Origin of the sequence: Nocardioides psychrotolerans (assembly GCF_900113685.1) — a bacterium.
Lineage (GTDB): Bacteria > Actinomycetota > Actinomycetes > Propionibacteriales > Nocardioidaceae > Nocardioides > Nocardioides psychrotolerans.
On sequence record NZ_FOQG01000010.1, the window covers coordinates 1 to 113,169 of the forward strand.

At 70.6% G+C, this 113,169-nt stretch carries 111 protein-coding genes (1 of these 111 only partly in view); 60 read left to right on the forward strand and 51 right to left on the reverse strand.

Translation table 11 applies throughout. From position 1 onward, the window contains the following. Positions 1-152: 152 nt before the first annotated feature. Positions 153-1,382: a CehA/McbA family metallohydrolase domain-containing protein gene (locus tag BM204_RS12880; RefSeq protein WP_246166232.1), complete on the reverse strand. Its 1,230-nt coding sequence runs from the start codon at positions 1,380-1,382 to the stop codon at positions 153-155. Between the two features lie 198 nt (positions 1,383-1,580). Further along, positions 1,581-1,931 carry a hypothetical protein gene (locus BM204_RS12885; protein ID WP_091113982.1) on the reverse strand — a complete coding sequence of 117 codons (351 nt, stop codon included), beginning with the start codon at positions 1,929-1,931 and terminating at the stop codon, positions 1,581-1,583. A 65-nt stretch (positions 1,932-1,996) separates the two neighbouring features. On the opposite strand from BM204_RS12885, the gene BM204_RS12890 reads away from it, so the two are divergent. Beyond that, positions 1,997-2,653 carry a sulfotransferase family protein gene (locus tag BM204_RS12890; protein ID WP_091113985.1) on the forward strand — a complete coding sequence of 219 codons (657 nt, stop codon included), beginning with the start codon at positions 1,997-1,999 and terminating at the stop codon, positions 2,651-2,653. 24 nt (positions 2,654-2,677) lie between these two features. Here the strand turns inward: BM204_RS12890 and BM204_RS12895 are convergent, their stop codons facing one another. From BM204_RS12895 to BM204_RS12910, 4 genes are read right to left on the reverse strand one after another with little or no spacing between them, the layout of a single operon-like run. Next, a complete protein-coding gene (locus BM204_RS12895; RefSeq protein WP_174813010.1) occupies positions 2,678-3,760 on the reverse strand; it encodes an NAD(P)H-dependent flavin oxidoreductase in 1,083 nt (360 codons plus the stop codon). Further along, positions 3,757-4,545: a CoA-transferase subunit beta gene (locus BM204_RS12900; protein ID WP_091113988.1), complete on the reverse strand. Its 789-nt coding sequence runs from the start codon at positions 4,543-4,545 to the stop codon at positions 3,757-3,759. Before BM204_RS12900 ends, BM204_RS12895 begins: the two co-directional genes overlap by 4 nt. Beyond that, positions 4,542-5,432: a CoA transferase subunit A gene (locus tag BM204_RS12905; protein WP_218031210.1), complete on the reverse strand. Its 891-nt coding sequence runs from the start codon at positions 5,430-5,432 to the stop codon at positions 4,542-4,544. Before BM204_RS12905 ends, BM204_RS12900 begins: the two co-directional genes overlap by 4 nt. Next, on the reverse strand, positions 5,429-6,262 hold the full coding sequence (locus BM204_RS12910; protein WP_091113990.1) for an enoyl-CoA hydratase family protein: 834 nt from the start codon (positions 6,260-6,262) through the stop codon (positions 5,429-5,431). The genes BM204_RS12905 and BM204_RS12910 overlap by 4 nt, the downstream gene beginning before the upstream one ends. Before the next feature lie 59 nt (positions 6,263-6,321). Here BM204_RS12910 and BM204_RS12915 point away from each other — a divergent pair, with 59 nt between their 5' ends. The 3 genes from BM204_RS12915 (at position 6,322) to BM204_RS12930 (ending at position 9,739) form a co-directional block, all read left to right on the forward strand. After that, complete coding sequence (locus tag BM204_RS12915; protein ID WP_091113992.1) at positions 6,322-7,107, forward strand: SDR family oxidoreductase; 786 nt, start codon at positions 6,322-6,324, stop codon at positions 7,105-7,107. Further along, positions 7,108-7,989, forward strand: coding sequence for an SDR family oxidoreductase (locus BM204_RS12920; RefSeq protein WP_091113995.1), 882 nt, complete (start codon positions 7,108-7,110; stop codon positions 7,987-7,989). A 529-nt stretch (positions 7,990-8,518) separates the two neighbouring features. Beyond that, entirely contained in the window at positions 8,519-9,739 is a 1,221-nt protein-coding gene (locus BM204_RS12930) for a phospholipase D-like domain-containing protein (protein WP_143099765.1), read from the forward strand. Here the strand turns inward: BM204_RS12930 and BM204_RS12935 are convergent. Beyond that, positions 9,723-10,886 (reverse strand): steroid 3-ketoacyl-CoA thiolase, encoded by a 1,164-nt coding sequence (locus BM204_RS12935; protein ID WP_091114002.1) that lies wholly within the window; start codon positions 10,884-10,886, stop codon positions 9,723-9,725. The two genes, BM204_RS12930 and BM204_RS12935, sit on opposite strands and share 17 nt — an antisense overlap. A 159-nt stretch (positions 10,887-11,045) precedes the next feature. Between BM204_RS12935 and BM204_RS12940 the strand changes: the two genes are divergently transcribed. Further along, positions 11,046-12,281: a cytochrome P450 gene (locus BM204_RS12940; protein ID WP_091114004.1), complete on the forward strand. Its 1,236-nt coding sequence runs from the start codon at positions 11,046-11,048 to the stop codon at positions 12,279-12,281. A gap of 45 nt (positions 12,282-12,326) precedes the next feature. Here the strand turns inward: BM204_RS12940 and map are convergent, their stop codons facing one another. Next, complete coding sequence (gene map, locus BM204_RS12945) at positions 12,327-13,094, reverse strand: type I methionyl aminopeptidase (RefSeq protein WP_091114006.1); 768 nt, start codon at positions 13,092-13,094, stop codon at positions 12,327-12,329. Positions 13,095-13,129: 35 nt separating this feature from the next. Between map and BM204_RS12950 the strand changes: the two genes are divergently transcribed. Continuing rightward, entirely contained in the window at positions 13,130-14,047 is a 918-nt protein-coding gene (locus BM204_RS12950) for an aldo/keto reductase (protein ID WP_218031209.1), read from the forward strand. Between the two features lie 66 nt (positions 14,048-14,113). Here the strand turns inward: BM204_RS12950 and BM204_RS12955 are convergent, their stop codons facing one another. From BM204_RS12955 to BM204_RS12965, 3 genes are read right to left on the reverse strand one after another with little or no spacing between them, the layout of a single operon-like run. Further along, the gene (locus tag BM204_RS12955) at positions 14,114-15,277 is read right to left on the reverse strand and encodes a thiolase family protein (RefSeq protein WP_091114011.1); all 1,164 of its coding nucleotides are present in this window, start codon (positions 15,275-15,277) and stop codon (positions 14,114-14,116) included. After that, on the reverse strand, positions 15,277-16,344 hold the full coding sequence (locus BM204_RS12960; RefSeq protein ID WP_091114014.1) for a thiolase family protein: 1,068 nt from the start codon (positions 16,342-16,344) through the stop codon (positions 15,277-15,279). Before BM204_RS12960 ends, BM204_RS12955 begins: the two co-directional genes overlap by 1 nt. A gap of 10 nt (positions 16,345-16,354) precedes the next feature. After that, the gene (locus tag BM204_RS12965) at positions 16,355-17,317 is read right to left on the reverse strand and encodes a Zn-ribbon domain-containing OB-fold protein (RefSeq protein WP_091114016.1); all 963 of its coding nucleotides are present in this window, start codon (positions 17,315-17,317) and stop codon (positions 16,355-16,357) included. 57 nt (positions 17,318-17,374) lie between these two features. Between BM204_RS12965 and BM204_RS12970 the strand changes: the two genes are divergently transcribed. The 3 genes from BM204_RS12970 to BM204_RS12980 are packed head-to-tail and all read left to right on the forward strand — an operon-like array spanning position 17,375 to position 19,056. Then, a complete protein-coding gene (locus tag BM204_RS12970; protein WP_091114018.1) occupies positions 17,375-18,418 on the forward strand; it encodes an LLM class F420-dependent oxidoreductase in 1,044 nt (347 codons plus the stop codon). Positions 18,419-18,427: 9 nt separating this feature from the next. Continuing rightward, a complete protein-coding gene (locus BM204_RS12975; RefSeq protein ID WP_091114307.1) occupies positions 18,428-18,820 on the forward strand; it encodes a DUF2237 family protein in 393 nt (130 codons plus the stop codon). A 47-nt stretch (positions 18,821-18,867) separates the two neighbouring features. Beyond that, entirely contained in the window at positions 18,868-19,056 is a 189-nt protein-coding gene (locus tag BM204_RS12980; protein WP_091114021.1) for a hypothetical protein, read from the forward strand. An 18-nt stretch (positions 19,057-19,074) separates the two neighbouring features. Here the strand turns inward: BM204_RS12980 and BM204_RS12985 are convergent, their stop codons facing one another. Further along, entirely contained in the window at positions 19,075-19,461 is a 387-nt protein-coding gene (locus BM204_RS12985; RefSeq protein ID WP_091114309.1) for a hypothetical protein, read from the reverse strand. Between the two features lie 283 nt (positions 19,462-19,744). Here BM204_RS12985 and BM204_RS12990 point away from each other — a divergent pair, with 283 nt between their 5' ends. The 3 genes from BM204_RS12990 to fadD8 all read left to right on the forward strand — a co-directional run bounded on the left by BM204_RS12990 (position 19,745) and on the right by fadD8 (position 23,191). Then, positions 19,745-21,133, forward strand: a complete 1,389-nt coding sequence (locus BM204_RS12990) for an NAD(P)-binding protein (RefSeq protein ID WP_091114024.1) — start codon at positions 19,745-19,747, stop codon at positions 21,131-21,133. Positions 21,134-21,172: 39 nt separating this feature from the next. Then, positions 21,173-21,484 (forward strand): hypothetical protein, encoded by a 312-nt coding sequence (locus tag BM204_RS12995; RefSeq protein ID WP_091114027.1) that lies wholly within the window; start codon positions 21,173-21,175, stop codon positions 21,482-21,484. A 108-nt stretch (positions 21,485-21,592) separates the two neighbouring features. Continuing rightward, positions 21,593-23,191, forward strand: coding sequence for a fatty-acid--CoA ligase FadD8 (gene fadD8, locus BM204_RS13000; protein ID WP_371863253.1), 1,599 nt, complete (start codon positions 21,593-21,595; stop codon positions 23,189-23,191). A gap of 65 nt (positions 23,192-23,256) precedes the next feature. Here fadD8 and BM204_RS13005 read toward each other — a convergent pair whose 3' ends face one another. Further along, positions 23,257-24,102 (reverse strand): crotonase/enoyl-CoA hydratase family protein, encoded by an 846-nt coding sequence (locus tag BM204_RS13005; RefSeq protein WP_091114029.1) that lies wholly within the window; start codon positions 24,100-24,102, stop codon positions 23,257-23,259. A gap of 45 nt (positions 24,103-24,147) precedes the next feature. On the opposite strand from BM204_RS13005, the gene BM204_RS13010 reads away from it, so the two are divergent. The 3 genes from BM204_RS13010 to BM204_RS13020 are packed head-to-tail and all read left to right on the forward strand — an operon-like array spanning position 24,148 to position 28,435. Continuing rightward, a complete protein-coding gene (locus BM204_RS13010) occupies positions 24,148-25,809 on the forward strand; it encodes an acyl-CoA synthetase (protein ID WP_091114032.1) in 1,662 nt (553 codons plus the stop codon). After that, on the forward strand, positions 25,809-26,915 hold the full coding sequence (locus BM204_RS13015) for an NAD(P)H-dependent flavin oxidoreductase (protein WP_091114035.1): 1,107 nt from the start codon (positions 25,809-25,811) through the stop codon (positions 26,913-26,915). Before BM204_RS13010 ends, BM204_RS13015 begins: the two co-directional genes overlap by 1 nt. A gap of 38 nt (positions 26,916-26,953) precedes the next feature. Then, positions 26,954-28,435 (forward strand): LVIVD repeat-containing protein, encoded by a 1,482-nt coding sequence (locus tag BM204_RS13020; RefSeq protein WP_170259149.1) that lies wholly within the window; start codon positions 26,954-26,956, stop codon positions 28,433-28,435. Between the two features lies 1 nt (position 28,436). Here BM204_RS13020 and BM204_RS13025 read toward each other — a convergent pair whose 3' ends face one another. From BM204_RS13025 to BM204_RS13055, 7 genes are all read right to left on the reverse strand, one after another. Continuing rightward, the gene (locus tag BM204_RS13025) at positions 28,437-29,531 is read right to left on the reverse strand and encodes a glycoside hydrolase family 6 protein (protein WP_143099766.1); all 1,095 of its coding nucleotides are present in this window, start codon (positions 29,529-29,531) and stop codon (positions 28,437-28,439) included. A 193-nt stretch (positions 29,532-29,724) separates the two neighbouring features. Further along, the gene (locus BM204_RS13030; protein ID WP_091114043.1) at positions 29,725-31,296 is read right to left on the reverse strand and encodes a long-chain-fatty-acid--CoA ligase; all 1,572 of its coding nucleotides are present in this window, start codon (positions 31,294-31,296) and stop codon (positions 29,725-29,727) included. Beyond that, the gene (locus BM204_RS13035) at positions 31,296-32,423 is read right to left on the reverse strand and encodes an acyl-CoA dehydrogenase family protein (RefSeq protein WP_091114045.1); all 1,128 of its coding nucleotides are present in this window, start codon (positions 32,421-32,423) and stop codon (positions 31,296-31,298) included. The genes BM204_RS13030 and BM204_RS13035 overlap by 1 nt, the downstream gene beginning before the upstream one ends. 19 nt (positions 32,424-32,442) lie before the next feature. Further along, the gene (locus BM204_RS13040) at positions 32,443-33,630 is read right to left on the reverse strand and encodes an acyl-CoA dehydrogenase family protein (protein ID WP_091114047.1); all 1,188 of its coding nucleotides are present in this window, start codon (positions 33,628-33,630) and stop codon (positions 32,443-32,445) included. 75 nt (positions 33,631-33,705) lie between these two features. Next, entirely contained in the window at positions 33,706-34,629 is a 924-nt protein-coding gene (locus tag BM204_RS13045) for an alpha/beta hydrolase (RefSeq protein WP_091114049.1), read from the reverse strand. Next, entirely contained in the window at positions 34,626-35,234 is a 609-nt protein-coding gene (locus BM204_RS13050; RefSeq protein WP_091114051.1) for a TetR/AcrR family transcriptional regulator, read from the reverse strand. The genes BM204_RS13045 and BM204_RS13050 overlap by 4 nt, the downstream gene beginning before the upstream one ends. Next, entirely contained in the window at positions 35,231-36,553 is a 1,323-nt protein-coding gene (locus tag BM204_RS13055) for a flavin-containing monooxygenase (protein WP_091114053.1), read from the reverse strand. Before BM204_RS13055 ends, BM204_RS13050 begins: the two co-directional genes overlap by 4 nt. 116 nt (positions 36,554-36,669) lie before the next feature. Between BM204_RS13055 and BM204_RS13060 the strand changes: the two genes are divergently transcribed. From BM204_RS13060 to BM204_RS13080, 5 genes are read left to right on the forward strand one after another with little or no spacing between them, the layout of a single operon-like run. Next, complete coding sequence (locus tag BM204_RS13060) at positions 36,670-37,407, forward strand: SDR family NAD(P)-dependent oxidoreductase (protein WP_091114055.1); 738 nt, start codon at positions 36,670-36,672, stop codon at positions 37,405-37,407. Further along, complete coding sequence (locus BM204_RS13065; protein ID WP_091114056.1) at positions 37,404-38,291, forward strand: SDR family NAD(P)-dependent oxidoreductase; 888 nt, start codon at positions 37,404-37,406, stop codon at positions 38,289-38,291. Before BM204_RS13060 ends, BM204_RS13065 begins: the two co-directional genes overlap by 4 nt. A 52-nt stretch (positions 38,292-38,343) precedes the next feature. Next, entirely contained in the window at positions 38,344-39,492 is a 1,149-nt protein-coding gene (locus BM204_RS13070) for a 3-ketosteroid-9-alpha-monooxygenase, oxygenase component (RefSeq protein WP_091114059.1), read from the forward strand. Further along, on the forward strand, positions 39,492-39,794 hold the full coding sequence (locus BM204_RS13075; protein ID WP_091114061.1) for a hypothetical protein: 303 nt from the start codon (positions 39,492-39,494) through the stop codon (positions 39,792-39,794). The genes BM204_RS13070 and BM204_RS13075 overlap by 1 nt, the downstream gene beginning before the upstream one ends. Before the next feature lie 7 nt (positions 39,795-39,801). Then, positions 39,802-40,899, forward strand: a complete 1,098-nt coding sequence (locus BM204_RS13080) for a 2Fe-2S iron-sulfur cluster-binding protein (protein ID WP_091114063.1) — start codon at positions 39,802-39,804, stop codon at positions 40,897-40,899. 41 nt (positions 40,900-40,940) lie between these two features. Here the strand turns inward: BM204_RS13080 and sigK are convergent, their stop codons facing one another. Further along, positions 40,941-41,522, reverse strand: coding sequence for an ECF RNA polymerase sigma factor SigK (gene sigK / locus BM204_RS13085; protein WP_091114065.1), 582 nt, complete (start codon positions 41,520-41,522; stop codon positions 40,941-40,943). A gap of 102 nt (positions 41,523-41,624) precedes the next feature. On the opposite strand from sigK, the gene BM204_RS23450 reads away from it, so the two are divergent. Beyond that, positions 41,625-42,065, forward strand: coding sequence for a MarR family winged helix-turn-helix transcriptional regulator (locus tag BM204_RS23450; RefSeq protein ID WP_281290193.1), 441 nt, complete (start codon positions 41,625-41,627; stop codon positions 42,063-42,065). 754 nt (positions 42,066-42,819) lie between these two features. Here the strand turns inward: BM204_RS23450 and BM204_RS13095 are convergent. Next, entirely contained in the window at positions 42,820-43,893 is a 1,074-nt protein-coding gene (locus BM204_RS13095) for an IS110 family RNA-guided transposase (protein WP_091114314.1), read from the reverse strand. Positions 43,894-44,250: 357 nt separating this feature from the next. Between BM204_RS13095 and BM204_RS13100 the strand changes: the two genes are divergently transcribed. Together BM204_RS13100 and BM204_RS13105 are read left to right on the forward strand one after the other, a co-directional pair. Then, positions 44,251-45,528: a phospholipase D-like domain-containing protein gene (locus tag BM204_RS13100; protein ID WP_091114070.1), complete on the forward strand. Its 1,278-nt coding sequence runs from the start codon at positions 44,251-44,253 to the stop codon at positions 45,526-45,528. Positions 45,529-45,750: 222 nt separating this feature from the next. Further along, entirely contained in the window at positions 45,751-46,431 is a 681-nt protein-coding gene (locus BM204_RS13105) for a hypothetical protein (protein ID WP_091114072.1), read from the forward strand. A 1-nt stretch (position 46,432) separates the two neighbouring features. On the opposite strand, the gene BM204_RS13110 is transcribed toward BM204_RS13105, so the two are convergent. Both BM204_RS13110 and BM204_RS13115 read right to left on the reverse strand, forming a co-directional pair. After that, positions 46,433-47,113, reverse strand: a complete 681-nt coding sequence (locus BM204_RS13110; protein WP_246166231.1) for an MBL fold metallo-hydrolase — start codon at positions 47,111-47,113, stop codon at positions 46,433-46,435. Continuing rightward, positions 47,110-47,823: a maleylpyruvate isomerase family mycothiol-dependent enzyme gene (locus BM204_RS13115; RefSeq protein ID WP_091114075.1), complete on the reverse strand. Its 714-nt coding sequence runs from the start codon at positions 47,821-47,823 to the stop codon at positions 47,110-47,112. Before BM204_RS13115 ends, BM204_RS13110 begins: the two co-directional genes overlap by 4 nt. A gap of 184 nt (positions 47,824-48,007) precedes the next feature. Here BM204_RS13115 and uvrA point away from each other — a divergent pair, with 184 nt between their 5' ends. The 12 genes from uvrA (at position 48,008) to BM204_RS13175 (ending at position 60,832) form a co-directional block, all read left to right on the forward strand. Continuing rightward, on the forward strand, positions 48,008-51,040 hold the full coding sequence (gene uvrA / locus BM204_RS13120) for an excinuclease ABC subunit UvrA (RefSeq protein WP_091114078.1): 3,033 nt from the start codon (positions 48,008-48,010) through the stop codon (positions 51,038-51,040). Between the two features lie 100 nt (positions 51,041-51,140). Then, positions 51,141-51,620 carry a Rieske (2Fe-2S) protein gene (locus tag BM204_RS13125; RefSeq protein WP_091114080.1) on the forward strand — a complete coding sequence of 160 codons (480 nt, stop codon included), beginning with the start codon at positions 51,141-51,143 and terminating at the stop codon, positions 51,618-51,620. A gap of 32 nt (positions 51,621-51,652) precedes the next feature. Further along, the gene (locus BM204_RS13130) at positions 51,653-52,072 is read left to right on the forward strand and encodes a Rieske (2Fe-2S) protein (RefSeq protein ID WP_091114085.1); all 420 of its coding nucleotides are present in this window, start codon (positions 51,653-51,655) and stop codon (positions 52,070-52,072) included. A 71-nt stretch (positions 52,073-52,143) separates the two neighbouring features. Further along, complete coding sequence (uvrC, locus tag BM204_RS13135) at positions 52,144-54,138, forward strand: excinuclease ABC subunit UvrC (RefSeq protein WP_091114087.1); 1,995 nt, start codon at positions 52,144-52,146, stop codon at positions 54,136-54,138. Further along, positions 54,135-55,016, forward strand: coding sequence for an RNase adapter RapZ (rapZ, locus tag BM204_RS13140; protein ID WP_174813009.1), 882 nt, complete (start codon positions 54,135-54,137; stop codon positions 55,014-55,016). The genes uvrC and rapZ overlap by 4 nt, the downstream gene beginning before the upstream one ends. A 5-nt stretch (positions 55,017-55,021) precedes the next feature. Continuing rightward, a complete protein-coding gene (locus tag BM204_RS13145) occupies positions 55,022-55,990 on the forward strand; it encodes a gluconeogenesis factor YvcK family protein (RefSeq protein WP_091114318.1) in 969 nt (322 codons plus the stop codon). A 48-nt stretch (positions 55,991-56,038) separates the two neighbouring features. Continuing rightward, complete coding sequence (gene whiA / locus BM204_RS13150) at positions 56,039-57,025, forward strand: DNA-binding protein WhiA (RefSeq protein WP_091114089.1); 987 nt, start codon at positions 56,039-56,041, stop codon at positions 57,023-57,025. A gap of 150 nt (positions 57,026-57,175) precedes the next feature. Then, positions 57,176-58,171: a type I glyceraldehyde-3-phosphate dehydrogenase gene (gap, locus tag BM204_RS13155; protein WP_091114092.1), complete on the forward strand. Its 996-nt coding sequence runs from the start codon at positions 57,176-57,178 to the stop codon at positions 58,169-58,171. A 2-nt stretch (positions 58,172-58,173) separates the two neighbouring features. Then, complete coding sequence (locus BM204_RS13160) at positions 58,174-59,385, forward strand: phosphoglycerate kinase (protein ID WP_091114095.1); 1,212 nt, start codon at positions 58,174-58,176, stop codon at positions 59,383-59,385. 5 nt (positions 59,386-59,390) lie between these two features. Next, complete coding sequence (gene tpiA, locus BM204_RS13165) at positions 59,391-60,188, forward strand: triose-phosphate isomerase (protein ID WP_091114096.1); 798 nt, start codon at positions 59,391-59,393, stop codon at positions 60,186-60,188. A gap of 31 nt (positions 60,189-60,219) precedes the next feature. Beyond that, positions 60,220-60,456 (forward strand): preprotein translocase subunit SecG, encoded by a 237-nt coding sequence (gene secG, locus BM204_RS13170; RefSeq protein WP_091114099.1) that lies wholly within the window; start codon positions 60,220-60,222, stop codon positions 60,454-60,456. 16 nt (positions 60,457-60,472) lie between these two features. Next, positions 60,473-60,832 carry an RNA polymerase-binding protein RbpA gene (locus BM204_RS13175; protein WP_091114101.1) on the forward strand — a complete coding sequence of 120 codons (360 nt, stop codon included), beginning with the start codon at positions 60,473-60,475 and terminating at the stop codon, positions 60,830-60,832. Positions 60,833-60,911: 79 nt separating this feature from the next. Here BM204_RS13175 and pgl read toward each other — a convergent pair whose 3' ends face one another. Genes pgl through tkt form a run of 6 tightly spaced genes read right to left on the reverse strand, consistent with a single transcriptional unit; the run spans position 60,912 to position 69,041 of the window. Next, on the reverse strand, positions 60,912-61,634 hold the full coding sequence (pgl, locus tag BM204_RS13180) for a 6-phosphogluconolactonase (RefSeq protein ID WP_091114103.1): 723 nt from the start codon (positions 61,632-61,634) through the stop codon (positions 60,912-60,914). Further along, complete coding sequence (locus BM204_RS13185) at positions 61,631-62,536, reverse strand: glucose-6-phosphate dehydrogenase assembly protein OpcA (RefSeq protein ID WP_091114106.1); 906 nt, start codon at positions 62,534-62,536, stop codon at positions 61,631-61,633. Before BM204_RS13185 ends, pgl begins: the two co-directional genes overlap by 4 nt. Position 62,537: 1 nt before the next feature. Further along, a complete protein-coding gene (zwf, locus tag BM204_RS13190) occupies positions 62,538-64,073 on the reverse strand; it encodes a glucose-6-phosphate dehydrogenase (protein WP_091114108.1) in 1,536 nt (511 codons plus the stop codon). Continuing rightward, positions 64,070-65,737 (reverse strand): phosphoglucose isomerase-related protein, encoded by a 1,668-nt coding sequence (locus BM204_RS13195; protein WP_091114111.1) that lies wholly within the window; start codon positions 65,735-65,737, stop codon positions 64,070-64,072. Before BM204_RS13195 ends, zwf begins: the two co-directional genes overlap by 4 nt. Continuing rightward, entirely contained in the window at positions 65,734-66,840 is a 1,107-nt protein-coding gene (tal, locus tag BM204_RS13200; RefSeq protein WP_091114112.1) for a transaldolase, read from the reverse strand. Before tal ends, BM204_RS13195 begins: the two co-directional genes overlap by 4 nt. A 35-nt stretch (positions 66,841-66,875) precedes the next feature. Further along, positions 66,876-69,041: a transketolase gene (gene tkt, locus BM204_RS13205; RefSeq protein ID WP_091114115.1), complete on the reverse strand. Its 2,166-nt coding sequence runs from the start codon at positions 69,039-69,041 to the stop codon at positions 66,876-66,878. Between the two features lie 13 nt (positions 69,042-69,054). On the opposite strand from tkt, the gene BM204_RS13210 reads away from it, so the two are divergent. Continuing rightward, complete coding sequence (locus tag BM204_RS13210; protein ID WP_371863254.1) at positions 69,055-70,092, forward strand: heme o synthase; 1,038 nt, start codon at positions 69,055-69,057, stop codon at positions 70,090-70,092. A 3-nt stretch (positions 70,093-70,095) separates the two neighbouring features. Here the strand turns inward: BM204_RS13210 and BM204_RS13215 are convergent, their stop codons facing one another. The 3 genes from BM204_RS13215 to BM204_RS13225 are packed head-to-tail and all read right to left on the reverse strand — an operon-like array spanning position 70,096 to position 72,718. After that, entirely contained in the window at positions 70,096-71,013 is a 918-nt protein-coding gene (locus BM204_RS13215) for a COX15/CtaA family protein (RefSeq protein WP_091114119.1), read from the reverse strand. After that, on the reverse strand, positions 71,004-71,786 hold the full coding sequence (locus BM204_RS13220) for an ABC transporter permease (RefSeq protein ID WP_091114122.1): 783 nt from the start codon (positions 71,784-71,786) through the stop codon (positions 71,004-71,006). The genes BM204_RS13215 and BM204_RS13220 overlap by 10 nt, the downstream gene beginning before the upstream one ends. Next, the gene (locus BM204_RS13225) at positions 71,783-72,718 is read right to left on the reverse strand and encodes an ABC transporter ATP-binding protein (RefSeq protein ID WP_091114124.1); all 936 of its coding nucleotides are present in this window, start codon (positions 72,716-72,718) and stop codon (positions 71,783-71,785) included. Before BM204_RS13225 ends, BM204_RS13220 begins: the two co-directional genes overlap by 4 nt. A 23-nt stretch (positions 72,719-72,741) precedes the next feature. Between BM204_RS13225 and BM204_RS13230 the strand changes: the two genes are divergently transcribed. After that, a complete protein-coding gene (locus tag BM204_RS13230; RefSeq protein ID WP_091114127.1) occupies positions 72,742-73,107 on the forward strand; it encodes a hypothetical protein in 366 nt (121 codons plus the stop codon). Further along, entirely contained in the window at positions 73,100-73,534 is a 435-nt protein-coding gene (locus BM204_RS13235; protein WP_091114129.1) for a hypothetical protein, read from the forward strand. Before BM204_RS13230 ends, BM204_RS13235 begins: the two co-directional genes overlap by 8 nt. Here BM204_RS13235 and BM204_RS13240 read toward each other — a convergent pair. Next, complete coding sequence (locus BM204_RS13240; protein WP_091114133.1) at positions 73,519-74,811, reverse strand: cytochrome P450; 1,293 nt, start codon at positions 74,809-74,811, stop codon at positions 73,519-73,521. The genes BM204_RS13235 and BM204_RS13240 overlap by 16 nt on opposite strands. A gap of 79 nt (positions 74,812-74,890) precedes the next feature. Between BM204_RS13240 and BM204_RS13245 the strand changes: the two genes are divergently transcribed. The 8 genes from BM204_RS13245 to BM204_RS13280 are packed head-to-tail and all read left to right on the forward strand — an operon-like array spanning position 74,891 to position 81,491. After that, positions 74,891-75,595 carry a helix-turn-helix transcriptional regulator gene (locus BM204_RS13245; RefSeq protein WP_091114136.1) on the forward strand — a complete coding sequence of 235 codons (705 nt, stop codon included), beginning with the start codon at positions 74,891-74,893 and terminating at the stop codon, positions 75,593-75,595. After that, positions 75,592-77,010 (forward strand): Fe-S cluster assembly protein SufB, encoded by a 1,419-nt coding sequence (gene sufB / locus BM204_RS13250; protein WP_091114138.1) that lies wholly within the window; start codon positions 75,592-75,594, stop codon positions 77,008-77,010. Before BM204_RS13245 ends, sufB begins: the two co-directional genes overlap by 4 nt. Positions 77,011-77,057: 47 nt before the next feature. Beyond that, positions 77,058-78,248, forward strand: a complete 1,191-nt coding sequence (gene sufD / locus BM204_RS13255; RefSeq protein WP_091114141.1) for a Fe-S cluster assembly protein SufD — start codon at positions 77,058-77,060, stop codon at positions 78,246-78,248. Further along, positions 78,248-78,583, forward strand: coding sequence for a non-heme iron oxygenase ferredoxin subunit (locus tag BM204_RS13260; protein WP_091114142.1), 336 nt, complete (start codon positions 78,248-78,250; stop codon positions 78,581-78,583). Before sufD ends, BM204_RS13260 begins: the two co-directional genes overlap by 1 nt. 45 nt (positions 78,584-78,628) lie before the next feature. Continuing rightward, positions 78,629-79,390: a Fe-S cluster assembly ATPase SufC gene (gene sufC, locus BM204_RS13265; RefSeq protein WP_091114145.1), complete on the forward strand. Its 762-nt coding sequence runs from the start codon at positions 78,629-78,631 to the stop codon at positions 79,388-79,390. 5 nt (positions 79,391-79,395) lie between these two features. Then, on the forward strand, positions 79,396-80,652 hold the full coding sequence (locus BM204_RS13270) for a cysteine desulfurase (RefSeq protein WP_091114147.1): 1,257 nt from the start codon (positions 79,396-79,398) through the stop codon (positions 80,650-80,652). Between the two features lie 3 nt (positions 80,653-80,655). After that, positions 80,656-81,120 (forward strand): Fe-S cluster assembly sulfur transfer protein SufU, encoded by a 465-nt coding sequence (sufU, locus tag BM204_RS13275; protein ID WP_091114149.1) that lies wholly within the window; start codon positions 80,656-80,658, stop codon positions 81,118-81,120. Further along, positions 81,120-81,491: a metal-sulfur cluster assembly factor gene (locus BM204_RS13280; protein ID WP_091114151.1), complete on the forward strand. Its 372-nt coding sequence runs from the start codon at positions 81,120-81,122 to the stop codon at positions 81,489-81,491. Before sufU ends, BM204_RS13280 begins: the two co-directional genes overlap by 1 nt. A gap of 32 nt (positions 81,492-81,523) precedes the next feature. Here BM204_RS13280 and BM204_RS13285 read toward each other — a convergent pair whose 3' ends face one another. Both BM204_RS13285 and BM204_RS13290 read right to left on the reverse strand, forming a co-directional pair. Next, a complete protein-coding gene (locus tag BM204_RS13285) occupies positions 81,524-82,612 on the reverse strand; it encodes a hypothetical protein (protein WP_091114153.1) in 1,089 nt (362 codons plus the stop codon). After that, positions 82,605-83,192 (reverse strand): RNA polymerase sigma factor, encoded by a 588-nt coding sequence (locus BM204_RS13290; RefSeq protein WP_143099767.1) that lies wholly within the window; start codon positions 83,190-83,192, stop codon positions 82,605-82,607. Before BM204_RS13290 ends, BM204_RS13285 begins: the two co-directional genes overlap by 8 nt. On the opposite strand from BM204_RS13290, the gene BM204_RS13295 reads away from it, so the two are divergent. From BM204_RS13295 to BM204_RS13310, 4 genes are read left to right on the forward strand one after another with little or no spacing between them, the layout of a single operon-like run. After that, entirely contained in the window at positions 83,193-83,801 is a 609-nt protein-coding gene (locus BM204_RS13295; protein WP_091114157.1) for an acVLRF1 family peptidyl-tRNA hydrolase, read from the forward strand. A gap of 47 nt (positions 83,802-83,848) precedes the next feature. After that, a complete protein-coding gene (locus tag BM204_RS13300) occupies positions 83,849-84,751 on the forward strand; it encodes an ABC transporter ATP-binding protein (protein WP_091114159.1) in 903 nt (300 codons plus the stop codon). Further along, a complete protein-coding gene (locus tag BM204_RS13305; protein ID WP_091114162.1) occupies positions 84,748-86,340 on the forward strand; it encodes an ABC transporter permease in 1,593 nt (530 codons plus the stop codon). Before BM204_RS13300 ends, BM204_RS13305 begins: the two co-directional genes overlap by 4 nt. Before the next feature lie 10 nt (positions 86,341-86,350). Further along, positions 86,351-87,256: a phosphotransferase gene (locus tag BM204_RS13310; protein ID WP_091114165.1), complete on the forward strand. Its 906-nt coding sequence runs from the start codon at positions 86,351-86,353 to the stop codon at positions 87,254-87,256. Between the two features lie 159 nt (positions 87,257-87,415). Here the strand turns inward: BM204_RS13310 and BM204_RS13315 are convergent, their stop codons facing one another. Continuing rightward, a complete protein-coding gene (locus tag BM204_RS13315; RefSeq protein ID WP_091114168.1) occupies positions 87,416-88,138 on the reverse strand; it encodes a class I SAM-dependent DNA methyltransferase in 723 nt (240 codons plus the stop codon). A gap of 31 nt (positions 88,139-88,169) precedes the next feature. Here BM204_RS13315 and BM204_RS13320 point away from each other — a divergent pair, with 31 nt between their 5' ends. Beyond that, complete coding sequence (locus tag BM204_RS13320) at positions 88,170-88,640, forward strand: GNAT family N-acetyltransferase (RefSeq protein ID WP_091114171.1); 471 nt, start codon at positions 88,170-88,172, stop codon at positions 88,638-88,640. 316 nt (positions 88,641-88,956) lie between these two features. Here the strand turns inward: BM204_RS13320 and BM204_RS13325 are convergent, their stop codons facing one another. Both BM204_RS13325 and BM204_RS22675 read right to left on the reverse strand, forming a co-directional pair. Then, a complete protein-coding gene (locus tag BM204_RS13325; protein WP_091114173.1) occupies positions 88,957-89,553 on the reverse strand; it encodes a hypothetical protein in 597 nt (198 codons plus the stop codon). Between the two features lie 299 nt (positions 89,554-89,852). Beyond that, positions 89,853-90,254, reverse strand: coding sequence for a DUF6318 family protein (locus BM204_RS22675; RefSeq protein ID WP_177223721.1), 402 nt, complete (start codon positions 90,252-90,254; stop codon positions 89,853-89,855). 111 nt (positions 90,255-90,365) lie between these two features. On the opposite strand from BM204_RS22675, the gene BM204_RS13335 reads away from it, so the two are divergent. Continuing rightward, positions 90,366-91,007, forward strand: coding sequence for a class I SAM-dependent methyltransferase (locus BM204_RS13335; protein WP_170259148.1), 642 nt, complete (start codon positions 90,366-90,368; stop codon positions 91,005-91,007). Positions 91,008-91,110: 103 nt separating this feature from the next. Here the strand turns inward: BM204_RS13335 and BM204_RS13340 are convergent, their stop codons facing one another. The 6 genes from BM204_RS13340 to BM204_RS13365 form a co-directional block, all read right to left on the reverse strand. Next, positions 91,111-91,692: a hypothetical protein gene (locus tag BM204_RS13340; protein ID WP_091114180.1), complete on the reverse strand. Its 582-nt coding sequence runs from the start codon at positions 91,690-91,692 to the stop codon at positions 91,111-91,113. Positions 91,693-91,811: 119 nt separating this feature from the next. Further along, on the reverse strand, positions 91,812-95,186 hold the full coding sequence (gene cydD, locus BM204_RS13345; RefSeq protein WP_091114182.1) for a thiol reductant ABC exporter subunit CydD: 3,375 nt from the start codon (positions 95,184-95,186) through the stop codon (positions 91,812-91,814). After that, positions 95,183-96,208: a cytochrome d ubiquinol oxidase subunit II gene (cydB, locus tag BM204_RS13350; protein WP_091114184.1), complete on the reverse strand. Its 1,026-nt coding sequence runs from the start codon at positions 96,206-96,208 to the stop codon at positions 95,183-95,185. The genes cydD and cydB overlap by 4 nt, the downstream gene beginning before the upstream one ends. A 16-nt stretch (positions 96,209-96,224) precedes the next feature. After that, entirely contained in the window at positions 96,225-97,670 is a 1,446-nt protein-coding gene (locus BM204_RS13355; protein ID WP_218031208.1) for a cytochrome ubiquinol oxidase subunit I, read from the reverse strand. Positions 97,671-97,803: 133 nt separating this feature from the next. Further along, the gene (locus tag BM204_RS13360; protein ID WP_091114187.1) at positions 97,804-98,829 is read right to left on the reverse strand and encodes a nitroreductase/quinone reductase family protein; all 1,026 of its coding nucleotides are present in this window, start codon (positions 98,827-98,829) and stop codon (positions 97,804-97,806) included. Then, positions 98,826-99,668, reverse strand: coding sequence for a nitroreductase family protein (locus tag BM204_RS13365; protein ID WP_143099770.1), 843 nt, complete (start codon positions 99,666-99,668; stop codon positions 98,826-98,828). Before BM204_RS13365 ends, BM204_RS13360 begins: the two co-directional genes overlap by 4 nt. Before the next feature lie 166 nt (positions 99,669-99,834). Between BM204_RS13365 and BM204_RS13370 the strand changes: the two genes are divergently transcribed. Both BM204_RS13370 and BM204_RS13375 read left to right on the forward strand, forming a co-directional pair. Beyond that, positions 99,835-100,506: a response regulator gene (locus BM204_RS13370; RefSeq protein WP_091114191.1), complete on the forward strand. Its 672-nt coding sequence runs from the start codon at positions 99,835-99,837 to the stop codon at positions 100,504-100,506. A gap of 25 nt (positions 100,507-100,531) precedes the next feature. Continuing rightward, on the forward strand, positions 100,532-102,271 hold the full coding sequence (locus tag BM204_RS13375) for a sensor histidine kinase (protein ID WP_091114192.1): 1,740 nt from the start codon (positions 100,532-100,534) through the stop codon (positions 102,269-102,271). Positions 102,272-102,288: 17 nt separating this feature from the next. Here the strand turns inward: BM204_RS13375 and BM204_RS13380 are convergent, their stop codons facing one another. The 3 genes from BM204_RS13380 to BM204_RS13390 form a co-directional block, all read right to left on the reverse strand. Continuing rightward, entirely contained in the window at positions 102,289-103,260 is a 972-nt protein-coding gene (locus tag BM204_RS13380) for an SGNH hydrolase domain-containing protein (protein WP_091114198.1), read from the reverse strand. 30 nt (positions 103,261-103,290) lie between these two features. After that, a complete protein-coding gene (locus BM204_RS13385) occupies positions 103,291-104,145 on the reverse strand; it encodes a ScoMcrA-related endonuclease (RefSeq protein WP_091114200.1) in 855 nt (284 codons plus the stop codon). 93 nt (positions 104,146-104,238) lie between these two features. Next, entirely contained in the window at positions 104,239-105,690 is a 1,452-nt protein-coding gene (locus BM204_RS13390) for an SDR family NAD(P)-dependent oxidoreductase (RefSeq protein ID WP_246166229.1), read from the reverse strand. A 115-nt stretch (positions 105,691-105,805) separates the two neighbouring features. On the opposite strand from BM204_RS13390, the gene BM204_RS13395 reads away from it, so the two are divergent. The 6 genes from BM204_RS13395 to BM204_RS13420 all read left to right on the forward strand — a co-directional run bounded on the left by BM204_RS13395 (position 105,806) and on the right by BM204_RS13420 (position 111,320). Continuing rightward, entirely contained in the window at positions 105,806-106,270 is a 465-nt protein-coding gene (locus BM204_RS13395; RefSeq protein ID WP_143099771.1) for a DUF5994 family protein, read from the forward strand. Between the two features lie 142 nt (positions 106,271-106,412). Next, on the forward strand, positions 106,413-107,507 hold the full coding sequence (locus tag BM204_RS13400; RefSeq protein ID WP_091114204.1) for a hypothetical protein: 1,095 nt from the start codon (positions 106,413-106,415) through the stop codon (positions 107,505-107,507). A gap of 183 nt (positions 107,508-107,690) precedes the next feature. Next, a complete protein-coding gene (locus BM204_RS13405; protein ID WP_091114205.1) occupies positions 107,691-108,617 on the forward strand; it encodes an ATP-binding protein in 927 nt (308 codons plus the stop codon). Between the two features lie 9 nt (positions 108,618-108,626). After that, positions 108,627-108,923, forward strand: a complete 297-nt coding sequence (locus BM204_RS13410) for a DUF2218 domain-containing protein (protein WP_218031207.1) — start codon at positions 108,627-108,629, stop codon at positions 108,921-108,923. A 12-nt stretch (positions 108,924-108,935) separates the two neighbouring features. After that, a complete protein-coding gene (locus BM204_RS13415) occupies positions 108,936-110,525 on the forward strand; it encodes a phospholipase D family protein (protein ID WP_091114208.1) in 1,590 nt (529 codons plus the stop codon). Positions 110,526-110,633: 108 nt separating this feature from the next. Beyond that, on the forward strand, positions 110,634-111,320 hold the full coding sequence (locus BM204_RS13420) for a VC0807 family protein (RefSeq protein WP_091114209.1): 687 nt from the start codon (positions 110,634-110,636) through the stop codon (positions 111,318-111,320). A 63-nt stretch (positions 111,321-111,383) separates the two neighbouring features. Here the strand turns inward: BM204_RS13420 and BM204_RS13425 are convergent, their stop codons facing one another. The 3 genes in view from BM204_RS13425 to BM204_RS13435 are tightly spaced (at most 9 nt apart) and all read right to left on the reverse strand, a layout consistent with a single transcriptional unit that may run on beyond the window. Then, the gene (locus tag BM204_RS13425) at positions 111,384-112,181 is read right to left on the reverse strand and encodes a UbiA family prenyltransferase (protein ID WP_091114211.1); all 798 of its coding nucleotides are present in this window, start codon (positions 112,179-112,181) and stop codon (positions 111,384-111,386) included. 9 nt (positions 112,182-112,190) lie between these two features. Next, a complete protein-coding gene (gene idi / locus BM204_RS13430) occupies positions 112,191-112,769 on the reverse strand; it encodes an isopentenyl-diphosphate Delta-isomerase (RefSeq protein WP_091114213.1) in 579 nt (192 codons plus the stop codon). Then, positions 112,766-113,169, reverse strand: the final stretch of a protein-coding gene (locus tag BM204_RS13435) for an NAD(P)/FAD-dependent oxidoreductase (protein ID WP_091114214.1). The gene runs 619 nt beyond the window's last position; the window shows 404 of its 1,023 coding nt (coding positions 620-1,023); its start codon lies beyond the right edge, outside the window; the stop codon is at positions 112,766-112,768. The genes idi and BM204_RS13435 overlap by 4 nt, the downstream gene beginning before the upstream one ends.

Below are 113,169 nucleotides of genomic sequence, written 5' to 3' on the forward strand. Positions count from 1 at the left end.
CCGACGCACTCATCGCCCTCGCAATGCTCAACCTCGGCGGACACCGCCCCGCACTCCCCGGCCGAGCACCCCCCAGCCCACCATGACCCACGGATAAGTCACAAGAGCCGCAATGTTGCAACACCGCATGCAACATCGCGCCGACTCGGCACTCAGGCGGACGGGTCGAGCCACCACGGGCTGGTGTAGGCGATGCCGAGGTCGTTGCCCGGGTGACCGGCCGGTCCAGGGGTGGCGTTGCGCTGGCTCGGGTCGGCGACGCGCAGGAGGAGCCAGTCGCCGTCGGCCAGGTCCACGGGCACCTTCAGCTCGACCACGGGCCCGACACGGAACGGTACGACGTCCACGACGGTGGGCACGTCGGTCCCCGGTCGCAGCACCTGGACGTCGAGGCGACGACCGACCCAGGACTCGTCGCGCGCCAGGTCGAGCCGCACCTTCACGACGCCGTTGCGCAGCGGCAGCACGCCGCCCATGCGGACCGGGCGACCACCGCGCGGCTGGGCCGTCGCGTCGATCCGCAGGCCCGACGTACGCGTGGCGAAGAAGCGGCGGGCCCGCATCGCGCGCTTCACACCGCGGCGGCTGTGCTCCTGGACCCAGAGACCGGTGCGGCCCTTGCCCTCGGGCTCGCCCCAGTCGGTGCCGTGCTCGTCGGTGACGCCGGCGATGCCCGTGCGCCACCCGGCGTTCAGGCAGGCGACCAGGGGCGAGGACCGATCGTCGGCGAAGCCCTCGAAGAGGTAGTCGTCCTCGCGGTTGAACATCTCGAGTGACACGACCCGGTCGCGCACCCGGCGGTCGAAGGTGAACTCCTGGAAACGGAGCGGCTCGCGGCCCGGGTGGTTGAAGCCGGCCAGGCCGCCGGCGCCACCGTCGAGCACCAGGCCGGGCTCACGCCGCAGCCAGTCGAGCAACGGCTGCATGACGCCCGCCTGGAGGACGTCGACGTAGTGCTCGGTGAACCACACGTTGACGTGCCCGATGAGCGGCTCGGACCACTCGAAGCCGCGGATCGCGGTGAAGCGGCCGTCGTCGTCCGCCCGGTCGGCGAAGCGCTGGGTGTGCGCCCAGTCCTCGGGGGTGATGCCGGCGACCTGCTTGTACTCCGGGGGCAGCAGCCCGCTCAGCACGTCGCCGAGGACGTTGTCGGAGAGCGTGGCATGGTCGGTGAGCGCGGCCACGTCGAGGCCAGCGTTGCGCATCGACGCGAAGGCCAGCGCCGGGTCGCCGTCCCCGTCGGACACCAAGGTGTGGTTGTGCAGGTCGGCGTGCACGAGGCGGGTGCCGGTGGAGATGCGCGAGCGGCGAGCGGCGCCGACGGTCGGGGTGGTGGATGCAGACGCGATCGCGCCGGTGTGGGGGAGCAGGCTCCCGGCCATGAGCAGCCCCGCGCCCGCGGTCAGAGCGCGACGGCCGAGCGCTGTCGGAGGCAGGGCCCCGGGCGTGGGGCGCGGCGTCGCTGGACGGTGGTGGTCAGGAGCCCCGTGGTTCTCGCACATGCCAGGTCCAACGAGGGGTCGACGCCGAGGCTAGGGACGCAGGGATGAACGGTCGGTGACGAGCCGACGCGAGAGCGGTCAGCGCAGGACCAGGTAGGCCGAGATGACCCCGGGGAGCACGCCCAGCAGCAACCACGGCGAGACCAGTGACTTGCGGTGGATGGCCAGACCGGCGGCCACGCCGATCACGCCGAAGGCGCCGGCCAGCACGCTCAGTCCGATGCCTGCGGACCGGGCGTCCTCGTCGACGTACTGAGCGAAGATCGCGAGCCCGGCCGCGAGGTGGCCGATTGTCGTCACGACGAGGACCGACATCACCCACGTCTGCACCCACTGGACCCGGGCGGCCGCCCCCGGGTCAGGGGCCCTGCGTGGAGCGTCGGGGTCCATCAGGTGCTTGGCACGACGGACGGGCTGCTCCTGGGTCATGCTTCGAACGTACGCCCCGGCGGTGCTGCTCGTGGCGGCGGGAGGGCGGCCAGTAGGTTGGAGTCATGATCGCGCTGCCGAGCCACGGGTTCGTGGTGCTGTCGATGCCCAAGTGCGCGTCGACCTCCATCGTCAACGCCCTCAGCGGCAAGGCCGACGTCGTGCTGCGCGGGCACCCCCGGCTCAAGCACATGAACTGTCGCCAGTTCCACACGCGGATGGTGCCGATCCTGCGCAACGCGGGCTACCAGCGCAAGGACTACGAGGTGGTCTCGCTCTTCCGGGAGCCGGTCGAGTGGCTCGAGTCGTGGTGGCGCTACCGCTCGCGTCCCGCTGTGGTGACGGAGAACCCCGACAAGTACACCGGCGAGATGAGCTTCGAGCACTTCGCCGAGCGCTACATCGCCGGCGACCAGACCATCACCGGCAAGGTCGGGCGCCCTGCCCGTTTCGTGGCGCTGAGCAACGACCTCGACCTCGGCGTCGACCGGATCTTCGCGCTCGACCGGCCCGAGGCCTGGCAGACCTGGATCGTGGACAAGATGGACGGCACCGTCAAGATCGGCACCGCCAACGTCTCCACGGAGCGCCGCGAGCCGGACCTCACCGCCGACACCCGCGCGTCGCTCGTCGACTTCTTCGCGCCCGAGTACGACATCTGGGCGCGGTTGCAGGACACCGGTTCGTGGGCGCCGGAGAAGGGTTACGTGCCCGGGTCCTGAGGTCCGGTCACCCTGGCCACGACCTCAGACGAGGTACGACGACCCGCGGCGCAGCTCCTCGACGGCGCGCAGGACGATCCGGTCGATCAGCTCCTCGCACGTGGGGAGGTCGTCGATCACGCCCACGACCTGGCCGGAGGCGAGCACACCCGCCCCGGTGTCCCCGTCGACGAGACCGGCCTTGAGCATCACCGGCGTGTTGGCGGCGAGCGTCATCTGGGCCAGGGTGCGGCCCTGGGTCTTCTTCATCGCCCGGCCGTCCTTGGCCAGCTCGAGCCACGACATCCCGCTGGTCTGCTTGAACTCCAGGGTGCGCTTGAGCGTGGGACCCAGCCGCTTCACTGCGCTGGTCTCCTCGAGCTCGCTGACCAGGTCGGTGCGCAGCATCCGGTGGGGCATGCCGTCGACCTTGGCGGTCACGACGGTGCCGTTGAGGTCGTAGCCCAGGTAGAGCTCCTTGACCGCCTGGGGGACTGCGCTGTCCTGGGTGAGCAGGAAGCGCGTGCCCATGCCGACGCCGGCGGCGCCGTAGGAGAGGGCGGCCGCGAGGCCGCGGCCGTCGAAGAAGCCGCCGGCGGCGACGACAGGGATGTCGCTCCCCGCACTCCTCAGGGCGTCCAGCACCGTCGGGAGCAGCAGGGTGGTCGGGACCGAGCCGGTGTGGCCGCCGCCCTCGCCGCCCTGGATCATCACGGCGTCGGCGCCCCACGCTGCAACCTTCTCGGCGTGGCGCGCAGCCCCGACCGAGGGCATCACGACCAGGCCGTGGTCCTTGAGCTTGGCGATCAGGTCCTGCTTGGGTGCGAGGGCGAAGCTGGCCACGCGCACGCCGTGCTTGATCAGCAGGTCGCACCGCTCGCCTGCGTCTCCCGCGTCGGCGCGCAGGTTGACGCCGAAGGGCTGGTCGGTGCGGGCCTTGACCTCGAGGATCGCCTTCTCGAGCTCCTCGTAGGTCATCGTCGCCGAGGCCAGGATGCCGAGCCCGCCGGCGTTGGCCGTGCCGCTCACGAGTCGGGGGCCGGAGACCCAGCCCATGCCGGTCTGCACGACGGGGTGGCGGACGCCGACCAGCTCGGTCAGTGGCGTCCTGAGCTGCTGCTCGATCACGGGGTCTCCTTCGACGTGGGCTCCGGGACCTCACGGTGGCGCAGCGCCCTGGGGTCGAGCACCTCGCGGATGATGATCAGCTCCTCCGTCGTGGGCAGCCGCGTCTCCGGCACGTCGTCAGGGACGTGGAGGTCGAAGCCGGTCGCCTCGCGCACCTCGTCGACGCTGACGCCCGGGTGCACGCTGAGCAGCCGCACGGTGTCGTCGGTCCCCTTGACGTCGAAGACGCCGAGGTTGCTGACGATGCGGTGGATGTCGTGGTAGCGCGCGGCCGCAGGACCGGCCGCCTTGGCGCGGGCCGGACCCACGCCCGAGACGATGTCGACGCTCTCGACGAAGACCCGGGGGGAGTGCTTGGGCACCCAGTAGGACGTCCGGTTGTTGACGGTGTTGCCAGGCGCCCCGCGGGAGCCGAGCAGCTGCCGGGTGGGTCGGGCGAAGTCCCCGATGGCGGAGATGTTCTGGTTGCCGTGGCGGTCGACCTGGGTCGCGCCCATCATCACGTGGCGCTTGCCGTAGGCCACCACGTCGAAGACCTTGCGGAACGGGATCCAGCCCTCGACCACGTCGCCCTTCGCGAAGAGGGGCGGGACGTCGGCCAGGAAGAGCGACTCGCCGTCGGAGATCACGAGGTCGGGGTTGCTGGTCAGCTTGGCCAGACGCACGCCGAGCATCGGCAGCATGCCCATCGGGCTGGCGAAGATCTCGCCGTCGTCCTTGAACGCGTCGGCGATCGCCGCGGCGCAGACGTCCGCTCGCGTCGCCCCTTCAGCTGCAGAGCTCATGCCTGCTCCTCCTGGAACTGCTGGACGGCTGCCTGGTAGGCCGCTTCGTCGCCGGACAGGAAGCGCTCCTCGAACGCCGCCCACGCCTCGTCGTCCGCAGCCGCGGCGGCATAGGCCTTCTGGAACTTCTCGTCACGTTCGTAGTCGGGTGTGCACGTCGTGAAGTGCGCACCGTGGGGGGTCTCGACCACGCCGGTGACCATCATCCGGCTCAGCAGCAGGCGCTGGACCGGGGTGTCGACGGTCAGGCCCGCGGTGTCCACGACCTGCTCGACGCTGACGAAGGCCCGGTCGGCCGCCATGCAGAAGAGGTCGTCGAAGTAGGGGTCGGGGCCGAGGTACGTCGCATTGCCGTGCTTGTCCGCACGGTTGAGGTGGACCAGGGCGACGTCGAGACGGAGAGCCGGGACGGCGACGAGCTCTTCGCGCTGACCGTCGGGATCGTCGTACGGGCTGGTGACGGTGGTGATCCACGGATTGTTGACGAGCACGTCCGAGCCGAGGCCCGCGCGCATCGGCAGGAAGGGCAGTCGCTGGGCGGCGGCGCGCAGCCCGGTCTGGAACATGCCCTCGTCGAGCTCGACGACCTCGGGGATCGTGCCTGCCTGACGGGCCCTCTGGAAGTGGGGCTCCAGCGGCACCGAGTCGAGGGAGACGAACGCGTAGACCAGCCGGCGGACCTTGCCGGCCCGCAGGAGCAGGCCGACGTCGGCGCCGCCCCAGCTGACGATGGTCAGGTCCGTCAGCTCCGAGCGCAGGATCGCGCGGACCAGCGCCATCGGCTTGCGCCGCGGGCCCCAGCCGCCGATGCCGATGGTCATGCCGTCCCTGAGCTCACCGACGACCTCGTCGATGCTCATCCGCTTGTCGCGGGGTCCCTTGCTCACGCGTCCTCCGTCGATCGGGCCGACTCCGGTGATCGAGCCGACTCCGTTGATCGGGCCGACTCCGTTGATCGGGCCGGTCGAGAGCCCTTGTCCGTGCCTGCGAACTCGTTACGCAGCTCGTCGCTGACGCCCATGAGGTTGAGCTCCATCGTGAAGCCCTGCTCGAAGCGGTAGCTCTTGTTGACGTCGATCGGATCGATCCCGTTGAGGGCCTCCTTGGCCGCGCGGATGACCCGGGTGTCCTTGGCGGTGATCTCGCCCGCGACCTTCAGCGCGGCATCGTCGAGCTGGTCACGGGGGACCACCTCGAGGACCGAGCCGTGCTGGACCAGCTCACGGGCAGTGATCGTGCGTGCCGTGAAGTAGAGGGTGCGCATCAGGTGCTGGGGGACCAGGCGGGCCATGTGGGTGGCCGCGCCCAGCGCGCCCTGGTTGACCTCGGGGACACCGAAGAACGCGTCGTCACTGGCGATCACGCAGTCGGCGTTGCCGACCAGGCCGACACCGCCGCCGAGGCAGAAGCCGTTGACGGCCGCGATGACGGGGACCGAGCACTCATAGACCGCCTTGAACGCGGCGAAGCAGCCCTTGTTGGCGCCGATGAGGGCCTCGAACCCCGTCGTGCTCTGCATCTCCTTGATGTCGACCCCGGCGTTGAAGCCGCGGCCTTCGGCGCGCAGGACCACTACGTGCGTGGCCATGTCCCTGCTCGCCTCGTCCATCGCGGCAGCGACGTCGAACCAGCCCTGCACGGTCAGGGCGTTGACCGGGGGGTGGCTCATCGTGACGACGCGGATCCCGTCGTCTCGGAGCTCGGAGGTGATGGCCATCGTGCCTCTTCCGTGGGTGGTGCCTAACAAACCTAACGCTTGCTTGGTATCCTACCAGCATGGCGCTCTCGATGGACCTCTCCGCACGGGTCGTGCTCGTGACCGGTGGCACGCAGGGGATCGGGCTCGGCATCACCCGCGCGTTCCTCGAGGCGGGGGCGACGGTCGTGACGTGCAGCCGCTCGGCGGTGACTCCCGTGCCGGGGTCCACGCACCGCGTGTGCGACGTCCGGGACCCGGTGGCCGTGGAGGCACTCGTGGCCGGCGTCGTCGCCGACCACGGACGGCTCGACGTGCTGGTCAACAACGCTGGGGGTGCGCCCTATGCGTTGGCGGCCGATGCCTCGTCCCGCTTCCACGACAAGGTCGTGGGCCTCAACCTGCTCGGCCCGCTCGCGTGCGCCCAGGCGGCCAACGCGGTGATGCAGCAGCAGGAGACCGGCGGCTCGATCGTCAACATCTCCTCGATCTCGGCCACGCGTCCCTCGCCGGGCACGGCGGCGTACGGCGCCGCGAAGGCCGGTGTCGACTCCTTGACCACGTCGCTGGCGATCGAGTGGGCACCGCGGGTGCGGATGAACTCCATCGACGTGGGGCTGTGCCGCACGGAGAACACCGACGACCACTACGGCGGGGACGCCGGGGTGGCCGCCATCGAGGCCACCATCCCGCTCGGGCGGATGGCCCGGCCCGAGGAGGTCGGCCACGTGGCGGTCTTCCTGGCCAGTGACCTGGCCTCCTACGTCTCCGGCGCGCGCGTCGCGTGCCACGGCGGGGGCGAGCCCCCGATCTTCCTGTCCGCAGCAACCCCAGCAGCAACCCCAGCAGCAACCAAGGAGTCCTGAGTGAGCACCCTTCTCGAAGGCCGCGTCGCGATCGTCACCGGAGCCGGACGGGGGATCGGCCGCGCCCACGCGCTCGAGCTGGCTCGGCACGGGGCGGTCGTGGTCGTCAACGACTACGGCGTCTCGTTGGCCGGTGAGGGCACCGGTGACTCGCCGGCACATGAGGTGGTCGCCGAGATCGAAGCGATGGGCGGCCGGGCGGTCGCGAACGGCGCCGACGTCGCCGACTTCGAGCAGGCCGCAGCAATGGTGCAGCTGGCGATCTCGAGCTTCGGCGGCCTCGACGTCCTGGTCAACAATGCCGGTTTCGTGCGCGACCGGATGCTCGTCAACACCTCCGAGGAGGAGTGGGATGCAGTGATCCGGGTGCACCTGAAGGGTCACTTCGCGCCGTTGCGCCACGCCGGTGCCTACTGGCGGGCAGAGGCCAAGGAGGGGCGCCAGCGTGCCGCGCGCGTCATCAACACCTCGTCCGGAGCCGGGCTCCAAGGCTCGGTCGGCCAGGCGACGTACTCCGCCGCCAAGGCCGGCATTGCGGGTCTCACGTTGGTCGCGGCGCAGGAGATGGGCCGCTACGGCGTCACCGTCAACGCGATCGCTCCCGTGGCGCGCACCCGGATGACCGAGGGTGCCTTCGACACCTCCGCCATGGCCGTGCCCGAGGACAACTCGCCCATCGTCGCCTGGCTCGCCTCGGTGGAGTCAGCCGACGTCACGGGTCGGATGATCGAGATCGACGGCAGCAAGGTCACCGTCGAGAACGGCTGGGCGCACGGCCCCTCCCGCGACCTCGGCACCCGCTGGGAGGCCGCCGCAGTCGGGCCCGCCCTACGTGACCTGCTTGCTGCTGCTCCGGCGCCGGAGGCCGTCTACGGGGCCTGAGGGGCAGGCGTCCCGGGTGCATGAGTACCCGGATGTCCGGGGACCCTGTCACTTGAGGGGTGTTGCAACACCCCTCAAGTGACAGACTCGCGCGCCCAGTCCCTCCGCGCGCCTGGTGAACGCAGTCTCAGACCGACATCAGTCGTGGCCTAGGACTTAGGAGGGCCCAGGAGCGGTTCCTAGCGTCGAGGCCAAGACCTCGCGGTGGCTCGGCTCAACCTCGTTCGTCCTCGTCTGCCTGCTGGTCTCCGTGATACAGATCCGGGTCTGGACGGGCTCCGAGCACTGGTGGGCCCCTCGTGCGGCCAGGACGAGCTGGTCCTCGGGCTGACGTCGTCGGCGGCCCACCGCGCCGAAGTCGAGTTCCTCGACGACGTCTGGGACGACCGGTGAGGAGCAGGACACCGCAACGTCGTCCTGGCGACGTCGGGGCGTCGGTCGCCGGATGGCTGACGGACAGGTCTGGTCCCTAACGTCGAGGAACGACAGGGCCGCACAGCGGCCGGTGCTTCGTCGTCCCAGGAGATCCATGTCGCCCCGACCCGGTTGGCGCTTCCTCCTCGCGACCGTCTCGTGCGCGGTCGTCCTCATCGGCAACGCCGTCGTTCCTGCGCCGGCAGCTGCCCCCGCAGCCGCGCCCACCAGGTCGGTGGGGACGGTGCACGCCCCGCCGAGCGCCTCGTCGAGCGCCTCGCCGAGCGCCCCGCCGAGCATGCCGGCCTTGCGCACCCGCGCGGTGCTCGACCGCCCGGGGGAGCAGCGGGTCCGCTCGCTGCTGACCTCCCACCTGCGGCAGGCGCCACCGGGTGCAGTGGTGCGGGGGGTGGTGTGGACCTACAGCAGCACGGTCATGACCCAGGCGCTGCTCGATGCCGCCCGGCGAGGCGTCCGGGTGCGGGTCCTCGTCGGCGGCATCTCGTGCGCCGAGCCGACGTTCCGCGCCCTCGCGGCCGGGCTCCCGGCGAAGTCCTGGGCGCGCTGCGTGCGCGGCTCGGCCCGCAGTGGCGACTCGTTCGACGGCCAGGAGTCCAACCTCCACCAGAAGTCGTGGACCTTCTCCGGGGTGGGGGGCGAGCGCTGGGTGAGCGTGGTGACGACGGCCAACGCCACCGACGTCGCCGGGAGCGACCAGTACAACGACGTGCTCCAGCTCGTCGGTCACCGCCGGCTCTACCAGGCCCTGGGGCGGGTCTTCGAGCAGCAGGCACGGGACCGGCCGGTGCTGCGCCCCTACCGTCACGTCGAGCTCGGGGGCGGGGTCGCGGCGACGTTCATGCCCTGGACCTCACCGTCCCAGCACGACCCGGTCGTCGAGAGGATCCGCTCGCTGCCCGGTGCTGGCTCCACGATCCGGGTCGCCCAGTCCAACTGGCAGGACCCGCGCGGGCTCCGTATCGCCCGCGCCCTCGTCGATCGGCGTCGTGCGGGGGCGGACGTCGCCGCCGTGGTCAGCTCCCCCTTCGGCCCGCGGGTGGGCGCCGTGCTGCGGGAGGGCGGCGTACGCGTCGAGAGCGCGTGGTTCGGACCGCACCGCTACAGCCACCTGAAGTTCCTCGCTGTGGCGTACGACGGGGCGCACGGCCGCATGGAGCGGGTCTGGACCGGGTCGGAGAACTGGTGGTCACCCTCCCGGGGGCACGACGAGCTCGTGGTCCGTGTCGACGGCCGGTCGGCCTACGTGACGTATGCCGGGTTCTTCGACCAGCTGTGGCGGGAGGCCAGGGCGGCGCGCCTCAGATCCGCTCGATGACCGTGGCGGTGGCCATGGCGCCGCCGGCACACATGGAGATCAGCGCCGTCGACTGGTCGCGGCGCTCGAGCTCGTGGAGGGCGGTGGTGATCAGCCGGGTGCCCGTGGAGCCGACCGGGTGACCCAGGGCGATGGCGCCGCCGTTGACGTTGACCCTGTCGAGGTCGACGTGGTGCTGGCCGGCCCACGAGAGGACGACGGAGGCGAAGGCCTCGTTGACCTCGAAGAGGTCGAAGTCGGAGATGGCCATGCCGGTGCGATCGAGGATCCGCTGGGTCGCGTCGATGGGGCCGTCGAGGTGGTAGTAGGGATCGGAGCCGACCAAGCAGTGGTTGACGATCCGGGCGCGCGGGGTCAGGCCGAGGGAGCGGGCCTTGTCCTCGTCCATGATCAGGACGGCCGAGGCGCCGTCGGAGATCTGGGAGGACGTTCCGGCCGTGTGGAGCCCGTCGGGCAGGACCGACCGCAGCGCGGCAAGGCCCTCGAGCGTGGTGTCGCGCAGGCCCTGGTCGGTGTCGACGAGGCGGCTCTCGCCGGTCGGGGCGCCCTCGGCGTCGAGCACGGGAGCCTCGATCGCGGCGATCTCCCGCTTGAAGCGGCCCTCGTCGACCGCGATGCGAGCCTTCTGCTGGGAGGCCAGGCCGAAGGCCTCGAGGTCGGCGCGGGTGATGCCGCGGTTGCGGGCGATGCGGTCGGCCGCCTCGAACTGGTTGGGCATGTCGATCGACCAGTCGTCCGGACGCGGGTCGCCCATGCCCGGCGGGACGTTGGCTCCCAGCGGGATGCGTGACATCGACTCGATACCGCAGGCGATGCCGACGTCGATGGTGCCGGCGGAGATCATGTCGTGGACCAGGTGGGCCGACTGCTGACCCGAGCCGCACTGGGCGTCGACCGCTGTCGCCCCTGTGTGCTGCGGCAGCCCGGCGTGCAGCCAGGCCCGCCTGATCATGTCGTTGGACTGCTCGCCGGCCTGGGTGACGCAGCCGCCCACGACCTGCTCGACCAGCATCGGGTCGACCCCGGCCCGCTCGAGGACCTGGCGCTGCGCGAAGCCGAGCAGCGTGGCGGGGTGGATCCCGGCCAGCCAGCCCTTGCGCTTGCCCAGGGGAGTGCGGACGGCGTCGACGATCACAGGGGTACCCATACAAGCAAACTAGAACACGTTCTTGTTCAACGGCAAGGCGGGTGGTGGTCGTCGTCTCAGATCTGGGCACGAATCGTTGACGAAAGCCTTTCCGGATATACCGAGAGTATGTAGTCTCAGTGGGGTAGAACGTGTTCCAGAACCGAGAGGGCAACTGCTGTGACAACGACCGACGTCATCCCCGAGGGCTTCGACTTCACCGACCCGGACGTCAACTGGGCCGCCATCCCGCACGACGAGTTCCTGGCGCTGCGTCAGAAGGCGCCGGTCCACTGGATCGAGCAGCCCGAGACCTCGCGCCACGGCATGGAGGGGGGCACCGGCTACTGGGCCATCTCGAAGCACGCCGACGTGTCCGCGATCTCCAAGGACAGCAAGAACTTCGGCACCGCCGAGAACGGCGCGATCATCCGCTTCCAGGAGGGGATGCTGCGCGAGCAGGTCGAGATCCAGCGCGTCATGCTCATCAACCAGGACCCGCCGGAGCACACCTCCACCCGGCAGATCGTCTCCCGCGGCTTCACCCCGCGCGCCATCAACGCCCTCGAGGAGCTGATGGAGCAGCGCGCCGCCCAGATCGTCCAGGACGCCGTCGCCCGCGGCTCCGGCAACTTCGTCGAGGAGGTCGCCGCCGAGCTGCCCCTGCAGGCGATCGCCGACCTGCTCGGCGTGCCCCAGGAGGACCGCCGCAAGCTGTTCGACTGGTCCAACCAGATGCTCGCCAACGAGGACCCCGACTACGCCGGCGAGCCCGACGTCGCCGCGGCGGAGATCCTCGGCTACGCCATGGCCATGGCCGCGGACCGCAAGGCCAACCCGCGCGACGACATCGTCACCAAGCTCGTGCACGCCGACAAGGAGGGGCGCGGCCTCACCGACGACGAGTTCGGCTTCTTCGTCATCATCCTCACCGTCGCCGGCAACGAGACGACCCGCAACGCCATCACGCACGGCATGAACGCCTTCCTCGACAACCCGGACCAGTGGGAGCTGTGGAAGAAGGAGCGCCCCGAGACGATGATCGACGAGGTCATCCGCTGGGCCACGCCCGTCATCTCCTTCCAGCGCACCGCCCACCACGACGTGCAGGTCGGCGACGTGACCGTCAAGAAGGGCCAGCGGGTGGGGCTCTTCTACGCCAGCGCCAACTTCGACGACGACGTCTTCGAGGACCCGCACCGCTTCGACATCACCCGCGCGGACAACCCCCACGTCGCCTTCGGCGGCCACGGCGCGCACTACTGCATCGGCGCCAACCTGGCCCGCCAGGAAGTCCGGCTGATCTTCAACGCCCTCGCCGACCACGCACCCGACATCACCAAGCTCGAGGAGCCCAAGCGGCTGCGTCACGGGTGGATCAACGGCATCAAGGAGCTGCAGGTCAAGTACGCCTGATCCACTCCGCTCGTACGACGACGCCCCGGCCTGCGCGGTAGGGCGTCAGTCGCGCGCGGTAAGGACGAGCGGCCCGTCCTCGGTGATCGCGACCGTGTGCTCCATGTGGGCGCCGCGGGAGCCGTCGTTGCTCTTGATCGTCCAGCCGTCGGGGTCGATGTGGATCTCGTCGGTGGTGTGGAGGAACCACGGCTCGATCGCGATCACCAGGCCGGGCTTGAGCTTGAGGCCACGCCCCGCGCGGCCGTCGTTCGCGATGTGGGGGTCGCCGTGCATGGTGCGGCCGACCCCGTGGCCGCCGAACTGCAGGTTGACCAGGAGGCCGGCGGCACGGGCCACGTCGCCGATCGCGGCGGAGATGTCACCGAGCCGGTTGCCCGGGGCGGCGGCGGCGATGCCGGCGGCGAGCGCCTGGTCGGTGGTCTCGATCAGGTCGAGGTCCTCCTGGCGCGCCGTGCCGACGACCTTCGAGTAGGCGGAGTCAGCGACCCAGCCGTCGACGCTGCACGCGAAGTCGACCGAGAGCAGGTCGCCGTCGGCCAGGACGTAGTCGTGGGGGAGCCCGTGCAGCACCGCGTCGTTGACCGAGGTGCACAGCACCTTGCCGAAGGGCATGGCGCCGAACGAGGGGTGGTAGTCGATGTAGCAGGACTCGGCGCCCTGCTCGCGGATCATCTGGTGGGCGAGCGCGTCGAGCTTGAGCAGGTTGACACCGACGTCGGCCTTCTCGGCGAGCGCGGTGATGACCGAGGCGACGAAGCGTCCGGCGGGACGCATCTGCTCGATCTGGGTGGGGGTGCGGAACTCGATCACGCACCGAGCCTACGGACCTGCCTAGGATCACCGACATGCACCTGGCTCTCGGCACGATGTATTTCGGCACCCGCACCGACGAGCCCACCTCGTTCGCGCTCCTGGACCGGTTCGTGGCGGCCGGCGGGCGCCTCCTCGACACGGCTGACTGCTACGCCTTCTGGGAGTCCCCGACCGGCCACGGTGGCCAGAGCGAAGCCGTCCTCGGCCGCTGGCTGGCGGCCAACCCCGGGCTCCGCGACGAGCTCGTCATCGCGACCAAGGTCGGGGTCGAGCCCCTTGACGCGGGCGGCAGCGAGGGACTCTCGGCGCCGGTGATCGCCAGGGCGGCCGAGCAGAGCCGGGAGCGGCTGGGGGTCGACGTGATCGACCTCTTGTGGGCGCACGGTGAGGACCGGTCGGTCGACCTCGCCGAGACGGTCGCAGCCTTCGGGGCGCTGGTCGCCGCGGGCGCCGTACGACGCCTGGGGGTGTCCAACCACCCCACCTGGCGGGTGGAGCAGGCCCGACGGCTCGCCGCCGACCAGGGGGTCGAGCCGTTCACGGCGCTCCAGCTGACGACGTCGTACGTCGAGCCCCGGCCCTTCGCGTCCGTCCCCGGCAAGGACCATCGCTTCGGCTTCGTCTCGGAGGAGACGATCGACTACCTGCAGACCCACGCGGAGGTGGACCTGTGGGTCTACAGCCCGCTGGTCCAAGGCTCCTTCGACCGGGCCGACCGCCCGTTCCCGGAGGTGTACGACCACCCCGGCACCACCGTGCGGCTCGCGGCCCTGGGCAGCATCGCCGAGCAGAAGGGCGTCGCCGCCTCGCAGGTCGTGCTCGCGCAGCTGGCGACCTGGAGCGTGCCGATCATCGGCGTGAGCAGCATCGAGCAGCTCGACTCCGCGATGGCCGCCGCGGAGCTGCTGCTGGACGACGACGACCTCGCCGCGCTCGACGTCCGCCGCTGAGCCGAGGCGCCGCACGCTCGACGCATGACGGACCTCGTCGCACGCTCCTGAGCCAGCTGGTGGGCTTCAGCTGGTGGGCTTGTCGGCTCCCACGACCCACATGGCGAAGAACTGAGAGCCGCCGCCGTAGGCGTGGCCCAACGCCTTGCGGGCGCCGTCGATCTGGTGCTCGCCGGCCGCGCCGCGCACCTGGAGGGCCGCCTCGCCGAAGCGGAGCATGCCCGAGGCGCCGATCGGGTTGGACGAGAGAACCCCTCCGGAGCAGTTGACCGGGATCCGGCCGGTCATCGCGGTCTCACCCGACTCGGTCAGCTTCCAGCCACCACCCTCGTCGGCGAAGCCGAGAGACTCCAGCCACATCGGCTCGAACCACGAGAACGGCACATACAGCTCGGCCATGTCGATCTCGTCGATCGGGCTGGTGATGCCGGCCTGCTTCCAGAGGTGGGCCGCGGCATTGCGGGAGGCCTGCGGGTTGACCTGGTCGCGCTCGGCGGCCGAGGTCGACTCCGAGCGCATCGCCGTGGCGTGGATCCAGGCTGGGTTCGGTGAGGCGGCAGCGGTGTCCTCATCCACGATCACCATCGCGCAGGCGCCGTCGGAGGACGGGCACGTCTCGTCGTAGCGGATCGGGTCCCACAGCATCGTCGAGGCGAGCACCGACTCCACGGTCGTGCCCTCGTTGTGCAGGTGCGCGTAGGGATTCTTGAGCGCGTTGTTGCGGTCCTTGGCGGCCACGATCGCGCCGACGTGGGTCGGCGCTCCGGAGCGACGGATGTAGGAGCGCACGTGCGGCGCGAAGTAGCCGCCCGCGCCGGCGTGCACGGGCATGTTGAACGGCAGCGGGATCGAGAGCGCCCACATGGCGTTGGACTCCGACTGCTTCTCGTAGGCCACCGTCAGCACCCGCTTGTGCACGCCCGACTGCACGAGCGACGCGGCGACGATCGCGGTCGAGCCGCCGACCGAGCCGGCCGTGTGGACGCGCAGCAACGGTTTGCCGGCCGCGCCGAGCGACTCGGCGAGGAACAGCTCGGGCATCATCACCCCCTCGAACAGGTCGGGCGCCTTGCCCACGACGATCGCGTCGATGTCGTCGAGGCTCATGTCGGCGTCGACGAGTGCCCGGTCGATCGCCTCGCGACACAGGCCCGCCATCGACAGGTCCTCGCGCTTGGCGCGGTGGTGGGTCTGGCCGATGCCGACCACGGCTGCAGGCTGCTTGCCCATCAGGCTCCGCCCTTTCCGGTGCTTGATTCGAGGACACACAGCAGGTTCTGCTGGAGGGCGGCGCCGGAGGTCGCGTGAGCGACGCCCTTGTCGATCTCGCCGGACCAGATCCGGCGAGCCGTCTCGCCGATGCGGATGCCACCGGCGGAGAACATCGGGTTGCCGCTCAGCGGGCCGCCCGACGGGTTGATCCGCACGTCGTCGGCCAGGCCTAGCTCGCGGCTCAGGATGAGCTCCTGGTGGCTGAACGGCGCGTGCAGCTCGGCGACCTCGACCCCGTCGAGGTCGAGCTGGGCAGCCGCGTTGGCCGCGCTGGGCGCGCGCGTCAGGTCGCGCGTGCTCATGCTGGCCGAGTCGGTGAAGTGGGAGATCCCGGTGATCCAGGCCGGCTTGTCGCGCACTCCGAAGGCCCTGTCGCCGGCGGCCAGCACGATCGCGGCCGCGCCGTCGGTGACCGGGGCGCAGTCGTGCTTGCGCAACGGGTCGGCGTACATGGGCCGGGCGAGCAGCTCGTCGACGGAGGAGCCTCCCTTGCGCAGCGCGTAGTCGTTGGCCTCCGCGTCGGTGAGCGAGCGGTTGACCACCTCGGCCATCGCCCGCTCGTCCCACAGCCCGGCGTCGAGGCCCGCGCGGGCCTGGAGGCCGGCGAGCGACACGGTGTCGGGCCACAGCGGCATCATCGTGTAGGGGTCGAGCTGGAGGGCGAGCGTGCGGCGCAGGACGCCGGCCGAGCTCTTGCCGAAGGCGTAGACCAGGGCAGTGTCGACCTCACCGGTCTGGATCTTGATCCAGGCCTCGTACATCGCCCAGGCCAGGTCCATCTCGACGTGGGACTCGTTGACCGGCGGGTCGACGCCGATCGTGTCGACCGCCTGCACGAACGAGAAGGCACGCCCGGCGAGGTAGTCGGAGGAGCCCGAGCACCAGAAGCCCACGTCGTGGCGCGTCCAGCCGGTCTGCTCGTAGCACTCGGTCATCAGCGGGACCAGCATCTCCACGCAGGTCGGGGACCCGTCGAAGTCAGGCATCTGTCGCTGGGCAAAGCCCACGACGGCAACGTCTCTCATGTTCTCGCCCTCAGAGGTGGTTCTTGTAGGTGTCGTAGTCCGCGTCCGGGTCACCGGTGGGCGCGAAGTGGTCGATGTTCTCGAGCGAGTAGGTCCACTCCTCGCTCGGCTTCCAGACCGCCTTGACCCGCGTGCCCATCCGGACCTCGTCGGCCGGTACGCCCAGGATCAGGTGGAGCAGGGCGATGTCGGCGCCGTCGAGCAGCACGTAGGCCGACACGTAGGGCGGGGCGATTTTCTGGCCGAGGAACGGCACGTTCACGATGCAGAACGTCGTGATCGTGCCCTCTCCGGTGAGCTCGATCTCGCCCTCGGTCGGAGTCCCATCGGTCGGGCAGGCGCTGCGCGGCGGCACGTAGACCTTGTCGCAGGTCGGGCAGCGCTGGCCGAGCAGCCGGCCCTCGTGCAGGCCGCGGTAGAAGGTCGACTCCTCCGGGGACGCGGCGTAGACGTAGTCGAGCGAGACGGTGGTGACGACACCGGTGACCAGGTCGTCCTCGAGGATCCCGCCGCCGGCGGGTCGCGCGGTCGACTCGTCGCCGAGCGGCTCGAAGCACGCGATGTCGTTGATGTGACCGACCCGCTCCGCGGCCCAGCGGACCTGCACGCGCATCCCGGTGCTGATCTCGTCGGGAGAGGCCACGTCGACGGCGTGGAAGAGCGGCCGGGTCGCGCCGTCGAGCGTGACGAGGGCGAAGGCGAAAGGCCGGTCGAAGGGCTGGCCGGCCACCGGTTCGGGCACCCAGGTCCAGGACGTGACGGTGCCGACGGGGGAGACCTCGACGAAGTCGGTGGTCTGCACGTGCGTGACCGGGTCGTACTCCAGCGGAGGCACGACGACCTCGCCGGCCGACGTACGGCCTGCGACGAGCACGCCGTCACGGAGCCCGGTGAGGAAGCGGCCGACGACGGGCCCGGTCGATCTGGTGTAGTCGAACGCGACCGTCACGGGCGCTGACAAGGTGCGGTTCATGGCCGAAAGTGAAACACGTTCTAGATTTCACGGCAAGCATTCTGCGAAGGTGTTCGCATGAAACTTGGTTTACAGCTGGGCTACTGGGGCGCGCAGCCACCGACGGGCACCGCGGAGCTGGTCGCGGCCGCCGAGGAGGCAGGGTTCGACGCCATCTTCACCGCCGAGGCGTGGGGATCGGACGCGTTCACGCCCCTGGCGTGGTGGGGTCGCGAGACCTCCCGCGTGCGGCTCGGGACCTCGATCGTGCAGATGTCGGGCCGGTCCCCGACGTCGATCGCGATGCACGCGCTGACCCTCGACCATCTCAGCGGCGGCCGGGTCGTGCTGGGCATGGGCGTGAGCGGTCCGCAGGTCGTGGAGGGGTGGTACGGCCAGCCGTTCTCCAAGCCGCTGGCCCGCACCCGTGAGGTCGTCGACATCATCCGCCAGGTCCTCGCCCGCGAGGACAAGGTCACCAACGACGGCCCCCACTACCCGCTGCCCTACGACGGTCCGGGTGCGACCGGGCTCGGCAAGCCGCTCAAGCCGATCGTGCACCCGCTGCGGGCCGACATCCCGATCTGGCTCGGCGCCGAGGGCCCCAAGAACGTTGCCCAGACCGCCGAGATCGCCGACGGCTGGATCCCGATCTTCTACACGCCCACGTCGGCCGGGATGTATCAGCCGTGGCTCGACGAGGGCTTTGCCCGCACGGGTGCGCGCCGCACCCGCGACGACTTCGAGATCGCTGCGACCTGTCACGTCCAGATCGTCGCGAACGCCACCGAGAAGCAGGCCGTGATCGACACCATGAAGCCCGTCGTGGCGCTCTACATGGGCGGCATGGGCGCCAAGGAGCAGAACTTCCACAAGATGGTCTTCGAGCGGATGGGCTACGGCGAGACGGCCGACCAGGTCCAGGAGCTCTTCCTCGGGGGGAAGAAGGACGAGGCGACCGCCCTCATCCCCGACGAGCTTGTCGACGACATGCACATCATCGGCACCGCCGGCGAGGTCAAGGAGCGCGCCGCCCAGTGGGAGGAGACCGGCGTGACCACGCTGCTGCTCAGCTGCCGCTCGGTCGAGGAGCTGTGCACGATCGCGGAGGTCCTGGCCTAGGCTGTGCCCGTGGTCGAGCGCAACGTCCTGGGTGGTGAGCTGGAGGAGTGCGGCACCGATCCCATGACAGGCTTCTTCCGCGACGGGTGCTGCACCACCGGTCCCGAGGACCAGGGCAGCCACACCATCTGCGCCGTGGCCACCGCCGAGTTCCTCGAGCACCAGCGCAGCATCGGCAACGACCTGTCGACGCCCATGCCGCTCTACGGCTTCCCCGGCCTCCGGCCGGGTGACCGTTGGTGCGTCACCGCGGTGAACTGGGCCCGCGCCCACGCCGACGGCGTCGCCGCCCCGGTCGTCCTCGCCGCCACCAACGAGGCGGTGCTCCGGCTCGTGCCCCTGGCCACCCTGCAGCAGCACGCCGTCGACGTACCGGGCGACCTCAGCGGTCTCGACCTCTAGACCCGGGCTGAGCTGAGCCGCCGGGCGCCTGAGGATGATCCACAGAGGTGGACCTCGGGATCGCCGACCTCAGCCAGGTGGCCACCGCCCTGGCCGGCTCCGCGCGCACCCGCCGCCACACGGTCGAGACCCAGACACCGACCGGGCACACCTACCGATCGCGTGCGCCTGCGCCGCTTGGCCATGTCGAGCTCGACATCCTCGCCTCACCGGTCGAGAAGATCCTCATCGCCTGAGCGGCCCGATGGGCGGACTCACTCTTGGGGGCCGGCTTCCGTTCGAGCCAGGCGCTCGCGACTCAGATGCCGAACCGGCTTGCCGAGCGACGCCGCGTAGGCAATCTCTCGTCGGGTCGACTCACCTACGTAGCCGCCTGGATCCACGTTGTACACCTCGTCAGCCATGCGAATCTTGTGGAAGTGCACGCCGCCGAGCCGCTCCTTCAGGTCCGAGCTGTCGGCTGTCCAGTCGTAGTCCGGCAGATCGGGGAGGCTGAACATTCCGAGGCTGATCACAACGCACCCTTCCATCGTGAGCCGCTGGCTGACCTCCGCGAACTCAGCCTCAAACTTGGTCGAGCCGCAGAGCGTGATGACCTTCGCCTCGCCCTCGGCCGACTGCGGCGCCTGCTGGTCCTCCATGAGGTTCATGATCGGTGAACGGCAGGACGAGTGTTTCGCCGCCCCCTGGAGGTCCGCTCGTGCCGCAATCAGCGAGCCGGTGTCGCAGCGGACTGCGTAGTCGGACGTACTCAATCGTCCGCACCCACTTTCCTTCCGCCTGAAGCCGGTGCGCGGGAGGCCAATGCGTACGTCCGACTACGCGACCCGGCGGCGGGTAGGGCGGCGACGAGGCTAAGCAGGTCGTGACGCCATGGCGTCACCAACATGGGGGACGTCACGCGGCACGTGCTTGAGTTAGTCCATGAACAAGATCGTCGATGTCGACTACCTCGTGATCGGAGCCGGGGCCAGCGGCATGGCCTTCACCGATGCCCTCATCGACCACTGCGATGCCCGCGTCGCGCTCGTGGACCGCCGGGCGCAGGTCGGCGGCCACTGGCGCGGCGCCTATCCCTTCGTCCGGCTGCACCAGGCCTCCACGTTCTACGGCGTCGCGTCGACCCTCCTGGGCGGCGGGCGGCTCCAGCAGGACGGACCCGAGGCCGGGCTGCACGAGCGCGCCGACCAGGCGACCATCTGTGCCTACTACGACGACGTGCTCGCCACGCGGATGGTCGGGCCGGGGCGCGTCGAGCTGTTCCCGGGCTGCGACTACACCGGCGGGCGCGGGGTCGTCTCGGGGGAGACCGGGGAGCGCTTCGAGGTCCCGGAGAACTGCCGGGTCGTGGACGCGCGCTACCTCGCGCCCGAGATCCCCGCCGAGACACCGCCCCGCTTCGTCGTCGGCGACGGAGCGACGGTCATCCCGGTCAACGACCTGGTCGGGTGGGAAGGCGCCCCGAGCCAGTACGTCGTGGTCGGTTCGGGCAAGACCGCCACCGACGCGGTGGTGTGGCTGCTCGGGCAGGACGTCGACCCCGACGCGATCTGCTGGGTCCGCCCCCGCGACCCGTGGATGCTCAACCGTGCTCACGTGCAGCCCGATCCGGCCGTCTACCTCGCCATGGTCGCCGAGATGATGCGTCTGGCGGCGGACGCCACGTCGCTGGATAGCCTGTTCCTCCACCTGGAGGACGCCGGGATCATGCTGCGGGTCGACACGTCGCTCACCCCCACGATGGCCAAGGCTCCGACGCTCGGCGCGTGGGAGCTCGAGCTGCTCCGCACGATCGAGGACGTCGTACGACGGGGGCACATCACGAGCGTTCGTCGCGGTCGCATCGACTTCACCGAGGGGTCGGTGGCCGTCGCCGACGACGCGCTGGTCGTCAACTGCGCCGCCGACGGGCTGAGGAACCCGCCCCGGCTGCCGATCTGGACGCCGGAGGCCCTCACGCTGCAGCCGATCCGCGCGGGCTTCCCGTGCTTCGGCGCGGCGCTGGCCGGCTACGTCGAGGCGACCCGGGACGACGACGCGGAGAAGAACCGGCTCTGCCCGCCGTCGTCCTACGGCAACTCGCTCGTCGACTGGGCCCGGATGAACGTGCTCGGCACGCGCGCGGCGGCTGCCTTCGGCGCCGAGCCCGACATCAAGGCGTGGGCGGACGGTGTCGCGCTCAACCCCGCGCGGGTCGCGCCGGACCACCCCGGCTCCGCCGCGCTGGACGACGCGCGCGCTCGCCTTGCCGAGCACACGGGCCCCGGCCTCGAGCGACTGGCGGTGCTCGGCGGCCTCGAGGGCCCCGCGTAGGCTCCGGCTCTCGACGACAGCGGGAGATGGGGCAGCGACATGGTGGCAAGCAGGTCGGCTCGCGAGCGCAAGGCCCGGGCCGAGGCCGGTCCGCTGGCGAGCGTCAAGATCGACGTCGACGGGAGCCAGCAGTTCATCTACAAGATCGGCTGCACCGAGTGCGTCGCCAAGGCACCCGCGAAGTGGTCGGCCTACCGCGCCGGCGAGGACAACGGCTACATGGCCGCGATGGACCGCTGGACCTTCCACCTCACCCAGAAGCACCCGGGCGCGGAGGCGCCCTGCCTGGCCTACCTCGACGCCGCCCAGCAGCGCCTCCACGAGCGACGCGAGGGCTCGCTCGACTCGTGAGCGCCGAGCCCGAGCGCCCCGAGCGCCCCGAGAGCCCCGAGCTGTCGAACCCGTAGGCGTCCGCTCGTGGCCGTTGCCCATTCCTAGAACACGTTCTAGTGTGCTCGCGTGACCGACACAGACACCGACACGATGCGCACCGGCACCCACAACGGCAACCTGATGGTCGCGGCGCTGAAGCGCCACCGCGACAAGGACGTCATGTACCTCGGCGACACCACGCTCAAGGGCGGTGAGGTCGCCGACCAGATGAGTCGCTACGTCCAGGCGTTCGAGGCGCTGGGGGCGGGGACGGGCACGTCCGCGGCGTTGCTCGCGCTCAACCGGCCCGAGGTGCTGTTCATCCTGGGAGCCGGGCAGACGCAGGGCTTCCGGCGCACGTCGCTGCACCCGCTCGGCTCGGCCGACGACCACGCCTACGTCATCAACGACGCCGGCATCACGACGCTGATCATCGACCCCTACTTCACCGAGCGCGCGCTCGCGCTGTTGGAGAAGTGCCCGGGCCTCACGCAGGTGCTGACGATCGGGCCCGTCCCGGACGAGCTCGCACACATCGGCACGGACCTCGTGGCCGCCGCCGCGTCGTACGACGCCGTGCTGCTGACCGCGAAGGTCCTCCCGCCCGACCACATCGTCTCGATCACCTACACCGGCGGCACCACCGGCAAGCCCAAGGGCGTGATCGGAACGTCGGCTGCGATGTCGACGATGACGCAGGTCCAGCTCGCCGAGTGGGAGTGGCCGGAGAACCCGCGCTTCCTGATGTGCACGCCGCTCTCGCACGCGGGCGCGGCGTTCTTCGTGCCGACGGTGATCAAGGGCGGGTCGCTCTACGTGCTCTCGCGCTTCGACCCCGCCGAGGTGCTGAAGACGATCGAGGAGCAGAGGATCACGGCCACGATGTTGGTGCCGTCCATGCTCTACGCGCTGATGGACCACCCCGACTCCCACACCCGCGACCTGTCGTCGCTCGAGACCGTCTACTACGGGGCCTCAGCGATCAACCCGGTCCGGCTCAAGGAGGCGATCGACCGCTTCGGGCCGATCTTCGCGCAGTACTACGGGCAGTCCGAGGCGCCGATGGTGATCACCTACCTCGCCAAGGAGGACCACGTGACCGGAGGCGACAGTCGGCTGTCGTCGTGCGGCCGCCCCAGTGCCTTCATCCGTACGGCGCTGCTCGGCGAGGACGGCCAGCCGGTCCCGGTGGGGGAGCCGGGCGAGATCTGCGTGTCGGGGTCGCTGCTGGCCGGCGGCTACTGGAACCTGCCCGAGGAGACCGCCGAGACGTTCCGCGACGGCTGGATGCACACCGGCGACGTGGCGCGCGAGGACGAGGACGGGTTCTGGTACATCGTGGACCGGACCAAGGACATGATCGTGACCGGCGGCTTCAACGTCTTCCCGCGCGAGGTCGAGGACGTCGTTGCCGAGCACCCGGCGATCGCGCAGGTCGGCGTGATCGGCACGCCCGACGAGAAGTGGGGCGAGGCCGTGACTGCCATCGTCGTCCTCCGCCCGGGCTTCGAGCTGTCCGACGAGGTGGACGCCGAGATCAAGCAGATGGTCAAGGACCGCAAGGGCGCCGTGCAGTCACCCAAGCAGATCATCGCGACCGACGCGCTGCCACTGACCGGGCTCGGCAAGCCGGACAAGAAGGCGCTGCGCGCGACCTACTGGACCGGCGAGCGCTCCGTAGGTTGAGGGGGTCGGTGGAGACCCGAGGTCAGCGCTCGCCCCGCAGTCGGTCCCAGACGAGGTCGGGAACCTCAGCTGTTCGTGAACCGGGGGGCCCGCTTCTCCGCGAACGCCCGCGGGCCCTCCTTGGCGTCGTTCGAGGCGAAGACAGCGGCACCGACCCGGGCGTCGTCCTGCCAGCAGTCGTCCTCGTGCTTGCCCTCGGAGTCACGCATCGTCCTCAGGATCGACTGGACTGCGATCGGCCCGTTGGCGGCGATCAGGTCGGCGATCTCGTGCGCCTTCTCCAGGGCGGTGCCGTCGGGGACGACGTGGCCGATCAGGCCGACCTCCTTGGCCTCGGGCGCCTTCATCTGACGTCCGGTGAGCAGCAGCTCGGCGGCCACCGTGTAGGGCAGCTGCCGGATCAGGCGCACGGCCGAGCCGCCCATCGGGTAGAGGCTCCACCGCGCCTCGGCCACGCCGAAGCGCGCCGACTCGCCGGCGACCCGGATGTCGGTGCCCTGGAGGATCTCGGTGCCGCCGGCGATCGCCGGGCCCTCGACCGCGGCGATGAGCGGCTTGGTCAGCCGGAAGCCCTTGAGGAGTCCCTTGATGACCGACGGGTCGTACTCCCCGGACTCGAAGCTCTCCGACGGCGGCCTCTTCGACATCGACTTGAGGTCCGCGCCGGCGCAGAAGTAGCCGCCCGCGCCGGTGAGGATGCAGACCCGGATCGAGTCGTCGGAGTTCACCCGGTCCCACGCGTCGCTCATGATCTGGAGCATCTCCCCGGAGAGCGCGTTGCGCGACTCCGGACGGTTCATCGTGACCACGAGCTTGTGGCCGATCTGCTCGACGAGGCAGTGGGGCGCCTCGGCAGGTGCGTCAGTGGGGGTGTCGGCGGGTGCGTCGGTGGTGGCATCGGTGCTGGTCATGGCGTGAGGCTAGCGAAAAACAAGAACGTGTTCTAGTCTCGCCGCGTGGCCCACAACATCGCTGACCTCTTCGAACACGCCGTCGACGCCGCGCCCGACAAGCCCGCACTGCGGGTGGGGGACCGGACCGTCACCTATGTCGAGCTGGAGCGCGAGGCCAACCGTCTCGCGCACTACCTCCAGGCCCAGGGCGTCCAGCCGGGGGACCATGTCGCCATCTACGCGAAGAACAGCGTGGAGCACGTCGTCGCGGTGCTGGCCATCGTCAAGATCCGCGCGGTCAACATCAACGTCAACTACCGCTACGTCGAGGGCGAGCTCAACTACCTCTTCGAGAACGCCGACGTCGTCGCGCTCATCCACGAGCGCAGCTACGCCCCGCTCGTCGCGGCCTGCGCGCCGAAGCACGAGCAGCTGAAGACGTTCGTGGTCATCCCCGACATCCTCGAGCCCGAGGACTCCAGCGCCGACGTCTCAGGCCTGATCGCGGGCTACGGCGGGGTGCTGCTGACCGACGCGCTGGCCGACCAGAGCGACGAGCGCGACTTCGGGCCGCGCAGCAACGACGACCTGCACATCATCTACACCGGCGGCACGACCGGCTTCCCCAAGGGCGTCATGTGGCGCCACGAGGACTTCTGGCGCGTCCTCGGCGGCGGCATCGACTTCTACACCGGCGAGCCGCTCTCGGAGATGGACCAGTCCGAGCAGGCCAAGCTCGAGGGTCGCATGACCACCTTCCCACTCAGTCCGCTGATGCACGGTGGCGCCCAGGCGGGGTTGCTGATGCACCTCTTCGCCGGCCACCTGACGGTGCTCGAGCCGAAGTTCGACGCGCAGCGCACCTGGGAGGTCATCGAGCGTGAAGGTGTCCAGCTGATCTTCATGACTGGCGATGCGATGGCGCGTCCGCTGATCGAGGAGTTCGAGCGCAAGGCCGCGACCGGCACGCCGTACGACGGGTCGAGCCTCTTCGCGATCTCCAGCAGCGCCGCGATCTTCAGCCCCCCGATCAAGAAGCGGTGGATGGCCGCCTTCCCCAACAGCATCTTCACCGACTCGGTCGGCGCCTCGGAGACCGGTTTCCAGGGCATGGGCATGCAGGACAAGGACTCGATCAGCAGTGACGGGCCCGTCGTCGGGCTCGGTCCGGCCAGCGTCGTGATCGGCGACGACGGGCACGTGCTCGACCTGGCGACCAACGTGGGCAGGATCGGTCGGCTCGGTCGCGGCGGCTCGGTGCCGGTCGGCTACTACAAGGACCCCGAGAAGTCGGCCAAGACGTTCCTGCAGATCGACGGCGAGCGTTACTCCGTGCCCGGTGACTTCGCGCGCATCGAGACCGACGGGCGCGTCACGCTGCTCGGGCGCGGCTCCAACTGCGTCAACACCGGCGGCGAGAAGGTCTATCCCGAGGAGGTCGAGATGGCGATCAAGGGCCACCCCGGCGTCTACGACTGTCTCGTGGTCGGACTGCCCGACGAGAAGTACGGCCAGACCGTGGCCGCCGTGGTCCAGCCGCGGGAGGACCACACCGTCACGCTCGAGGACCTGCGCGAGTTCCTCCGTGGGTCGCTGTCCGGCTACAAGCTGCCGCGCGCGTTGACGATCGTCCACGAGATCCCGCGCAATGCCACGGGCAAGGCGCAGTACCCCAAGGCCAAGGAGCTGGCGCTCAGCGGCCAGACCGAAGGAGCAGGTGCCTGATGCGTAGCCCGCTGTGCGATGCCTTCGGCATCGACTACCCCATCTTCGCCTTCACCCCCTCCGAGCACGTCGCGGCCGCGGTCTCGCGCGCCGGCGGGCTCGGGGTCCTCGGCTGCGTGCGGTTCAACGACACCGAGGAGCTCGAGCGGGTCCTGACCTGGCTCGACGACAACACCGACGACAAGCCCTACGGCGTCGACATCGTGATGCCGATGAAGATCCCGACCGAGGGCACGTCGGTGGACCTGAAGGCGATGATCCCCGACGAGCACATCTCGTTCGTGGAGCGGACCCTGCTCCAGCTCGGAGTGCCGCCATTGCCCGAGGGCGAGGGGCGCGAGGGCGTGCTCGGCTGGCTGCACTCGATCGCCCGCTCCCACCTCGACGTGGCGCTGAAGCACCGACCGGTGTTCATCGCCAACGCCCTGGGCTCGCCGCCCAAGGACGTCATCGACAAGTGCCACGAGCACGGGATCAAGATCGGCGCGCTCGCCGGCGCCGCCAAGCACGCGCTCAGCCACGTCGAGAACGGCGTGGACATCATCATCGCCCAGGGCTACGAGGCCGGTGGCCACACCGGCGAGGTGGCCAGCATGGTGCTGACCCCCGACGTCGTCGACGCAGTCGGGCCCGACGTACCCGTCCTCGGAGCGGGTGGCATCGGCTCCGGCCGCCAGATCGCGGCTTCGATGGCGCTGGGTGCGCAGGGCGTGTGGATGGGGTCACTGTGGCTCGGCACCGAGGAGTACCGCGGCATGGGCAACAACAGCGAGGCCTGGGAGACCGCCTTCACGCGCGCCACGAGCAGCGACACCGTGCGAACCCGCGTCTACACCGGCAAGCCTGCCCGCCTGCTCAAGACCAAGTGGACCGAAGCGTGGGCCGAGGACGGTGCGCCGTCGCCGCTGCCCATGCCCCTGCAGAACCTGCTGGTCGCCGAGGCACACAACCGCATCAGCGCCGCCAACGACCCCGACGTCATCTCCATGCCCGTCGGCCAGATCGTCGGCCGGATGAACGAGGTGCGGCCGGTCGCCGAGGTCATGGCCGACCTGGTCAGCGAGTTCGAGGAGACCGTCCGCAGGCTGGACAAGATCTCGGGGTGACATGACGCCGAAGGGCGCGGATCGTTGAGGATGGCATGGTGACGACAGACACAGCCGCTGCTCCCGCGACGCCCGCCCGCGCCACCGCCGTACGACGGCTGCTCGTCGCCGGGGTCAGCCTCGCTGCCTGCTTCTCGGGGCTGTCCGTCGCGGGGCTGCTCAGTGCGGAGTCCTCGCCGTTCCCGCCGGCCGTGCCGGAGGCGACGTGCGGCCCCGGCGCCCGCCCGGAGACCGATATCCAGGGCCGGGTGCCCACCCGCGACTACGACAGCGGTCGCGTCCGCCGGGGTTACCAGTGCAACACCCGCCAGGTCTCCCACGAGGGGGCGACCGGAGGCTTCAAGGTGCTGCGCTACACCGACAGGACCGGTCGCACCTGCGCGTACTACGACTCCACGAGGCTCTTCCCGCTCGACGCGCCGTTCCAGGTGCAGTCCGGTTTCGGCGTGGTCGTGCTCGACATGAGCGACCCGTCGCGTCCGCGCCGGACCGCCACCCTGACCTCGCCGGCGATGCTGAGCCCCCACGAGTCGCTGCTGATCAACGACCGCCGCGGGCTGATGGGCGCCGTGCTCGGCAACGCCTCGACCAACGCCGGCATCCTCGACCTCTACGACGTGCGCACCGACTGCCGTCGCCCGCGGCTGCTCTCCTCGACGCCGGCCGCGGTGCTGGGTCACGAGAGCGGCTGGTCGCCCGACGGTCGCACCTTCTACGCCTCCAGCACCGTCGGGCAGACGCTGGTCGCCATCGACGTCACCGACCCGTTGCTGCCGCGGCCGGTCTTCACCCAGCTCGGCGTCAACTACCACGGCATGCGGCTCTCGCCCGATGGCCGCACGATGTATGCCGCCAACATCGGCAACGACGTCTCCGACGGCACCTTCCCCGGGCAGGGGCTGCGCGTCATCGACGTCAGCGAGATCCAGGACCGGGTGCCGAACCCATCCGTGACGGTCCTCTCCGACCTGGTCTGGCGCGAGGCGTCGATCCCGCAGGTCTCCCAGCCGTTCCGTCGCGGCAAGCGCAGCTATCTGCTCCAGGTCGACGAGTTCGCCAACTTCGGCCTCACCGACTTTGCCGGCGCCGAGGTCGGCGCCGCGCGGATCATCGACGTCACCGACCCGCGCCGCCCCCTCGTCGTCTCCAACCTGCGTCTCGCCGTCCACCAGCCCGCCGGTCGCCGCAAGGCGTTCAACGACCCGGGCGCGAGCAGCCCGGTCGGCGGCTACGCCGGTCACTACTGCTCGGCGCCCTACCGGCAGGACCCGAAGGTGGTCGCCTGCTCGATGATCGGCTCTGGCCTGCGGATCTTCGACATCCGAGACCTGAAGCACCCGCGCGAGCTCGGCTACTTCAACCGGCCGGTCCAGAGCGCGATCCCGATCAAGACCGGCGCCAACGCGCTGTCCCAGCCGGCGTGGGACGTCAAGCGCCGCTCGGTCTGGTACACCGACGGCAACTCCGGCTTCTACGTCGTCAAGCTGACCAACGGCACCGGGCGGCTGCTCCAGCGCTGACCTACTGGTACGGCGTCGTGCGGGCGACCGCGAGCGCGCGGGCCAGGTCGAAGGGGTGGCTCTGCTGGTGCAGCCAGGGGCGTCCGGTCCAGACGAACCCGTCCACGTGCTCGGCGGCGAGCGCGCGCACCCGTGCGGGCAGTCCCCAGGCGGGGGAGCCGACGTCGGCGGTCGGCGGGATCCCTAGCGTGACGCACCGCAGACCGGCCGGGGTGCGGCACGTGGCCGCGTCGTCGAACGGCCTGCCCCGCGGGTCGGCTGCCCATTGCGCGTGGGTGAAGGGTCGACCGTTCTGGGTCGTGTCGACGACGAAGTGCTTGCCCGGGAGTCCGCGGGCGGCCAGCCCCGCGACCACCTCGGCGCCGTAGGAGACCTGCGACGACGTCGCGTCGTAGTGCGTGGTGTTCAGCGCGAAGCCGCGCACGTGCTCGACGCCGAGGTCGACGAGCAGTTGGACGGCATCGTCGACGTGCAGCCAGTCGGCGGCGCCGGCATCGAGGTAGACGTGCGTGTTCGGCAACGCGGCGAACGTGCGCGCGGCCCACGCGACGAGTTGCGACGGGACCTTCGAGCCGCGCGGCGCGCACCGCGCGAACGGCCCGTCCGGCTGCAGCACCATGAGGGTGTGGGTCTCGCCGAGAGCGGAGGCGAAGCGGTTGATCCAGCGGCGGTAGCTGGCCTTCTCGGCCCTGGTAGGCAACCGCGTGCAGGCCTCCTGCTCCCACGGCATGACCCGGAAGACGGTCATCGGCACGAGCACCTCGGGGTCACCGCCGGTCGCCGTCGCCACGTAGTCGCGCACCTTGTCGGCGATCGTGTCGTCGCTGATCCAGTCGCCGAACCACTTGCTCTTCGGCTGCAGCGCGATCTTCGCGAGCAGCGTCTTCCGCTGACCGGTCGCCCGCTCGTAGGGCTCCCACACCAGCTCGGCCGCTCCGCGGTAGACGCCCCACGCCCTGCCCGCCAGGGGGTTGTCGGCGGAGGTGGTGGAGGTGGTGGAGGTGGGGGCGGCGGTCGTCGTGCCGACCTCCTGGTCGGGGGCCACCGCGGCCAGGGCAGCCAGCAGCGCCAGTGAGAGAACGAGTCGGCACAGCACTCGACCACGGTAGGGAACCAGGCCCCGCTCGCGCATGGGTCAATCGGCTGATCTCGGCTGGTCCCCCCGGCGGCACGACGTTCTGCCGGAGGTCGTTCCTGGGGTGGTCAAACGTGTGGCCACCTGGGGGAGAGTGCTCTTGCGGACGGTGGTCGAGGTTCCCGCGGCCTCGGGATCGACCAACGAGCAGGCGTCAGACCACGGCGTACGACGTGCCCCGAGGCTCACGCATCCACACGACGTCGCCGTCGGCCGAGGCGCCCTCCGCGCTGAGCTGTCGCTTGAGGACCTTGTTGGTGGCGGTGCGGGGGAGGGTGTCGACGATCCGGACATAGCGCGGCCAGGCCTTGGGCGACAGGTCCTCCTGCTCGGCGAGGAACGCCTCGAGCCCCACGGGATCGAGGGGCGACCGCAGGTCGACCGCGGCCATGACCTGGTCACCGACGGACTCGTCGGGCACGGCGTAGACCGCGGCCTCGGAGATCGCGGGGTGACGCAGCAGGATCCGCTCGATGGGGGCGGCACCGAGGTTCTCCCCGTCGACGCGGAGCCAGTCGGCGGTGCGGCCGGCGAAGTAGACGAAGCCGTCGGCGTCGCGGTAGGCGAGGTCTCCGGACCAGTACATCCCGGCGCGCATCCGCTCGGCCTCGGCGTCGGGGTCCTTGTAGTAGCCCGAGAACGCGCCCGCGCCCTGGGTGTTGACCAGCTCACCGGTCGCCTGCTCGGCGTTGAGCAGCTCACCGCTCGCTCCGAACAGGGCGTCGACGGTCTCCTCCATCGACTCCGAGTGCAGCACCTTGACGCCGTCGAGCGGCAGGCCGAGGCTGCCGGGCGGCATCTCGGGCACGCGCTGGACGACCACGGCGTTCTCGGTGGAGGAGTAGGAGTCGACGACCAGGCAGCCGAAGCGCTTGCCGAAGGCCTCGATGTCCCGGTCGTTGGCCTCGTTGCCGAAGACGATCTGCAGCGGGTTGTCGGCGTCGTCGGGCTGCTCGGGCGTGCCCATGACGTAGGTCAGCGGCTTGCCGACGTAGTTGGCGTAGGTGGCGCCGTAGCGGCGCACGTCGGCCAGGAAGCCCGACGCGCTGAACTTCGGCGCCAGCGCGATCGTCGTGCCCGACGCGAGCGCCGGGCCCCAACCGGCCATGATCGCGTTGGAGTGGAACATCGGCATCGAGAGGTAGGCCGTGTGCGCAGGGCCGAGCCCGAACCGGTCGGACAGGAACAGTCCCGGGAACGCGATCTTGACCTGGGTCACGTTGACGGCCTTGGGATTGCCCGACGTGCCGGAGGTGAAGATCAGCATCATCAGCGTCTCCATCGTGACTTCGACGTCCGGCACCGGAGCCTCCGCGTGCGATGACAGCAGCGCCGCCCACTCCGGTGAGTCGACGCGCAGCACCGGGACGGTCACGTCCTCCAGCAGCCCGGCGTGGGACGCGTCGGTGACGACGACCTGGCAGTCCGAGCGACGCACGTCGTCGGCGAGCGCAGGGCCGCGGCGGGTGGTGTTCAGCCCGACCACGACATGGCCGCCGAGCGCGGCGCCGCCGAGCAGGAACGCGAACTCCGGGGTGTTGTCGAGCAGCACGCCGACGTGGGGCGGGGCGCCGGCCACCAGCAGCGAGGCCATCACCGCCGACCGCACGCAGGACTCCTGGACCACCTCGTCCCAGGTCCAGCAGTCGTCCCCGGACAACAGTCCGGGGTGGTTCTCCCCCCGTCGTGCCAACAGCTGGTTGCGGACCGTGATCTCGTCGCTCATCAGACCGGCTCGGAGGCGAGCACCTTCCCGATGGCCAGCGCCTGCTCGGTCGCCCCGCCGAAGAGGAACTCGAAGCGCTTGGCCGTGGTGAAGTAGCGGTGCGCCTCGCCGTCGAGGTCGATGCCGACGCCGCCGTGCACGTGCACCGTGGTGTGCGCCAGTCGGTGGCCCGCGTCGGCGGCCCAGAGCTTGGCCGTGGCGACCTCGACCTCGGCCGGCAGACCCTCGGAGAGACGCCAGGCGGCGTGCCAGAGCGTCAGACGCTGACCGAGCACGTCGATGTAGCCGTCGGCGAGACGCTGCGAGACGGCCTGGAAGGTGCCGATCGGGCGGCCGAACTGCTCACGCGTCTTCGCGTACGACGCGGTCAGGGCGAGCGCACCCTGCGTGACGCCGAGCTGCTCGGCGACCGAGCACACGGTCAGCAGCTGGCCGAGACGCTGCGCGGCCTCCCCGTTGATGGGCGCGTCCGCCGTCCCGAGCAGCTCGGCGGGGGCCGAGGTCAGGTCGACGCGGGCCACGACGTCGCCGTCGCTGGTGCGCTGCGCGACGCGCTCGACACCGGTCGTCGTGGGGTCGATGAGGAACACCCCGACGCCTTCGGGCGTGGTGGCGGTGACCAGGAGCAGGTCGGCGCTGGTCCCGGCCCGGACGATCGCCTTGGAGCCCGACAGGGTCCAGGCGTGCCCGCTCACGGTGGCGGTCAGGGTGGCGGTCACGGTCGGACGAGCGGGCAGGTGCGTGCGCTCCTCGGCGACCGCGGCTGTCAGGACGGTCACGCCCGACGCGGCCCCCGGCAGCCAGGCCGCCTGCTGCTCGGGGGTGCCGCGCTCGGCGAGCAGGAGGGCGGCGGCACCGTGCACCGCGAGGGGGACAGGGGCGACCGTGCGACCGACCTCGACGAGGACGCGGCACAGCTCGACCAGGCCCAGCCCGGCGCCGCCGTGCTGCTCGGGGACGGCGAGCGAGAGCAGGCCGGCCGAGGCCAGCTCGGCCCAGAGCGGGCGGTCGAAGCGGTCGCCGTCGGCCTCGACCTGCTTGAGCCGGTCAAGGCCGGTCTTGTCGGTGAGGATCTCGGCGGCGAGCGCCGCGGCCTCGTCCTGCTCGGGGGTGAAGGTGAAGTCCATGGTGTGGGTCCTGTCCTCGTCAGCGCTTGGCGGCGGGCAGGCCGAGGCCGACGTAGCCGATGATGTCGCGCTGGATCTCGTTGGTGCCGCCGCCGAAGGTCATGACGAGGGCGCTGCGGTGGAAGCGCTCGAGGCGTCCGGCGAGCACGGCGCCCTCGGAGGAGCCGGTGATGCCGGCGTTGGGACCCACGACCTCCATGAGGGAGCGGTAGACGTCGGTGGCGAGCTCGGAGCCGTAGATCTTGGTGGCCGACGCCTCGGCGGGGGAGAGTGGCACGCCGGCGTCGGCATCGGCCGCGAGCTTCCAGTTGATCAGCGTGAGCATCTCGATCCGGGCGTGCGCACGGCCGAGGGCGATCTGCACCCACTCGGAGTCGATGACCCGCTGGCCGTCGGGGTTCTTGGTCTGCTGCGCCCACTCGCGCACCAGCTTGAGCGACTGGGTCAGCGGCGCGGACGACGTGAGGGCCACGCGCTCGGCGTTGAGCTGGTTGGTCATCAGCGACCAGCCGCCGTTGAGGTCGCCGACGAGGTTGCCGGCAGGGACGCGGACGTCCTCGTAGTAGGTGGCGCTCGTGCCCACACCGGCCACGGTGTGGACCGGTGTGTAGGAGAAGCCCTCCGCGCCGGCCGGGACCATGATCATCGAGAGGCCCTTGTGGCGGGGGAGGTCGGCGTCGGTGCGGCAGGCCAGCCAGATCCAGTCGGCGTACTGGATCAGCGAGGTCCACATCTTCTGGCCGTTGATGACCCACTCGTCGCCCTCGCGGACGGCACGCGTCGTGAGCGAGGCGAGGTCGGTGCCCGAGGCGGGCTCTGAGTAGCCGATCGAGAAGTGCAGCTCGCCGGCGAGGATCTTGGGGAGGAAGAACTCCTTCTGCTCCTCGGTGCCGTAGCGCATGATCGTCGGCCCGACGGTGTTGAGGGTCAGGTAGGGGATCGGCACGCCGAAGTCGGCGGCCACGTCGGTGAAGATCAGCTGCTCGATCATCGAGCGGGCCTGGCCGCCGTACTCCTGGGGCCAGCCGATGCCGAGCCAGCCGTCGGTGCCGAGCTGGCGGATGACCTCCTTGTAGACCCCGGCCTCGCCGAACTCGCCGGTGGCCGAGGCCAGCCTGGCGCGTCGCTCGGGCGTCACCAGGGCTTCGAAGTACTCCTTGAGCTCTTCCTTGAGCCGGACGTGCTCGGGGTTCAGTGCGACGTGCATCGGTCTTCTCCTCGCCGGGCGGTCGGTGGCCCCATGACCACATGACCAAAACTATAACGTGTTCTTGTTTTGGTGTCAGGAGGCGCCGAGGTGCCGCTGGAGGAAGCGCACCTGGTGCTCGACGACCGCGTCGAACCATTGCTTGCCGGGCCACACGTCGAAGTGGTCGCACGGGTAGTGGCGCACCTCGGCGCGCCCCTTGAACGCCGCCTTCATGGCGGCGTGCGGGGGAGCGCTGCGGTCGAAGTCCGCGACCTGCACGAGCATCGGGCAGGTCACCTGCGCGGCGAGCTTGCCCGGGCGATGTCCGCCCAGCTCCAGCCCTACTGCGGCGTCGACCTCGTTGACCCAGGTCGGCCCCGCGATCGAGAGGTAGTCCTCGTAGAGGCCGTCCAGGGTGAGCGCGGCGAGCTCCCCGGGCCGCCCGACCACCGGCATCGTGACGGCCGCCTTGCCGCGCCCACTCGCGACCTTGCTGCGTACGCCGGCAGCGGTGGACCGCAGGATGGCGGACGGCTTGTGCGACTTGAGCGCGTGACGACCCGCGGCGATCCCGTCCACGAGTGGCGTGAGCGACACGACGGCCGCCACGTCGTCGCGACCTGCGGCGGCGGCGATGACGTGACCGCCGGCCAGCGACACGCCCCAGAGGACGATCCGTGACGGGTCGACACCGGGCAGCGCGGCGGCCGCGGTCATCGCGGCGCGGTAGTCGGCGAGCTGGTCGGCCATCGACACCCGCTGGCGTGGGGACCCCTCGCTCGCCCCGAAGCCCCGGTAGTCGAAGGCCAGCACGTCGAGCCCCGCGTCGGCGAGACGTCGCGCGAAGGGCTCCAGGCCGGAGTCCTTGGTGCCCGCCAGCCCATGGGCCATCACGACGACGGGACGCCCGGCCGGCGCCGCGAAGGCGTCGCCCTCTCCCTCGCTCTGCCCCGGGAAGTGCCAGGCGTCGCAGGCCGTGCCCTGGGAGTCGAAGCGGACGGTGGTGTGGACGCTCATGGCGTGGTCCTTCCGTAGATGGTGCGGAGCCAGATCTCGACGACCGCCGCCTGGATCTGGGGACGCGTGAGGGCGCCACCGAGGGCGAGCCGCTCGAGCATCCGGTCGTTGAGGTCGAGCAGGACGGCGGCGACGCTCGTGGCGTCGACGCCGTCGGGGGCGCGGCCCCCGGAGCGCTCGGCCACGATCATCGCCGCGACGGGGGCGACGAACGAGTGCCGGTCGCTGTCCCACAGCTCGCGGACCGCGGGGCTGGTGGCCTTCGCGTCGAGCATGGCGCGAAAGACGTGCTGGTGGCTCTCCCAGGCGTCGAAGAGGCCGTTGATGGTGGCGGCGATGTTGTCCTGCGGAGTCGCGTCGCCGGAGAGCTCGCCGGTGGCGACGAAGGCCTCGTCGTACATCTCCTCCATGAGGGCGGCGACCGCTGCCTGCTTGTTCTCGAAGTAGAAGTAGAACGCCGAGCGGGTCACCCCGGCGCGACGGGAGATCTCGGCGATGTTGATCGAGTCGAGCGTGCCCTCCTCGGGGCTGTGCTCGCGCAGGATCTCGTCGAGCGACTCCAGCAGGGCCGTGCGGCGCGCATCCCCACGCTGCGCCGTCCTCATCCGAGGACCCGGGCCCGTTCGAGACCGGCCGGGATCTCCTTGGTCCGCATGTCGTGCTCGTAGAGGAAGTAGTCGACCTGCTGGGTGTGCCGCGGTCGGTCGAGCACGTGGCCGGTGTACTTCTGCTGGTCGGCGACGATCACCCGCTCCATCTCGTCCACCGCGGGCAGCCGGTAGCGGCCGGCGGCGTAGGCCGCGAGCAGTCGCGCCTGGGACTCGACGAACGGGAAGAGCGTGGGCGTCGCCTGGGCGAAGCCCATGAACACCAGGTCGTCGATGCCGGGCTTGAACATCCGCTTGAAGAGCGGGATCGCGTTGTCGGGCGCGCTGATGAACTCGGGGTCGAAGAACGGGAAGGTGATGTTGTAGCCGGTGGCGTAGACGATGATGTCGAAGTCGCTGCTGGTGCCGTCCTCGAAGTGGACGGTCTCCCCGTCGAGGCGGGCGACGTTCCCCTTCGGCGTGATGTCGCCCGAGCCGAGGCGCAGCGGGAGCTCGACCGACTGGGTCGGGTGTGCCTCGAAGAACTTGTGGTTCGGCTTGGGCAGGCCATAGAGCTCGGGGTTGGACCCGGCCATGAACTGCATCTTCTGGAGGAACTTGCGCTGCCAGGCCAGCGGGAGGTACGGCGTGGTCACGTAGTACTTGTCGGCCGGCAGCCCGCCGGTGTACTTCGGCACGATCCAGGCGCTCGAGCGCGTCGAGAGGGTCAACTCGTTCTGCAGCGACTTGCTCGAGAGCTCGACCGCGATGTCGGCGGCTGAGTTGCCGAGCCCGACGACCAGGATCCGCTTCTTCGTGAAGTCCAGCGGGTCGCTCGGGTCGATGTAGTGGTGGGAGTGGATCGACTCGCCGGTGAACTCGCCGGGGAAGTCGGCCATCCGCGGGTCCCAGTGGTGACCGTTGGCCACGACGAGGAGATCGAAGTGCCGCGTGGCGCCGGCCTGGTCGAGGATCTCCCAGCCGACGTCGGGCAGCCGCGTCGCACTGGTCACGCCGTTGCGGAACTCGATGCGCTCCTGGAGGTCGAACGCGGCGGCGTAGGACTCGAGGTAGGCCTTGATCTGGGTGTGGTGCGGGAAGTCGGGGTAGTCGTGCGGCATCGGGAAGTCCTTGAAGGACAGCCGGTGCTTCGAGGTGTCGATGTGCAGCGACCGATAGGCGCTGCTGTGACCGTTGGGGTTGCCGAAGGCCCAGTTGCCGCCGATCCGGTCGGAGCTCTCGAAGCAGGTGTAGTCGATGCCGTAGTCGCCGAGCATCTTGTTGGAGGTGAGTCCGCTGATGCCGGCGCCGATCACGGCGGTGGTGGGTCCGGGCATGCTGCTTGCCTTTCGCAGTGGCCCTCGTCGGGGGCTTGCCACGAGGTGTGACGCACGGCACGCTAGGCCCACAATTGACACGCGTCAACTCTGAGTCAGCTACGGGGGAGGTCCGCATGGACACACAGATCGAGGACCGAGCACGGATCGCCGTCGTGATCGGCGGTGCTTCCGGGATCGGCGCGGCGATCGCGGTGGCGCTGGGCGACGACGGCTGCATCGTGGTCGTGGCGGACCTGGCCACGACGCCGGCCGTCGACATCACCGACGAGGCGTCCGTGGAGGCGTTGCTCGCGGGCGTGCTGGCCGAGCACGGACGGGTGGACGTGGTCGTCAACAGCGCCGGCGTGAGCACGTTGGGGCTGCTCACCGAGCTGGACGCAGCGGAGTTCCGTCGCGTGATCGACGTCAACCTGACCGGCGCCTTCCTGGTGCTCAAGCACGCGGGGCGCGTGGTCGCCGACGGGGGAGCGGTGATCTCGCTGACCTCGCTCAACGCCCGCCAGCCCGGCACCGGGATGGGTGCCTACTGTGCCGCGAAGGCCGGGCTCGCCATGTTGACCGAGGTCGCAGCCCTCGAGCTCGGCGCCCGCGGCGTGCGGGTCAACGCGATCTCGCCGGGGCTGGTGATCACGCCGCTGACCGCGCCGGCCATGGACATCGCCGGCATCGAGGACGACTACCTCGAGAACACGCCCCTGGGGCGTGCCGGCCTGCCCGAGGAGGTCGCCGAGGCGGCCGTCTACCTGGCCAAGGCCCGGTGGCTGACCGGCGAGGTGCTCGACCTCAACGGGGGAGCTCACCTGCGGCGCTACCCCGACATCCACGGGCACGTCATGAGGGCCTTCGGATGAGCGGGCTCGACTTCGCCGGCAGGCAGGCGATCGTCACCGGTGGCGGCTCCGGGATCGGCGCCGCGCTGTGCCAGGCGCTCGTCGCGGCCGGTGCCCACGTCGTCGTCGCCGACCTCGACGGCGCCGCCGCACGTCGTACGACGCAGCGCGTCGTGGGCCCCGGCAGTGCCCGCGCCGTCGTGCTCGACGTGACCGACGCGGCGGCCGTGCAGGCGGTCGTCGACGATGTCGTGGCCCGGGCCGGACGCCTCGACCTGATGTTCAACAACGCCGGGATCTCGCTGGGCGGCGAGACCGAGGAGCTGACCCTCGAGCACTGGAGCTCGATCATCGACGTCAACATTCGCGGGGTCGTCCACGGGGTGGCAGCGGCCTACCCCCTGATGGTGCGCCAGGGCGTCGGCGGTGCGTGGGGCGGGCACATCGTCAACACCGCCTCGATGGGCGGGCTCATGGCTGCGGGCCTGCTCACCAGCTATGTCATGACCAAGCACGCGGTGGTCGGGCTCTCGCTGGCGTTGCGCTCCGAGGGAGCCGCCAAGGGGGTCGGCGTGACGGTGGTCTGCCCGTCGGCGGTCGACACCCCGATCCTCGACAAGGGGGCCGTGGGTCGATTCCACGGGCGCGACTACTTCCTCAAGGGCCAGGGGGTCCGGCATCCGCACGACCCGGCCCGCCTGGCCGACGAGGTGCTCGCGGCAGTGGCCAAGGGGCGCGGGATCCTGGTGGCGCCGCGCACGGCACGGATCACGTGGCTGGTCGGACGGCTCGCGCCACGGCTGACCCAACGGATGTCGATCGGCTTCGTGGCCAAGCAGCGCGCGATGCAGGCCGCCCGCGCCGAGGAGGCAGGCAGGCTGGCCTCCGGCCCGCAAAAACTATAACCTGTTCTTGTTTTGCAGCAGCGGACGCAGCAGACCACAGGAGAGGCACACCATGAGTGACACCCGGTTCCTCGACCAGGGCGCACCGCCCGAGCGCTTCGCGCGCGGCTGGCACTGCCTGGGCCTGGCCAAGGACTTCGCCGACGGCAAGCCGCACGGCATCGACGGCTTCGGCGGCAAGCTCGTGGTCTGGCAGGACACGCAGGGCAACCTCAACGTGCTCGACGGCTACTGCCGCCACATGGGGGGCGACCTGACCCAGGGCGCGGTCAAGGGCGACGAGATCGCCTGCCCGTTCCACGACTGGCGCTGGGGCGGCGACGGCAAGTGCAAGGCCATCCCCTACGCCCGGCGAGTGCCGCTGCGTGCCCGCACCCAGAAGTACCCCGCGGTCGTGCGCAACGGCCAGCTCATGGTCTGGCACGACGTCGAGGGCTCCGAGGCCGACCACGACGTCCTGCCGCCGGAGCTGGCCGGAGTCGGCACGGAGGCCTACACCGACTGGACCTGGGAGGTCCTCGACGTCCCGTCCGCGCACTGTCGCGAGATCATCGACAACGTGGTCGACATGGCGCACTTCTTCTACATCCACTTCGCCTTCCCGACGAACTTCCGCAACGTCTTCGAGGGCCACGTTGCCACCCAGTTCATGGAGTCGACCGGACGCCCCGACATGGACGGCGCGGGCTACGGCGACGAGGGGCTGGTGCTGAAGTCGGAGGCCAGCTACTTCGGGCCGTCGTACATGATCAACTGGCTCCACGTGGACTACAAGGGCTTCGAGACCGAGGTCATCCTGATCAACTGCCACGTGCCGACGGGGCCCAACTCCTTCAAGCTGCAGTACGCCCTGTGCGTGAAGAAGCCCGAGGGCGTCGACGACGCCACGGCCGATTACATCGGCAAGCGCTACTCCGAGACCTTCAAGGAAGGTTTCGAGCAGGACGTTCACATCTGGCTCAACAAGGCGCCCGTGCAGAACCCGCTGCTCTGCGAGGAGGACGGGCCGGTCTACCAGCTCCGTCGGTGGTACGAGCAGTTCTACGTGGACAAGGCCGACGTGACGCCGGAGATGACCGACCGCTTCGAGTTCGAGGTCGACACGACCAAGGCCAACGAGTACTGGCGCGAGGAGGTCGCGCGGAACCTCGCGAAGAAGGCCGAGGAAGACGCGGCGACCCCCGAGACCGCCGACGCCTGATGGCGAGCTTCATCCCCTCCAGCGCCGACACGTTGGAGGACATGCTTCTCTACACCCAGGCACGGCTGACCCAGGTCGCCTGCCTGGACTGCCTGGCCAGCGTCGGGGTCAAGAAGAACAGCGAGCACCACACCTCGATCCAGTGGAACGCCGCGGCGCTGGAGGCGTGCCCGGAGTTCGCCAGGTGGGACGCCTCACCGCTGGGGCGCGAGATCCACCAGGGTTGTGCCCGCCTGGTCGCCAGCATCGATGCCGCGGTGCGCGAGGGCCACATCGACATCGGCGCTGAGGACGGTTACTGAACCACCCATGGACACCGCATCCTTCGAGCTCACGGTCAGCGAGGTCGTCGAGGAGACGGCCGACGCGCACTCGATCACCTTCACGGTGCCCGAGGACCACGCCGAGCTCTTCGACTTCAAGCCGGGCCAGTTCCTGACCGTCGCCGTCCCCAGCGACCAGACCGGCGTGGCCGCACGCTGCTACTCGCTCTCCAGCAGCCCACTGACCCGGGCCGGGGGCCTCACCATCACCGTTAAGCGCACGGCCGAGGGTTACGCGTCCAACTGGATCTGCGACCACCTGCGCCAGGGCGACACCATGCGGGTGCTGCCGCCGAGCGGCATCTTCACGCCGGCCTCCCTCGACGCCGACCTGCTGCTCCTGGCCGGCGGGAGCGGCATCACGCCGATCCTCTCGATCACCCGCACGGCGCTGGCCCAGGGGAGTGGCCGCGTCGTGGTCTTCTACGCCAACCGCGACGAGCGCTCGGTCATCTTCTCAGCCGTGCTCACCCGGCTCGCCACCGAGCATCCCGACCGACTCCAGGTCGTCCACTGGCTCGAGTCGGTCCAGGGCCTGCCCACGGGTGAGCAGATGAAGGCATTCGTGGCGCGCTACCCGGCCCACGACGCGTTCGTCTGCGGGCCGGCTCCCTTCATGAAGATGACCACGACGGCACTCAAGGAGCTGGCGGTGCCGCGCGAGCGTCGTCACCAGGAGAAGTTCGTCTCGCTCGGGGGCAACCCTTTCGGCGACCTGCACGACGTGGAGGTCGCCGAGTCCGAGATCGCGGCTGCGGAGTCCGACGAGCAGGACGCGGCCGCCGACGCGGCGGCCGCCGCGCGGGCGCCGGTGCGGCTCGAGGTGGAGCTCGACGGCGAGCAGCACTGCTTCGATGACTGGGACCCGGGCACGAAGATGCTGGACCACCTCGAGGCCAAGGGCGTCAGGGCGCCGTTCTCCTGCCGCGAAGGGGAGTGCTCGGCCTGCGCCGTGCGCCTGCTGGAGGGCGAGGTCACGCTGCTCCACAACGACGTTCTCGACGCCGAGGACCTCGCCGAGGGCATCCGTCTGGCGTGCCAGGCGGTGCCGGTGACCGACTCCGTCAAGGTCACCTACAGCTAGAGCCTCTGGTCAGAGGCTCCCGTGGTGTCGTCTCTGGCTCGTCACGCTGGCTCGGCGGCGCTCGCGAGCAGGTCGTGCAGTCGCCGAAGCCCGTCGCGGATGCGCGTCTTGGCCGTGCCCAGCGGGATCTGAAGGAGCCGCGAGACCTCCGTGTGGGTGAGCCCGCCGAAGTAGGCCAGCTCGATGGCACGCCGCTGCCCGGGCGACAGCGTGGCCAGGGCCGCGTGTACCCGCTGGCCCTCCAGCGACGTGTGGACGGCCGCCGCCGTCTCGTCGTACGCCGTCCGGACGTCGAGCCCCACGTCGGCGGTGTCGCGACGACGCGACGACTCGCTGGCGCGCACCCGGTCCACGGCCCGCCGGTGCGCCAGGGTCATCAGCCAGGTCATGGCCGAGCCGCGGGAGGGGTCGAACTGCGCGGCTGACTGCCACACCTGGAGGAAGATCTCCTGCGTGACCTCCTCGGCCTGGTGCTGGTCGCGGAGGATCCGCACCGCGAGACCGTGCACCCGTGGTGCCGTCTCGTCGTAGAGGGCCGCGAAGGCATCCGACTCACCCTGGCCGGTGGCGACCAGGAGCGCGGTTGGGCCTGCGGTGACGGTGGTCTCGGTGCGTCGGGGCATCGGGCCGTCCTTCGGTCGTCGTGCGGTCGAGGCCCCACGAGTCAGCGTGTGTGGACAAGTGACTTGCCCACAAGATAGCGCACCGCGTGGCAGAATGGGGGCGTGCCAGTTTCGGACACCCCACCCATCGCGGACCAGCTCTGCTTCGACCTCTATGCAGCCTCGCGGGCCATGACCAACGCCTACCGGCCGGTCCTGCACGAGCTTGGTCTGACCTACCCGCAATATCTGGTGATGCTGGTGCTCTGGGAGCGCGGCAGCTGCACCGTCCGGGAGCTGGTCGACGAGCTGATGCTCGACCACGGCACCTTGACGCCCCTCCTGCGCCGGATGGAGAGCCACGACCTGGTGGTGCGTCGTCGTGCGGCGAAGGATGAGCGCTTCGTCGAGGTCTCATTGACGGCGACGGGGGACGCGCTCCGGGTGCACGCCACGCGCATCCACTGCGACATGAAGGACGCGTTGGGGCTCGGGGAGGCCGACTTCGAGGCGCTCCAGACGACCCTGCGACTGCTCACGGCGAGGGTCGCCCCCGGGGCCTGAGGCAACTACACCGCTGTAGTTCGGCCGGAATGGTTGTGTGACTGGTGTGACTGGTGTGAACTGACGCCGCTCCCCGTCACCCATCTGAAGGAGAACCACCGTGGCTTCCCCCACGGCTTCCCGCCTCCTGTCCTCGCTCCTGGGTCTCCTGCTGCCCAGCGCGCTGGCCGTGACGCTGCTCGCCGCACCCTCCGCGCCGCCTCCGGTGCCGGCTCCGGCTCCGGTCACGCCCGTGACCCCCGCCACCGACCTCCGCCCGGCCGCCCAGGCGCTGGCCTCGCCGACGTACAAGACCTTCACGATCAACATCAAGCACGACCTCAACAAGACCAAGGCGCTCGCGGACATGAAGCGAGCGCTGACCCTGGGTGACGCCGGTGGCATGCAGGAGATGTCGGACGCCGAGGACCGCGAGTCGCTGATCGCCCTGTGCAAGGCGCAGGACTGGGGCTGGTACATGCCCAACGAGGGCGGTGTCGCGATCCCGATCGTCTGGAACCGCGACCGCTTCCGGTTGATCGACGGTCACACCGTCAAGGTGCACGGTCCGCAGAACGGCGTGACGCCGAGCCGCTACATCAACGTCGTGCGCCTGCGGGAGGTCGCGACAGGCAAGGTGTTCGGCTACATCAACACCCACGTCATCTCGGGTGCCTCGCGCGACGCCCAGCTGTCCAACATGGAGCGCATCCCGCGCCTGCGCCTGCACCTCAAGCTGCTCCGCCTGGAGATCCAGGGATGCTTCTATGTGCTGTCAAGCGGCCGAAGCAGGTCGGTCGGGAGCAGCCGCGGCGTTGAGGGTCCGGTAGATCTGGCGGGTGGTGTAGCGCTTGAGACAGCGTCGGATCTCTCGGCCGGTTTTGCCCTCCGCGGTGCGCCGGGCGACGTAGTCGCGGGTGGCTGGGTCGGTGCGCATGCGAGTGAGCACGACGGTGTTCAGGGCCCAGTTCAGGCGCCGGTCGCCGCCGCGGTTGAGCCGGTGGCGCACGGTGTTGCCTGAGGACGCTGGGATGGGGCAGGTGCCGGCGATCTGGGCCAGGGCAGCCTCGCTGCGCACCCGACCTGGGTGGGACCACACGCACAGCACGACAGCTGCGGTGACGGCACCGACCCCCGGCATCGCCAACAGCTCGGGTGCACGCTTGGCCACGATCGCGGTGAGCTGGTCACGGTTGCTCTTCAGCTCCGCATCGAGCTGGACGATACGGCCTGCCAGCCGGACCGCCTGGGCGCGCGCGGTCGCCAGGCCCACCGGTTCGCTGCGTCGACGCCAGCTGGCGATCTGGCGGATCTGGGTGCTGGCCAACGCGCGGCGTGCGTCGATGCCAAGGTCGTGAGCGCGCACCAAGGCGGTGAGGGCGTTGATGGCGCGCAGGCGCTCGGCGTTGAGCTGCTCGCGCGCTGTGGTGAGGACCTGGAGGGCGACCTGATCTTGACCGCCACGGCGGTCCCGCAGACGAGCGACCGGCATGGTCAGGGTGTTGCGGGCAGCGGTGACTGCGTCCATGGCGTCGGTCTTCCCGCGGCCCCGCTCGCGGCGTGGTGTCGGTGCCTCGACCACCCTGTAGCCGACCTCGGCGAGGTTCTCGGCGAGCACCGCACCGTAGGAGCCGGTGCCTTCCGCAGCGACCAAGACACCGTCGAGGTCGCCGTCGGTACGCCGCGCGATCCAGTCGCGTGCCCGGCCGAGACCGGCGGCCGTCGTTGGGAACGCCTGTTCATCGACCACCGCTCCAGCCGCATCGAGGACGGCGTAGCTGTGGGTCGCGGCGTGGGTGTCGACCCCGACCACGAACCGATAGGACTGCGCGACCGTCACCGGGGTGATCGTGGCGCTGTTGTTTGTCACACTGGGCACTGCGATGTCTCCTTCACTTCAACCGGGGGATGGCGTCGTTGCCGACGTCGGCCCGGGAGTGAAGTCACTACGAGGCAGGCCTGTAACGGGTCACAGCCAGAGTCGTTTCAGCGGCACTGGTTGGACATGCTTCTCATCAAGCCATCGTGGTGGGGCCAGGGTCGACGCCGGCCCCCGGACCTGACGGACAGATCCCAGGCAAGACACCCCGAAGAGGTCAGGCGCTTCACGAGTCACGCCCGATCCGGAGGACCACCGTCAACCCTGCCAGCCAGCCCCAGGCCAGCCACCACGAACACTTACAGGCTCTTCAAGCACACCGAGCACGTGTTCATCAGTGGTGACCTCAACGTCAACTACCTGGCCGACCGGCGTCGACAGAACCCGGGGCTGCCCACGGATCGCCTCGGTGACCTGGTCAACTTCGACATGCCGCTCACCGGCTCGTTCAACCCCACGTCGCTGCTCGACTACGGCATGTCGGTGAAGCGCAACGGCGGCCTGGTCAAGACCGACGCCAGCATCGTCAAGGGCTTCAACTCCGACCACTGGGCGATCCAGTTCACCTACCGTGCGATCGACCTCTTCGAGACGGGTCCCCTGTTCAACGCCCCCGCCGGCGATCTCCACGACCGCCGCCGGACGCTGGATCGCACCGTGCGCGCCGTCCAGGACGCCGAGAGCGGTGACCTGGTGCGCATGGCGACCAGCCGCCTCGACGACCCGGACCTGCTGGGCGCACTGACGTCGGCGTACGCCGAGGGCGCCGCCGTGCAGGTGGTCGTCGGGGCCGGCACGCCGACCGCCGCGGAGCAGCAGCTCGAGAGCGCTCTGGGCATCGACCAGACACAGCCGTCGTGGCTGCGTCGCTGTGTCGGCAGCTGCCTGGGTGGCGCGGGCCGCCAGGAGGCCAACGTCGTCCTGGTCAGCCGCGCGGGCGGGACCACGGAGCTGACCATGATCTCCTCGGCCCCCTTCGAGGCCGGCAGCACCAGCCGCTCCACCGACGTCTTCCGTTCCTCCTCGGCCGCGGTCTACGCGACCTACGGCGAGGTCTTCTCGCGGATGTCGCTCGACGCGACCGACACCGCCAAGGTGCGCACGGTCGCGATGGGCTCCGGCTACACAGCCCAGCTCTACCCGGTCCCTGCCCTGCCGTTCCGGGACCCGGTCCTCAAGGCCCTCAAGCCTGTCGGGTGCACCAACGCACGAGGCCTGCGCACCGACGACGGACGGACCAACATCCGGGTGGCCGTGCAGGCCTGGTCGGGCGAGCGTGGCCAGCGCGTGGCCACCCGGCTGGCGGCGCTGAAGCGCCAGGGGTGCGACGTCGTGGTCGTCGCTGGCCCCCACGTCCGTCAGGGCATCCGCTCGGTGCTCGCCGACGGGGGAGTCGGTGTCCGCACCTCCGCCGTGGGCCAGAACCTCCTCGTCGTGGACGGCCGATACGCCGGCAAGGCACGCGCCCACCTCGCCTTCACCGCCGGTCCCGGATGGACCGACCTGGGCGTGGGGAGCGACGGCGTCACGTTGGTGGCGTCCTACGCCAACGCGGTCAGCGCCTACCTCGACGGGTGGTCGCGCGCCTGGCAGCGCGGCGCATGAGAGGTCTCTTATCCCCACCATTCGGCCACAAGATCCACAAAACGGTAACAATCTGGGGCCGTGAATGCTGGTCTAGCGCAGAAAAGCAACTTTTTGGTAACGCGTGACTAATGCCCCACGGGGCAGGTTCACTGGGTCAGGACAGCAGTTCCGAGGTCGTGATCGTCCCCCCCAACTGGGCAACCCGCCCAGGCAGACGATCACATCGCGGGAGGAGGGGTCATGACCATCATCATCACCATCACGTGCCTCGCGGCGCTCACGGTCGGCATCGTCTGGGCCGCATCGGCGCCCGCGTCGAGGCGCAGCCGGTCCCGCGACCTCGGCCGCCGCATGCGGCACGTGTCACGTCATCCCCAGCAGGTCAACTCCGGCGACATCGGGCGTCTCCTCGTCGCCGAGGGAGTGTCCTCCTCCGAGGCCCGCCTGGTCATCGACAAGGCAACGGCCCGTGGCATCAAGCCGTTCACGATGCTGATGTGGATCCAGCAGTACGACGCCGGCACGCTGTCGGTCGTCGTCGCCGCCGATCTCGACCACCAGGACCTCCTCGTACACCTCGCGAACGGCACCGTCCCCGACCTCCGCGAGCTGGCGCTGTTCGCCTCGCTCAACGGCCTGCCGATCGCGGCCCAGGCCATGCGCACCCCGGTCGGTGTCACCGTCGTCCGTGCTCCCTCCGTCACGCTGACCGGCCGTCCTCCGTCAACCGCGACCGCGCCCTTGCCGGCGATCTTCGAGCCCGGCGCCTGGCCGAAGTTCGAGGACCTTATCGGTCAGGAGCTGCTCGCCGGGGACGTGCTCCCCGAGGACCTGATGGCCTGGGAGGTGACCGGTGCCGAGGTGATCGCGCCGCGCGACTGGCACATGGCCGAGCTCGACGACGACGACCTCGCCGCCTGACCTACCAGCCGCGCTCGCGCCACTGCGCGACGTGAGGTCGCTCGGTGCCGAGCAGCGAGTCGCCCCCGTGGCCGGGGTAGAACCAGGTGTCGTCGGGGAGCGTGGCGAAGACCTTCGTCTCCACCTCGCCGACCAGCTGCACGAAGGCGTCGGCGTCGCCGAAGGTGTTGCCGACGCCACCCGGGAAGAGCGAGTCGCCGGTGAAGAGGTGCGGGTGGCCCTCGGGGTCACGGTAGACCAGCGCGATCGACCCGGGCGTATGCCCGGCGATCGCGATCACCTCGAGGGTGCAGGCGCCCACGGCCACGGTGTCTCCGTCGCCCACGGTGCGCGTGACCGGCACACCGGTCTGCTCCGTGATCGCGACCGCGTCGGGGGCGCCGGCCACGACCTCGGCGCCCGTCGCCGCCACGACCGCGTCCAGCGCGCGGTGGTGGTCCCAGTGCTGGTGGGTGGTCACGACCGTGGTCAGCCCGGCGTCCCCGATGAGGGGCAGGAGGGTGTCCGGCTCGGCGGCCGCGTCGATGAGCACCTGCTCGCCGTTGGCGCGGCAGCGCAGCACGTAGCAGTTGTTGGACGTCTGCTCGTCGACGGCCACCTTCGTGATCGTCAGGTGGGCCAGCTCGCGCACCTGCGCACCACCGCCGACCGTCACGTCTCCGGTGTAGCTCGAGTCCTTCACCAGGCCTCCATCCTCGGCAGTGTGCCGTCGCTGCTCGTCAGTCCTCGTCCGTTGCCGCGTCCGGTCAGCCACCACCCCAGGTCGGCGGCAGTGCCCGAGACGACGCGGCCGGCGCTGCTGGGACCACCCTGCCAGGTGACGCCGATCTCCGTCGGTGCGACGGCGAACGACCCGTCCTCAGCGGGTCGGTCCACCAACGACGCCACCAGGAACATCGCGACGTCGAGCGGCCAGTCGGTGGGGGTGTAGTCCGCTGCCAGGTCGGCGTGGTGGATCTCCACCTCGCGCAGCCGCATGCCCGTCACGGTGTGGGCAGGAAACGTCCGGTCGCTGCCGCGGGTGCGCTCGACCATGACGTGGAGCCGGTCGTCGGGGACCAGGCCGATCGCGTCGACCAGCCCGGTGGTCGAGCCCATCAGGCGAGCGCGCAGCTCTGCCGGATCAGCAGCCGCCAGCTCGTCGATGTCGGCGTCCCGCCGCTCCTGCGACTCATACATCGGGGGAACGTCGCCCTGGGCGATCCCGAGCAGCACGGCCGTGAGCGCCTCGGCGTTGAGGGCGAGGTGGGCGACCACGTGCCCCCGTGTCCATCCGGGCAGGCCGGAGGGCTCGGCGTACGCCCCGACGGGGAGGCTGTCGACCGTCCGGACGAGGCGGTGGTCGGCCGCGGTGAGCAGCTCGAGCAGCGCGGGACCTTTCAAGTCGTCCATGCCCCCATCCTCACCCACGCAGACCCGGGTGGGTGTGACGCAGTGGTCACGCCCGTGAAATCGTGGTGGTTGGGGCCGCGTGAGACTCTGGGACGTCGGCGCGCCAGGCTTGCGCAGACGCCTCGCGTGGCGAACACTTGTTCGAACGCGGCACCATCTCAGACCTTGAGCCCGAAGGACGGCAGTGGCGGATCAGCTCATCATCCGGGGAGCCCGGGAGCACAACCTCAAGGACGTCTCCCTCGACCTCCCGCGCGACTCGCTCATCGTGTTCACGGGGCTGTCGGGCTCCGGCAAGTCCTCGCTCGCCTTCGACACGATCTTCGCCGAGGGGCAGCGCCGCTACGTCGAGTCGCTGTCGGCCTACGCGCGCCAGTTCCTCGGGCAGATGGACAAGCCCGACGTCGACTTCATCGAGGGGCTCTCGCCCGCGGTGTCGATCGACCAGAAGTCCACGTCCAAGAACCCACGCTCCACCGTCGGCACGATCACCGAGGTCTACGACTACCTCCGCCTGCTCTACGCGCGCGCCGGCCGTCCGCACTGCCCGACGTGCGGTGCGCCGATCGAGCGGCAGACGCCGCAGCAGATCGTCGACAAGATCCTGACCCTCGAGGAGGGCGCGCGTTTCCAGGTCCTCGCGCCCGTCATCCGCGGTCGCAAGGGCGAGTACGTCGAGCTGTTCAAGCAGCTGCAGACACAGGGCTTCAGCCGTGCCCGCGTCAACGGTGAGACCTACAGCCTCGACGAGCTCGCCCAGAAGCAGCCGAGCCTCGACAAGCAGAAGAAGCACACCATCGAGGTCGTCGTCGACCGGCTGGCGGTCAAGGAGTCCTCCAAGCGTCGCCTCACCGACTCGGTCGAGACCGCGCTCAACCTCGCCGGCGGCCTGGTGCTCTTCGACTTCGTCGACCTCGACGCCACGTCACCCGGGCGCGAGCTGCGTTTCAGCGAGAAGATGGCCTGCCCCAACGAGCACGCCATCGACACCGACGACCTCGAGCCCCGCTCGTTCTCCTTCAACTCGCCCTTCGGCGCCTGTCCGGTCTGCAGCGGCCTCGGCACCCGCATGGAGGTCGACCCCGAGCTGGTCGTGCCCGACCCGACCGCCACCCTCGGTGAGGGGGCCATCCAGCCCTGGAGCCAGGCCCACGTCGCCGACTACTTCCTGAAGCTGATGGCCGCGCTCGGCGACGAGCTGGGCTTCGACCTCAACATCCCCTGGCAGGACCTCCCGGCCAAGGGTCAGAAGGCGCTCCTGGAGGGTCACTCCGGCAAGGTCCACGTCGTCACGCGCAACCGCTACGGCCGCGAGCGCGCCTACTACGCGCAGTTCGAGGGCGTGCGTCCCTACATCGAGCGACGCCACCGGGAGGCCGAGTCCGACACCAGCCGGGAGCGCTTCGAGGGCTTCATGCGCGAGGTGCCGTGCGGGACCTGCAAGGGCAGCCGGCTCAAGCCGGTGTCGATGGCGGTCACCCTCGGTGGTCGCAACATCGCCGACGTCTGCTCGATGCCGATCAACGAGACCGCCGACTTCCTCAAGACCCTCGAGCTGTCCTCGCGCGAGCGCCAGATCGGTGAGCAGGTCCTCAAGGAGATCCAGCAGCGGCTCAACTTCCTGCTCGACGTCGGTCTCGACTATCTCTCGCTCGATCGGCCCTCCGGGTCGCTGTCGGGCGGCGAGGCTCAGCGCATCCGCCTGGCCACCCAGATCGGCGCTGGCCTCGTGGGCGTCCTCTACGTGCTCGACGAGCCCTCCATCGGCCTGCACCAGCGCGACAACCACCGCCTGATCGAGACCCTGGTCCGGCTCAAGGACCTCGGCAACACCCTGATCGTCGTCGAGCACGACGAGGACACGATCAAGGTCGCCGACTGGGTCGTCGACATCGGCCCCGGTGCGGGCGAGCACGGCGGCCAGGTGGTCCACAGCGGCAGCGTCCAAGGCCTGCTCGAGCACCCCGACTCGTTGACCGGGCAATACCTCTCCGGGCGCCGCGAGATCCCGGTGCCCGAGATCCGCCGTCCCCGCACCAAGGGTCGCGAGCTCGTCGTCCACGGGGCGCGCGAGCACAACCTGCGCGACATCGACGTCGCGTTCCCGCTCGGCCTGTTCGTCGCCGTCACCGGTGTCTCGGGCTCGGGCAAGTCGACGCTGGTCAACGACATCCTCTACACGTCGCTGGCCAAGCAGATCTACCGCTCGCGCACCATCCCGGGCCGGCACCAGAAGATCACCGGCCTCGACCACGTCGACAAGGTGATCCACGTCGACCAGTCGCCGATCGGTCGCACCCCGCGGTCCAACCCGGCGACCTACACCGGGGTCTTCGACCACGTGCGCAAGCTCTTCGCCTCGACCCCCGAGGCCAAGATGCGCGGCTACCTCCAGGGCCGCTTCTCCTTCAACGTCAAGGGCGGGCGCTGCGAGGCATGCTCCGGTGACGGCACGATCAAGATCGAGATGAACTTCCTGCCGGACGTCTACGTCCCGTGCGAGGTGTGCCACGGCGCGCGCTACAACCGCGAGACCCTCGAGGTCCACTTCAAGGGCAAGACCATCGCCGAGGTCCTCGACATGCCGATCGAGGAGGCCCTGGACTTCTTCGCGGCCGTGCCGCCGATCGCGCGTCACATGCAGACCCTCGTCGAGGTCGGTCTCGGCTACGTGCGTCTCGGCCAGCCGGCGACGACGCTCTCCGGAGGTGAGGCCCAGCGGGTCAAGCTCTCCTCCGAGCTGCAGAAGCGCTCCACCGGCCGCACCGTCTACGTCCTCGACGAGCCGACCACCGGCCTTCACTTCGAGGACATCCGCAAGCTCCTGCTCGTCCTGGGGCGCCTCGTCGACCAGGGCAACAGCGTGCTGGTGATCGAGCACAACCTCGACGTCATCAAGACCGCCGACTGGTTGGTCGACATGGGGCCCGAGGGTGGTTCGCGCGGGGGCATGGTCGTCGCAGAGGGCACGCCCGAGCAGGTGGCTGCCCATCCCGACAGCTTCACCGGCCAGTTCCTCGCGCCCTTGCTCGTGGGCCGTGAGGCCGCCCAGCCCAAGCGGGTCCTCCCGGCCACCGATGCCCCCCTGCCTCGAGGTGCCAGGCCGGCCGCGACCGCGAAGGCCCCGGCGAAGAAGGCGGCAGCCAAGCAGACGGCCAAGCAGACGGCCGACAAGTTGGCCGCTGCGGCCAAGCGCAAGGTGACCAGCCGGAGCTGACGGGCCGGAGCTGACGGGCCGGAGCTGCGGACCTCGCAGGTGGCTCTCTTCTGGTCAGTAGTCTTCTCTTCAACCAGTCCCGACGCTTCGAGGAGCACAGATGGGCGCATCAGGGTTCAGTCGCCGCACGGCGCTGACCGGCGCGATGGGGCTCGGTGTCGGCCTGCCGGTGCTCGCGGGCTGCGGCGGGGACGACGCTCCGAGCAGCGCGAGCGACCCGGCGCCACCACCCGGCAGTCCCGGCGCCACCCTCGAGCCCGACACACCGAGCGCGACCGCCACGTCCGAGGCGCCGACGGGTGGCTTCGCGTCCACCGCCGACATCCCAGTGGGTGGGGGCGGGGTCTTCGAGGAGCAGCAGGTCGTCGTCACCCAGCCGACCGCGGGGGAGTTCAAGGGCTTCTCCTTCGTCTGCACGCACTCCGGCTGCCCGGTCACCCAGGTCACCGACGAGATCCTCTGCCCCTGCCACGGCAGCAAGTTCTCCATCACCGACGGCTCGCCCACCGCCGGACCCGCGCCGTCGTCGCTCGAGCCGATGGAGCTCGTGATCGACGGCGACAGCATCAGCCTCGCCTGAGCCAGCCGACCCCCACCCTCCCGGAGGCACCGATGTCCGATCGTCCCGCGTTCCATCCGACTCGTCGCATCGTCTTCCACGGTCTCGGCGCCATCGGGGTGGCGGCCGCCCTCGCCGGCTGCGGAGGTGGCAGCTCGGAGCCGGCTGCCCGGGAGGCGACCGCTGGCGCCGAGCTCGCGACGACTTCTGAGATCCCTGTGGGTGGCGGCCTGATCCTGACCGACCAGCAGATCGTGATCACCCAGCCCACCGAAGGAGAGTTCAAGGCCTTCACCGCCGTGTGCCCCCACGAGGGCAACACGGTGACCTCGGTCGAGTCCGGCACGATCGAGTGCAGCTTTCACGGCAGCTCGTTCAGCGCCGAGACCGGTGAGGTGGAGGGCGGTCCCGCCGGCTCCGCGCTCGCCGTCGTCGCGATCGATGTGCAGGGCGACAAGATCCTCGCTGCCTGATCGGCGCTCGGTCGTCGTGGCTGACACGCCACGACCGGGGGGCTGTCCCCGGCGTTCCGTAGGGTTGACCCGTGCCACCGTCCCGCTCCTCCCGATCCGCCCGCGGGCCGTTGTCCTACCGTCCCGAGCCGGGCTCCATCCCGACCCAGCCGGGGGTCTACCGCTTTCGCGACGCCAAGGGTCGGGTGATCTACGTGGGCAAGGCCAAGAGCCTGCGCCCACGACTCTCGTCCTACTTCCAGGACATCGGCAACCTGCACCAGCGCACGGCCACGATGGTCACCACCGCGGCGAGCGTGGAGTGGACGGTCGTCAACACCGAGGTGGAGGCGCTCCAGCTGGAATACAGCTGGATCAAGGAGTTCGACCCGCGCTTCAACGTCAAGTACCGCGACGACAAGTCCTACCCCTGGTTAGCCGTCACGGTCGGTGACGAGTTCCCCCGGGTGATGGTCGGCCGGGGGGCCAAGCGCAAGGGCACCCGCTACTTCGGGCCCTACAGCCACGCCTGGGCGATCCGCGAGACCGTCGACGTGCTGCTGCGGGTCTTCCCCATGCGCTCGTGCAGCAACGGCGTCTTCAAGCGCTCGGCCCAGATCGGGCGTCCCTGCCTCCTGGGCTACATCGGCAAGTGCTCCGCGCCCTGCGTCGGCCAGGTGTCGCCCGAGGAGCACCGCGCGATCGTCGACGACTTCTGCGACTTCATGGGCGGCCAGACACGGCCCTTCGTGCGGCGCATCGAGAAGGCGATGTACGCCGCTTCCGAGGCCGAGGACTACGAGCGTGCGGCCCGGCTCCGCGACGACCTTGGCGCGCTCGAGAAGGCGCTGGAGAAGCAGGCCGTCGTGCTCGGGGACGGGGCCGACGCCGACGTGATCGCACTCGCGGAGGACCCGCTCGAGGTCGCCGTACAGATCTTCTACGTCCGCGGTGGCCGCATCCGCGGGCAGCGTGGCTGGGTCGCCGACCGCGTCGGCGAGGGCGGCACGGCCGAGCTGGTCGACGACTTCCTGCTCCAGCTCTACGCCGGCGGCGAGGCCGACTCGATCCCGCGCGAGATCCTGGTGCCGGCGCTGCCACCCGACGTCGACACCTACGAAGCGCTGCTGAGCGACCTGCGGGGGAGCCGGGTGCAGATCCGGGTGCCACAGCGCGGTGACAAGAAGACGCTGCAGGAGACGGTGGCCCGCAACGCGGGCCAGGCCCTGGTCCTCCACAAGACCAAGCGGGCCAGCGACCTCACCACCCGCAACCGGGCGCTCGAGGAGATCCAGCTCGCGCTCGAGCTCGAGGAGGTGCCGCTGCGCATCGAGTGCTACGACGTCTCCAACCTGCAGGGCACCGAGGTCGTGGCGTCGATGGTGGTCTTCGAGGACGGCCTGGTCCGCAAGGGCGAATACCGCCGCTTCGTGATCAAGGGCGTCGACGGCCAGAACGACGTCGCCTCCATGCACGAGGTCATCACCCGACGCTTCCGCCGCCTGCTCGACGAGCAGGCGCGCAGCCAGCAGGTCTCGACCTCCAACGGTCCGATGCTGGTCGACCCGGAGACGGGCCGCCCGCGCAAGTTCGCCTACGCCCCGGGGCTCGTGGTGGTCGACGGCGGGCCGCCGCAGGTCGCGGCGGCCCAGCAGGCACTCGACGAGCTCGGCATCGACGACATCGCGATCTGCGGCCTCGCCAAGCGCCTGGAGGAGGTCTGGTTGCCCGGGCAGGAGGACCCGGTCATCCTGCCGCGTTCCTCGGAGGGCCTCTACCTCCTCCAGCGGGTGCGCGACGAGGCACACCGCTTCGCCATCAACCACCACCGTTCGCGGCGTTCCAAGACGATGGTCGAGAGCATGCTCGACGACGTGCCAGGGCTGGGCGAGGTCCGCCGCAAGACCCTGCTCAAGCACTTCGGCTCGCTCAAGAAGCTGCGCCTGGCCACCGTCGAAGAGATCGCCATGGTGCCCGGCATCGGTGAGCGCACCGCCACCGCCATCAAGGACGCGGTCGCCCAGGCGTCGTCGACCGGCAAGACTGTCTCCGTCAACACGGCGACCGGAGAGATCGAGGAGTCATGACCGAGGAGACAGTGCCCCCGACCCGCGGTGAGCTGGTCGTCGTCACCGGGATGACCGGTGCCGGTCGCAGCACGGCCGCCAAGGAGCTCGAGGACCTCGGCTTCTACGTCGTCGACAACCTGCCGCCGACCCTCCTCCCGGATGTCGTCAAGCTGGTCGACGACAGCCTCGGCCCCACCCAGGGCATCGCTGTCGTCGTCGACGTCCGCTCCGGCTCGTTCTTCCACACCCTGCACGCCAACCTTGCCCAGGGAGCCACCGGTCGGCGCACGACGCTGCTGTTCCTCGATGCCTCCGACGAGGTGCTGGTCCGTCGCCAGGAGGCGGCCCGCCGGCCGCACCCGCTGCAGGCGAGCGGCCGTCTCCTCGACGGGCTGCAGCGTGAGCGCGCCGTTTTGGCCGACCTGCGCAGCGACGCCGACCTGATGATCGACACCACGGCGCTCAACGTCCACCAGCTCACCGACCGTGTGGCCGAGGCGTTCGGCACGGTGCACTCGACCCGCCTCAAGGTCAACATCGTCAGCTTCGGCTTCAAGTACGGCATTCCCGTCGACGCCGACTTCGTCGCCGACATGCGCTTCCTGCCCAATCCCTTCTGGGTGCCTGAGCTGCGCGCCGGCACCGGGCGTGACGTCGGGGTCGCCGACTACGTCAAGAGCCAGCCCGGTGCCGCGGAGTTCCTCGACGGCTACGTCCCGGTGCTCGCGGGGGTCTCGGCCGGCTACCTGCGTGAGGGCAAGCGCTTCATGCGCGTCGCCATCGGCTGCACAGGGGGCAGGCACCGCAGTGTCGCGATGAGCGAGGAGATCGGTCGACGGCTGATCGACCGGGGCCTGGAAGTGCGGGTCACCCACCGCGATCTCGGGCGCGAGTGACGGCGATGAGCGACCTTCGTGCTCAGTCGGTCGTCGCCTTCGGAGGCGGCCACGGGCTGTTCGCCTCCCTCTCGGCGTTGCGCCTGCTCGTCGACGACCTCACCGTCGACGACCTGACGGCAGTCGTCACGGTGGCCGACAACGGCGGCTCCTCAGGACGCCTGCGCGGTGAGTTCGGGGTGCTGCCCCCCGGCGACCTGCGCATGGCGTTGGCGGCGCTCTGCGGCGACGACACCTGGGACGTGACGTGGTCCCGGGTGCTCCAGCACCGCTTCGCCGGAGAGGGCGAGATGCGCGGGCACGTCGTCGGCAACCTCCTCATCGTCAGCCTCTGGGAGCTGCTCGGCGACCACGTCGACGCGCTCGACTGGATCGGGCGCCTGCTGGGTGCCAAGGGTCGTGTGCTCCCCATGGCCCTGACCCCGATGGTGATCACCGCCGAGGTGGCCGGGCTGCTCGACGACCCGGACGAGCTCGTCACGGTCCGCGGCCAGGTGGAGGTGGCCATCACCTCCGGCTCCATCTCCTCGATCGCCCTCGAGCCTGCCGACCCCACGGTCTGCCCCCAGGCGCTCGAGGCGATCCACGCAGCCGACTGGATGGTGCTCGGCCCCGGCTCGTGGTTCACCTCGGTGATCCCGCACCTGATGATCCCCGCCCTGAGGGAAGCGATCGTCACCAGCGTCGCTCGGCTCATCGTGGTGCTCAACCTCGAGGAGCAGCCCGGTGAGACGCACGGGCTCGGCCCGGGTGACCACCTCGCCGCCCTCATCGTGCACGCGCCGGACCTCGCGCCGGCCGTGGTGCTCGCCGATGCCCGGTGTATCGGTGACGAAGCTGCAGCCCTGGAGCGCACGGTCGCGTCCTACGGCGCCCGGCTGGTGCTCGCGGACGTCATGGCCGACGACGGGACGCCCCGCCACGACCCCGCGAAGCTCGCGGCTGCTTATGCACACATCATGAGCGGTGACTGAGCCGGGGGAGTGGTCGTCGGTTGTTGACTCCCGTGCAAGGATCACGCCATGGCGATGACGGCCCAGGTCAAGGCGGAGTTGTCCAGCACCCAGATCACGAAGACCTGCTGCCGCAAGGCGGAGGTGGCCTCGATGCTGAGGTTCGCGGGCGGGCTCCACATCGTGAGCGGCAAGATCGTCGTCGAGGCAGAGCTGGACACCGGTGCGGCAGCCCGTCGGCTGCGCAAGGACATTGCCGAGGTCTACGGCCACGGCTCCGACGTCGTGATGGTGCAGGGCGCGGGGATCCGCAAGGGCAGCCGCTACATCGTCCGGGTGGTCAAGGACGGCGAGGCACTCGCGCGTCAGACCGGCCTGCTCGACCAGCGTGGACGCCCGGTGCGCGGCCTGCCTCCTGCCGTCGTCTCCGGCGGCGGCTGTGACGCGGTTGCCGCGTGGCGCGGTGCGTTCCTCGCCCACGGCTCCCTGACCGAGCCGGGGCGTTCGTCCTCGCTCGAGGTGACCTGCCCCGGCCCCGAGGCGGCGCTCGCCCTCGTCGGCGTGGCCCGACGCCTCGGCATCCAGGCCAAGGCCCGCGAGGTCCGCGGCGTCGACCGCGTGGTCATCCGTGACGGCGATGCGATCGGTCAGCTGCTCACTCGCCTGGGCGCCCATGAGTCCCTGATGGCCTGGGAGGAAAGGCGCATGCGCCGCGAGGTCCGTGCGACGGCCAACCGGCTCGCCAACTTCGACGACGCCAACCTGCGCCGGTCGGCTCGTGCGGCCGTCGCCGCCGGTGCCCGGGTGGAGCGGGCCCTGGAGATCCTGGGCGAGGAGATCCCTGACCACCTCCAGCTCGCCGGCACGCTCCGCCTCGAGCACAAGCAGGCCTCCTTGGAGGAGCTCGGCCAGCTGCACGAGCCGGTGCTGACCAAGGACGCGATCGCGGGTCGGATCCGGCGTCTGCTGGCGATGGCCGACAAGCGCGCCGAGGAGCTCGGCATCCCCGACACCGAGGCGTCCCTGACCCCCGAGATGCTCGCCGACGAGGTCTGAGGTCCCCTCGTCGTGTGACCGAGGTCCGTTACCCGTGCGTAGGTCGGGACGCGACGGCTCCAGCCCGTCTCCAGGCGATAGGGTCGCACTGACGCGGCCTGATGAGACCTCGAGGGCCGCCCCACCAGCGCACCGCTAGGAGCATTCGCAGTGACCGTTCGCGTAGGTATCAACGGATTCGGCCGGATCGGCCGCAACTTCTTCCGGGCCGTCGTCGCCTCGGGCGCCGACATCGAGATCGTCGCCGTCAACGACCTGACCGACAACCAGACCCTCGCCACCCTACTGAAGTACGACTCGATCCTGGGTCGTCTCGACGGGGACGTGACCGCGACCGACACCGAGATCACGGCCGCCGGCCACACCTTCAAGGTGTTCGCCGAGCGCGACCCGGGCGCCCTGCCCTGGGGCGACCTGGGTGCCGACGTCGTCATCGAGGCGACCGGCTTCTTCACCGACGCGACGAAGGCGAAGGCCCACATCGACGGTGGCGCCAAGAAGGTCATCATCTCGGCGCCCGCCAAGAACGAGGACGTCACGATCGTGATGGGCGTCAACGAGGGCGACTACGACCCCGCCACGCACACGATCATCTCCAACGCCTCCTGCACGACCAACTGCCTCGCCCCCATGGCCAAGGTTCTCAGCGACGAGTTCGGCATCGTCAAGGGCCTGATGACCACCATCCACGCCTACACCGGTGACCAGAACCTGCTCGACGGTCCGCACAAGGACATGCGCCGCGCCCGCGCCGCCGCGCTCAACATCGTCCCCACGTCCACGGGTGCCGCCAAGGCGATCTCGCTGGTGATGCCCGAGCTCAAGGGCAAGCTCGACGGCTATGCCCTCCGCGTGCCCGTCCCCACGGGCTCCGTCACCGACCTGACCTTCGAGGCCGGCCGCGAGACCACCGTCGAGGAGGTCAACGCCGTGATGAAGGCGGCGGCCGACGGTCGCATCCTGCGCTACAGCGAGGACCCCATCGTCTCCAGCGACATCACCACCGACCCGGCGTCGTGCATCTTCGACGCGCCGCTGACCAAGGTCATCGGCAACCAGGTCAAGGTCGTCGGCTGGTACGACAACGAGTGGGGCTACTCCAACCGCCTCGTCGACCTGGTCAACCACATCGGCGAGACCCTCTGACCGTGTCCGGCATCGACGCCCTGGGCGACCTGCGCGGCAAGCGCGTGCTGGTCCGCTCGGACCTCAACGTGCCGCTCGACGGCACCCCGCCGACCATGGGGATCACCGACGACGGCCGCATCCGGGCCAGCGTCCCCACCATCCGCGAGCTGGCTGACGCCGGTGCCCGGGTGGTGGTCACGGCCCACCTCGGTCGCCCGAAGGGTGCCCCGGAGGACCGCTACTCGCTGCGTCCCGTGGCGGCCCGTCTCGGCGAGCTCCTCGGCACGGAGGTTGCCTTCGCGACCGACACCGTCGGTGACTCGGCGAGGTCGACGGTCGACGGCCTGGCCGACGGCCAGGTCGCGGTCCTCGAGAACGTCCGCTTCAACGCGGGCGAGACGAGCAAGGACGCCGCCGAACGTGGCGCCTTCGCCGACCAGCTCGCGGCTCTGGCCGATGCGTTCGTCTCGGACGGCTTCGGCGTGGTCCACCGCAAGCAGGCGAGCGTCTACGACGTCGCCCAGCGGCTGCCGCACGCCATGGGCGGCCTCGTCTCCCGCGAGATCGACGTCCTGCGTCGCCTCACGGTCGACCCGGAACGCCCCTACGTCGTGGTGCTCGGGGGGTCGAAGGTCTCCGACAAGCTCGGAGTCATCGACAACCTCCTTGGCAAGGCCGACAAGCTCCTCATCGGCGGCGGCATGGTCTTCACCTTCCTCAAGGCTCAGGGCCACGAGGTCGGCAAGAGCCTGCTCGAGGAGGACCAGCTCGACGTCTGCCGGTCCTACCTCACGCGTGCCGAGGAGTCCGGCGTGCAGATCCTCCTGCCGACCGACATCGTCGTCGACACGGCCTTCCCGTCCGGTGACGCCGAGCCACACCCGGTGGTGGTCGGCTCCGACGCGATCCCGGCCGACAGCCTGGGCCTCGACATCGGACCCGAGTCCGCGGTGGCCTTCGCCGCCGCACTCAGCGACGCTCGCACGGTCTTCTGGAACGGTCCCATGGGCGTGTTCGAGGTCGGCGCGTTCGCCGAGGGCACCCGCGCGGTCGCGCAGGCCCTCACCACGATCGACGGTCTCTCGGTCGTGGGTGGTGGCGACTCCGCCGCCGCCGTACGCACGTTGGGCTTCGACGAAGCAACGTTCGGGCACATCTCCACCGGTGGTGGAGCCAGCCTCGAATACCTCGAGGGCAAGGAACTGCCCGGCATCACGGTTCTGGAGGACTGACGACCATGGCCAAAGCCACCCGCACGCCGCTGATGGCGGGCAACTGGAAGATGAACCTCAACCACCAAGAAGCGGTGGTGCTCGTCCAGAAGCTCGCCTGGACGTTGTCCGACAAGCGCCACGACTACGGCAAGGTCGAGGTGGTCGTCGTGCCGCCGTTCACCGACCTGCGCTCGGTCCAGACCCTCGTCGACGGCGACCGGCTCTCCGTCAAGTACGGCGCCCAGGACGTCTCCACCCAGGACTCCGGGGCGTTCACCGGCGAGATCTCGGCCGGCATGCTGGCCAAGCTCGGCTGCTCCTACGTCGTGGTCGGTCACTCGGAGCGGCGCGAGCTGCACGCCGAGACCGACGAGGTCGTCAACGCCAAGGCCCACAAGGCCCACGCCGCCGACATGGTCCCGATCGTGTGTGTCGGTGAGGGCCTCTCGGTCCGTCAGGCCGGCGAGCACGTCGCCCACACCCTCGCCCAGCTCGACGGCTCGCTCGCCGGTTTCACCGCCGAGCAGGTCGTCGGTCTGGTCGTGGCCTACGAGCCCGTCTGGGCCATCGGCACGGGTGAGGTCGCCACACCCGAGGACGCCCAGGAGGTCTGCGCCGCCATCCGCGCGCGCGTGCGCGAGGTCCACGGCGACGCCGCGGCCGACGGCCTGCGGATCCTCTACGGCGGGTCGGTGAAGGCCAACAACGTCGCGGGGATCATGGCCAAGGACGACGTGGACGGTGCGCTGGTGGGGGGCGCGAGCCTGCAGGTCGCTGAGTTCGGCGGCGTCTGTCGCTTCTACGACATGCCGGTCATCTGATCCATCACACCCTGACGTAGGATCCCCTTCTGTGACAACGATCTTCACTGCTCTGCTCATCGCCACGAGCCTCCTCCTGATCGGCCTCGTGCTGCTTCACAAGGGGCGTGGTGGCGGACTCTCGGACATGTTCGGTGGTGGCGTCAGCAGCTCGTTGGGCGGTTCGTCCGTCGCCGAGCGCAACCTCGACCGGTTCACGGTCGGCATTGGCGTCATCTGGTTCGCCTGCGTGATCGCGCTGGGCCTGTTGCTCGCCTACCAGAGCTGAAAGAGAGGCAACACACGTGGCTGGTGGAGGAAGTGCCATTCGCGGCAGCCGAGTAGGCGCCGGACCGATGGGCGAGGCGGAGCGGGGTGAAGCCGCGCCCCGTCAGCCGGTGAGTTACTTCTGCTCCCGGGGACACAGCTCGGTCGTGACCTTCTCGGTCGAGGCCGTCGCGCCCGACTCCTGGGACTGTCCCAAGTGCGGCCTGCCCGCTGGTCGTGACTCGGAGAACGCTCCGCCGGCGACCAAGGTGGAGCCCTACAAGACCCACCTCGCCTACGTGAAGGAGCGTCGCTCCGACAAGGAGGCGGCCGACATCCTCGACGAGGCCGTCCAGCTGCTGCGCTCGCGCCGCAAGTCCGGCGACATCATCTTCTGAGGCAGCCTTACCTGACTGCACTGCCGAGTCGGCGCAATGTCGCATCCTCGCGGTGCGACATCGCGCCGACTCGGCGATGTCAGAGGTGCGAGGCCGCTTCGCGGTCGAGGAAGTACGTCGTCTCGTGGCGCCCGTGGGCACCTCGGGCGGGGGTGTCGTGCACGGTGCCCTCGACGTCGAGGGCCGCGGCCACGGCCTCGGCCTTGCCGTCACCGCTGGCGATCACCCACAGGGCACGTGAGCGGTTGAGCGCGCCGAAGGTGAGGCTGATCCGCTCGGGCGGGGGCTTGGGGGAGCCGGTGACACCGACCGCGACCCGGTCGTCGACCTCGAGCTGGGGGAACCCCGGGAACAGCGACGCCACGTGACCGTCGGGGCCGAGGCCGAGCATGACGACCTCGAACTCGTCGCTGCCGTGCTGGTGGATCACGTCCGCGAAGGCCGATGCGGCGGCCTCGACGTCCGCCCCGTCGTCGGTCGAGGGCATCTCGTGCACCTGGGTCGCCCCCACCGCGTCGAGGAACGCGCGCCGGGCCTGACCCGCGTTGCGGTCGGGGGAGTCGGCCGCCACGAAGCGCTCGTCGCCCCACCAGACGACCACGCGGGTCCAGTCGACCTCAGAGCCCGGGCTGAGCCGGGCGAGCTCGTGGTGCAGCGCGTCCGCGATGGTGCCGCCCGTGAGCACGATCTGGGGGTCGCGACCGGCCTCCTGGGCGTCCGCGAGACGCACGAGCAGCTCGCCGGCAACGCTGGTGGCCAGCGCGGCCGCGTCGGCGTGCACCTCGACCAGCGGGGCAATCATGACTTCATCTTGTGGAGTCGGCGCGTGACGGCGGCGTAGACATCGTCCTCGTCGAGGCGGCGCAGCTCCTCGCCGAGCAGCTCCGGCAGCGTGCGCCGCTTGAGGGCGATGGGTCGGTCCGGTCTCCCGGGCGAGGCATAGGTCGCGAGCTTGCCGTCGGTGCGGCTGATGCGGATCGGTCCTTCGGCGGTCTCGAGAACGACCTCGGTGATGCCCGGCCCCTGCGAGACCGACCGCGTGACCGTGACCTTGAGACGATCGGTCAGCCAGGCGGCCAGAAGGTCGGCGCTGGGGCTGATCCGCTCGGCCGTGACGGAGGCCGACGTGACCTTCAGATGGTGTTGGTCGAGCGCCGCTGCCAGCAGTGCGCGCCACGGCGTGAGCCGGGTCCAGGCGAGGTCCGTGTTGCCCTTGACGTACGACGAGCACTGGACGCCGAGGGCCTTCGAGCGGCCCTTGGTGGCCGAGGCCGAGTCGGTGATGCGTCGCTGGGCGAGCGACCCGAGCAGGTCGCCGGCCGGGTCCTCGGGAGCCGACGTCGGCCACCAGACGGCCACGGGGGAGTCGGGGAGCAGCAGCGGGAGCACCACCGAGGCGGCGTGCCTGACGACCTCGCCCTTGAGCCGGATCAGCGCGGTCTCCCCGGTCCAACCGTCGCCGGTGCCGACCTGGGCGTTGACCTGGCTGGACCCGCGGGCGTCGCCGAGGATGACGCCGAGCACCCGGGCGGGGTGCTCGTGCGAGGCGGCCTGGGCCGACTCCATCGCGGCCTCCGACTCGTCCTCGTCCACGACGATCATCAGCGTCATGACCATGCCCATCGCGGGGCTCCCGGCGCGCTTGCGGGCGCGCACGAACTCCGTCGCGATCTTGGCCGACGTGGTGTCGATGAGCTCCTTCATGTCAGGGCCTCCTCCAGACGCGTCCGTCGCGGGCCAGCATCTTGTCGGCCGAGGCCGGGCCCCACGTGCCGGAGTAGTAGGCCTCCGGCGTGCCCTTGCGTGCCCAGGCCTCGAGGATCGGGTCCAGGATCCGCCAGGACAGCTCGACCTCCTCGTGGCGCGGGAAGAGCGGCGGGTCGCCGAGCAGCACGTCGAGGATCAGCCGCTCGTAGGCCTCGGGGCTGTCCTCGGTGAAGGAGCCGCCGTAGGCGAAGTCCATGTTGACGTCGCGGATCTCCATCGCGGTGCCGGGCACCTTGGAGCCGAAGCGCAGCGTCATCCCCTCGTCGGGCTGGATCCGGATCACCAGCGCGTTCTGGGTGAGCTCCTCGACCGCCGAGGCCTCGAACGGCAGGTGCGGTGCCCGCTTGAAGACGACCGCCACCTCGGTGACACGACGCCCGAGACGCTTGCCGGTGCGCAGGTAGAACGGGACCCCGGCCCAGCGTCGGTTGTCGACGTGGAGGGTGATCGCGGCGAAGGTCTCGGTCATCGAGGTGTGCTTGATGCCCTCCTCCTCGAGGAAGCCGGGGACCTTCTCGCCGCCGGCCCACCCGGCGGCGTACTGCCCGCGGGCCGTCGTCAGGTCGAGGCGACGCGGCAGTCGCACGCTGGAGAGCACCTTCTGCTTCTCGATGCGCAGGGCCTCCGCGTCGAAGGACGTGGGCTCCTCCATGGCCACCAGCGACATCAGCTGGAGCAGGTGGTTCTGGATGACGTCCCGAGCGGCGCCGATGCCGTCGTAGTAGCCCGCGCGGCCACCGATCCCGCCGTCCTCGGCCATCGTGATCTGCACGTGGTCGACGTAGTTGTTGTTCCACAACGGCTCGAACATCATGTTGGCGAAGCGGGTCGCCAGGATGTTCTGCACCGTCTCCTTGCCGAGGTAGTGGTCGATGCGGAAGATCGACCCGGACTCGAAGACCTTGGCCAGCGTCTCGTTGAGCTCGATGGCTGACTCGAGGTCGTGGCCGAACGGCTTCTCCACCACGACGCGCCGCCAGGAGTCGGTGTGGGGGTCGACGAGCCCGTGCTCCTTGAGCTGCCCCGCGACGGCGCCGAAGAAGGTCGGCGGGATCGCGAGGTAGAACGCGTGGTTGCCCTCCGTGCCACGGGTGCGGTCGAGCTCCTCGATCGTCATGCGGAGCTGCTCGAAGGCGTTGTCGTCATCGAAGTCGCCGGAGACGAAGCGGAAGCCCTCGGCCAGCTGCTTCCACACCTCCTCGCGGAACTCGGTGCGCGCATACTGCTTGACCGAGTCGTGCACGATCTGTGCGAAGTCCTGGTCGGCCCAGTCACGACGCGCGAAGCCGGTGAGGCTGAAGCCCGGCGGCAGCAGCCCGCGGTTCGCCAGGTCGTAGATCGCGGGCATGACCTTCTTGCGCGACAGGTCGCCGGTGACGCCGAAGAGGACCATGCCGCACGGACCGGCGATGCGCGGCAGCCGACGGTCGAGCGGGTCACGCAGCGGGTTGGTCCAGGTGTCCTTCTGGGTCACGCGAGCACCTCTCGTACGGCGGCGAGGTCGCTGGGTGCGTTGACGTGCAGGCGCAGGACCGGTCGGCCCTTGTCGGCCAGGACCTGTCCGTCGCCGACCGCCTGTGCGGTGAGGAACTCGTGGAACGTGAACGGCCGGTCGGGCACGGCCAGGTCGGCCACCGGCTGCCCGGTGACCTGGAGGTAGACACCGGTCGCGGGGCCACCCTTGTGGTATTGCCCCGTCGAGTGCAGGAACCGCGGTCCCCACCCGAAGGTGACGGGCCGACCTGTGCGGACGGCCAGCGCGTCACGTGCGCCGGCCAGGGCGGCGTCGCGGTGCCGGTCGAGGTAGGCCTGGACCGCGACGTAGCCGGTCGCGTCGTCCAGCTGCAAGAGCAGCGCCGTGACCGCGTCGGCGACCGTGCTGGTGCCCTCCGGGAGCCACCCTGGGGAGGCGTAGACCGTCACGGGGCCGTCGACGAAGACCGGTGTCGGGGCGCTGCCACCGCCGTCCAGGAGCTCGCGCGAGGCTGCCTTGGCGCTCTCGACGTCGGGCTGGTCGAAGGGGTTGATCCCGATGACCCGTCCGGCGACGACGGTCGCGTGCTCCCACAGCAGCATCTGCGCCCCGAGGGCCGCATCGACGCTCAGGCCGAAGCCGGAGGCGGGATGCAGGGACGAGAAGACCTTCCCGCTCGAGCCGCCGGCCGTGCCGAAGAGCGCGAGGACCTCGTCGCTGGTGCTGGTGCTGGTGGAGAAGTTGGGGGACCCAAGGGCGTCGACGACCACGGGCAGGATGCCGCGGCCGTCCTTGCCGGTCGACTCAGCGATCAGCTGTTCGGCCCAGTCGCCGAAGCCGGCGAAGGGCGCACCGGCGTTGGCGAGCACCAGCTTGTCGACCCCGGCCAGGTTGGCGATGCCGAGCAGGCTGCCCAGCCGCAGGCCCGGGTTGTCGACAGAGTCGCTCTCGAGCACGGGGCGGATCGCCTCGGCCTCGTCGAGCAGGGCGCCGATGTCGGCGCCGGCCAGGCCGCTGGGCACCAGGCCGAAGGCCGTGAGCGCGGAGTAGCGGCCACCGACGGCCGGGTCGGCGAGGAACACCCGGTAGCCGGCTCCGCGGGCGGACTCCTCGAGCGGGGAGCCGGGGTCGGTCACGACCACGATCCGCTCGGCGGGGTCGATGCCGGCGTCGGTGAACGCCTTCTCGAAGGCCCGACGCTGGCTGTCGGTCTCGACTGTCCCACCGGACTTGCTCGACACGACGACGACGGTGGCGCCCAGCCGGTCCTCGAGCGCCTGGCGCACGAAGTCCGGGTCGGAGGAGTCGAGGACGCCCAGCTCGACCCCGGCGGCTCCGCAGATGACCTCCGGGGCGAGCGACGAGCCGCCCATGCCGCAGAGCACGACCTTGGTCAGCCCGGCTGCGGCGAGCTCCGCACGCAACGCCGTGACCTCGGCCACGAGCGGTCGCGACGTGGTCGGCAGGGAGACCCAGGACAGCCGCTTGGACGCCTCGTCCTCAGCCGCGGCGCCCCAGAGGGTGTGGTCACGTGCCCCGAGGCGGCTAGCCACCCGGTCGACGACCAGCCCGGCCACCGTCGAGGCGAAAGCGGCCTCGTCGGGATAGTCGAAGAACAGCTCGAAACCGGCCCCGTCGACAGCGTTCCAAGCCGTCTCGCTCATGCCTTCGCCTCCTCCATCTGCCTGCTGACCGTCTCGACGAGCTCGGTCCAGGACTTCTTGAACTTGTCGACACCCTCGGTCTCGAGCACGAGGAGCACGTCGGCGAAGTCGATGCCGACCGCAGCCAGCCGGTCGAAGACCTCTTGTGCCTCGGCGCCCCGGCCGGACACGGTGTCGCCCGTCACCTCGCCGTGGTCGGCGAAGGCGTCCATCGTCTTCTCGGGCATCGTGTTGACCGTGTCGGCCACGACCAGGTCGGTGACGTAGAGAGTGTCGGGGTAGTCCGGGTTCTTGACCCCGGTCGAGGCCCACAGCGGGCGCTGGCGGTGCGCTCCCACGTCGGCGAGCTGCTGCCAGCGGTCGCTGGCGCAGACCTCGTCGAAGGCGGCGTAGGCGAGCCGGGCGTTGGCCAGCGCTGCCTTGCCACGCAGCCCCAGCGCCTCGTCGGTGCCGATGGCCTCGAGACGCTTGTCGACCTCGCCGTCGACCCGCGAGACGAAGAACGACGCGACCGACTGGATGCGGTCCAGCTCCAGCCCGGAGTCCCGAGCCTGCTCCAGCCCGGTGAGGTAGGCGTCCATCACCGCGCGGTAGCGGTCGGTGCTGAAGATCAGGGTGACGTTGACGCTGATGCCCTGGGCGATCGCCGAGGTGATCGCGGGCAGGCCCTCGAGCGTCGCCGGGATCTTGATCAGCGCGTTGCGGCGGTCGACGGCCTTCCACAGGGCCTGGGCCGAGGCGATGGTGCCGGCGGTGTCGTTGGCGAGGTCGGGCTCGACCTCGATGGACACCCGCCCGTCGGAGGACGAGCCGTCGGCGACGGGCGCCAGGATGTCGCAGGCGTTGCGGACGTCCTCGGTGGTCAGCTCGAAGACCACCCGGTCGACGGGCTCTCCCTGCTCGACCAGGGCCCGGACCTGCTCGTCGTAGCGCTCGCCGTTGGCGATCGCGCCGGCGAAGATCGTCGGGTTCGTGGTGACCCCCACGACGGACTTCTCCTGGACCAGCTCGGCCAGGTTGCCGCTCTCGATGCGCTCGCGGGACAGGTCGTCCAGCCAGATGGACACCCCGGCGTCGGCCAGGGCCTTCAAACGATCGGTCATGCGTGCTCTCCCGGAGGCTAGGTGACGGGTGGTGGTCAGCCGGCGACGGCGACCAGGCTGTCGCGTGCGGCCGCGGTGACGGCCTCGGCGGTGATGCCGTACTCCTCGAACATCGTGGCGGCGTCAGCGGAGGCGCCGAACCTGTCGACCGAGACGATCCGGCCGGCGTCCCCGACGATCTCGCGCCAGCCCATCGCGACCCCGGCCTCGATCGAGACCCGGGCCTTCACGGCGGGCGGCAGCACGGAGTGGCGATACGCGGCGTCCTGCTCGTCGAACCACTCGCGGCACGGCATCGAGACCACTCGGGCCTTGATCCCCTCCGCTGCCAGCGCCGTGCGTGCCTCGACGGCGTGCTGGACCTCGGAGCCGGTGCCGACCAGGATCACGTCGGGCTGGCCGCCCTCGGCCTCCAGGAGGACGTAGCCACCGCGGTGGACCTCGCTGGTGTCGGCCCACTCCTGACCGTCCGTGTCGGTGCCGCGGGGGAACGTCGGCACGTTCTGGCGGCTCAGCGCGAGCCCGGCCGGTCGTGCGTTGAGCATGACGGCGCGCCAGGCGGCCGTGGTCTCGTTGGCGTCGGCGGGACGGATGACGTCGAGGCCCGGCATCGCCCGCAGGGCGGCGAGGTGCTCGACCGGCTGGTGGGTCGGGCCGTCCTCGCCGAGCCCGATCGAGTCGTGGGTCCACACGTAGGTCACGGGCAGGCCCATGATCGCCGCGAGCCGCACCGAGCCGCGCATGTAGTCGGAGAACGTGAGGAACGTGCCGCCGAAGACGCGGGTGTTCCAGTGCAGGGCGATGCCGTTCATGATCGCGCCCATGGCGTGCTCGCGGATGCCGAAGTGCAGCACGCGGCCGGCGTAGGGGTCGGCGTCCCACATCTTCGTGGCGCGGTCGACGGGCAGGAAGGAGCCGTGCTGCTCGATGGTCGTGTTGTTGGACTCCGCCAGGTCGGCCGAGCCGCCCCACAGCTCGGGCACGGTCGCCGCGATCGCGTTGATCGCGGCGCCCGAGGCCTTGCGGGTGGCGACACCCTTCGGGTCCGCGTCGTACGACGGCAGATCGGCGTCCCACCCCTCCGGGAGCGCTCCGCTGTTGAGCCGGTGCAGCAGCTCGGCGCGGTCGGGGTGGGCCGCGGACCACACGGCGTACTGCTCGTCCCAGGCATCGCCCGCAGCGGAGCCTCGCTGACCCAGGCGGCGGGTGTGCTCGATGACGTCGGCCGGGACCTCGAAGGTCTGCTCGGGGTCGAAGCCGAGGATCCTCTTGGTCGCTGCGACCTCCTCCTCGCCCAGGGCCGAGCCGTGGGCCTTGCCGGTGTTCTGCGCGGAGGGTGCCGGCCACGCGATGATCGTGCGGAGCCTGATGAAGCTCGGGCGGTCGGTGGCTGCGCGGGCGGCCTCGATCGCAGCGTAGAGCTCGTGGACGTCCTCGCGGTAGCCCTCGCCGCCGTGGGTCCAGTCGACGGTCTGCACGTGCCAGCCGTAGGCCTCGTAGCGAGCCGCGACATCCTCGCTCAGCGCGATGTTGGTGTCACCCTCGATGGAGATCTCGTTGGCGTCGTAGATCACGGTGAGGTTGCCCAGGCGCTGGGTGCCGGCGATCGAGGAGGCCTCGGAGCTGATGCCCTCCTGGATGTCGCCGTCGCTGGCGAGGACGTAGACGTGGTGGTCGAACAGGCTCTCGCCCACGGGGGTCTCCGGGTCGAGCATGCCGCGCTGCTTGCGGGCCGCCATCGCCATGCCGACCGCGTTGCCGATGCCCTGTCCCAGGGGACCGGTGGTGACCTCGACGGCCTTGGTGTGGTGGTACTCCGGGTGGCCGGGCGTCTTGCTGCCCCAGGTGCGCAGCGCCTTGAGGTCCTCGAGGTCGAGCCCGAAGCCGCCGAGATAGAGCTGCGTGTAGAGCGTGATGCTCGAGTGTCCGCAGGAGAGGACGAAGCGGTCGCGCGAGAGCCAGTCGGGGTCGGCCGGGTCGTGCTTCATGACCTTCTGGAAGAGCAGGTAGGCGGCCGGGGCCAGGCTCATCGCGGTGCCGGGGTGGCCGTTGCCGACCTTCTGCACCGCGTCCATGGCGAGGACGCGGGCGGTGTCGACGGCCTTCTGGTCCAGGTCGGTCCAGTCCAGTGCGGGGGCAGTGCTCACGGGGTCGCTCACGGGTTCCTCTCGCTGATGACGGGCACCACCGAGCCTACTCATGGCCGCCGCTAGACTGACACCCGCTCCGCCGCTCATTTCCTGCTCGTCATCCTGCTACCCGAGGACACCTGTGACCCACGTCGGCCAGCCGGTCCCTGCTGTCAACCAGCCGGACCCCGACGGGTCTGCCAATGGGTCCGCCAGTGGGTCGCACGGCGCGCCAGGCTTCAAGGACGTGGTGATGGCCTACGTGGGGCTGACCAAGCCCCGCGTGATCGAGCTGCTCCTGCTCACGACGGTGCCCGTGATGTTCTTCGCCGAGCGCGGGATCCCCTCACTGGGCCTGGTCCTCGCGACCGTCGTCGGGGGCACGCTGTCGGCAGGCTCGGCGTCGGCCTACAACTGCGTCTACGACCGCGACATCGACGAGCAGATGCGTCGCACCCGACGCCGGGCGCTGCCGCGCCACATCGTCACGGCGCGCTCGGCCCTGGTCTTCGCCTCGGTCCTGGCGATCCTCTCCACCGTCGTGCTCGTGGTGTGGGTGAACCTGCTCTCGGCCGGCCTCGCGGTCCTGGCCAACGCCTTCTACGTCCTCGGCTACACGATGGTGCTCAAGCGCCGCACCACCCAGAACATCGTCTGGGGCGGGCTCGCGGGCTGCTTCCCGGCGCTGATCGGCTGGACGGCCGTCACCAACGAGCTGTCCTGGGTGCCGGTGATCCTCTTCGCGGTCGTGTTCTTCTGGACGCCGCCGCACACCTGGGCGCTGGCACTGCGCTACCGCGAGGACTACGCAGGAGTCGACGTCCCGATGCTCCCGGTCGTGGTCCCGGCCCGCGAGGTGGGCCGTCAGATCGTCCTCTATGCCTGGGTCATGGTCGCCACGTCGCTGCTGCTGTGGCCGGTCGCGGGCACCGGCCTGTTCTACCCGATCGCCGCCGCCGTGCTGGGCGCTGTCTTCCTTGTCGAGGCCCACCGCATGTGGGGTCGTGCCCGCGGCACCGAGGACCTGAGCGTGATCCAGCCGATGCGGCTGTTCCACCACTCCAACCTCTACCTGTCGCTGCTGTTCGTCGCGGTCGCCCTCGACCCGTTGCTCAAGCTCTGACGGTCAAGCTCTGACGGCGACCCGGGCGTCCTGGTCGGTGGCGCTTGGTGTGGCCCGGGGGGTGCGCACCGCCAGCAGCGTCCACGTGACGACCGCCGAGATCAGCGCGGCGCCGAGCATGTGGAAGGCGACCAGCACGATCGGCAGGTCGGTGAAGTACTGCACGAAGCCGATGGCCCCCTGGCCCAGCTCCACGAGCAGCAGCACGAGCACCGCCCGGCGGGCCTCTGCACCGGCGCGGAGGGCGGCCAGCGCGAAGAGCAGCCCGATCGTGAGCCCGACGAGCAGGAAGACCGAGTCGGCGTGCAGCTGGCTCACCTGCAGCGGGTCCAGCCCGTTGCGAGGGGAGTCCTCGTCACCGGCGTGCGGACCCGAGCCCGTGACGACCGTGCCGATGTAGAGGACCGCCCAGGACGCGGCGTACGTCGCCCAGGCAAGGCCGACGAGCGGCCCGCCGGCCGGCGCGGGGCCGGGCTGGTCGATGCGGCGCACGAAGAGCACGGCCAGCGAGATGATCGCCATCGAGCACAGCAGGTGGAAGGACACGATCCAGGGGTTGAGGTCGGTGAGGACGGTGATGCCGCCGATGACCGCCTGGGCCGGGATGCCGAGCGCCAGCCACAGCGCGAGCCGGCGCAGGTCGCGACGACCGGTCTGCCAGGCCGCGACGAAGGTGGCCACCGCGATCGCGACGAGCACGAAGGTGAGCATCCGGTTGCCGAACTCGACGGCCTCGTGCAGGTCGAGGGCGCCGTGGGGCGTGAACGACTGGTCGGTGCAGCGCGGCCAGGTCGGGCAGCCCAGGCCGGAGCCGGTCAGGCGCACGGCACCACCGGTGACCACGAGCATCGCGTTGGCGACCAGGGTGGCCCAGCCGAGCGGGCGGACGTAGCGGGCGAAGGACACCTGGCTCACTCCCATGTGAAGGTCTTGGCGGTGAGGACGGTGCCGATCGCGGCCCAGCCGCCGAGCACGACCAGCTCGCGCCAGGCGACTCCTGCGTCGTTGAGGGCCTCGCGCATCGCGTTGCCGAGAGCGCCCGAGGGCAGCCAGCGGACGACCTCGCCGAAGTCGCCGTAGGCCGACATCGGCAGCACGACGGCGCCGCCGGCGAGCAGCAGGAGGTAGACGAGGTTGGCGGCCGCGAGGGTGGCCTCGGCGCGCAGGGACCCCGCCAGCGCGAGGCCGAGACCGGCGAAAGCAGCGGTGCCGAGCACGACCGCCAGCACCACGCCGACCACGCTCGCGCTCGGCTCCCAGCCGAGGGCGAGGGCGACGGAGGAGATGACGGCGACCTGGAGGACCTCGACGAGCAGCAGCGCGCCGATCTTCCCGGCCAGCAGCGCCGAGCGCGACAGGGGCGAGGTGCCGAGACGCTTGATGACGCCGTAGCGACGCTCGAAGCCGGTGGCGATCGCTAGCGACGTGAACGCCGTCGACATGATCGCCAGGGCCAGGACGCCGGGGGTGAGCGTGTCGACGGCCGAGCGGGTGAAGTCGAGCCCGATCCGGTCCGAGCCCATCACCCCGCCGATGAGGACGATGACCGGGATGACCACGGCCAGCAACAGCTGCTCGCCGTTGCGCAACATCAGCCGCGCCTCCATGCCGGCCTGGGCCAGGACCATGCGCGGCAGCGGCGCGGCGCCCGGCATCGGGGCGAAGGCGCCGGTCGGCGTCGTGGGTGCGCTCATGGCGCGAGCTCCCGTCCGGTGAGCTCGAGGAAGACGTCCTCGAGATTGCGCTGGCCCAGCGTCAACGACTCGGGCAGGACACCGTTGTCCTCGCACCAGCGCGAGACCTTGGCCAGCGTCGATGCGTCCGCCGGCCCGGTCACGAGCAGGCTCAGCTCGTCGAGCTGGACGACCTCGATCGCCTCGCCGAGGGCGGTGCGCAGTGACGCCGGCGAGCCGGGAGGGAATGGTCGGGTGACCACGAGACGGATCGTGGTGACCGAACCGCCACGGGTCAGGTCGAGCGGCGAGCCGCTGGCGACGAGGCGGCCGTGGTCGATGATGTGGATCTGGTCGGCGAGGCGCTCGGCCTCCTCCATGTAGTGCGTGGTGAGCACGACCGTCACCCCGTCGCCCCGGAGCTCCTGCAGCAGGGCCCACGTCGTACGACGAGCCTGGGGGTCCATGCCGGCCGTCGGCTCGTCGACGAAGACGACCTCGGGTCGGCCGACCAGGGCGAGGGCCAGGCCCAGGCGCTGCTGCTGGCCGCCGGAGAGCCGTCGGTAGGGGGTCCGTCCGCAGTCGCCCAGTCCGACGCGCTCGGCCAGCATGTCGACGTCGAGGGGGTGGGCGTGCAGCTTGGCCACGTGACGCAGCATCTCCATCGCCCGCACACCGCTCCACGCGCCACCGCCCTGGAGCATCACCCCGATGCGGGGGTGCAGGTCGCGACGGTCGGCGACCGGGTCGAGGCCCAGGACGCGCACCGTGCCGCGGTGGGGCTTGCGGTAGCCCTCGCAGGTCTCGAGGGTCGTGGTCTTCCCGGCGCCGTTGGGTCCGAGGACCGCGGTGATGGTGTGGCGCTCGACGGTGAGGCTGAGCTCGTCGACCGCGACCTTGTCGGCGTATCGCATCACCAGACCGTCGACGGAGACGGCAGGCGGTTCGGACACACCCAGAGTCTAGGGTTGGGCGTGTGAACGACTGGGTCATGGGTGCGGTGCTGGTGCTGTCGGTGGTGGCCCTCCTCGGGATCGCCGTGCTGCTGGTCAAGGACGAGACGGCCGGCGACTCGTTGTTCGCGCTGCTGGCGGTGATCGAGGTCGTGCTCCTCGTGCAGCTGGTGATCGGCTCCGTGCAGCTCTCCGGCACCGAGCGCGACGTGTCCGGCGTGCTCTTCGTGAGCTATCTCGTGGGCATCCTCACCGCACTGCCCATCGGGGCGTTCTGGTCGCTGGCCGAGCGCACCCGAGCCGGCACAGCCGTCCTGGGGGCCGCAGCGTTCACCGTCGTCGCCCTCGAGCTGCGCCTCGACGTGATCTGGGCCGGCGCCGGTGCGTGACCTCTCGTCCGGGCCCGGTCGGGTCCTGGTCTTCGTCTACGGCGTCTTCGCGGTCGCCGCGACCGGCCGCTCGCTGGTCCAGCTCGGCGCCGACGCCGACAAGGCACCGGTGGCCTACTCGCTGTCGCTGCTGGCCGCGGTGATCTACCTGGTGGCGACGACGTGCCTGCTGCTCGGCGGACGGCGGTCGTGGCTGATCGCGGTGGTCGCCTGCACGATCGAGCTCGTGGGGGTCCTGGTCGTCGGCACCCTCAGCTACGTCGACACCGCGCTCTTCCCCGACAAGACCGTCTGGTCCCACTTCGGTCAGGGCTACGGCTTCCTGCCGCTGGTCCTGCCCTTCGTCGGGCTGGCGTGGCTGAGGGTGACCCGGCCCGCGGCCCATGGCAGCACGGTGCAGCGCGGCACGGTTCAGCGCAGCACGTAGCTCATGACGCACGGCCCGTCGGCTCGCGCGACGCCGCCGATCTGCGCCGGCACCGGCGAGGGGTACGACGACCACCGAGGCGCCAGGTCATAGCTCGCCAGGAGGGTGGTCACCGCAGCCGTCATGGCCGCGAGCGCGAAGGGCTGCGCGGGACAGGAGTGCCGTCCGTGACCGAAGGCCGTCACGAGCTGGGGCGAGGCGAGGTCACTGGTGTCGGCCAGCCGGTGCCGGTCCCACCGGCTGGGGTCCCACCGGTCCAGGCGTGGCGCGGCGGTCGTGTTGAGCAGCGGGAGCAGCGTGGCGATGGTCCAACCGGCCGGGACCTGGTGGACCGCGTCGCCGACGTCGAGCGTGACCGGGCCGAGGACGGTGCGGGCCATGATCGAGCGCTGGGCCAGGCGGGTGGACTCGAGCGCGCAGCGTTGCGCCAGGTCGGTGTCTCCCGCCACGACCGCGGCAGCCTCCTGGGGGTGGTCGACGAGGTCGACCAGCGCCCACCCCAGCGCGGCCGCCAGGTTGGACATCGAGGCGACGTGGATCAGCGCGACGTCGAGGGCGACCCCGCGGCGTCGTACGTCGTCGGGCTCGTCGGCCCAGGCCGCGACGATCCTGGCGAACAGGGCGTGGTCTCCTGCGTCGAGGTCCGCGAGCCGGTCGACGGCCGAGCTGATGCGTTCGACGACGACCTCGAGCGCCGCCTGCTCGGCGGCCTTGCCGGAGGCGGCCACGGCGGCCATCGCGTCAGGATGGACGAACGCGTCCGAGCCGTCGAGGGTGTCGAAGGCAGCGACCAGCGCCTCGAAGGTGTCGCCGTCGGCGGCGTCGGGGCCGGCCCAGGAGGCCAGACCCATCCGGTGCGCGAGCCGACGCGTCAACGCGAAGACGTCGCATTCACCGGAGGGTCCGAGCTCCGCCACGGTCTGGGCGAGCGCCTCGTCCAGGTGCCTCAGGTAGCCCGTCACGTCGTCGCGCCGGAAGAGCGAGCCCGGCAGGCTCCGACGTCCGTCGAAGATGCCGTCGGGCAGCTTGCGGCGCAGCATCAGGTAGTCCGCGACACCTTTGCTGGCCTGCTCCTCGGGCAACGCGTAGAACGACTCGACACCGCGCGGCGAGAACGTGAAGAGGTAGTGGTCGCGGCCGCTGGTGATCGTGAAGGTGTCGCCGTGGGTGGCGCGCGCGGCGGCGATCGTGGCGACCGCGTCGCCCACCGGCTCGTCCCAGGGCAGCCCCACCCCCACCGCGAACGGGGGAGCGGGCACGATGTCAGGCAGGGGCACAGCGACATCGTGGCAGGCGCGGGCCGAGTAAGGCTCCCCTTCCTTGAATGCCGGTGCCCATTAACGGCACACTGGCGTTGTGGAATTCGACGAGAGCGCCGCCCGCGGCGCGGACCAGCCGACGCGCCAGCGCGTCGTCCGGTCGATCCTCGACCACGGACCCTCCACCGCTGCGGTGCTCGCCGAGCTCCTCGAGCTCACGCCGGCCGCCGTACGACGTCACCTCGACCAGCTCGTCGAGGAAGGCGCCCTGGAGGCACGCGAGCCGCGCTCGCAGGTCTCGCGTGGTCGCGGACGACCGGCCAAGGTGTTCGCACTGACCAACCACGGCCGTGACGGCTTCGACCAGCACTACGACGACCTCGCCGTCCAGGCATTGCGGTTCCTGGCCGAGACCGGGGGCGACGAGGCCGTCCGCGAGTTCGCCAACCGTCGCGTGGCGTTCGTCGAGGAGCGCTTCGGCCCCCTCATGACCGCCGAGCCCGACCTGAGCCCCGCCGAGGTGCTCGCCAAGATCTTCACCGACGAGGGCTACATCGCCAGCGTTCGCCAGCTGCCGGTGGTGGGGGAGCAGCTCTGCCAGCAGCACTGCCCGGTCTCCCACGTCGCCCACGAGTTCCCCCAGCTGTGCGAGGCGGAGACCGAGGCGATCAGCCGCGTCCTCGACCACCACGTGCAGCGTCTGGCCACCATCGCCCACGGCGACGGGGTGTGCACCACGTGCATCCCGACCGGCGTGGATCCGTCCCGCTCCACCGACACGAGGAAGGCGGTCAGCTCATGACCTCCATCGAAGAGCTCAACCCCGAGCTGAAGGGCATCGGCCGCTACGACTTCGGCTGGGCCGACACCGACGTCGCCGGAGCGACCGCCAAGCGCGGTCTCAGCGAGGACGTCGTGCGCAACATCTCGGCCCTCAAGAGCGAGCCGCAGTGGATGCTCGACCTCCGACTGAAGGGCCTCAAGCTCTTCCACCGCAAGCCCATGCCGACCTGGGGCTCCGACCTCGACGGCATCGACTTCGACAACATCAAATACTTCGTCCGGTCCAGCGAGAAGCAGGCCGCCACGTGGGACGACCTCCCCGAGGAGATCAAGAACACCTACGACCGGCTCGGCATCCCCGAGGCGGAGAAGCAGCGCCTCGTCTCCGGTGTCGCGGCGCAATACGAGTCCGAGGTCGTCTACCACTCGATCCGCGAGGACCTCGAGGAGCAGGGCGTGCTCTTCCTCGACACCGACACCGCCCTCAAGGAGCAGCCGGAGCTCTTCCGGGAGTACTTCGGCACCGTCATCCCCGTCGGTGACAACAAGTTCGCCGCGCTCAACACCTCCGTGTGGTCCGGCGGCTCGTTCATCTACGTGCCCAAGGGCGTCCACGTCGACATCCCGCTCCAGGCCTACTTCCGGATCAACACCGAGAACATGGGCCAGTTCGAGCGCACGCTGATCATCGTCGACGAAGGTGCCTACGTGCACTACGTCGAGGGGTGCACGGCGCCGATCTACTCCTCCGACTCGCTGCACTCCGCGGTCGTGGAGATCATCGTCAAGAAGGGTGGTCGCTGCCGCTACACGACCATCCAGAACTGGTCCAACAACGTCTACAACCTCGTCACCAAGCGTGCGGTGTGCGAGGAGGGCGCGACCATGGAGTGGGTCGACGGCAACATCGGCTCCAAGGTCACGATGAAGTACCCCGCCATCTACCTGATGGGCGAGCACGCCAAGGGCGAGACGCTCTCGATCGCCTTCGCGGGCGAGGGACAGCACCAGGACGCCGGCGCCAAGATGGTGCACGCGGCGCCCAACACGTCCTCCTCGATCCTGTCCAAGTCGGTGGCGCGAGGCGGTGGCCGCACGTCCTACCGCGGGCTGATCCAGATCAACGAGGGCGCCCACGGCTCCAAGTCCAACGTGCTCTGCGACGCGCTGCTGGTCGACCAGATCAGCCGCAGCGACACCTACCCCTACGTCGACATCCGCGAGGACGACGTCTCGATGGGTCACGAGGCGAGCGTGTCGAAGGTGTCCGACGACCAGCTCTTCTACCTCATGTCACGTGGCATGGAGCAGGACGAGGCGATGGCGATGATCGTGCGCGGCTTCATCGAGCCGATCGCGAAGGAGCTCCCCATGGAGTACGCCCTCGAGCTCAACCGGCTGATCGAGCTGCAGATGGAGGGCGCGGTCGGCTGACGGCCGGCACGTCCCGTTCACACCCGAACAGCTAGGAAGACCTTTCAGTGACTGTGACCGACACCGCACGCGAGAGCGTGGAGTCGATGCTCGAGACCAAGCGGACCGAGAGCCACCTCAACCCGCCGCCGTCCTACGACCTGGCGGACCACCCGGCCCCTACCGGCCGGGAGGAGATCTGGCGGTTCACCCCGCTCAAGCGACTGCGCGGCATCCTCGACGGCGAGGCCTCCGAGGCCAAGCTCACCTGGGAGACCTCGCTGCCCGAGGGCGTGACCCTCACCGAGATCTCCGCGGCCGAGGCCGCGGAGATCGGCGAGCTGGCGCCCAACGACCGTCCCTCGGCGCTCGCCGTGGCCAACGCCGGTGGTGCCCTGCTCCTCGACGTCCCGGCCGACCTCGAGCTCGACGAGCCGGTCTGGCTCAGACTGCACGGCGACTCGGTCGACGACCTCGTGTGGGGCCACCTCGTGATCCGCATCGGCCGCTTCTCGAAGGCCACCGTCGTGCTCGAGCACACGGGCTCGGCGCGCTACTCCGCGACCACGTCGGTGCTCGTGGGCGACGGCGCGAACGCCAACGTGCTCACCCTGCAGGACTGGGACGACGACGCGGTGCACCTGGGCCGCGACGCGATCCTCGTGGGCCGCGACGCCTCCGTGCGCCACACCGCGATCTCCTTCGGCGGCGACCTGGTGCGCATGCACGCCAACGTCGAGTACGCCGGTCCCGGGGGACAGGCCGAGCTCCTCGGGCTCTACTTCGCCGACGAGGGGCAGCACATCGAGCACCGCATCTTCGCCGACCACAACGAGCCCCGCACCAAGAGCAACGTCATCTACAAGGGCGCCCTCCAGGGACAGGGCGCTCACACGGTCTGGATCGGCAACGTCCTGATCCGCAAGGTCGCCGAGGGCATCGAGACCTACGAGGAGAACCGCAACCTGGTCCTCACCGAGGGCTGCCACGCCGACTCCGTGCCCAACCTGGAGATCGAGACCGGCGAGATCGAGGGAGCCGGCCACGCCTCCGCGACCGCGCGCTTCGACGACGAGCAGCTCTTCTACCTCCAGGCCCGCGGCATCTCCGAGGCAGAGTCGCGCCGCCTGGTGGTGCACGGCTTCTTCAACGACCTGATCCGCAAGGTCGGCGTGCCCGAGCTCGAGGAGAAGCTGATGGCCACCGTCGAGGAGGAGCTCTCCAAGAACGTGCTCCGCCCGGCCGAGGACGCTTCCTGATGGGCTTCGAGCTGGCCTGCGCGCTGAGCGACGTGCCGACCGACGAGGCGATCGGCGTGACCGTCGGTGCCTTCGACGTCGCGGTCGCCCGTGCCGGTGACGAGGTCTTCGCCCTGCAGGACCTCTGCTCCCACGCTGCTGTCGCGCTGAGCGAGGGCGAGGTCGAGGACTGCACGATCGAGTGCTGGCTGCACGGCTCGCGCTTCGACCTGCGCACGGGCAAGCCCAGCAGCTTCCCGGCCACCGAGCCGGTCGCGACGTTCCCGGTCGAGGTCCGTGACGACGGCGTCTACATCGACACCACCACAACGCTCAACGGCGTGCGCCCCACCTGAGGTCTCGGACCTCACCCACTGGTTTTTCAGAGAGGAATCACAGATATGAGCACGCTGGAGATCAAGGACCTGCACGTCTCGGTCAAGACCGAGGACGGACCCAAGGAGATCCTCAAGGGCGTCACCCTGACGATCGCCGACGGCGAGACCCACGCGATCATGGGCCCCAACGGCTCGGGCAAGTCGACGCTGGCCTACAGCATCGCCGGCCACCCGAAATACACCGTCACCGGTGGCACCGTCACCCTCGACGGTGACGACGTCCTCGCGATGTCGGTCGACGAGCGCGCCCGCGCTGGCCTCTTCCTGGCCATGCAGTACCCCGTCGAGGTCCCCGGCGTCTCGGTGTCGAACTTCCTGCGCACCGCCAAGACCGCCATCGACGGTGAGGCGCCCAAGCTGCGCCACTGGGTCAAGGACGTCAACAAGGCACTCCAGGACCTCAACCTCGACCCGACCTTCGGCCAGCGCTCGGTCAACGAGGGCTTCTCCGGTGGCGAGAAGAAGCGCCACGAGATCGCCCAGCTCGAGCTGCTCAACCCGAAGATCGCCGTGCTCGACGAGACCGACTCCGGCCTGGACATCGACGCGCTCAAGATCGTCTCCGAGGGGGTCAACCGCTTCCGGGCCCAGGAAGGCAAGGGCGTCCTGCTGATCACGCACTACACGCGGATCCTGCGCTACATCACGCCCGACCAGGTCCACGTCTTCGTCGACGGCAAGATCGCCGACCAGGGCGGCCCCGAGCTCGCCGACCAGCTAGAGGCCGAGGGCTACGACAAGTATCTGACCAAGACGACGGTCTGACCGCAATGGAAGGCCTGCTCCCCGAGCTGGACGTGATCCGCAAGGACTTCCCGATCCTCGAGCGCGTGCTCGACAACGGGCAGTCGCTGGTCTACCTCGACAGCGCCAACACCTCGCAGAAGCCGCAGGTGGTGATCGACACGATGGTCGACCACCTCGAGCGGCACAACGCCAACATCTCCCGCGCCATGCACCAGCTGGGCGCGGAGTCGACGGAGGCGTTCGAGGCGGCGCGCGACAAGGTGACCGCCTTCATCGGCGCGCCTTCGCGCGATGAGGTGATCTTCACCAAGAACGCCACGGAGTCGCTCAACCTGGTCGCCAACACGCTGGCCTGGGCGACCGGCGACCTGGCGATCGGTGAGGGCGACGAGGTCGTCATCACCGAGATGGAGCACCACTCCAACATCGTCCCGTGGCAGATGCTGACGCAGCGCAAGGGCGCGACGCTGACGTGGTTCGGGCTGACCGACGAGGGACGTCTCGACCTGTCGAACATCGACGAGCTGATCAACGAGCGCACCAAGGTCGTCTCGCTGACCTGGGTCTCCAACATGCTCGGCACCATCAACCCGGTCGCCGAGATCGCCCGCCGCGCCCACGAGGTCGGCGCGATCGTGGTCGTCGACGCCTCCCAGGCCGTGCCGCAGCTGCCGGTCGACGTCACCGCATCCGGTGCCGACCTGCTGGTCTTCACCGGCCACAAGGTCGTCGGCCCGACCGGCATCGGCGTGCTCTGGGGCAAGCGTGCGGTGCTCGACGCGCTGCCGCCCTTCCACGGGGGTGGCGAGATGATCGAGACCGTCCGGATGGACGTCTCGACCTATGCCGGGATCCCGCACAAGTTCGAGGCCGGCACCCCGCCGATCGTCGAGGCCATCGGCCTCGGCGCCGCGGTCGACTACCTCGGCCACATCGGCATGGAGGCGATCCACGACCACGAGAAGGCGATCACCGCCTACGCGCTCGAGGGTCTGGCCACGCTGCCGGGCTTGACGGTGCTCGGTCCGCTGGACGCCACCCAGCGCGGGGGAGCGATCTCCTTCGAGCTCGAGGGTGTGCACCCGCACGACATCGCGCAGGTGCTCGACTCTCGCGGCGTCGCCGTACGAGCCGGTCACCACTGCGCCAAGCCCGCCCACGCCCGTTTCGGGGTTCAGAGCTCGACCCGGATGTCGTCCTACCTCTACACGACCCCGGCCGAGATCGACGCCCTCGTCGAGGGGCTGGAATACACCCGGTCCTACTTCAAGTTGAGTTGAGAGATGAGCCAAGACCTCGACGCCCTCTACCAGGAGATCATCCTGGACCACTACAAGCATCCCCACCACAAGGGACTCCGTGAGCCCTTCGAGGCGGAGGTGCACCACGTCAACCCCACGTGCGGTGACGAGGTGACGCTGCGCGTCCACGTCTCCGACGGCATCGTGTCCGACGTGTCCTACGACGCCGTGGGGTGCTCGATCTCGCAGGCCTCGACCTCGGTGATGGCCGACCTGGTGATCGGGAAGCCGGTCGCCGAGGCGATGAGCATCCACCAGGAGTTCCTCACCCTGATGCAGGGCAAGGGCACTGTCGTGCCCGACGAGGACGTCCTCGAGGACGGCATCGCCTTCGCCGGTGTCGCGAAGTTCCCAGCACGGGTGAAGTGCGCACTATTGTCATGGATGGCCTGGAAAGACGCCACCACCCAGGCGGGCTCCGTCGAGCCCGCACCGAAGGAGATCTGATGGCTGACCACAGCGACCTGCCCGACGTGCCCGAGGCTGCTCCCGCCGGCGGCGGGGTGTCGACGGTGTCCGTGGACGACGTCACGGAAGCGATGAAGGACGTCGTCGACCCCGAGCTCGGGATCAACGTCGTCGACCTGGGCCTCGTCTACGACGTCCACCTCGACGAGTCCAGCAACCTGGTCCTCGACATGACCCTGACGTCCGCGGCCTGCCCGCTGACCGACGTGATCATGGACCAGACCAACGCCGCCCTCGAGGGCCTCGTCAACGACGTCGCCATCAACTGGGTCTGGATGCCGCCTTGGGGCCCCGACAAGATCACCCCCGACGGCCGTGAGCAGCTGCGCGCCCTCGGCTTCAACGTCTGAGGCGCGACGAGCGCGACCGAGGCGCCTGAGGCCTAGCCCGTGTACGCCGGCAGCGGTGGGTCGAACCTGAGATCGGTGTAGGGCTGCTCGTCGCGCCGTTCGTCGCGCGGCCACACGGCCGTGCCGATGTAGGTCGTGCCGTCGAGGGTGACCTCGACGCGATAGCTGAACGGTGCCGGGCCGAGGCCGAACGGTGTGCCGCCACCGGACCCGCCACCCTCCCGGAAGGACACCGAGCCCCCGCCGGAGCAGCCGCGACCGGCCGAGATGGGGCCGATCGTTTGAGATGTCCCGTCTGCCGCTGTGACCCTCATCGTCACCGAGGCACGCCGTGGTGTCTCGGCCAGGTCGCTCAGGCCCATCTCGAGCGGGTAGGCACGGAAACCCTCCTCGTCATCGGTCACGAGGCCGACGTAGCCGCTCGGGTCGGGCAGCGCACCGAGCTGGCTCGTGGTCCAGGCGAAGGTCGTGATCACATCACCCTCAGGGCCGCGGCCGAAGACGTCGACGTCGTAGGAGCCCGCAGGCCCAGCCATCGGGACCTGGAACGAGTAGGCACCGGTCTTCCGGACCGGGACCGTGATCCGGCGCTCGCACGCGCCCTCACCCGAGGGCGTGAAGCTCGCCGTGAATCTCCACCCCTCGAGCGGGAAGGAGAAGAGCACCTGCTCGCGCCCACCGACGTCCTCGAACGGCGGCTGGGGGAAGCCGTCGAAGCAGCCCGCCGAGGCGATGCCACGATCGTCTGGTCGACCGGTGAAGCAGGAGGTCCACGGCTCCAGCGCGACCGCGCGGCCGTCGAGCTGGAGGGTGATGGGTGGCGCTCCCTCGCCGTCCCAGGCTGGCGGCACGTCCTCGGGTGGTGTCGCCACGGGCGATGACGACGTCGATGGCGAGGGGCCAGCGGCAGGCGGAGGCGATGTCGAGGGATCGCCGCCGCGGAGCGCGGCCGAGCCCCCGAGCACGGTTGCCACCAGCGCGGCTGCCCCCACGGAGGCGACGAGGGCGCGTCGACGCGTGTGCCGTCGGTCGCGGCGCGCCAGCACCCCGTCGTAGGACGGCGGCTCGGTCGGCGTCGCGGCCTCGACCGCGGAGGTGAGGTCTCGCTGCGGCTCAGTCACGTGTCGCTCCGTTCGTGATCGGATCGGGGTCGGCGAGCAGCGGCGTCAGGGCCGCACGGGCTCGCGAGAGGCGGGACTTGACCGTGCCGGCCGGCAGCCGCAGCAGCGCGGCCACCTCGGCGATGGATAGGTCGTGGACGTGGTGGAGCAGCACCACGGCTCGGTGCCCGACAGGCAGCCCGGCCAGGGCGTCGACGACGTCGAGCCGGGTCTCGGAGGGTGGGGGCGCGACGCTCGAGTCGTGTCCGGCCCGCAGGCGTGCGAGCCCGAGCGTCGCGACCTGGCGTCGTCGGGACCTTGAGATCAGCAGGCGCACGGCGACGATCCGCAACCAACCGTCGATGTCCTCGTAGTCCTGGACCTTCTCCCAGTGGTCGAGCAGCTTCACGAACGCGTCCTGGGCCACTTCCTCAGCGTCCGCGGCCGAGCCGCCCATCACGGTGAGCAGGCCGATCAGGGGTCCGCACGTGCGTGCATAGACCCTGGCAACCTCCCGGTCCCGCGCTGCTTCGTCCGACTCCACACCAGTGACACGCGACAGCGACCCGTCCGGTTCCCGGGAGCCGCTAGGTTCGCCCACGTGTCGATCATCGTCCCTGCCGCCCGGATCGAGCGGTGGCTCGCCAACTTCGCAGAGCGGCACGGGCCGACGACCCACGCCGTGACGGATGGTGCGTTGACCGGAGTGGCGGAGGACGGGTCGGACTTCACGGCGGTGCTGCCGTTCGATCAGCGCTACGACGGGCTGCCGGACGCCGACGCGTTCATCGCCGCCGTCTCGGCGTCGGTCCCCGACGACTGGGGTGTGCTGCTGGTCCGCAAGGGTGGCTTCGCCGTGGCCCGACTCTCCGGGACGACGACGGGGGAGTCGAAGGTCGGCCAGCGGCACGTGCAGGGCCGCACCAAGGCGGGCGGCCAGTCCCAGCAGCGGTTCGCGAGACGCCGGGACAACCAGGCGCGGCAGGCCTACGAGGCGGCGGCCGAGCACGCGGCACGGATCCTCGGGCGTCGTCACCCGGTCGTGACCGGTGGTGATCGCGGCGCGGTCGAGGAGGTCCTCGCCGATGCGCGGCTGACCGGCCTGACGGTGGTGGAGCCGTGGCTCGACGTGCCCGCCCCGAAGCGGGGGATCCTCGAGCAGGCCGTGCGCGACGCCTGCAGCGCGCGGATCGACGTACGCAATGCGTGACCTCCAACCCTGACCCCGACGGGTAGCCCGGGTCTAGGGTCGCCCGGGTGACGACACCGCCGCTCGAGGTCCGCGGGCTCACCAAGTCCTTCGGGTCCACCCTCGCGCTCGACCGGCTAGACCTCAGCGTCGAGCGGGGCGAGGTGCACGGCTTCCTCGGCCCCAACGGTGCCGGCAAGTCGACCGCCATCCGGGTGCTGCTGGGGCTGCTGCGCAAGGACTCCGGCGAGGTGAGCCTCCTGGGTGGTGACCCGTGGACCGACGCAGCACGCCTGCACCGCCGGCTGGCCTACGTGCCGGGGGACGTGGACCTGTGGCCCAACCTCACCGGCGGTGAGGTCATCGACCTGCTGGGTCGGCTGCGCGGCGGGGTGGACCCGACGCGGCGCGACGAGCTCGTCGCGCTCTTCCAGCTGGACCCGACCAAGCGCGGCCGCAGCTATTCCAAGGGCAACCGGCAGAAGGTCGCGCTGGTCGCGGCGCTCGCGGCGGACGTGGAGCTGCTGCTCCTCGACGAACCGACGTCGGGCCTCGACCCGATCATGGAGTCGGCCTTCCAGCAGTGCGTGCAGGACTTCCGGGCCCGCGGCGGCACGGTCCTGCTCTCCAGCCACATCCTGGCCGAGGTCGAGCAGCTCTGCGACCGGGTCAGCATCATCCGCAACGGACGGTGCGTGGAGACCGGCTCCCTGGGCGAGCTCCGGCACCTGACGCGTACGTCGGTCACCGTCGAGCTCGCCGGTCCGCCGCGCGGGCTCGAGCAGCTCGAGGGCGTGTACGACCTCGTGGTGGACGGCCACCGGGCGCGCTTCGACATCGACACTGCCCTCCTCGACCCGGCACTCGCGGCGCTCGTCGCGGTCGGCGTACGCAGCCTGACGACCCAGCCCCCGACCCTGGAGGAGCTGTTCCTGCGCCACTACGGGGACCGGATCGAGTCGGAAGCGTGACGAGCCTGGCCGCGGCGACCACCGGATGGACGCTGCTCCTGCGCACCTTCATGCGCCGCGACCGGTGGCAGCTGCTGTGGTGGAGCGTCGGGCTCTCGGCGCTCTTCGTCTCCCAGGCGGTCAGCGTCGACGGTCTCTACACCTCGCAGGCCGACTTCGACAGGGCGGCCGCGACGATGGAGGGCAACACCGCGTTCATCGCCATGGCCGGGCCGGCGCGGGCGCTGAACACCACCGGTGGCCAGGTCATGTGGCAGGCGGGCGCCGTCGGCGCCGTCGCCATCGGCCTGATGGCCATGCTCCTGGTCGGTCGCCACACCCGTGCCGAGGAGGAGCGTGGCCGCGAGGAGCTCGTGCGCGCCACGGCCGTCGGTCGGTGCGCAACCCTGGCTGCCGCAGCGGTGACGGCCCTGGCGGCGGTCGTCGTCGCGGGGCTCCTCACGGGCGCGGGTCTCGTGGCCTACGGGCTGTCGTTCGCCGACTCCATCGCGACGGGTGCCGGGCTCGCGCTGTGCGGCGCCTTCTTCACCGGTTCGGCCCTGGTGGCAGCGCAGCTGGCGTCGACCACTCGTGGGACCTACGGCCTCGCGGGCGCGGTCATCGGTCTCGCCTACGGGCTCCGGGCCGTCGGCGACGTCGGCTCCCCGGCGCTGAGCTGGCTGAGCCCGATCGGGTGGTACCAGGCAATGCACCCCTATTCCGGGCTCCGCTGGTGGCCTGCACTGCTCCTGGTGGTCGGTGCCTTGCTGGCCACCGTGCTGGCCGTCGCGCTGTTCCTCCGACGTGACCTCGGCTCCGGGGTGCTGGCGGCCAGGCCCGGCCCCGCGGTGGCCTCGCCCGCGTTGCGCAGCGGCTTCGCGCTCGCCTGGCGGCTCCAACGCGCCTCGGTCCTGGCGTGGTCCGGCGGGATCCTGCTCGGCGGACTGGCCTACGGCTCGATCGGCGACGACGCCGGCGACCTGGTCGGTGACTCTGCCCTGACCGAGGACATCTTCGGAGCCGCGGCCGGGGACCTCGTGGACGGGTTCTTCGCGGTGTCGCTGGTGATGCTGGCACTCATCGCGACCGGCTTCGCGCTGTCGTCGATGGGCCGACCGCGTGGGCAGGAGGAGGATGGCCATGCCGAGCTCACGTTGTCGACCGGGGTGTCGCGGCTGCGCTGGCTGGGTGGTCAGGTCGCTGTCTGCGTCCTCGGGACCGTCCTGGTCGTGGCTGCCGCAGGTGTCGGCCTCGCGGGCGGCTACGCGATGGTCACCGGGGACCTCGGGGCGTTCGAGCGACTCACGTTGCCGATGCTCGCGATGGTGGCCCCGGTGCTCGTCACGGTGGGCGTGGCCCTCCTGCTGTACGGCGTCGCCCCGGGCGCCCAGTCGGCCGCCTGGCTGGTCCTGGTCCTCGGCGTCGTCGTGCTGATGTTCGGCGAGGTGTTCCGGATGCCAGGGTGGCTGCGCGGGCTGTCGCCCTACGAGCACCTGGCGCTCGCGCCGGCCGAGCCGTTCCGGGTGCTGCCGTTCGTGGCCCTGCTGGCGGTCGCGGTCGCGCTCTCACTCGTCGGCGCGTTCGCGTTCTCGCGGCGCGACATCCGCTAACGTCCCGATCATGTGGCAGCCCGAGCCAGGGTGGCACCCGCTCCCCGGAGGCACCGGCACGTCCACGGTGGGGGTCTGGCGCACCTCCCTGAGTGGGCGACCGATGGTCGTGAAGCGGATCGCGCGTCCCCGTGACGACGACCCGGTCGAGCTGTCCGATCCCCGGCACTTCGCCTACTGGCGACGCGAGGCCGACGTGCTCGACTGCGCCCTCACCGCCAGGACCACCGGGTTGCGCACGGCTCCTGCGGGAGTCGAGGAGGACGCCGACGGCATCACGGTCACGCGTGAGTGGGTGGAGGACGCCTCCTCCAGTGGGTTGTTCCTCGCCCTGGGCCTGGGCCGGTTCGCGGGTTGCGACCTGCCGCGGCCGGCGTGGTTGGCCCAGCACCAGCTGCGAGCACGCCTCCTCCGGGTCGAGTCGCGGGGCGGCTGGCCGACGCTCGCACGCACGACGGTGGCCGACGTTGCCGACCACCTCTGGACCCGTCGTACGACGTTGCTCGCGGTGAGCGAGTCGCTCCCGCACGTGCCGCAGCACGGCGACCCGACCCTGGCCAACCTGCCCGGCCGCGCCGGCGACGAGGTGATCGCCATCGACTGGTCGATGCTCGGCACGGGACCCGTTGGAGCCGACCTGGGACTGCTGTCGCTGTCCTCGCGAGAGGAGTTCGAGCCGCTGCTCGACGCCTACCTGCTGGGGCTGCCGAGCGCAGCCGCTTCGCGCGACGACGTGGTGCTCGGCGCCCGGATCTCGGGGGTCTACACGGCCCTGTCCCGCGCCGAGTGGGCGTTGGCGAGGGTGGCCGGGGGAGAGGGCGCCCTCGCCGGCAAGTACCGCCACCCGGCCGTCGCTCCCCACCTGCGCACGCTGCAGCGCCAGTTCCCCGCGATCGAGGCCCTCGTCGACTGGTGAACGACCAGATCTCGAGCTGGGGCTGCTGTCGCACGTGGTGGCCATCGGCCCGATCGTCCACGACAGCGTCTTCTGGCACCACCCTCACGTGCGGCTCGTCGACGACGTCCAGTCGTGGTTGACCGACGTCGTCGGACCGGTCTGAGGGCGCCGCCTTGATCAGGTGCGCCGGGCCAGGACGACGTGCTCCAGCCCGGGCCGGTCGGGTGCGTCCCGGACCTCGACGACCTGCACGCCGCGCGCGGGCAGGTCGGCGTACAGCTCTTCCAGCGTGCGGAAGCGCAGCGTGGAGGTCGAGCTGATGCGCTCGCCGCCGATCGTCGTGATCGTCTCGAAGGTGACCAGGGGCAGCGCCACCTCGGTGATGCTGCGACTGACCACGACGTGGGTGCCGCCAGGGAGGTGGACGGTCGAGGGTGGGACGTCCCAGGTCTCCCACGCGCGGGCCTCCGGTCGGCGGGTCTCGAAGACGAACCATCCACCGGGTCGGAGGCTCTGGACCACCGCGCTGAGCGTGGCGTGCCAGTCGTCGTCGTCCACGAAGACCTGCGCCACGTTCCCGGTCATCACGACCAGGTCGGCCCGCGTGTCCGGCGTGAGAGCCGTCGCGTCTCCGTGGAGCCAGGTGACCCGGTCGGCGTAGGGCTTGGTGCGGGCCACCGCGAGCGACGCCTCCGCCGGGTCGACGCCGACGACGCCGAGGCCCCGTGCGGCGAGGAGCACGGCCAGCGAGCCGGTTCCGCACCCGATGTCGACGACCCGACGTGCCTCCACCTCGTCGGCGAGCGCGACGTAGGCGTCGAGGTCGCTCCGGTCGTCGTCGAGCACGTCGTAGAGCTCGGCCAGGCGTGGATCGGCGAAGGCGGGGTCGGGTGGTCGCACCCCTCGACGTTAGGACGTGGAGGATGGCGCCATGACGAGTCCAGGCGTGTCGTGGGTGGTCAGCGAGTCGACCGATCAGGATCGGGAGGTGTGGGGCCGTCTCTACACGGCGTACGCCGCCGCCGCCGGTGACCGCCTCGACGACGCCCACCTGGCGAGGGTCTGGTCCTGGATCGTGCGCCCTGGTGGCCAGACGCGGTGCCTGCTGCTGCGGCCTGACGACGAGCCGGACCCGGTGGGCCTCGCCCACTACCGGATCTTCGAGCGACCGCTCGCCGGGTCGATCGGGTGCTACCTCGACGACCTCTTCGTCGCGCCGCAGGTGCGTGGCCGCGGCGGCGCTCGTGCGCTCCTCGGGTCGCTGTCGACGCTCGCGGGTGCGCAGGGCTGGAGCACGGTGCGCTGGACGACGGGGGATGGCAACCCTGCTCGACAGCTCTACGACGCGCTGGCCGTCCGGCTCCCGGTGATCACCTACGACATGCCGGCACGCTCGGGCTGAGCCGTTCGCTGTTCGCGGCAAAGAGTCGGCGCGATGGTGCAGGCGCGGTGGCTTGTTGCTGGTCGAGCCCCGTGGGCGAGCCCTTCCCAGGGCGGAAGGTCTTCTTCACCAGACGCGAGTGAGCGCTGGCGGATCACGCGTGGCGTGGGCGATGTCTCGGCTCCCTGCTGCTCCGACGCGACCGGGGAGGATCTCACGCGTGGTGATGCGTGAGATCCTCCCCGGTCGCCAGGAGCCGCTTGATCGGGAGATGGGCGCGTGCGTCGTCAGGCGCAGTCGACGACACGAGGCTCTGTGTCCCAAGCCGCTGTGCTCGTCAGCGGTAGCCGACCAGCGTCGGGGTTGCCTCGACGACCTCGAGCAGGACGGCCGCGCCGGGGATGGTCACGGCGCCTGGCACGGGGCGCCAGGCGCCGCCGTTGACGCGGAAGTCGGCGGTGTAGGTCGTGTCCACGGCCGGGGCGACTCGGCCTGCCGTCAGGTAGTCATGGGTGACCTGGAGATCGGGGTAGGCCGCACCCGGGGTCGTCGTGGACGCGGACCGGCCGTCGCCGAAACGCCATCCGTAGGACGCGGGTGTGATCCGCAGGTCGACCTGCTGGCCCAGCAGGGTGATCGTGCGGGTGAAAGGCTGAGTCTCGGTGTAGAAGTTCGTCGCGAAGTTCACCAACGTGCGGCCGTTGGGCGGCTGCACGACCAGCGTGCTCGCGGGCAGGGTCAGTCGGGAAAGGGCTAGTGCCACCAGACCCGTCGTCACGACTGGCTGGACAGCCGAAACGCAGAAGTCTTCGACGTCATAGCCGAACTGCGCCGCGGCTCCGGCACAGGCGGCCTCGCCCACGGGGGTGGTGGCGGCGACCGGGACAGTGGTGCCGCTGCCGCCGTTCGTGGGTGAGGCGCCGTCGCACGACATCTCGAGCTCGGTTACGACTTGCCCGTTCGTGAAGTATGAGACCTCGTGCCAGGTGCACCCACCTGCGTGGGATGACGGCACAGAAAGGACGAGTTGAGTCATCCAAACGGCAACGACGAGAAGGGACCTCATCGGAGGAAGCCGATCAAGGAAACGACCCAGGTCTCGCCCAGCGTCTCAAGCTCGAACACCGCGATCCTGCGCTCGGATCCGTAAGCGACGGGGTCGGCGTTGGCGCTGTCGTAGGTGGTGCCGCCGGCGAGACGCAACGCAGCCGTGACTGAGGATGAGTCGGCAGCTCAGGAGGCGGCTTTGGTGCGCAGCACCGACCAGCCCGCGGTCATGTATCGGCCACCTCGTTCGTAGGTCTCGACGATCGGCGAGATGAGGTTCTCGCAGGAGGAACACTGACTCTGAGACAGCGCCGTGACCGCTTCGACATCGCCGTCGGTCAGCGCCTCGTTTCGCGCCGCCACCCACGCCCGCACCGTCTCCTCGGGCCCCAAGACCTCAGTCGCCTGGGTCGGCGTCGGGTCGACGGGCGGCGCCTCAGAGACGGTCGGAGTGGCGGACGGTGGCGGTGCCATCTTCGGCCGTGGCTCGTCGTCGGAGCACCCCACGCAGAGCAGGCCGACAACAGCACCGACGACAACTGAACGGACGACACGGCTCACGAGGCAGGCCCTTCCCGAGACTTCCACGCCCAGACCCGGGGCGTGATGCCACCGAACCTACCCACCCACACGCCCCCTGAACAGGCCTCCGACGTCCCCTGTGGACGGATCTGGACGGACGTGGACGAGACTCGGTGCATGCACGAGATCGCTTCATCGTACGACGCCATGGCTGCGGTCTACACCGAGCTGTTCGGGGACGTGGAGCTGCAACACCCGCTCGACCGGGCCGTGTTCACGGGCTTCGCGCACCTGCTGCGGCGGGAGGCTGCGACGACCGTCGCCGATCTCGGCTGCGGTCCGGGGCACTGGACCGCGGACCTGGCGAGCCACGGCTTCGACGTCATCGGGATCGACGGCTCGGCCGCCCTCCTGGACCTGGCCCGCGCGCGGCACCCGCACCTGACCTTCGCGCGCGGCGACCTTGGCGAGCTGAGCGAGGTCGCGCGGGTCGGCGGCACCCTGGGCGACAGCAGCCTCGACGGCGCAGTGGCCTGGTTCTCCCTGATCCACACCGCGCCGGACGACCTCGACCGGCTGCTCGCCGAGATCGCCCGCGTGCTGCGTGCCGGGGGGCTGCTGCTGGTCGGCTTCCAGGTCGCGCCGGGGGCTGAGCCCGAGGCCTTCGACCACCGCGTGGTGCGTGCCTGGAGTTGGCCGGTTGACGCCCTGTCGGCACGCCTGCACGCAGCAGGGCTGCGCGAGCAGGCGCGCGGCGTGCGTCAGCCCGAGGAAGGGGAGCGGCTGCCGGGCGGGCATCTGGTGGCTCGTCGTACGTGACGAGGCGCCACCCTCATGCAGTCGGAGGCAGGTAGCACCCACGACGGCCGTCCGGCCCGCTCCCCTCGATGGGGAGCGGGCCGGACGGCTGCGTGCGCGGAGATCAGCGCAGGACGGGGTTCTTCTTCACGAGGTCCAGCGAGGACCAGAGGCGGCCGAGGCCCCAGGTGTTGCCGGCGCCGAGAGCGGCGAGGGCGACGAGGCTGATGGCGCCGAGGAGGTGGACATCCATGAGCGGGTTGTTCTCCGGAGGGAGGACGACGGTCCACATCATCACGTAGAGCAGGGCGCCCGTGGCTGCGGCGGCGCGCATCCCGATGCCGAGAGTCAGGGCGACCCCGATTCCGAGGAGGCCGAGCATGAAGCCCCAGTCGGCATACCAGGTGCCGGCGATCGCGTTGTAGAAGCCCTTGAAGGGGCCGTCGGCGCCGAAGGCCAAGAAGCCTTCCGTGGGGCTGCCGCCGTTGATCCAGGCTGCGTCGCCGAAGCGGTCGAGGGTTCCGTCCTGGCCGTGGCCGGTGGCGAAGCCCAGGGCGAGCAGCTTGTCGAAGAACGCCCAGAGGAAGGTGACGCCGAAGCTGATGCGGAGCACGGCCAGGACACGCTGGGCCAGGTGCGTCTGCACCGGGAGGCCTTCGGTGCTCTGGACCGTGGAGCCGGTGGCGGTGTTGTGGATGGTGGTCATGAGGTCTCCTCCTTCGAGGGGCTGGTGCCTGGGTGGTGCTTCGATGCCTCCAGGATCGCCTCGTGTGGACTCGACGTTCAGAGGAGAAGGACACCCCGGCGGGGGGACCTTCTGCCCGCTCAGCCCAGGACTGGTCCGGGACGTACGCCGCGGCGCGCGACCGCAGCCACGTCGTCGAGGTGCACGACCTGGTCGACGAGGTCCAGCCCGACCGGCTCGTGGGTGATCCACAAGACCGCGCGCGCATCGGTCGTGTCGAGCAGCTCATGAGCGAGCTCGACCGCCGTGGCGTGGTCGAGGTGGGCAGTGGGCTCGTCGAGGACCAGCACCGCCTGCTCGGCCAGCAAGGAGCGGGCGATCGCCAGCCGTGCGCGCTCACCGCCCGAGACCTGGGCGTGCCCGTCTCCCAGCCATGTGTGCAGGCCGTCCGGTAGGGCGTCGAGCCAGTCGCCGAGGCGGGCTCGTCGGAGAGCGCGATCGACGTCTGCGTCGGTGGCTGCGGGCCTGGCCAGCCGCACGTTCTCCACGACGGTGGAGGCGAAGACGTGGGGGTCGTCGTCCACGAGCCCGACGCGCTCGCGCACGTCGTCCAGGGCCAGGTGGGTGTAGGCCGTGCCACCCATCCGCAGGTCACCGCGGACCGGGTCGAGGAAGCGGAGCATGAGGGCCGCCAGGGTGCTCTTGCCCGACCCGGAGGGGCCGGTCACGGCGATGCGGGCCCCCAGGCCGAGGTCGAGCGAGAGGCCCTCGAGGCAGGGACGTGAGCGGTCCCAGCCGGCCGCGACGCCCTCGAGCTCGATCGTCGACGAGGTCGGCGACCGGGTGCCGACCGTGTCGCGCACGGCAGGGACGCCGTGCTCGAGGCGGTGCAGCCGCGCCGCGGCCGCCTGGGTGCGGGCGGAGAGGGCGCCGGCGTCGACGACCGGGGTGGCGGGCTCGGCCAGCGCGAGCGGCACGAGCACCAGGAGCGCTGCCAACGGGCCGGTGAGTCGCCCGTCCGCGACGGCGGGAGCGGCGAGCCACGCCATGACCGTGACCCCGGCACCGGCACTCAGGAGGACGAGGCCGCGTGCGGCGCCGAGCCACACGCTCGCCACCACGCCGCTGCGGGTCAGGCGGCGACCGGCCTCCGAGACGGCGCGCACCGCGCGGCGCTCGGCCTGCCACATCACCAGCTCCGGCGCGACCTGGACCACGTCGACGACGACGTCGGAGAGGTCTCCGCGCTGTCCCACGGCCGTCTTCTCTCGGCGGCCGGCGCCGAAGCGGGCCAGGACGTAGCCGCAACCGGAGCCGAGGGCTGCGGTGCCGAGCACGACGAGCCCGGCGACGGGGAGGAGCAGCGAGGCGACACCGGCGGCCAGGGCCACGACACCGATGTGGCTGGCGAGCGGCAGCCGCACGCGCAGGTCACGGTCGACGACCCCGTCGACGTCGTCGACGATGGAGGCCAGGACGTCGCCGCGGCGTCGACCCAGGCCGCCAGGAGTCAGTGGCACGACCGCGTCATAGACCTGGACGCGACGCTGGGCCAGCATCCGCAGCGCGGTGTCGTGCGAGCGCAACCGTTCGGCGTAGCGCAGCACGGGGCGGGCCAGGCCGAACAGCCGGACGCCCACGATCGCGACGAGCAGGGTGAGGACCGGAGGTTGGGTGGACGCCTGCACGATGAGCCATCCGGCCGTCGCCGTCAGGGCGACGCCCGACGCCGAGGCCAGGGCGCCCAGGACGACGCTGGACCACAGCGAGGCTCCGCGGCTCGGGTCGGGCTCGTCCCCGGCGGGTGCATCAGGTCCCTCAGATGCCTCGGGAGCAGGCGCAGCGGGTGCCGCATCGCGCACAGGGGTCGGCTCGACAGGAGCCGCCGCGGCCGCGGCCAGCGCCGCGGGCACGAGCTCCAGAACGTGGTCGGCGAGCGCGACGATCGCCGGGCGGTGTGCCACGACCACCACGGCGCCGCTGCGGCCGAGATCGAGGATGGTGTCGGCGATGACCTGCTCGGTGAGCCCGTCGAGGTGTGCCGTGGGCTCGTCGAGGAGCACCCAGGGGCGCCGGGCGAGGACCACCCGGGCCAGCGCGAGACGCGCCCGCTCACCGGCCGAGAGGCTGTCCGCGTCCTCGCTCATGGGGGCGTCGAGGGCGCCGGGGAGGTCGCGCACGCGCTCAGCGAGCGCCACCCTCGCCAGGGCGTCCCACAGCTCGTCGTCGGTCGCGTCGGCCCGCGCGAGGCGCAGGTTGTCAGCCACGCTGCCGGACACGAGCACCGGACGCTGGGGGAGCCAGGCGATCTGTTCCTGCCACGCCCGGCCGGACGCCTTCACCCCGCCGGCGCTCACCAAGCCGTCGGTGGCCGGGACGAGCCCGGCGATCGCGGCGAGGAGGGTGGACTTGCCGCAGCCGGACGGGCCGACCACGACGGTCACCCCCGTCGCTGGGACCACGGCGTCGAGGGGTGCGAGAGCCGCACGGGACCGGCCCGGGTAGGTCACCGAGAGCCCCTCGAGCACCAGGTCGGCGCCGGCAGGCGGCGCTGCCGCGCCGTCGTCGTACGACGTGCCCTCGAGGAGGGTGCCCACGGCCTCGAAGGTCGCCACTCCCTCGGCAGCCGCGTGGAACTCGGCGCCGACCCGTCGCAGCGGCCAGTAGGCCTCGGGGGCGAGGAGGAGGACGAACAGGGCTGTGCGCAGCCCGACGTCGCCGTCGGCCAGTCGCACACCGATGACGACGGCCACGAGGGCGACACTGAGCGTGGCCACGAGCTCGAGCACCGCCGACGAGGCGAAGGCGAGCCGGAGCGTGGCCTGCGACGCGCGGCGGTAGCGGTCGGTGATCTGCGCGATCCGGGCAGACTGGGCGCGGGCGCGGCGGAAGGCGACGAGGGTGGGAAGGCCCTTCATGACGTCGAGGAAGTGACCGGAGAGCGCGGCCATGGCGGCCCACTGCTCCTGCGCGCGGTCCCGGGTCGCGAGTCCGACGAGGGCGCCGAAGACGGGGACCAGCGGCAGGGTGAGCGCGACGATCACCGTGCTCCAGAGGTCCTGGGTCGCGATGGCGGCGAGCGTTACCAGCGGCAGGACCCCGGCCAGCACGGCGGCTGGGAGGTATCTGGTGAGGTAGGGCTCCGCAGCGGCGACGCCACGGGTGGTGAGGACCGACAGCTCGCCCGTCGACAGGGTCGGACGTCCGGCCGCGCGCTGGCCCAGGACGGCCGTGACCACGGTGCCGCGGAGGTGGTCGGCGACGAGGGCCGCCGCGCGGGCCGCGAGGACGTCGGAGCCCCACGCCGTCAGGGCGCGGGCCCCCACGAGCGCGAGGACCCCCACGACCCAGGGGCCGAGACGTCCGTGGGTGACGACCGCGATCACCAGGCCGGTCACGGCCCAGGCCTGGGCGATGACGAGCAGGCTGGTGAGCACGCCCGCCCCCACGACGCCGGCCAGCGGCCGGCGTGCGGGGGCGAGGACGGGTCGGAGCCGAGGGTCCGTCGGTCTCATCGAGCGCTGGTGGCGGGGGTCGTCGGGTGCGCGGGGATGTGGTCCACGGAGATGCGGCGACGGAACACCCAGTAGGTCCACGCCTGGTAGGCGAGCACCAGCGGGGTGAAGATGACCGCGACGATCGTCATGATCTTCAGCGTGTAGGCCGTGGCCGCAGCGTTGGTCGTGGTGAGACCGACACCGTCGCTGAGCGTGGTCGGCATGACGTCGGGGAACAGGGCCAGGAAGAGCCCGGCGACGCCGAGGCCGATCGCCACGAAGGTGCCGAGGAAGGCCCAGCCCTCCCGGCCGCCGAGGATGGCGACCAAGCCGCCGACCAGGGCGAGCGCGGCCGCCGTGAAGGCGACGGCCGAGGCGATCGAACCCGTGGAGATCTGGGTCCAGCCGAGGAAGACGACGGTGATGACGGCAGCGACGACCCCGATGCGGGCTGCCAGCTCGCGCGCGTGCTCACGGATGCGGCCGTCGGTCTTGAGCGAGATGAAGACGGCGCCGTGGGTGAGGAACAGCGAGAGGGTGGTCAGTCCGCCCAGCAGGGCATAGGGATTGAGCAGGTTGAAGAAGCCGCCGACGTACTCCATGTCGGCGTCGATCGGGACCCCGCGCAGGATGTTGGCGAAGGCGACCCCCCACAGCAGCGCGGGCACGAACGAGCCGATGATGATCGCGAGGTCCCACCGGGAGCGCCACTGGGCGTCGTCCCGCTTGGCGCGGTACTCGAAGGCCAGGCCCCGCACGATGAGGGCGACCAGGATCAGCAGCAGCGGCAGGTAGAACCCGCTGAACAACGTGGCATACCACTCCGGGAAGGCCGCGAAGGTCGCGCCGCCGGCGACGAGGAGCCACACCTCGTTGCCGTCCCAGACGGGACCGATCGTGTTGATGAGGACGCGTCGCTCGGTGTCGTTCTTGGCGAGGACGGGCAGCAACATCCCGACCCCGAAGTCGAAGCCCTCGAGGACGAAGTAGCCGATCCAGAGGACGGCGATCAGGCAGAACCAGACGGTGGTGAGCTCCATGACAGGTCTCCGGCTCTCAGTAGGCGAACGCGAGCGGGCGGTCGACGTCACCGTCGGGTTGCGCGGGCGGCAGGTCGTCGGTGTGGATCGGGTCCGCACCGCGGTGGATGTAGGTGAAGAGCAGCTTGAGCTCGATGACCATGAGCACGCCGTAGAGCAACGTCAGGGTGACCAGCGAGATCAGGGCCTCGGTGGCCGACACGGACGGCGACGTGGCCTGCGCGGTCGTCATCAGCCCGAAGACGGCCCACGGCTGGCGGCCCATCTCGGTGAAGATCCACCCGAAGGAGTTGGCGAAGAGCGGCATCAACGGGAGCGTCAGCACCGCCACCGTCAACAGCCGGCCACCGGGTGTGCGGCCCTTGCGGGTGGCGAGCAGCACCCAGGCGGCGATGGCGGCGCCGAGCATGCCGAGGCCGATCATCAGCCGGAACGACCAGTAGGTCACGGGGATCATCGGGGTGTAGCCGTCGGGGGAGTAGTACGTCGCACCCGGGTCGGCGCCGTAGGTCTCGACGTATTCCGCGCGCAGGTCGTTGATGCCGCGCACCTCGCCGTCGGTGGTGCCGGTGGCCAGGTAGGACAGGACACCCGGCAGCTTGATCGCGAACTTCTCGGTCTTGCCGTCGGGCGTGCCGATGGTGAAGACGGAGAAGTCGGCCGGGGCCTCGGTGTCGTAGAGGGCCTCTGCTGCCGCCATCTTCATCGGCTGCACCTCGGTCATGATCTTGCCCTGGAAGTCACCGCTGACCGCGACCGCGATGCCCGTCACCAGCACGATCGCGGCGCCGGTGCGCACGGCAGAGCGATACATCGAGCGCTCCTCGTCGGCACCGGCCCGGCGCAGCTGCCAGAAGACGACGCCGACGACGAACGCCGCGGCCGTCATGTAGGCGGCGAGAACGGTGTGGGGGAACGTGACGAGCTGGACCTTGTTGAACATGACGGCTGCGAAGTCGTTCATCTCAGCCCGTCCGGTGTCCGGGTTGTAGGCGAAGCCGACGGGGTTCTGCATGAACGAGTTGGCCGCGAGGATGAAGTAGGCCGAGAGGAGCGTCCCGAGGTGCACGATCCACATGCACGCCGCGTGCAGCTTGGCCGGCAGCCGGTCCCAGCCGAAGATCCAGAGCCCGAGGAACGTGGACTCGAGGAAGAAGGCCGCCAGACCCTCGATGGCGAGAGGTGCGCCGAAGACGTCGCCGACGAAGCGCGAGTAGTCGCTCCAGTTCATCCCGAACTGGAACTCCTGGACGATGCCGGTCACGACGCCGATGGCGAAGTTGATCAGCAGCAGCTTGCCGAAGAACTTCGTCAGGCGCAGCCAGCGCACGTCACGGGTGCGGACCCAGGCGGTCTCGTAGCCCGCGACGATGGCCGTGAGTCCGATGGTGATGGGGACGAACAGGAAGTGGTAAACGGTCGTGATGCCGAACTGCCATCGAACGATGTCCAACATGTCCACGGGTGATCTCCTGAGCAGGGGGCTGGTGCTCTCTCACCCTGGGCGGTCGACGACTCCGTCAGCACAGGCGTGGGTCCCGACGTGACGGGACGTTGGTCCCGTCCCGGGTGACACAGCTCTCCGTGACCAGCTCTCAGTGATCGACGCGTCGCGTGAGCCGCAGGTCGAGAACGACCCACGGCGTGTCCGGGGGGACCTGGACCTGGGGGCGCGACGTGCAGTGGACCCGGTAGGCCTCCAGCCAGCCCTGGTCACCAGGACGCACCACGGAGGCCCGGGCCGTCAGCCAGACCCCGCCACGCAGCACCTCCACGTCGGGCTCCGTGTCGATGTTGTGCCACCACGTCCGGCTCTTCGGATGACTGACGAGCACCACCAGCCGACCGTGGGTCGAGGCGGCCAGGACGGGCAGCCGATGCAGCAGCCCGCTCTGACGACCGACCACCCCGAGGCCGACGAGGTGGACGGAGAGACGGTCGTGCCACCGCGACTCCAGCAGCCACAGGACGAGGCGGTCCACCGGGCGTGAGCCGGCGAGGGTGGGGAGCAGCAGCCCCGTGAGGAGGCCGTACGTCGCTCCGGCGAGGGCGCCGCCCGCCGACGCCACCAAGGTCTGCGTGGGCCATCCGGCGTCAGCACCGGGGGCGACGACGGCGTAGATCGCGATCGGAAGGGCCGACCCCCACCCCACGGCACTGGCCAGGGGCCACCGGCGGGCGTGGTGGAACACGTGGGTCAGGCGCAGGGCCTGGAGGGACCCGAGGACCCCGCCGAGCGCCCCCCCGACGGCAACGGCGCTCAGCGTGATCCCGAGCGGAGCGGTGACGGGGTGGCCCGGCGCCAGGAGCAGCACTCCGCACAGAACGGTCGCGGCTGCGGTCGCCGCGACCCAGATGGCGCGGTCTGCGGGCGCCAGCCAGGTGCGGAGGGCCCGGACCTGGAGCAGTCCCAGGAGCGTGCCTGCCAGCAGGGAGCCGAGCAGGACCCCTGCCCAGTCGGTCCCCGTCTCGGTGAGCGGCTCGCTCCACCTGGCGAGGAGCACGCCACCGGGAGCGGCGACGGCACCGCCGACGGTGCTCAGCAGGAGCCATGGCCGGAGATGGGGGAGGTGGTCGGTGGCCAGCGTGCCGGTGGTCGTCACGGGGGCCGTGGTCCTCATGGCAGCAGGATGTCGGAGAAGGCTCGCCGCCCCGTACGACGAAGCTCGCTGCGGCCGATCTGCTGCCAGCCGATGCGGATCACCAGCTGCGGCTCGGCCAACCCGCCGAGGACCTCACGATGGAGCTCGGAGCGGGTCTCCTCGTCCTCGATCACGCAGCTGAGGGGGACCAGCGAGAGGCCGTCCGTCGTGGCAGCCAACCAGACCTGGCTCAGCGCCTCGCCAGCGCTCAGCCAGGCGCGGGGGTCGTCCCGCTCGGTGAGGAGGACGAGCAGCCCGTCGGACCCCTCGACGTGCTCCCCACGCGGGCTGTGCCCGTGCTCCTGGCGGTCGACCGCTCGGTTGACGAGCAGCTCCACCCGGAGCCGGGGGCCGATGTCGAGCAGGGGCAGGACTTGCGTCCCCGGCGCCGAGGCTGTGGAGGCCAGGGTCGCCAGGCGTTCGTCCGGCACCGGCCACGCGGTGAAGCGCCGACGGTCGGTGCAGCGCTTGGCGAGGGCGTCGAGGTCGGCGGCCGCGAGGGCGCTGGGCTCGCCCGGGGTGAGGTGGAGCGTGGCCAGGTGGCTCGGACGGTCGAGGTCGGGTGCGTATTCCACCTGTGCCGGAAGGCCCAGGGCCGCAGCCGCCACACGGGCGTGGTGCAACGCTGCACCGCAGCTGAGGATCACCCCCCGACCGCGCGGATCGGTGAGCGGGAGTCGGCGGGACTGGTCGGCGTGCAGCTCGATCCGGTGATCACCCAGCCGCCACAGCCAGGGCTGCGAGTTGCGCACGCTGGGGGCCGCGCAGGCGAGCTCGACGACGCGTCGGGTCTCGACGATGCATCGGGTGTCGGCCATCACGTCCTCCATCGGGGCTCACGTCCGGGAAGTGGGTGGGGCCCCGAAGACGTGTCGTGAATCCCAGAGTGGGCGCACCGACGCCGCTTCCCCAGGGACGAAGGTCCCCTCGGCCCGGGGCTTCAGGACCCGACCGACCTACGTGAGGGCGCCCTAGAGTGAGGACATGACCGAGGAAACCAGCGGTGAGACCGCACGCGCCACACCCATCAAGGTCTTCCTGCTCGACGACCACGAGATCGTCCGGCGAGGCATCAAGGACCTGCTGGAGAGCCAGGGCGACATCGTGGTGGTGGGGGAGTCCGGCTCGGCCGTCGAGGCCGCCGCCCGCATCCCCGCCCTCCGTCCGGACGTCGCCATCCTCGACGGCCGGCTCCCGGACGGCACCGGCATCGACGTGTGCCGCGAGGTGCGCTCGGTCGACCCCACGATCCACGCGCTCATCCTCACGTCCTACGACGACGACGAGGCACTGTTCTCCGCGATCATGGCCGGCGCCGCCGGCTACGTCCTCAAGCAGGTGCGCGGCCACGACCTCGTCGACACGGTGCGTCGCGTCGCTGCTGGGCAGTCGATGCTCGACCCGGCCGTCACCGCTCAGGTGCTCGAGCGGGTGCGGCGCGGGCCCCACGTCGACCCCACCATCCAGCAGCTCACCCCCCAGGAGCAGCGGATCCTGGAGCTGATCGGGGAGGGCATGACCAACCGCCAGATCGGTGCCACGCTGTTCCTGGCGGAGAAGACGGTCAAGAACTACGTCTCCTCGATGCTCGCCAAGCTCGGCCTCAGCAGCCGCACCCAGGCTGCGATCTTCGCGACCAAACACGCCCAGTCCTGACCCTTCCGTGCCCTAGGCTCGACCCATGAGTGACGTGGGGGGAGCCCCGGAGCCGGGGCAGAGCACGCCCGCGCGCCCGCCCGCCCTGGCCGAAACCGGTTTCGACGACCTCCTGCGCGAGGTCCTGAACCGGGTGCACGGGGTGCTCGACGAGCAAGCGCGTTGGCAGCTGCTGCTCGACGCGGTCGTGACCATGGCGGCCGACCTCTCGCTCGACGGGCTCCTCAGCCGCATCGTGCGGATCGCGGGGGACCTCGCGGGTGCCCGGTACGCCGCGCTGGGCGTCCTCGGCGACGGACCGGACCGGCGGCTGCGACTCTTCGTCACGCACGGCGCGACGGAGGAGCAGATCCGGGAGATCGGTGACTTGCCCACCGGGCACGGCCTCCTGGGGTTGATCATCGACCGACCCGAGCCGCTGCGGCTGCACGACATCGCCGAGCACGCGGCGTCGTACGGCTTTCCGGCGAACCATCCGCCGATGCGGTCCTTCCTCGGGGTGCCCGTGCGCATCCGCGACAAGGTCTTCGGCAACCTCTACCTCACCGAGAAGGTCGGTGGCGGCGACTTCACCTTGCAGGACGAGGAGATCGTCGTGGCGCTCGCAGCCGCCGCCGGCGTGGCACTGGAGAACGCGCGTCTCCACGAGGAGGCCGCTCTGCGTCAGCGGTGGCTGGCCGCCACCGCCGAGATCGCGGCGCTCCTGTCAGCAGCACCAGCGGGCCCGGAGTCCCTCCAGCTGGTCGTGGACCGCGCCCGCGCCGTGTCGGGGGCCGACCTGGCGTGGATCGTGGCGGGCGCCGACGTCGAGAGCCTGGAGCTCCAGGTCGTGTCCGGTGCGAAGGCTGACCTGGTCGCGATGAGCGAGATTTCGCTGGAGAGCTCGCTGGCCGGGCACGTGGTGCGCGCCGGTGTCGCCATCACCGTCGAGGACATGGCACTGGACCCGCGCGCGGTCGACGTCACCACGCTGCTCGGCTGGCCCGCCGTCGGGCCCGCGATCGTCGTCCCCCTCCGCAGCAGTGAGGCCATGGAGGGTGCCCTCGCGCTCGGCTGGACCCGCGAACGACTGTCGGGCTACCAGTCGCTCGACCCGACGCTCCCGGCCAGCTTCGCCGAGCAGGCCACCCTGGCCCTCCAGGTCGCCCGGGGCAGGGAGGACCAGCAGCGGCTCGCCCTCTTCGAGGACCGTGACCGGATCGGTCGCGACCTGCACGACCTGGTGATCCAACGGCTCTTCGCGATCGGGCTCAGCCTCGAGAGCGCCAGCCCGTTGGCGGACCGCCCCGAGCTCCGGACCCGGCTCAGTGCCGCCGTCGACGACCTGGACGCGACGATCAAGGACATCCGACGCTCGATCTTCGCGCTCAGCGCCCTCGACGAGGCCACCGACGTGCAGGCCGAGGTGACCAGGATCGTCGACCGGGCCGCGACCACGCTCACCTTCACCCCGTCGCTGCGGTTCGAGGGCCCGGTGCGCACCCGCATCACCACCCAGGTGGTCCCCGACGTGCTGGCGGTGCTGGGGGAGTCACTCTCCAACGCGGCCCGGCACTCCGGCGCCAGCGCGGTCGATGTGCTGCTCAGTGCCGTGGACGACGTGCGGCTGGTCGTGCGGGACGACGGCCGCGGTGTGCCCCAGGACGTGACCGAGAGCGGCTTGTCCAACATGCGACAGCGCGCCGAGCGGTTGGGTGGTCGGTGCACAATCACGTCAACCCCCGGTGGTGGCACCACGGTGGAGTGGTCGGTCCCCCTGGGCTGAGCCCGTCGGTCTCCACCTCAGCGCAGGGCGCGCATGGACGGTGTGAAGAACCGGGTCAGCGTGCTGGTGCGCGTGGCGCTGAGGTGCAGGTCGTCGTAGAAGGTGTGGATCCCGTCCTGGATGCCCCGACACATGACCTGCCCGCAGTAGGCGCTGTTGACGTCGATCAGCCGGGGCGTGCCCGCCAGGTCCTGCATGCGCTCGCGCAGCCAGGCCTCCGTCTCGTCCTCGTCGTAGATCGCGCGAGCGCGCAGCACGTCACAGGAGTAGGGGTCCTCGCCCCGGGTGCACGGCAGCGTCACGCGCGGCACGGTCGCGGTCTGCCCGATCACGTCGACGTCCACGCCCACGCGGCCCAGGGCCGGGAACAGGGCGGCAGCGCTGGACTCGAAGAGCTCGACCTTGCCCTGGGTCGTCTCGTCGTAGCCGAAGAGCGGGGCGAGCGGCCCGATGGTGCTCTCCCGGGCGGCTCTCCGGTAGCCGGCCCAGTGGGAGCCGAGGAGCACCCGGACGTCCTGGTCGCCGCGCTGGAGGCGCATGACGTACTTCATCGCCAGGTAGTTGTTGGTCGCGCACGACTTGGGGTTGCGGGGAGCCCGGTCGATCGGCACCTTGACCGGGGGGCAGCCACCGAGGACGAAGGCCGTCAGGTTGGCGCCACGGGCGATGGCGGCGTTGCGGACCGCCGGGATGTACTGCCAGGCGTGCGAGTCACCCCAGAGGACGACCGTGGGGCGCTTGGCTCGGTAGGGCGTGAGGTGACACGCGACCGGGACCGGCGGGATGATCGCGTAGCGGATGCACTCCTGCGGCAGCGAGGGGACGTCCTGGCTCGGGTCGACCTCGGCCGTGGCGGCGCTCGCAACGGGGGCGCTCGAGACCGGCGGTCCCTGCAGGACGAGCATGGCGACGACCGCGAGGACGATGGCGACGACGGCCCTCGTCCGGACGCGGCTCAGTGCGGGGCCGGTGGGGTGCCGAGGGTCCATGTCATGCTCAACGTCGCACTCGTCCTCGGGTCACGCGCAGTTGTCGCACACCCCGGTGGCGGGCAGCTGCAGGTAGCAGACGGGGCACTTGGCGATCTCGCGCTCCTGGTGGCGGATCTTGCGCTCGCGCCCACGCGTGGCGGCGAGCTTGTCGGAGAGTGCCGGGACCCCGCCGCCCTCGGGGAGGTCGGCAGCGTCGAAGTGCCGGTGCGCCTTCAGGCGCTCCTTGGCGGCGTGGTCGTCCGCGTCGTCGGGGGCGGTGCCCGTCGCCGTGAGGACGGCAGGACCGTAGGCGCTGCTCACGCTGCCGTCGGCGGTGATGCAGAACGCGGCGAGCAACGGCTCGTCGCGCTTGTCGCAGTCGGCGGCGACACGGGTCAGCACATCCCCGATCCAGTAGTGCGGCATCTGCTTGGTGCGGATGCCGGTGAGGTTCTGCACCTGCGTCGCGAGCTCCTTGTGGGTGATCAGCGCGTGGTAGCGACCGGCCACCTCGATGAGCACGCCGCGCGCGGCCTCGGCCCAGGCGTCGCGGGCCTCCTCGGCGCCCACGTCGGCGACGTCGCGCCACTCGCCCGTGGCAGGGTCGATGGCCAGGGCGGTCGTGTCGACGTAGGTCGTCTCGAAGTCGAGGGCCTGGAGGATCTCGGCGACCTGGTGCTTGCCGTTGCCGAGGCGACGGCGCGAGGCGGCGGTGCCGGTGGCGTGCTTGTAGGCCACGCCCAGGATCGCGGTGGCGTCGTAGGTCGTGTCCTCGTGGTGCAGGAGGAACTCCGAGGTCCGGCCGAATCCGTAGACCGTCAGGAAGGCGTCGACACCCCGCTCGTCGTGCTCCGCAATGGCGCTCAGGACATGGTCACGGGTCACAACGTCGAAGTCAGTCACCTCATGACACTAGGGCTTCGCAGACCGAACGCGTGCTTCGGGGACCGTGCGCAGGCCCGTGAGCAACGTCACCCCGCTCCAAACCGGGGCCGTTCACCAGGGGCTGGGCCGGTAGTCCTTCACGAAGCAGCCGTAGAGGTCCTCGCCGGCCTCGCCCAGCACGATCGGGTCGTAGACCCGCGCCGCACCGTCGACCAGGTCGAGGGGGGCGTGCCATCCCTCGGCCGCGATCCGCAGCTTGTCCTGGTGGGGACGTTCGTCGGTGATCCAGCCGGTGTCGACCGCTGTCATCAGGATCCGGTCGGTCACGAACATCTCCTCGGCGCTGGTGCGGGTCAGCATGTTGAGCGCGGCCTTCGCCATGTTGGTGTGCGGGTGCCCCGCGCCCTTGTAGCGGCGGGAGAACTGACCCTCCATGGCCGAGACGTTGACGACGTAGCGACGGCGCGCCTCGGAGGCGCGCATTGCCGGTCGGAGCCTCGAGATGAGCAGGAAGGGGGCGATCGAGTTGCAGAGCTGGACCTCCAGGAGCTCGAGGGGGTCGACCTCCTCGACCTTCTGGGTCCAGGAGTTGACCTGCTGGAGGTCGGGCAGGAGCCCTCCGGCATCGACCGCCGTGCCGGCCAGGTGGGCCTCCAGGGACGCGTTGCCGGCGCTGAGGGCCAACGCCGTCATGGCGGCGGGGGACTCACCGAGGTGGTGCGCGACCGGGTGGTCCTGCAGCGTGCCGGCGATGGAGGCCGGGTGCAGCTCCGAGACGCGGTCGAAGGTGACCAGGTCCGGCAGGGCGAGGTCGGTCGGCAGCGGGGCCAGCTCACCCTCGACCAGCGGGGCGTAGGAGCCGGGGGAACGGCGCACGGTCTGGCAGGCGTTGTTGATGAGGATGTCGAGCGGGCCGGCGGCTGCGACCTCCTCGGTCAGCGAGATGACCTGCGTAGGGTCACGAAGGTCGATGCCGACGACGGTCAGGCGGTCGATCCAGTCGGCGGCGTCGGGCATCGCGGCGAACCGGCGTACGGCGTCCTTGGGGAAGCGGGTGGTGATGGTCGTGGTGGCACCATCTCGCAGGAGCCGCAGGGCGATGTACATCCCGATCTTGGCGCGCCCGCCCGTGAGCAGCGCCCGACGGCCCGTCAGGTCGGTGCGCTGGTCGCGCTTCGCGTGGGAGGAGCGCGCGCAGTCCGGGCAGAGCCAGTGGTAGAACGCATCGACCAGGATGTAGTCCTGCTTGCAGATGTAGCACCCGCGCGGGTTGATCAGCTCGCCGGCGAAGGCACCGGTGGCGGAAGAGACCAGCGCGATCCCCTCGGTCTCGTCGTCGATGCGCAAGGGGGAGCCGGTGGCGGTCAGCGCGGTGACCGCGCGGTCGGCGGCCAGCTCCTCGGCCCTCTTGCGGGCCCGACGCTCGCTCTTGAGCGCCTTGTACATGTGGGACGCCGCGTGCTTGACGGTCTGGATGTCGGCGTGGTCGCTGGGCAGCTCGTGGAGCTGGTGGAGGACCCTGACCGTGGTGGCGAGGTCGTCAGGATCGATTCCGTTGGACACCGGCAGATCGTACGGCGCCCGATCTCCTCATCGTGCGGGGCCTACGCTGGGTGGTGACCCCCTCGGGCGACGGGCCCATCCGGGCACTGCGCCCGGTGGCAGGAAGGCGGACGTCATGACGACGTCACGGACCGGCACCATCCCCCCAGCCCCGAAGCCGGTCCCGTCCGCTGCGTCGAGGACGGGTCCCGACGCGGTGCGACTGGCGCTGGCCGCCGCCTTCTACTCCGGCCCCCTCGACGGCGCGTGGTGGCCGGGCTCGCGCGACCTGCAGCGAGAAGCACGCGCGCTCGTCGACGGCTTCCCCACGGAGCGTGGGCGGGTGCACCGACTGCTCGTCTCGGCGCCCGACTGGGACCGCACCGGTGCCCGCGTGCAGGCCCGCCGTGGCCCCATCCGGGTGGGCGTCTTCCCTCGTGACGACCTGCACGTCGTCGTCCTCACCCTCCACGACGGCACCCGGCTGCGGCTGCTCGTGGTGGCTCCCGCGACGTCGGCGACCGTGGCCCGGTCGCTGATGGAGCAGGCGAGCGCCGCGGGCAACCGGCGCGACGCAGCGACCCTGATCGCCGCCTCCTGAACGGCTGTTCGGGCGGTTTCCTCAAGGAAGCCGCAAGGTTCCTCGGGGGAGCCTGCAAGGTTCGGGTCGTCCCCTCGAAAGGGGAGTTTCGACGTGTCAGGGTTGCTTCATCAGCCCGCACCACCCGAGAAACGAGTCGCCCATGCGTCGCACCGCAGCCCTCACCGCCGCCGCTCTGGCCCTGACGGTTCCCGTCCTGGGGTTCTCCGCCGCCTACGCGGACCAGGGCAGCGACGACAACGGCGGCAAGGTCTGCCTGCCGCTCAACTCGGGCAAGATCGACACCCAGGGAGACCCGCAGACGGTGACCATCAAGGCACCGTCCGGCATGGTCATCACCGGCTACTGCGTCAAGGCCGGCAGCGACAAGCAGGGCAACGGTCCTGAGTACGTCGAGGTCGTGAAGCCGGTCGAGACGATCGTCATCCGCCACAGCTCCGACAAGGCTGTCTCGCACTACTCGTTCTCCTACGGCAAGCCTGCCGCGACGCCGACGCCTGAGCCCACCCCGACGCCCGAGCCCACCCCGACGCCCGAGCCTCCGGCCGAGCTGCCGCCGGTCGTCAACCCGCCGACGTCCACCACCGACAACTTCGACTGGAACTGGAAGTACGCCGCGCCCTCGTGCGACGCACTGACCGTGGCCTACCCCTCCGACATCCCGTCCGGGCAGTCCAACGACGTCAACATCCGCCTGTCCACGGACAAGGGCGAGGTCACGCTCAACTACCACAACAACGAGACCACCTGGTCCGGCACGCAGGGCTTCACCTACAGCCAGCACGCGCGCTGGCCGGCCGGTGTCACCGCGTACGCCGTGGTCTGGGTCCAGGTCGCCGGCAGCAACTACCACTTCGGCGAGAGCTTCCACAACGCCCCGATCGAGTCGCCGGTCAAGTGCCGCATCACCTCCGACGGCAACGCCGAGACCTACGACGTCCCGGTGGGGGTCAGCGACGTCGCAGGTCTGCGCACCTCGACCACTGTGGCCAAGGGCCGCGCAGCTGCCCCCGCCGTGATCTCGGTCGTCCAGCCCGGGCTCGCCCCGCTGACGCTGCAGAAGCTCTCGGGCAGCACCTGGACGGCCGTCAAGACGGTTGCAGTCACCGACGGCAGCGCCAAGGTGACCTTCCCGAAGCAGACCCGCAAGGGCACCTTCAAGTACCGCCTGGTCCTGCCCGGGTCCGAGTCCGTCACCGGCGACACCACCGCGCCCCTCACCGTGCGCGTCCGCTGACCTCCAGCTCGACGACGTAGCCGAGGAGCCGGCGGCCGTGACGCGACCCGTCACTGCTGTCGGCTCCTCGCACGTTCACCGGCACGGCGGCGGCAGCCTCGTCCTACGACGTGGCGGCGGTGATGGCCAGCACGACAGCGTGGATCCATCGGCGCAGAGGATGACCGCGTCTACGCTGGGGGCGTGGACGTCACGGGGGAAGCCGATTCCATCGGCAGCCTGGCCGAGGCGAACGACCTCGACTCTGTCGTGCGTCACGCCCTGACCGGTCTCCTGTGTCGCCCCGGCGTGCGTCGGGTCGGCCTCGCGCTCACCGAGGGTGGCGGACGCCGACTGAGGTTCACCGCCCGCGACCGGGACGGCCAGGAGCAGGCGCCGCAGTGGTGCCTGATCGACGCCTACGACGATGTCCCCCTCACCTGCGTCGTCAGCACCGGGGAGCCGATCGTGGCCGGCGTGGACGACCTCGACCGCCGCTTCCGCGGGATGGTCGCGCACCAGCGCGAGCAGGGGACCACGGCGCTGGCGGCGCTGCCGCTGCCCGGCACCGGGTCGCCGCTCGGTGGGGTGATCCTCTTCTACGAAGGCGCCCCGGGGTTCGGGCCCTCCGAGCAGCACGACCTGGCCGTGGTCGCAGCCGAGGTCGCCGCCGCGCTGGTGCGGGTCCGAGCCACGTCACAGCGTCGCGAGCGCGTGCTCGCCGACGAGCCGGTCGACGACCAGGCCCGCGTCGGTGACGTCGTCGTCGAGGGCGACCCCCGCTCCGCCGGCGTGGCCCGCCGGTTCCTGCGCGCGCGGCTCGGGGAGTGGGCCGTCGACGAGGACGTGATCGACACCGCCGTGCTGCTGCTGTCCGAGCTGGTCACGAACGCGATCATCCACACCGACAACCCTGCGGAGATCCGGGTGGTGCTGGGCGACGGCGAGCTCACTGTGACGGTGCGCGACCACGGGCGAGCCGGTGACGCCGGTGACGCCGAGCCCGACGGCGACGACGACCCCTTGCGCGTGCACGGGCGCGGGCTGCAGCTGGTCGAGGCCCTGTCAGAGCGCTGGGGCTCCGAGCGTGACGCCGTCGGCACCACCGTCTGGTTCGCTCTCCGGGCGTAGCCTGACCACGTGGACGACGCCCTGATCACCGTGACCGGCACGATGCGCACCGACCGTCCGGAGCGCTTCGCCAAGCAGCTCCTGAGCCACTGGTCCCACCGGGGCGAGGTCCTCGAGGAGGACGGCGCCCTCGTGCAGCGGTGGGAGACCGGGCAGGTCATCTCGCTGCGCGCCACCGAGGACGCCCTCGAGGTGGAGGTCTCGGTCGTCGAGGGCGATGACTCGGCCCGCTTCGCCCAGGTCGTCAAGGAGCACCTCGAGCGCTTCGGCCAGCGAGACGAGCTCGACCTCGTCTGGCACGTCTGAGGGCCGGCCGACGTGGCCGTGACCGACTGGTTGCTGCGCCAGCACGAGCGCGGCAACCCCTACTCCCGTCTGGACGACCACCACCTCGGCGACACGGCCTGGTCGACCGGCAACCAGGTGCGCCCACTCGTCCACGGGGCCACCTACTTCGCCGAGCTGCTCGAGCGCCTCGACGCCACCGTCGAGGGCGACCTGGTCTTCTTCACCGACTGGCAGGGCGACGCCGACGAGCGCCTCGACGGGACCCCGGGCAGCGAGGTGGCCGACGTGCTGGCCCGCGCCGACGAACGCGGCGTCGATGTCCGTGGGCTGGTCTGGCGATCGCACAGCCTGGCGGTGGGCTTCACAGCGGGCGAGAACCTCCGGCTCGGGCAGGTGCTGCAGTCGCGGGGCGCCGAGGCGCTGCTCGACATGCGCGTGCGCCACGGCGGCTCGCACCACCAGAAGCTGCTCGTCATCCGGCACCACGACGATTCCTCCCGCGACGTCGCCTACGTCGGCGGGATCGACCTGTGCCACTCCCGGCGCGACGACCGCGACCACCAGGGTGACCCGCAGGCGTTGGTCACCATGGCCGAGGAGTACGGCGACACCCCGCCCTGGCACGACATCCAGGCAGCCATCACGGGGCCGGCCGTCCACGACGTGGAGACCGTCTTCCGCGAGCGCTGGGAGGATCCCACGCCGCTGACCCGCAGCCCGCTGTTCTGGCTGCGCGACCGGGTGCTCGGCCTCGACGTCAGCCCGGACCCGCTGCCCGAGCAAGCCCCACCGCCGCCCGCTCCCGCCGGCGCCACGCACGCGGTCCAGCTCCTGCTCACCTACCCCGACCTGCGCCTCGGGCGGGACTACCCCTTTGCGCGCGGCGGGGAGCGCAGCGTCGCCCGGGGCTACTCCAAGGCGCTCGGGCGGGCGCGCACCCTGGTCTACCTCGAGGACCAGTACCTCTGGGGTCGTCACATCGGCGACGCCTTCACCCAGGCCCTGCGTGAGCAGCCCGACCTGCACGTGCTGGCCGTCGTTCCCCTCCACCCGGACCTGGCCGGAGCGGCCCGCGTCCCCGAGCTGCTGGGTCGCCGACGCGCCATGGAGGAGATGCACCGGGCAGCGCCCGACCGGGTCGCCGTCTTCGGGATCGAGAACCACGCCGGGACACCGGTCTACGTGCACGCCAAGTGCTGCATCATCGACGACACCTGGGCCACCATCGGCTCCGACAACTTGAACCGACGCTCCTGGACCCACGACTCCGAGCTGTCGGCCGTCGTCGTCGACACCGATCCCGAGGACCCGGGCGGCTTTGCGCGCTCCCTGCGCCTGGGGCTGGCGGCCGAGCACCTGGACCGCGACGAGGACGACGCCGACGCGATGGCCGACTGCGTGGACCCGATCGGCATGTTCCATGCCTTCGACCGCAGCGCGGAGCGCCTCGACGCCTGGCACGACGGTGGCCGGGTGGGCGAGCGGCCGCCCGGGCGGCTGCGCCGGCTGGAGGTGCCCGAGGTGCCCGCCCGGCACCGCCCCTGGGCGCTGCCGGCCTACCTCACCATGCACGATCCCGACGGTCGACCGCGCTCCCGTCGGCGGCGCGACGACTTCTAGTGGTGTCCGGGACGAGTTCGTGGGTCGGGTTCGTCTCAGGAAGCCCGCCCACACGCCGATCGGCGTACGGTGAGGGAACGAGCAAGCCACGCCGATGTGAAAGGCCTCATGCCGCCAGGGACCAGCACGAGCGTCACCGAGACCGACCTCCGCACGGACACCTCCCATCGGCCCAGCCTCCGCTCCATCGTCAAGCGCGTCGCGCTCAGCCTGGTGATCGCCTGCGCGGTCCCGGCTGCGTTGTTCTACGGCTTCCTGATGGCCACCGGGGTGTGGACCGCGATGCTAGTCGCCCTCGCCTGGGCCTACGGCGCCATCGCTTGGCGCGCGGCCACGCACCGCCGTACGTCGGGCCTGCTGATCCTTACCGCGATCGTGCTGACCGGACGTACGGTCGTCTCGTTCGTCGCCGACAGCACGTACTTCTACTTTCTGCAGCCGATCATCAGCGACGGCGTGGTCGCCACCGCGTTCCTGCTCTCGCTGGCGAGCGCGCGGCCGATGGTGGCCCGACTCGCCGGCGACTTCTACCCGATGGACCACGAGATCTCGGTGCGTCCCCGCATCCGTCGGCTCTTCCGCGACCTCACCCTGGTCTGGGCGCTGGTGTGCCTCGGCAAGGCGAGCGCCACGTTGTGGCTCCTGCAGACGCAGTCGATGGAGACCTTCGTGCTCGCCAACAGCCTGACCGGACTGAGCCTCACGGCGCTCGCCGCCGCGGCCACGATCGTGACCGCGGCCGTCGTGGCCCGTGACGAGGGCCTGCTCTGCCCGGCGAAGGCTCTCGCCGTCTGACGGACGACGTCACTCACGACGTCGAGACGGGCCGTCGCTACGACGCCGGGTGTGGCGAGGTGATCAGGACGCCAGCACCAGCAGCACCACGTCGACCAACGCGATCCCGATCGCGGCTAGGAACGGCACCCGCCCCCGGCCGGCGAGCGAGACCAGCAACAGGACGGCCACGACGGCGAGGCCCGCGACCGAGAGGCGCGTGAGCCCGGAGCCGAGGGCCGCCACGAGCGAGCCGGTGGCCAGGACCACGGTGGCCACGACGGGCAGCCGACGTGCGCCGAGCCGGTGGGGGAGCCCGTGCACGCCCGTGGCCGCGTCGTCGGCCAGGTCCGGGAGCACGTTGACCAGGTGGGCTCCGACCCCCAGCAGTGCGCCTGCCGTGGGGACCCACCAGTCCGGCAGCCCACCCGGCAGCTCACCCGGCTGCCCTGCCAGGGACACGAAGACGGTCAAGGTCGCGAACGAGAAGGCGTAGGGCAGCCACGACCACACGGTCGCCTTGAGCCCTAGGTTGTAGGACCACGCCGACGCCACGCAGGCCAGGTGGACGACACCGGCCACGAGGCCGCACGCGAGCGACAGCGGCACGACGGCGACGACCGCGCCCGCGCAGGCGAGCCGCACCGTCCGCTCGCTCACCTGGCCGGCCGGGATCGGCTTGTCGCGACGCTCCACGGCCCGGTCGCGCGGCAGGTCGATCAGGTCGTTGGACCAGCCGACCGAGAGCTGGCCGGCAAGGACGGCGAGGCCCACCAGCACGAGCCGCCCCGGCGTGAGGTCCGCTGCGACCCCGAGGAGCAGGGCGAGGACCGTGACGGCGAGCGCGGGCCCACCGTGGGCGGCGCGGAGCAGCGCGGGCACGTCGGGCGCTCAGACGCGGGCGGCAGGCGGGAGCGAGTCTCCGCCGCGGGCGGGCGCCGTGAGCGGGTCCTCCGGCAGCTGCGCGACCTGGTCGCGGCACCACGGGCTGATCTCCTGAGATCCGTCGAGCACCCCGCGACGGAAGTCGGACCAGTCGACCCAGCGGTGGTCCTCGACCTCCCCCGGGTCGGGGTCGACCTCGCCCGTGGCCGTGGCGACGAAGACGGGGCACATCTCGTTCTCCACGACGCCGTCGGGCATCACCGCCCGGTAGCGGAACGCCGGCAGCATCAGGGTGACCCCCACGGCCCGCACGCCGACCTCGTCACCCACGCGCCGTCGTACGGCGTCGGCGAGGGACTCGCCGGGGCCCGGGTGGCCGCACACGCTGTTGGTCCAGGCCCCGGGCCAGGTCGGCTTGCTCAGCGCGCGACGGGTGAGGAGCAGGCGTCCGCCCGCGTCGAAGAGGTAGCAGGAGAACGCCAGGTGCAGGGGGGTGTCGGTGTGGTGCACCCCCGCCTTGGGTGTCGTGCCGATGGCGTGGCCCTGCTCGTCGAGCAGGACGACAAGCTCCTCGGTGACGGTCATGCGGGCCTCGCGAGCTGGTTGACCGCCGCGCCGAAGACCCAGGGGACGGTGGCGGCGGCGGGGACGATGCGACGCCGGAGCGCGCGGTGACGGGTGGTGGTCAGGAGCCCCTGGGTCAGGAGGTCGTGACGCCAGCCGAGCCGACGCCAGGCGCGAGCGTAGTCGTCGGGTCGCCCTGCCGCCACGGCACGGACGGCCGCTCGCGCCTGCGCGAGGCCGAGGGCGATGCCCTCGCCGGTCAACGCGTCGACGTAGCCGGCCGCGTCGCCGACGAGCAGCACGCGTCCGGCGACCCGCTGGCGGGCGCGTTGGCGCAGCGGCCCGGCGCCGCGCACGTCCTCGACGTCGTGCGCGCCGAGCCGCTCGGCCAGCAGCGGGAAGGCAGTGAGCAGCTCGTGCA

What these genes read in the sequence shown, in the direction of transcription:
- cydB (WP_091114184.1), bottom strand. Translation starts at nt 96,208, where the DNA reads ATGGAGCTCACCACCGTCTGGTTCTGCCTGATCGCCGTCCTCTGGATC.
- BM204_RS13130 (WP_091114085.1), top strand. Translation starts at nt 51,653, where the DNA reads ATGTCCGATCGTCCCGCGTTCCATCCGACTCGTCGCATCGTCTTCCAC.
- BM204_RS13365 (WP_143099770.1), bottom strand. Translation starts at nt 99,668, where the DNA reads ATGGCCGACACCCGATGCATCGTCGAGACCCGACGCGTCGTCGAGCTC.
- BM204_RS12935 (WP_091114002.1), bottom strand. Translation starts at nt 10,886, where the DNA reads ATGGGTACCCCTGTGATCGTCGACGCCGTCCGCACTCCCCTGGGCAAG.
- BM204_RS12970 (WP_091114018.1), top strand. Translation starts at nt 17,375, where the DNA reads ATGAAACTTGGTTTACAGCTGGGCTACTGGGGCGCGCAGCCACCGACG.
- BM204_RS13185 (WP_091114106.1), bottom strand. Translation starts at nt 62,536, where the DNA reads ATGAAGGAGCTCATCGACACCACGTCGGCCAAGATCGCGACGGAGTTC.
- BM204_RS13050 (WP_091114051.1), bottom strand. Translation starts at nt 35,234, where the DNA reads ATGAGGACGGCGCAGCGTGGGGATGCGCGCCGCACGGCCCTGCTGGAG.
- rapZ (WP_174813009.1), top strand. Translation starts at nt 54,135, where the DNA reads ATGACCGAGGAGACAGTGCCCCCGACCCGCGGTGAGCTGGTCGTCGTC.
- BM204_RS13065 (WP_091114056.1), top strand. Translation starts at nt 37,404, where the DNA reads ATGAGCGGGCTCGACTTCGCCGGCAGGCAGGCGATCGTCACCGGTGGC.
- BM204_RS12915 (WP_091113992.1), top strand. Translation starts at nt 6,322, where the DNA reads ATGGCGCTCTCGATGGACCTCTCCGCACGGGTCGTGCTCGTGACCGGT.
- BM204_RS12990 (WP_091114024.1), top strand. Translation starts at nt 19,745, where the DNA reads ATGAACAAGATCGTCGATGTCGACTACCTCGTGATCGGAGCCGGGGCC.
- sufU (WP_091114149.1), top strand. Translation starts at nt 80,656, where the DNA reads ATGAGCCAAGACCTCGACGCCCTCTACCAGGAGATCATCCTGGACCAC.
- BM204_RS13015 (WP_091114035.1), top strand. Translation starts at nt 25,809, where the DNA reads ATGCGTAGCCCGCTGTGCGATGCCTTCGGCATCGACTACCCCATCTTC.
- tpiA (WP_091114096.1), top strand. Translation starts at nt 59,391, where the DNA reads ATGGCCAAAGCCACCCGCACGCCGCTGATGGCGGGCAACTGGAAGATG.
- BM204_RS13400 (WP_091114204.1), top strand. Translation starts at nt 106,413, where the DNA reads ATGCGTCGCACCGCAGCCCTCACCGCCGCCGCTCTGGCCCTGACGGTT.
- BM204_RS13060 (WP_091114055.1), top strand. Translation starts at nt 36,670, where the DNA reads ATGGACACACAGATCGAGGACCGAGCACGGATCGCCGTCGTGATCGGC.
- BM204_RS13195 (WP_091114111.1), bottom strand. Translation starts at nt 65,737, where the DNA reads ATGAGCGAGACGGCTTGGAACGCTGTCGACGGGGCCGGTTTCGAGCTG.
- cydD (WP_091114182.1), bottom strand. Translation starts at nt 95,186, where the DNA reads ATGAGACCGACGGACCCTCGGCTCCGACCCGTCCTCGCCCCCGCACGC.
- BM204_RS13070 (WP_091114059.1), top strand. Translation starts at nt 38,344, where the DNA reads ATGAGTGACACCCGGTTCCTCGACCAGGGCGCACCGCCCGAGCGCTTC.
- sigK (WP_091114065.1), bottom strand. Translation starts at nt 41,522, where the DNA reads ATGCCCCGACGCACCGAGACCACCGTCACCGCAGGCCCAACCGCGCTC.
- BM204_RS13320 (WP_091114171.1), top strand. Translation starts at nt 88,170, where the DNA reads ATGACGAGTCCAGGCGTGTCGTGGGTGGTCAGCGAGTCGACCGATCAG.
- BM204_RS12955 (WP_091114011.1), bottom strand. Translation starts at nt 15,277, where the DNA reads ATGGGCAAGCAGCCTGCAGCCGTGGTCGGCATCGGCCAGACCCACCAC.
- BM204_RS13335 (WP_170259148.1), top strand. Translation starts at nt 90,366, where the DNA reads ATGCACGAGATCGCTTCATCGTACGACGCCATGGCTGCGGTCTACACC.
- BM204_RS12950 (WP_218031209.1), top strand. Translation starts at nt 13,130, where the DNA reads ATGCACCTGGCTCTCGGCACGATGTATTTCGGCACCCGCACCGACGAG.
- BM204_RS13280 (WP_091114151.1), top strand. Translation starts at nt 81,120, where the DNA reads ATGGCTGACCACAGCGACCTGCCCGACGTGCCCGAGGCTGCTCCCGCC.
- BM204_RS13375 (WP_091114192.1), top strand. Translation starts at nt 100,532, where the DNA reads ATGAGTGACGTGGGGGGAGCCCCGGAGCCGGGGCAGAGCACGCCCGCG.
- BM204_RS13105 (WP_091114072.1), top strand. Translation starts at nt 45,751, where the DNA reads ATGACCATCATCATCACCATCACGTGCCTCGCGGCGCTCACGGTCGGC.
- BM204_RS13420 (WP_091114209.1), top strand. Translation starts at nt 110,634, where the DNA reads ATGCCGCCAGGGACCAGCACGAGCGTCACCGAGACCGACCTCCGCACG.
- pgl (WP_091114103.1), bottom strand. Translation starts at nt 61,634, where the DNA reads ATGATTGCCCCGCTGGTCGAGGTGCACGCCGACGCGGCCGCGCTGGCC.
- BM204_RS12880 (WP_246166232.1), bottom strand. Translation starts at nt 1,382, where the DNA reads ATGGCCGGGAGCCTGCTCCCCCACACCGGCGCGATCGCGTCTGCATCC.
- BM204_RS13035 (WP_091114045.1), bottom strand. Translation starts at nt 32,423, where the DNA reads ATGGACTTCACCTTCACCCCCGAGCAGGACGAGGCCGCGGCGCTCGCC.
- BM204_RS12995 (WP_091114027.1), top strand. Translation starts at nt 21,173, where the DNA reads ATGGTGGCAAGCAGGTCGGCTCGCGAGCGCAAGGCCCGGGCCGAGGCC.
- BM204_RS13080 (WP_091114063.1), top strand. Translation starts at nt 39,802, where the DNA reads ATGGACACCGCATCCTTCGAGCTCACGGTCAGCGAGGTCGTCGAGGAG.
- BM204_RS13270 (WP_091114147.1), top strand. Translation starts at nt 79,396, where the DNA reads ATGGAAGGCCTGCTCCCCGAGCTGGACGTGATCCGCAAGGACTTCCCG.
- idi (WP_091114213.1), bottom strand. Translation starts at nt 112,769, where the DNA reads ATGACCGTCACCGAGGAGCTTGTCGTCCTGCTCGACGAGCAGGGCCAC.
- BM204_RS12900 (WP_091113988.1), bottom strand. Translation starts at nt 4,545, where the DNA reads ATGAGCTCTGCAGCTGAAGGGGCGACGCGAGCGGACGTCTGCGCCGCG.
- BM204_RS12910 (WP_091113990.1), bottom strand. Translation starts at nt 6,262, where the DNA reads ATGGCCATCACCTCCGAGCTCCGAGACGACGGGATCCGCGTCGTCACG.
- whiA (WP_091114089.1), top strand. Translation starts at nt 56,039, where the DNA reads ATGGCGATGACGGCCCAGGTCAAGGCGGAGTTGTCCAGCACCCAGATC.
- BM204_RS13115 (WP_091114075.1), bottom strand. Translation starts at nt 47,823, where the DNA reads ATGGACGACTTGAAAGGTCCCGCGCTGCTCGAGCTGCTCACCGCGGCC.
- BM204_RS13075 (WP_091114061.1), top strand. Translation starts at nt 39,492, where the DNA reads ATGGCGAGCTTCATCCCCTCCAGCGCCGACACGTTGGAGGACATGCTT.
- BM204_RS13220 (WP_091114122.1), bottom strand. Translation starts at nt 71,786, where the DNA reads ATGAGCGCACCCACGACGCCGACCGGCGCCTTCGCCCCGATGCCGGGC.
- BM204_RS13260 (WP_091114142.1), top strand. Translation starts at nt 78,248, where the DNA reads ATGGGCTTCGAGCTGGCCTGCGCGCTGAGCGACGTGCCGACCGACGAG.
- tkt (WP_091114115.1), bottom strand. Translation starts at nt 69,041, where the DNA reads ATGAGTAGGCTCGGTGGTGCCCGTCATCAGCGAGAGGAACCCGTGAGC.
- BM204_RS13125 (WP_091114080.1), top strand. Translation starts at nt 51,141, where the DNA reads ATGGGCGCATCAGGGTTCAGTCGCCGCACGGCGCTGACCGGCGCGATG.
- BM204_RS12960 (WP_091114014.1), bottom strand. Translation starts at nt 16,344, where the DNA reads ATGAGAGACGTTGCCGTCGTGGGCTTTGCCCAGCGACAGATGCCTGAC.
- BM204_RS13340 (WP_091114180.1), bottom strand. Translation starts at nt 91,692, where the DNA reads ATGACCACCATCCACAACACCGCCACCGGCTCCACGGTCCAGAGCACC.
- BM204_RS13145 (WP_091114318.1), top strand. Translation starts at nt 55,022, where the DNA reads ATGAGCGACCTTCGTGCTCAGTCGGTCGTCGCCTTCGGAGGCGGCCAC.
- BM204_RS13395 (WP_143099771.1), top strand. Translation starts at nt 105,806, where the DNA reads ATGACGACGTCACGGACCGGCACCATCCCCCCAGCCCCGAAGCCGGTC.
- BM204_RS12890 (WP_091113985.1), top strand. Translation starts at nt 1,997, where the DNA reads ATGATCGCGCTGCCGAGCCACGGGTTCGTGGTGCTGTCGATGCCCAAG.
- BM204_RS13380 (WP_091114198.1), bottom strand. Translation starts at nt 103,260, where the DNA reads ATGGACCCTCGGCACCCCACCGGCCCCGCACTGAGCCGCGTCCGGACG.
- sufC (WP_091114145.1), top strand. Translation starts at nt 78,629, where the DNA reads ATGAGCACGCTGGAGATCAAGGACCTGCACGTCTCGGTCAAGACCGAG.
- BM204_RS12930 (WP_143099765.1), top strand. Translation starts at nt 8,519, where the DNA reads ATGTCGCCCCGACCCGGTTGGCGCTTCCTCCTCGCGACCGTCTCGTGC.
- BM204_RS13370 (WP_091114191.1), top strand. Translation starts at nt 99,835, where the DNA reads ATGACCGAGGAAACCAGCGGTGAGACCGCACGCGCCACACCCATCAAG.
- BM204_RS13045 (WP_091114049.1), bottom strand. Translation starts at nt 34,629, where the DNA reads ATGAGCGTCCACACCACCGTCCGCTTCGACTCCCAGGGCACGGCCTGC.
- BM204_RS13310 (WP_091114165.1), top strand. Translation starts at nt 86,351, where the DNA reads ATGTGGCAGCCCGAGCCAGGGTGGCACCCGCTCCCCGGAGGCACCGGC.
- tal (WP_091114112.1), bottom strand. Translation starts at nt 66,840, where the DNA reads ATGACCGATCGTTTGAAGGCCCTGGCCGACGCCGGGGTGTCCATCTGG.
- BM204_RS12965 (WP_091114016.1), bottom strand. Translation starts at nt 17,317, where the DNA reads ATGAACCGCACCTTGTCAGCGCCCGTGACGGTCGCGTTCGACTACACC.
- BM204_RS12985 (WP_091114309.1), bottom strand. Translation starts at nt 19,461, where the DNA reads ATGGAGGACCAGCAGGCGCCGCAGTCGGCCGAGGGCGAGGCGAAGGTC.
- BM204_RS13215 (WP_091114119.1), bottom strand. Translation starts at nt 71,013, where the DNA reads ATGGGAGTGAGCCAGGTGTCCTTCGCCCGCTACGTCCGCCCGCTCGGC.
- sufB (WP_091114138.1), top strand. Translation starts at nt 75,592, where the DNA reads ATGACCTCCATCGAAGAGCTCAACCCCGAGCTGAAGGGCATCGGCCGC.
- BM204_RS13040 (WP_091114047.1), bottom strand. Translation starts at nt 33,630, where the DNA reads ATGCACGTCGCACTGAACCCCGAGCACGTCCGGCTCAAGGAAGAGCTC.
- BM204_RS13005 (WP_091114029.1), bottom strand. Translation starts at nt 24,102, where the DNA reads ATGACCAGCACCGATGCCACCACCGACGCACCCGCCGACACCCCCACT.
- BM204_RS12885 (WP_091113982.1), bottom strand. Translation starts at nt 1,931, where the DNA reads ATGACCCAGGAGCAGCCCGTCCGTCGTGCCAAGCACCTGATGGACCCC.
- BM204_RS13030 (WP_091114043.1), bottom strand. Translation starts at nt 31,296, where the DNA reads ATGAGCGACGAGATCACGGTCCGCAACCAGCTGTTGGCACGACGGGGG.
- BM204_RS13055 (WP_091114053.1), bottom strand. Translation starts at nt 36,553, where the DNA reads ATGCCCGGACCCACCACCGCCGTGATCGGCGCCGGCATCAGCGGACTC.
- BM204_RS13325 (WP_091114173.1), bottom strand. Translation starts at nt 89,553, where the DNA reads ATGTCGTGCGACGGCGCCTCACCCACGAACGGCGGCAGCGGCACCACT.
- BM204_RS13360 (WP_091114187.1), bottom strand. Translation starts at nt 98,829, where the DNA reads ATGAGGACCACGGCCCCCGTGACGACCACCGGCACGCTGGCCACCGAC.